A 115,343-nucleotide genomic window follows, 5' to 3' on the forward strand; every position below is an offset into this window, starting at 1 on the left:
GTCATGTATGTAGAAACTCCTGATGGACGAGCCAAACGTTCGGAGCTAGAGCTGCGAAATCTTCTTGAACGCAAATATGCCTATGCGTTTGGAACTGCTGGTGCGGGGGCCATACACTGGATTTGGAATACGAATTTCTATATGGATAATGCGAATGAGTCCCATATCGGAGCATTGAGAGCAGATGGAACCGAAAAGCCAGAGGCGGATGTCTCTTATGACTTCGGGAAGTTTATAGAAGGCATCCGTGACGTATTTGGAGATCGGAAACTGGAAGAGATCGCTGTGGTGTTTCCGTATTCGAATGATTTCTCTAACCGGAAGCTGGCTTTCGCTGCTACAACAGAGCTTACCCGTATTCTTTCATATGATCTAAAGATGCCTTTTAGAGGGGCTTCTGAATACCACCTAGATGATTTGAAGAACCATCCTGTGAAGCTTATTATACTGCCAAGCGCGCATAACTTCGATGATGCGGCGATGGAAAGGTTGTTACACATCGTTGAAGAGACAGGTGCGGTATTGCTTGCTACAGGCCCGCTCGACATTGATGCTTACTGGCGTTCTTCAGAGCGCTTAAGTGATATTCTTGGCAAGCGTGAATTGCGTAATGTGCGCCGTGAAGAAGTGCTTAGTCTTCAAGGCCAAGAACTCCCCGTCTCCTTCGGTCACCGAAGGATTGCTGAGGTATCGAAGGAAACGATGATTCACGAATCCGGCGAAAGCGGAAGCTCTACTATAGACTCAGTCATAAACATCCCGCTTGGCAAGGGTCGACTCCTATGGAGTCCACTGCCCGTTGAATTGAGCGACCGAAGTGATACTACATCTGCACTGTATCGCTACGCGTTGAATGCTGCTCATGTGGAGTGTGACTTGGAGTGGATTAGCGGAGGGGACTTAGTAGGTATCTACGGACGGAAATTGAGCTTTGCTACGGGAGCTCTCTTCACCTTCGTATCGGAATATGCTCAGGATGCGAAGATCGAGGTGAAGGATTCAGCCACTGGACGAACCTACGCGTTCTTGTTGGAACAGGAACGTTCAGTCCTGTTTGCTACGGACTATAAAGGTGATCTTCTTGGTGTGTATCGCCAGCAGGAAGTTGAAATTCATATAACTTATCCACATCTACTACATTAAGCATCTTAGTAGAGAGTACGTATTGCATATAAGGAGGTCTTCACATTGGATCGTTCAGATAAATCTATTAAACCTCAGACTGCCCATATTATTTCTCATACTCACTGGGACCGGGAATGGTATCTTCCATATGAAAAGCATCATGTACGCCTGATTAAACTGGTCGATGAATTGCTGGATCGATTGGATGAGGATGGTGAATTTAAGAGTTTTTATCTTGACGGACAAACAATCATTCTGGAAGATTATCTTCAAGTTCGCCCCGAGAATCAAGATCGTCTACAAAAACATATTACGGAAGGTCGTCTACTGATTGGACCTTGGTATATTCTGCAAGATGCTTTCCTTACCAGCGGAGAGGCAAATGTACGTAATATGCAGATTGGTCATCAGGATTCGAAGCGTTACGGCGAACCTTCTAAGATTGGTTATTTTCCGGACACCTTTGGTCTAGTGGGTCAGACTCCACAATTAATGAAGCAATCAGGCATCAATAATGCCTTTTTTGGAAGAGGTGTAAAGCCGACTGGATTCAACAATACAGTATCGGACGGTGGATATGAATCTTCGTTCTCCGAGCTGATATGGGAAGGTCCGGATGGATCGAAAGTGCTTGGAATTCTATTTGCGAATTGGTATTCGAACGGAAACGAAGTGCCAGTGAATGAAGCAGAGGCAAAAGAGTTCTGGGAGAAGAAGTTAGCAGATGCTCGGAAATTTGCCTCTACAGGCGAGTTATTATTCATGAACGGCTGCGATCATCAACCGGCTCAACTGGATTTGCCGGAGGCTATTGAAACTGCGAAGCGGCTATATCCAGATATGGAGTTTATCCATTCCAACTTCCCTGATTACCTTAGGGCTGTAGAGGATGTAATGGATCACAACAATTTGTCGACCGTAAAGGGCGAACTGCGGAGCCAGCACACTGACGGATGGGGGACGTTAGTGAATACCGCATCTGCTCGTGTCTATTTGAAACAGATGAATCAGGAAGGGCAAGTCTTGCTTGAAAAGGTAGCGGAGCCACTCGCTTCATTCGCACATGTATTGGGCAAAGATTACCCTCATCATCTGTTCACCTATGCCTGGAAGACGCTAATGCAGAATCACCCTCACGACAGCATTTGTGGCTGCAGCGTGGATGAGGTACATCGCGAAATGGTAACCCGGTTTGATAAAAGCCGTCATGTAGCAGAGACCATTGTTGATGATAGTAAGCGCATGATCGCTGAAGCTGTGGATACGTCCGGTTTTGCAGCATATGGTGAAGAAGTGCTTCCGTTAGTAGTCATGAATATGACAGGGTGGAGACGCACGGGTACAGTGAGCATAGAAATTGATGCGGCACGTCTATATTTGCGAGAGGGTTTCTCTCTAGAAGAAACGGCCAGCCGTATGAAAGATATTGACTTAAACGGTCGTGAATTAGTAGACGATCAAGGGAATGCCATTACATGCCAGATGGAGGATTTGGGTCTTCAGTTTGGTTATGATTTGCCTGACGATAAATTCCGCCAGCCCTATATGTGCCGCCGAGTAAGACTTACCTTTGAAGCTGGGCAAGTTCCGGCGCTGGGTCTTCGTGCATATGCATGGGTTCGTCGTGCTAACGCAGGGTTGCCTATAGCTCCTGAATCTTTGCTTCAAGGGGATCGGGTGTTGGAGAATGAGGCCATCAAAGTAGTGATCCATGATAATGGTTCATTTGCGCTAAGTGACAAAGCTAGTGGCATGACCTACCGGGATCTTGGTGTGTATGAGAACACAGGTGATATCGGAAATGAATACATGTATAAACAGCCAGAGGGTGAACAAGCTTTAACGACCAAGGGACTACAGGCGAATATTTGCGTTCTGGAAAATACACCTTATCGAGCATCTGTGGAAATTAAACATGACTGGGAGATTCCAGCCTCAGCAGATGAGAAGCTGGACGAGGAACAGCGTGCTCTTGTGTACTACCCAGAGCGGAAAGCGCAGCGCAGTAGTGACACAGTCATTCTTAAACTTCGTACCGTAATTAGCTTGGAGCGGGGCGGAAAGGGGCTGCATATCGAAACGACGATAGACAATAAAGCCAAAGATCACCGGATTCGTGCGCTATTTCCGACAGATTTGAACACCGCCACACATCATGTGGATTCGATGTTTGAGGTTGCGGAGCGGAATATTGAGCCAGCTACAGAATGGATGAATCCGAGTAACACGCAGCATCAGCAGGCCTTTGTTGATATCAGTAATGAAACAGCCGGTCTAACCGTCGCTAACTTTGGATTAAATGAATATGAAGTGTTAAGAGACGGTCGTAACACCATTGCGATTACATTACTCCGTAGCGTGGGTGAATTGGGAGACTGGGGTTTGTTCCCAACTCCAGAAGCGCAATGTCTCGGAGAGCATGTTGTACGTATGGAGCTCATCCCACACACAGGAGATGGTATAACCTCAGGTGCTTTTGCTGAAGCTTATCAATTCCAGATTCCTTGGGTCGTATGTCAGACTGATGTACATGAAGGAGCGATTGCTCCGGTGTATACTCCATTCGAATGGGAGAGTCAGGAGCTCGCATTTTCTTCTCTAAAAATGAACGAGCAGACTGGAGACCTACTGCTTCGCTGGTACAACATGAGTCAGCAGAGTACCGACCTGACCATCCGTTCAACGATACCGCAGCAGTATTTCTATAAGACGTCGATCCTGGAAGAGGAGAGCCACCCACTCTCTAGCGAAGAGAAAGGTAGTTCGGCCTTACAGATCGGTCCATGCGAAATTGTAACGATTGGTATTCGGAGATAGAATTAACTTATTTTTTTCATATAATTTAACAAAAGGACGATAACCAAAAGTCATACGACTCTTTGGTTATCGTCCTTTTAAGTTTATAACTATGAGCTTTAAGAAGAAGACTTACTACGTGTTGGGGAACTGAGATGATCAATCTGCTCGTCTAGAACGGTGCTGGCTTTGCCTAAAAATTGTGAAATGAGGGCAAGTTCTTCATCCGTATAGGAAGCAGCCAATTTAACCATAGCGGTATGAAGTGGCATGTACGTGTCAATGACATCTTCTTTATTTTCATACAACGGGACAATAATTACTTTACGGCGATCATTAGGGTCATTTTGTCTGCGAACGTATCCGTTTTTTTCGAGACGATCTATTAATGCAGTAACGCTACCTGTGGCAAGTCCAGTTAGTTTGGACAGCTCTCCAGCGGTAATGGGGCCTTTTTCACGCAGGATATCCACAGACAAAAAATCATTATTGTATAACCCAAGAGAGGCGGCTACGTTTTGCTGGTATACCACCGTTCGGGTTCCCAGACCACGCATGAGTAAGGTAAATTGTTCTTGCTCTGGTGTAGGTTGTGCTTGTTCATGGCTTGACAAAGGATAACGCCCCTTTTAAAATCTTTATATCTCGTTAATCAAGATATTTGATTATGAAGTTATTTTAAAATGTGTTATTTTACAAATACATTCTATCGAATTAAGCATACTTTTGCAAAAAAAGTAGTATGACAGCATTCGTAAATGGTTATGGATAAGAGATATATCTATGTGTGATTGCTTTAATTGAGAGGGGAATCATGGTGAAAGAAGCTATTGTTATTAAAGGTGCACGAGAGAACAATCTGAAGAATGTCTCGCTCACGATTCCTAAGTATAAGCTTGTTGTTCTGACGGGACCTTCGGGATCAGGAAAATCGACGTTAGCTATGGATACACTTCAGCGGGAATGCCAAAGACAGTATTTAGATTCCATGGGCATGACTTCAGATACGATCAGTAAACCAAAGGTCGAGTCCATTGTTGGACTGTCTCCATCCATTAGCGTTGGACAGCATGTTACGAATCGTAATCCACGCTCGACAGTAGGGACTGTAACTGACATCTATACCTTTGTCAGGTTTATTTTTTCTAGATTAGGGGAGCGGATTTGCCCTTCTTGCAATGGTAGCATACCACCTTCTTTTGAAGCGAGGGGGCTACTAATAGAAGAAGACGAGGAAATGGAAGGTCAGTCGATGGGCTGTCCGCATTGCGGAGCTGAGCTTGAGAAACTTGGCATGTCACATTTTTCCTTCAATAAGCCGGAAGGGGCTTGTGAAGCTTGTGGTGGACTTGGGTCTGTGGCGACTATAAATGAAGCAGCGGTATTTAATCCAGAGCTTAGCATGAAAGAGGGTGGAGTAGCTTCTCTGAATGGCGTTCATCGGGATATACAGATGCGGATATTAGTAGCAGCGGGAAAACATTTCGGATTTGTGTTTGACCCGGATCAACCGTTGAAGGATTACGGTGAGATTCAGCGTGATTTGCTGTACTACGGTGTGGAGAGTGAAGCTTTTAAACGCCATTTCCCTAATATTAAGCCAATCCAAGGGACGAAGTTTGAAGGTGTTATACCCGGTTTGTGGCGGCGGTATAAGGAGAAGGAAGGAGAGGCTGGTGCGCAGGAGAAAGATGGCGGATTTTTTCATGAGCAGCAATGCCCGGAATGCCTAGGAGCTCGCCTGAAAAAAGAAGTTCGTCTAGTTCGAGTAGCTGACGCATCGATCATAGATGTATCCGACTGGTCGCTTAGTGAGGTATATGAGTGGACGAAAGGACTGGAGGCGGCACTGCCTGCCGAAGGTCTACATCTACTTGAACCGATCCTTCATGATATGCCTACTAGACTAAAGCGGATTATCGATGTTGGCCTAGGTTATCTTTCCATGAACCGGCAGACAGTCTCTTTATCTGGCGGGGAAGCACAGCGCCTGCGTCTAGCATCACTGCTGGGTTCAGGGTTGACCGGTGTTTTATACATTCTGGATGAACCGACGACGGGACTTCATCCTCGAGATACAGTTGGCCTTATTCGTGTGCTTCAGGAGCTGCGTGATCTTGGGAATACCGTGCTCGTTATTGAACATGATATTGAGATGATGCGTGCTGCGGATCATATTATTGATATGGGTCCAGGTGCTGGATTGCATGGTGGAATCGTTGTTGGTGAAGGTAGTTTAGAAGATTTGATGGCAAGCGAGCTTTCGGTTACAGGAGCTTATCTCAGAGAAGAGCGTCTCGAAGTTCCCACACGTATTCGCCGAAAAGGGAACGGAAAGCAGATCACTATCCGGCAGGCACAGTACCGGAATATTGATATTCAAGAAGTCTCCATTCCACTTGGTTGTCTTGTATCTGTAACAGGGGTTTCGGGTTCGGGTAAGTCCACGCTTATATTTGATATCCTTGCGCAAGGAAGCTCTAATGGTCATGAACAAACAGGCTGTAAGGAGATTACGGGTCTAGGTGAAGTCGGGAGCATTGTTATCTTTGACCAATCACCCATGGGTAGAATGCAGCGTTCTAATGTAGCGACCTATACCGATGTATTTACACATCTGCGTCAGTTATTTGCGGCTTTGCCAGAGGCGAAGAAAAGAAAACTGACCTCCAAGCATTTCTCCTTTAACACAACGGGGGGACGGTGCGAAACCTGTCAGGGACTTGGTGTATTGTCCGTAGACATGAACTTTCTGCCTGATTTAGAAATAAAGTGTCACGCCTGCAAAGGAAGACGGTTTACGGATGAGGTCTTACAGGTGAAGTATGATGGCTTCTCTATCTCAGATCTGTTGGACATGTCTATACAGGAAAGCTTGCCGATTCTTAAGTCGGAGGCCAAAATGGCCGGTATTATTGAGACGTTATGTGAGGTGGGTCTTGGATACCTTAAATGGGGACAATCTGTCAAAACCTTATCAGGCGGCGAGGGACAACGGATCAGGCTGGCCAAAGAGCTGAGCAAGCCATCTAAAAATCATACGCTCTATTTGCTCGATGAACCAACGACAGGTCTACATCCTTCAGACATCAAGCAACTTCATACCTTATTGAGCAAATTGATAGATACGGGAAATACGGTTATTGTTGTGGAGCACAGCTTAGAACTGATTCGGGAGTCTGACTGGGTGATCGACATTGGCCCTGAAGGGGGCACAGTTGGAGGTAAGCTTGTAGCTGAAGGCACACCGGAGCAGGTCGCTGAAGTACAGGAATCTTATACAGGGATGTTTTTGAAACGGATTCTGGCTGAGGGGCTTTAATCCATTTTAAATCAGATATCCATTTGGAAAAAAGAGAGTGCCCGAAGCCACACAATCCATGGCTTCGGGGCACTTCTTTGTATGTTCCGGCGCGTTCACCAAGCCTAGCATTGAGCGCCAGAAGACGAAGCATCTAAACCTCCAAGAAATATGAATTGAAATTATTGCTGTCGTCATAGTAACATTAGGTTAAGCGCTTAACTTATGTGAAGGGAGGATGCAAAGACTCCAATCCACTTAATATTTATAATGAGGGTAATGCCATGAAAACGACCACGATATATGATGTTGCCAGGGAAGCGGGCGTATCAATTGCTACCGTCTCCAATGCGATTAACGGTAAAGGAAAAGTAAGCAACAAGAAGCGAGATGAAATCCTTGAGGTGATGAAGCGGCTGCAATATCAGCCCAGTGTCATTGCTTCGGCACTAATGGGGAAGAAGACCTATACCATTGGTCTTCTTATTCCAGATGTCTCGAATCCCTTTTTTTCCGAGATAGCTAGAACCGTAGAGGATCTGGCACACTCCGAGGGGTATAGTGTTATTGTGTGCAGCACAGATAACAAAGATGAACGCGTAGAGAAATACATTCGGCTGTTGGAGCAAAAAAATGTTGACGGTATTCTGATCGGAACAGGTGTGGGAAATGTGGATATCTTGGCGCTCCATATAGAGAAATCCTTCCCCATAGTTATGATCGCTCGGGAGACAGTAGGCATAGCTGTTCACCGTGTATTGAACGATGACTTCAAAGGAGGCACTATTGCCGCAGAACATTTGCTTGAAAAAGGTCATCGCAAGATGGCAGTTTTGTCCGAGGATTTCAATGTAAGCAGCAGCTTTGAGCGGGTCAGGGGTTTCCGCTTTGGATTATTTGAGGCTGGTATTTCACTTGACCCGAAGAATATCTTCGCGTGTGAGTCGAATATCAAAGACGGCAAACGGGTAGCATCCGAGATTCTCCACGGCGCGGAGCGTCCGACAGCATTATTCTGTTGCAACGACTTGCTTGCCATCGGCGCACTCCAGGCTGCGAAGGAAGAGGGAATATCTGTACCGGAACAGCTCTCAATCATTGGTTTTGACGATACCATTCTGTCAACCGTGACGAATCCAACGTTAACAACTATTGCTCAACCGATGAATCGGATGGTGAAGATGGCATTTGATTTGCTGATCGGCAGTCTGGATCATACAGATGATATCAAGCAAAGAATTGTATTGCAGCCTGAACTGGTGATCCGAGAATCCACAGGCAACTCACCCATTAAATAAAGAGGACGGTTATTGAGAACATGGACGAGAAAAGGTTAATTATCTTTTTTGACAGCGGAGATACCATTGTTGATGAATCGACTGAAATTAGGGATGAAGAAGGAATCGTACGGAGTGCGGATCTGATTCCGGGAGCAGATATCACGATTCAGACCCTGCATGAGAGAGGATACACGCTTGCTCTGGTTGCAGACGGTGATGCGCAATCCTTCAAAAATGTATTTAAGCAGCATGGACTAAACGATTATTTCAGCGCCATGATTATTTCCGAGAATATCAAAGCAGTCAAGCCAAGCCCACGCATGTTCAAGGCAGCTATTGGTGCGCTTGATTTGTCTGAAGCGGATTTCTCCCGTACCGTTATGATTGGCAACAATCTTAGCCGTGACATGAAAGGGGCCAATGCGCTAGGCATCACCAGCATTTTTCAGAGCTGGACGCCCCGTTATTCCCATGAGCCGGCAGATGAGTCTGAGCGTCCGACGTATACAGTTAGTGAGCCGCTGCAATTGCTAGAGTTGATTGAGAGGCTGAACGCTGAGCTCAAGTAAGCTGGAGGTCGTTCATTATGCTATTTTTCCATATTTAAATACAAAAAGAGAAACCCAAGGTCATGAGAATGACTGGGTTTCTCATCTTTTTTAATCAATCAGCTTAATAATCTAGAAGCCGTCCATGATCATGCCATTGACCGTACATTTTATTTTCTTTAGTGTTTGCTATAAATCTATCTAATTTACGCTTAAATAATTCTGGTTGATGTGTATTACTTTGTATCGTGTCGATCCTGACTCTTTTATAAAGAGCTGGAAAGATTAAGAAGTTCTCATATACCTGCTGCTCCTCTTTTAACCTTTGTTCTATAACCCTATTGACTTTAAAAGAAGCGAGGTTCATATCCGGAAGTACCTTTCTTCCTTCGTCACTCATTAACCCCAGTTTATCGAGGCGGCGGACACGTTCTTTATTTAATTCTGTCCAAGAGCTTCGTTTGCTTCTGGGAGACAGTCGCTGCGCCAGCTCCGTTTCAGAAACTTTCTTTTTCACTCCATCGATCCATCCAAAGCACAAACATTCCTCAACCACATCCAAATATAGCAATGTTTCTGGGTTTGGCGTCATACTTACGAGTACCCAACAAGATTTTTCAGTCTTACAATTTTCCTGAAGCCAAGCTCTTAAATGTTCTCTCGATTTCACTGTAATTAGATTTTCAATCTGCATAAATTAAATAGCTTCCGCAGGCATCTGATACCAAAAAAGGGAATAGTCATTCATGGTGGAAGCGTGTCCTAACTGACGTAACATAGTAGATATATTACCTCTATGATAAGTCCCGTGATTGGCGGTATGCAGCACAATTTCTGATAGACGTGTTTGCCGGATTCCAGCGAATGGGTTATCAAGTAGAATAGTCTGCTCCAAATCGGTTTGGTTTTGTAACCATTTTTTGTATTGTTCAGATAGCTGGGCAAAAAGATTAGCGTATTCATCAACCGAATTTAGAATGCTCATATTTAGCGGGATACTTTTTTGAAAAGCCTCAGGCATACCAGTGCCTGTTAAAACCAGATACCACATCGTATCAACCGCATAGATATGGCTAAGGGCATGAGCGATGGTAGGAAAAGAGCTATTCACTTCTTGATTTAGCACAGAGGGAGAGATTTCCTTGATTCTTCCCAAGATCGTTTGGTTCGCCCAAATGTGGTAATTAAACATTTCTACTGGATGATTGGTCATTGTATGATCTCCTTTTGAGTTGTGATAGATTATTTTGTAGCTGTTGTTAATATAAAAGAAGAAGTATGACAGCAGACTGTCATACTTCTTCATAAAGATTTAGGGTATTTTGCAGCTGCTTTTTTAAGATACCTCGCAGTGCAAGAGGCTCGAGGACTTCAGCGCCGCTGCCGAAACTTAGCAGAATTGACCATAGCCAGCGGGCTTCTAATGGTTTATACACAGGAATTCGCATCGTCATGCTCTCATCGATATGAAATTCCTTATCTACCTGGTGAAAGTGATCCAACGCTTCTGCCAAAGCCTCAGGTCCCACCCGGATTACGACTTCCTCAACCTGATCGGCCCTGTTTGAACAACCGGCCTCTATGGGTGCCTCATGTTGGGAATGAAAGGTATCCTGTGTCAGAAGCAAATTCATCATCCGGGAAAGCCGGAACTCTCGATAATCCAGTCGTTCCCGGCAATAACCATAGATGTACCAGTTGCTATATTTAAAATGAAGCTTTACTGGTTCCATATCACGGGTTGTGCGTTCGTTTTTTACATTGATGTAATCAAAACGGACGATATTTCGTTCCGTAATAGCCGTGCGTAAAAGAGAAAGTGCATCGGGATCCATACGACGAGTTTCAAAATCCACCGCTAGACTAGAAGTCTGTTGTTCTGTTCCAATCGTTTGCAGCCGTTCAATGGTTCCTTGCGCTTGCTCGTCTTCAAACACGGAAGAGAGACTGTTCAGCACGGTAATCAAAGAAGTGACATCATACGAACGGAGCAGGCTTTTATCCATTTTATATCCGTCCATGATGCCATATCCGCCTTTAGTTCCCTGATACGATACGACCGGGATGCCTGCGGCACAAATGACATCGATATCCCTATAGATAGTTCTCTGGGAAACCTGAAACTCTTCAGCCAGCTTGGAGGCAGATAAAACTTCGTGGTTCAACAGCTTGTAGATCATAGAAATCAAACGTTCCAATTTCATTTGTGTATTCCCACCCATTAGTCCATATCGTGTTACTGCATGATTATAGCATAGATTTTTCATGCTAATTTGGCGCTTAAAGAGAAATGGATTGACAAAATATGGTTGGTGGGTTAACTTGTGAATATAAAATAAAATCATTCATAAAACCATAAAAGCGAGTTGAGATGTATGCCTAAGAAATTCACAGAACAAGAAAGAGAATGGATTAAACATAAATTGTTGACAGAAGGTCGCCGCTGTTTTGAAGTACATGGTATTAAAAAAACTAGTGTTGAAGAATTAACAAAAGCTGCCGGGATTGCGCAAGGTTCGTTTTACATGTTCTTTGGATCGAAAGAGGAATTATTCTATCACATATTGCTTGAAGAGGAACAACGAATTCGTAGTACAATGTTCGATTCATTTAGCGTAGGTGTGCCTGTAAACAAGGAAGAAATCAGATTATTTTTACTGAAATCTTTCCGCATGATGGAAGAGAGTCCGATCGTACGTCAGATGTTCGTAAAAAGCGAAATGGAGCAGCTATTAAGAAAGTTACCTAATGAGTTGTTGGAACAAAATTTTACAGAGGATAAAGACTTTTTTATTCCTTTCATTCAATCATGGCAAGCCGAAGGTATCATGGTTGGGATTGACCCGGGATTAATCGTAAGCATGATTCGCTCTGTAGTCCTCCTGTCTTTGCATAAGGAAGAGATCGGTGATGAACGCTATCAGGCAACTATAGATCTTTTGATTGGGGTTCTGGCTGAGGGGATGACTTCTTTGAAAGATAATATGACTGGGGGAGTATGAAATGATCGAAGTGAAGGAGCTTCATTTTACCTACCCAAAAATAAAAGAGCCAACCCTTAGTGGACTTAACTTTTCCATACCTCAAGGAGAAGTGTTTGGTTTTCTCGGTCCTTCGGGAGCGGGTAAAAGCACAACACAAAAAATACTAATTGGAGTCTTAAAAAATTATCTCGGCAGCGTTAACATAATGGGCAAGGAAATAAGAAATACCGGACCGGAGTATTTTGAGCGAATAGGGGTAGCTTTTGAGTTTCCAAATTTCTATTCGAAGTTTACTGCGCTGGAAAATTTGCAGCTATTTCGCTCTCTGTATTCAGGGAGAACAGCGGAACCGAGGTTTCTCCTGGAGCAAGTAAATCTCACTGAAGCTGCAAATTTGAAGGTCTCCCAGTTATCGAAGGGGATGAAGATGCGGCTGAATTTCTGTAGAGCACTCTTAAATAACCCACAAATTCTATTTCTGGATGAACCCACTTCCGGGCTCGACCCCGTTAATGCGAAACGAATGAAGGATTTAATCCTGGAAAAAAAGGCAAATGGGACGACTGTAATTATTACAACACATAATATGCAAGCCGCTGAGGAGCTCTGCGACAGGGTCGCTTTTATTGTAGACGGTCAGATTAAGTTGATTGATTCTCCTCGTGAGCTTAAGCTTCTAAATGGAAAAAAACGAGTGCGGCTGGAATACCGCCATCATAATGAAGTTAGAAATGAGGAATTCTCACTTGATGATATAGGGGAGAACGAATATTTCTTAAAGCTTGTTCGTGAACATCCAATAGAAACCATTCATTCGCAGGAGGCGTCTTTGGAACAAATATTTATTGACGTAACTGGGAGGCAGTTAACATGAGATTCAGATCTGCGTTTGCCTTTGACATCCGGTTTCAATGGCGGCATGGGTTTTATTGGATTTACGTCATTATCTGTGCGTTTTATTTGGTATTGCTGCATCTTATTCCTGATCATTATCGAGAACAAACAATGTTGTTATTGACCTTTAGCGATCCGAGTGCTTTAGGGCTTATTCTCGCAGGGGGGATTGTGCTGCTGGAAAGAGACCAGGGCATCCATGATCCTTTATTTGTTACTCCGATTCGTGTTAGAGAATATTTGCTTTCAAAAGCAGGCTCATTATCTGTACTCTCCCTGTTAGCCGCTTGGGTTATTCATGTAGTAGCAAGCGGGATTCCGCAATCCCCGTTTGGCTTTTCTACTGGAATCATTCTAACGTCAAGCTTTATGACGCTATTGTCGATTGGAGTTGTGGCTCGTTGCCAGACAATTAATGGTTTCATTCTACTATCACAAGTATTCGCATTGCCTTTTATACTTCCATTGCTTGGTTATTTTAAGGTGTGGAACTCCAAACTTTTTTTATGGCTTCCTACGGAAGGAACACTTCGCTTGTTGAGTTCGGGAACCTCGGCTATGTCATTTGGCAATTACATCTACTCCATATCGATATTACTGCTATGGAATGTTGTGATATACGTATGGGCAAAAATGTCCTTCGAAAATCATGTAATGATGCGCATAGGTAAGGGAGGAGCAAGAAAATGAAGAAGTATCGTATGCTTTTTATAAGCGATATCCGGCATACTGGTTTGGACCCAGTGCTTATGGTCGGCATCTTTGCTCCTTTAGCACTTCTAGTCGTCTCAAGATTTGGATTTCCAATGATAGCCGATTGGCTTACGAACGGTTATGCTTTCGATTTATATAAATATAGTAGCTTTGCTGCGATTTTCTTAGTCATGACCTTTCCCATGCTAACCGGTATGATGACAGGTCTTTTAATGCTTGATGAAAGAGATGAGAATGTCATCTCTTATTACGCGGTTACACCATTAATGCGCAGAGGGTACATGGTGTATCGTCTAGTTCTTCCATCTCTACTCTGTACATTTCTTTCATCGCTATTTTTTATAGTCTCCGGCTTATCTAGCTTCCAATTAGAGCATATATACATCCTTATACTATTAGCATTTGAAGCCCCTTGTTTTGCATTATTCCTAGCTTCTTTCGCTGCAAATAAGGTAGAAGGATTAGCTTTATCAAAGATCGGTGGTCTGTTTATAGCAGGACCAATCGTAGCTTATTTTGTTCCATCACCATGGCAATTTATCGGGGCGTGGATTCCTACCTATTGGCCTGCTAAGTTATTTTTTGTTATAGAAGCTTCTAGTGGTTTTATTGTGCTTGCATACTTTATGGTGGGACTTCTATTTCACTTGAGTCTTCTGAGCATCATGATCAGGATTTTTATTAAAAGAGCTGATTGATTAACCTCCTCCAAGCAGCTTAGGCAACAGGGTTAGAAGCTTTTCACGTGTTAAAGCATCTCCATAGTTCCATTTGCTTCCGTCAAGCAGATAAGCTTGCCCCTTACGTACAGCGGGTATATTCTTCCATAGTGAGCTGTCTAGTAGTTTCTCCATAGCAACTCGCGAGTCTTGACGTTCCGGAATAAGCATAAAGATATGATCACCGGCGTAGGAAGGCAGCCTTGCTGGATCGACCTCTGCAAATCCTAACTCTCCATCGAGAATCGCTTTGATCTCATCTGTGGGCTGTAAGCCGTTAGGGGCATAGAGAGCAGTAGACAAACCGGACATTCCCATAGCATATAGATGATTTCCATGGTCATAAATCAATGCAGAAGCTGTTTCTCCAGGTTGAAGAGTATTCATATAAAGCTGCTGCCACATGGCAGCATTTTTTGCTGCGAATGAATCCAGCCATGCTTCTGCTTCGTGCTGCTTACCCAACCAGCTTCCAAGTGTCCGCATACGGTGTTCAAGTGGCGCAAATGAATCAAAGGTAAGTGTCGGGGCGATGTCGACGACTGCTCGATAGGCCTTATCATCTGAATTAGCTATAATAATTAGGTCAGGATTTAATGAAGCGGTAAGCTTCGGATCCAGAGGAAAGCCAACGTTAGAGAGCTTTTTAAGTCGATGTTTATAGACTCTGTTCCATGCAAAGACTTCATCTCCTCCGATAGGCTTTATACCTAATGCGAGTAGGTCGCCAAGCGTCTCACCATGGTAGACAATGCGCTTTGGACGCTCCGGAATATCCACCTCATGGCCAGTCCAGTCTTTCACAGTAAGCTTCCGACCTTGCTGATGCGCATATTGTCCGGGTGTAATTCCAGTCTTTTGACGAAACCGGCGACTAAAATAATATTCATCGGAGAAGCCAACCAGTCGAGCAATCTCACGCAGCGGTTCAGCGGATTCCAGAAGGAAACGCTTCGAATGGTTAATGCGCAGTTCGGTCAGGTAATCGAGCGGTCTTTTTCCGGTAAGCTTTTGAAAGATCGGAGTATATTGCCACAAAGTTATCCCTGCGAACTCAGCCAGTTGCTTCACGGTGATACTCTCCGTATAGTGATCTTGCATATATTGGATGGTCTTTTCCACGGAATCCGCGGGACTTGGCACCTGCTCGGAAGGATAATTATGCTCAAAGAGTAAGAGCAGCAATTCTTGGAATTTTAATTGCCGCTTAAAAAAATACACATCATCGGCATTTTTTTTGCTCATAAGCAGATCTTCCGCAAGGCGGATTACCCTAGTGAACGGGTGGACAATTAGCTCCTGTCTACCCGGAAGGAGTTCATCTGAATAATATTCGGGAAACTCGGCATTATTAATTGCTGTAAAAGTGATGAGATAATAATAAAGAGTCGTCTCTTGATTGTCCGTGCTATAGGAAGTTCCAGGAGATAGGAGATAACACGTATCTGTAGTCAGTATTATGGTTTGATCGCTAAGGATCAGCTGCCCACTACCGCCAGTGAATATTAGAAGTCTATAAAAGTGAGTTGAAAGAGCCTTAGAGCAAGAGCCTGCCGGTTGAATATGTAGTTCCGCATCAGTCAGCTGAAACAGCAACGAGCGGAGCGGTGCAGCGACGGGTAATGTTTGCAGCAAGAGGAAGCCTCCGTTCATTTGGTGAGAATCATTATCAATTAATTCATTGTATATAAAATAAAGAAGCATATCAACAGCTGTTGACATGCTTCTTGCAGTTTTCTATCAGCTAAGTGCCAAACGCTTCATGAAGGTGAAAATTATTTCATATTCAAAAGCTGTGGGAGTTCACCGAGCAGCCATTCTCTTGTTGTTGCATCACTTGAAGTCTTCATAATATCTTGAGTATAGACGTATCCGTTCTTGACGGCAGGGAGACCTTTCCAGATCGGACTCTTTAATAGAGTAGCTGTGGATTGCTTGGCTTCATCGGCCACAGGAGTTAGAATGAAAATCCGATCTCCGGCATATTCTTTAAGCACTTCCATGGATACTTCCTGGAATCCCATACCTTCATCAAGCACCATCTGAATCGCTGGGGTTGGCTTGAAGCCATTCTCTCCATAAAGGACTTGCGAAAGTCCGGTCGTTGCCATAACAAATAGTCTGTCACCAGGATAATAAGTAAAGACCGAAGCTGTTTCTCCTTCTTTTATGCCCGCTGCCTTTAATTGTTCCCACATGGCATCTTCACTCGTTTTATACTTAGCCAGCCATGCCTCTGCTTCGGTCGTTTTCCCAAGAATTCCACCGATATCAAGCATCCGTTCATTTAGCGGGGCAAAGGTATCAAATATTATCGTGGGTGCGATTTTGGACAGCTGTTCGAAATCAGCTTCATCAGTTCCTGCATAGATAATCAAATCAGGCTGAAGTTCCAGCGTCTTTTCTAGATTGATAGGGAACCCTACATCTTCGACACCTTGTAGTTGATCTTCAAAAACCTGACCCTCACCCATGGAAAGTGGATATCCTACCGCTTGCACACCAAGCGCGAGTAGATCACCATAGGTTTCTCCTGAATAAATCACGCGCTTCGGGTTAACAGGTATTTCTACGGTATGGCCTATGTAATCCGTGTAGGAGCGAGTAGTTGCCGAAGTTTCATTAGTGCCCTTGTCGGATGTTTCTGGAGAAGGTACAGTGGTAGCTGAAGTATTATTTCCGGCTGCGTTCGACGCATTGTTCTTGGCTGGTTGTTCTCCTGAGTTTCCGCAGGCGAGTAGTAATGTGGTCATCAGAAAGAGTACACATAATACGGCGAACGGTTGTCTTACCTTATTCATATAATATTGCCTCCCTAAAATATGTAGCGATCACCAATAATGATAATCATTCTCGACGAAAACTATCATAAATTAAAGTCTCCTTTTACTCAATGGACAAAACACATTAAGGCTATTTGATTTGTACAAGCCTATTGTTATTGGAGTTGATAGCCAGAAAAAAAGTTTGATAAGGCTAAGAAGTCATTGAGGAACACGCAAAACTCTGTCGGTGAGATTGAAATAAATAGAACAAGGCCGTCTAGTTTGGTAGAAACCAACCAGAGACGGCCTTTTTTAATAGATGAAATTAGAGAAGAGAAAGGGTGAAACGGAATGCATATGGGCGATTAGCCGGCAGAGTGAACTCTTCGTGGGTTGGTGCACCCCAGCTGTCGTCACCCCCAACTCCCATTTGCTTGTAGTTGACTCTCAGTACGCTTTTGTTCGAGACTGGCAATTTATATACGTGATCATGTGCTTCCAATTCCTCAGGTTTCCAAGGCAGAGCATTAATCTCCATAGGGATTGCACTATCAAAATAAAGTCCTGATCCGTCGTTGCCATCTGTAATCGAAGCAAATCTGACATCCGTCTTATTGCCGCACTCCTGCGGTCTGAGATAAGGGATGAACTGGTCACTGACTTTGCCCGTATAGCGGCCAAGTGGTGCTCCGGTCTGTCTGTCCCAATAATTCTCATGGGGTCCACGGCCGTACCATGAAAGGGTATCGAGTCTTCCAGCAAGCACGAACATCATTCCGAACTCAGGAATTTCTGGCAGATCGCTACTACCCGGATTCAGTTCTTGCAGGATTTCTAAAGATCCGTCAGGGCGAATCTCATACTGAACAAGAAGGGTGGAATACGGATTCGTTGGCAGAAGGTAAGTGGTGGAAATGAAACAGAGATGTCCTTCAGTTCTATATACCATGCTCAACAGATTCCGCTCATTAGAAGCCTGCTTCCACACTGCACAGCGCTTTGGCATTCCATTGCCAAGATCATTATCCGTGACCGCTCTCCAGAAGTTAGGTCTTACGGGCTCAAGCAGATGTTCTTTACCGGCAGCATGGTATGAGTTTAGCTCACCAGTTGTTGTATTAAAGTTTAGAGTGAAATTCCCACCCTGTACGGTCAATGCACCTTCATGTTCCTGCACATGTAACGTTCCATCCGTTGTCTTTGGAGCCTTTGTCACGATACGCGGGGATAGAATGAACTGTTCCCAAGCGATTTCGTGGTCAGCATCAGCCCAAGAAGTTTCTGAACGCTGAATAAAGGAGAGATTCAGAATAGCTTCATGATCACCTCTATGTGAAATCAGTTCGTAAGGGATAGTGCATTCAACGATTTCTCCTGGTACAGCAGAGATTTGCAGCAAACCTTCTTGCGCAGTTACTCCGTCTAAAGAAACTTCCCATTTAAGTTCGTACTGTTCAATGTCGGTAAATAAAAAGTTATTACGAATCTGAAAGAGACCTTCACGGATATTTAAAGCAGTTACTTTAATATTTTGATAGCACTTTTTGACCTCAAATAGCTTTGGAGTAACCGAACGATCGGCAAAAAGTAATCCGTTTCCGCTAAAGTTTCCATCATGTGGCGACTCACCAAAGTCACCGCCATATGCTAAATATGGGACACCTTCGGATGTTTTGGTTCGGATAGCCTGATCCACCCAATCCCAAATAAATGCACCTTGAAATACATCGTACTTGTCAAACATATCGGTGTATAGGTGTAATCCACCGCAAGAATTCCCCATAGCATGGCTGTATTCGCAGATGATATAAGGCTTCTGAGGATGACTTAGCGCATATTTTTCAACATCGTGCGGTTTAGCATACATAGTCGACTCTATATCACTAGCTGCTTCTGACTCTCTGCAATGGAAGATCCCTTCATAATGAACAGGTCGTGTTGGGTCAGCTTCTCTGAGATAGTCATGCATGGCGATAAAATTATCACCACCGTAGGACTCATTCCCTAGTGACCAGATGATAACAGAAGGATGGTTCTTGTCTCTTTGCATCATGGAGTTGCAACGGTCAATCACATTGGCCCGCCATTCCGGTTTGCTAGCAGGTACATTTCCGTCATGTATTCCTTGTTGCCCATACTGCCAAGTGCCGTGCGTTTCCAGATTGGTTTCATCGATAACGTAAAGTCCATATTCATCACAAAGCTCATACCAAACAGACTGATTCGGGTAGTGAGAGGTCCGAACCGCATTAATATTATGTGTTTTCATCAGTTTGATATCTCGGATCATGTCGTTTTTGGATAGCGCACGTCCTGTGTCACAAGAGAACTCGTGCCGGTTAACGCCTTTAAGTACGATTCTTTTGCCGTTGATCTTCATAAGTCCGTCCTTGATCTCAAAGGTACGGAATCCGACCTTACAGCTGACCGTTTCAGTAGAGTTTCCTTTATCGTCAATCATGGAGAGAACCAATGTATACAGATACGGTGTCTCAGCACTCCACTTATAAGGATCTTCTACATGCTCAGAAAGCTTGAAATGCTGAACGCCCTCTTGATCTATGGAAGTGACTGTAGATACTGGTGACTCCCATACAGGTTGATCCTCTTTATTGTATAGCTGCATTTGGAGTGTATAAGGGTTTAGTTTCTCGTTAAAATAATTCTCCACTTTGATGTCTACGTTTAAATTCGCATGTACGAAAGCTTCATCTAGCTCGGTTTTAACGAAAAAATCAGCAATATGAACAGAAGGAGGCGTGTACAGATAGACCTCTCGAAAAATACCGCTAAGCCGCCAAAAATCTTGATCCTCCAGCCAACTGGCATCACACCAACGATAGACCTCGACAGCTAGTTTATTATCACCTGCAATTAAATAAGGGGTAATATCGAACTCGGAAGGTGTAAAGGTGTCTTCACAGTAACCGACCCGTTCTCCGTTTACCCATACATAGAAAGCGGATTCAACCCCCTGAAAGCTAAGGTATACAGGCTGACTGTTCCAAGATTCAGGGACAGTAAAGGTCCGGATGTACGAGCCTACGGGATTATATTTTGTCGGAGCAAAGGGTGGCTTGAGATCAGGTTCAGATTCCGCCCAAGGATATCGGACATTCGTATATTGCGGGTAATCATAGCCATGGAATTGCCAGTGAGAAGGTACAGGAATCGTAGCCCAATTGCTGCAATCGAAATCAGCTTTATAAAAATCCACGACCCGTAGATCCGGTGTTTCGGAAAAAGAGAACTTCCAAATACCATTAAGCGTTTTGTAGTATGGCGAGGCTTCTTTATCTCCCACCAGGGCTTGCGTTAGATTGCTATAAGGGATCATGGAAGCATGTGCATCCAAGCGATTTAGTTCGAAGATTTCTGGATTATTATTCCATTCTGGATAACCGTTTGCAGGAGGCTGGTAAACAAATTTTGCTCGCATGAGTAAATCTCCTTTATAATAGTGATGTTATTATATTCATATTATAAATTGGAGTAATGGTAAGAGATATAAAAGATTTTTCATCCAATATAACAAAATATGAAACGAGTGATCAGATGGAGAGTAAAATAATCTTTTGCCAAACGGAAGATACGAATATGCTGCCGTTGTATGCTACAACCATTGGATTTTGGGAGCATCAGGCAGAAACCTTACGTCCTACCGGATTTCCGGATTATCAAATACATCAGATTCACGAAGGCAAAGGCGAACTTGTCATTCAGGAGAAACGATATATTGTGAGTTCAGGGGATGTATTCTTTTTGTTCCCGAATATTACGCATTCGTATGCGCCAATCAGCAGTAAGTGGAAGCTGTCATGGATTTCATTCAATGGTAGAGAGGCCGGTCAAATGCTGCTGTACGCAGGAATCCGCGAATCAGGCCCTGCAAGGTTGAAGGAGGATAAGTGGCTAAATCCTTTAAAAGAAATGCTCAACTTGTCAGATAGTAATGAACTGGAAACGAATCTGGAACGATCCAAACAACTATACGCGCTGCTGCTGGATTTAAAAAGCAATCTAGTTTCTCCTCTAAACGAGGCTCTTGAATTGGAGCGAATTAAACCGGTGTTGCGACATATAGAAAGGAATCTTCATAGGACCCTCCCATTAAAGGAACTTGCGGAGGTTATTGCAGTGTCGCCACAGTATTTATGCAGGCTTTTTCAAAAAACAATTCATGATCGACCCGTAACCTATATCAACAAGCAACGTATAAACTTGAGTAAACAGCTAATGTTCAATGAACGAGATAAAAAAATGTATGAAATTGCTCAGTTAGTGGGCTTCGAGAATGCCAGCTACTTTTGTCTAGTGTTTAAGCGGTTGACTGGAATGAGTCCAGAGCAATTTAAACAGCTGCATGGTTTGGACTAGAGTAATAGAATGCCTCTAAGCCCTATGATAAACGCTTACTTGTTAGCGTCTAGCACTCCATGATATAGTTTAATTGAGTTCATATATTGTATTTTTCACGAATTCGCTCATTTTTTTGCAATATGTGTATGTCCAATCTAATTCAATACATAGAACCAAATTTACGATCAGATATCTAGCTAAGCATCAGGAAGGAGTCATCAATTTGAATGAGAAGTTAAAAGAGGCATATGAACGTTTGGACTTGCCTGTAGACATTACCCGGGAGGAACTGAATAAAAAGTTTGATTTGCATTTGAAACGCCGTAAATCAAATTCCTCAGAAACTGAGGCTGCAGCCTATGAAGAAGAATTTCTGGCTTACAAAACGATCTTAGACGGCTTAGATCAGCAGGAAATTCAGGAGGCAGAGGACAAGCGGCTAGAGAAATGGGGAGCATTTTCCGGCATAGCGCGTAAATCAGAGAATTTTTTTAGGCTATACAAAGTCCATACATTTGTATCTATCGTTGTGCTGTTAGTGCTAATCTTTGGAGGTAACGCTCTTTATAATCAATATCAAGCCAAAAAATATGAAGCTTCACTCCCGCCAGTGGATGTAACTATCATGTTCCTAGGAAACTATGAATCTCAAGATCCATCAGGTAAGGATGAAGAGCTTAAACAAGAGATCGTCAATCGTTATCCAGCTTGGAAGCGGGTAAAGACGGAAGTCGTATACCTTCCCTCAACAGGTGGAGAAGGTGGAGGCGCGTTAGACATGACTTATATCCAGCGCGCGATGGCGATGCTGGCGGCGGATCGTCCGAATATTCTTATTTTGGATGATGCTACTTTTGATTGGATCGGACAACAGCAGGGACTTAAGAATCTAGAGCCGTTTGTTAAATCAGCGGGACTTCCTTTAGATGATATTCGTTTGAAACGTATAAAAAATACGGAGAACGGTGAAGAATGGATCACAGGCGTAGATATCACAGATACGAAATTTGCTACAGACCTTCCAATTCATTCACGGAAGATGATCATTGGGGTGTTTGGAGAAGATGAAGATAAGAACAAATCAACTGATTTTGTTGAGTTCTTAGTAGGGCAAATGACTGCCAAATAAATGAGTATGTATAAATGGACCTGTGTTATAAAGGCCGATGTTGTATGGATTCTCATACGATATCGGCTTTTTTGTTGTACATTCAAAGCATCTGAATTGACGAATGTGAAGTGAACTCACTATAATGATTCATATAGATATGAACTAAGTAATATAAATATAAACTAAACTGAATTTTACAAGGGAGTGATGAAAGAATGAAGACAGAAGGAACTCTGACAATACATACACAGAAGCGTGGTGCAGCATTAGGTGATTTATTTGGAATCTTCTTTGAGGATTTAAATCATGCGGCAGATGGTGGACTTTATGCTGAGCTAGTTCAGAATCGATCCTTTGAATTTGATCCGATAGATCGGGCCGATTACCATGCGTTAATGGCTTGGGAGCCTATAGAACGTGGAGATGGGAAAACCGTAATCACCGTGGAAGGTAGCGACCCCTTGAATGATCGTAATCCACATTATGTAGCCATTGATATTGTGGCTGAAGGTGACGGCGTTGGGTTGATGAATCTGGGATTCAATAGTGGTATTCCGGTAAAAGAGGGCGAGAATTATAAGTTCTCGGTATATGCTCGTCGAGAGACAAGCTTTGACGTACCCCTTATCGTATCCATTGAAAGTACAAATGGTATTATTCATGGTGAAGCGGAAATCGCTGTGAATCACTCCGAATGGACTCGATACGAAGCAGTTATTAAGTCTAAGGCTACAGATACTAGTTCACGTCTTGTAATCGTTACCAAAGGCAGCGGGAGGGTATATCTGGACATGGTTTCTCTGTTTCCGGAGAAGACCTTTATGAACAGACCTGGGGGCATGCGTGAAGATATTTCACTGTTGCTCGCCGACTTAAAGCCTAAATTCATGCGGTTTCCGGGAGGTTGTCTGGTACATGACGGTTCCTTAAATCCAGATGACAGAGATTCTATGTACAGATGGAAGAATACAATTGGGGATGTGGCACAAAGGCCGGCAAGGCGGAATAACTGGTCCTACAATCAGACGCTTGGGTTAGGATACTTTGAATATTTTCAGTTCTGTGAGGATATTGGAGCTAAGCCGATTCCCGTTCTTCCGGGCGGCTACGATCCGCATCATAAACGTATGGTGCCGCTGGGTGAATTAACACCCTGGGTTGAGGATGCACTGGATTTGATCGAATTTGCCAATGGAGACATTTCATCGAAGTGGGGAAGGATACGTGCGAACCTTGGTCACCCGGAACCTTTTGGGCTAGAGTATATCGGCATAGGCAATGAAGAGGTAGGTGCACCCTTTTTCGAGAGATATCCATACTTTCATCAAGCCATTAAAGAGAAATATCCGGATATTAAGGTCATTAATTCGAGCGGTCCATTCTCTGCTGGTAAGGAATATGAGCGGGGCTGGACATCGGCAAAAGAGAATAAGTCTGATCTTGTAGACGAGCATTATTACTGTACACCTGAATGGTTCCTGGCGAATCATCATCGTTATGAAGACTTTAAGGGCGACGAACCGAAAGTGTTCTTAGGTGAATATGCTTCATGGGGCAATACCTATTATAACGCATTAGTGGAAGCGGCTTTTATGACGGGACTTCAGAACAACGCTCATGCGGTTGGTTTGGCATGTTATGCTCCTATGCTCTGCAATGTGGATTATATCAACTGGAAGCCGGATCTAATCTGGTTTAATAATCATGAAGTGTACGGAACTGCGAACTACTATGTTCAAAAGCTATTCATGAACCATCAGGGAGATCAGCTACTGGAGATAAAAGCGAACGGCTTCACAGTATCTGAGGAACGTAAAGCTGAAGCGATCACAGGAGCGATTAGCTTGGATGTGGATGCATCCGCTGCTCGATATTCAGAAATCACACTGGTCAACAATGTTACGGGAGAAGTGAAGACGTATTCTGAGTTGTCAGAAGAAGTATCAAACCTGCCTGATCCTGCTCAGAACGGAACGGCCAAACGAACACTAGAGCTTGGAGAGACGGAGTGGGAGAGCTATACCTTGGATTTTAAGGCTACTAGAACCGCAGGGAATAAAGGGTTTGTGTTCTATTTTGGTAAAGCAGATGATCAGAATCATTTGTATTGGGAACTAGGTGGCTGGCAGAATCAGGATTCCATTGTGGCATCAATTATTAACGGGAGAAACTCTGTGCTTACACATTCTATGTTTACAGTTGAAACAGACGTAGAATACGACCTGAAGCTAGAAGTATCAGACAGACATATTCGTACTTATATTAACGGAGAGCTGATCAATGAGACGGAGGACAAACTTCCGGTCATCGAACCGCTGTATTACACAGCAAGCATGGAGGATTCCACAGGGGATATCATTCTTAAGACAGTGAATGTACAAGATAACAGCGTTTCTACTGAGATTATATTAGAAGAGATGGCAAAAAAGGACTTGTCCATCGAAGTATATGAACTGTCGGGATACCAGCTTGAGGATGAAAATAACTTCGAGAATAAAGAGCTTGTCTCTCCTAAGCAAAACAATTTTACGACGATGGGCAGCAGTTTTTCTTATGAGTTCCCTAAACAATCCGTAACGATTTTTAGAATAAAATAAAAACTAAAAACGCCCCTCTGAATCCTTAGTGTTGAAAAAGGTTCAAAGGGGCGTTTATGTCCGGTTGTATAGCTGTTCACCCACAGACGATCACATTCTAGGATATTCTCGGTCATGATAGGTGCAATATCATTAATAGCTGGCCGATGCAGACCATCTTTACACGGTTCACATGTTCTAGTAATGTAATGAGACAGCAGCCACGGCCAGTGTTCTTCTAGTGTGGATACATCTTCGAACTCTAATTTTCTTCTTGCTCTTTTTCTTAGCTTGAATATAATCACAGGTAGTAGCTACACTGCATCCATACTTATCTCGCTTATGTTAAATTAATGATTAATATTATTGTTAACTAAGAAATATGATTTGTGAATACATAAAAATACTAATTCAAAGGCATAGGGGACAATAAAATGCACTTAACTACAGATACAGAATCGCTTCGAGTCTATGAAGCACTTGCAAGTGAAGTCAGGTTAAGGATTATCGAACTACTAGACCTAAAAGAGATGCATATTAAAGAACTGGCTGCTGAGCTCTATCTAAGTAGTGCGATGGTTAGCACCCATGTTGCCAAGCTGCAAAAAGCAGGCCTGATTAACTCTAAAATGAGACGTGTGGATGGAGGGACATATAAGTATTGCTCACTGTCTACGAACTGCCTGCAGATTAAATTATCAGGATCTCGGGGAATCTGCTAATCAGATATTGTGAATGATACGAAATAGAGAATAAATAAAAATAAAAAAAACATATTGTAATGAAAACGTTTTTATGATAATTTAAATTTATAAAAACGTTTTTATTTGTAAAGGAAGATTGAATCGTTATGGAAAAGGTAACTATCAAAGACGTTGCTAGAGAGGCTGGAGTATCCATTTCTACAGTTTCCAACGCACTAAATGACGTTGATGTATTAAATCCGGAGACCAAATCACATGTGCTTAAAGTCGCGAAGCAATTAAATTATGTTCCAAACCTAAATGGCAAGCTCCTAAGAAACGGAAAAACTAAAATGCTAGGTTTTTTCACGACAAGTGTAGCGGGACCGTACTTCTATAAGCTGGTGGAGTCCATGTCTCGTGAATGTGATCGGTTAGGTTATGGTTTAAATGTATTTGTTACAAAGGATAAACAAGTCATTATGAGCAATATTCTAGGCCGACGTGTGGATGGTGTCATTATCTACGAAGAGCTGAGAATAGATGAAGAAGAAATTGCCGCAATGGTGAAAGACAAGATCAAGGCTGTGTTTCTGGATCGACCACTTAAGAATGAAACGATGGGAAGCGTGATCTTTAATTCGTTTGAATCGGCTTACGAAGCAACTAAATATTTAATCAGTCTGGGACACAAGAAAATTGCTTACATATCTGGTGTTGATGAGATGTATGACAGTGTTCAGCGGAAAGAAGGATACTTGGCCGCCTTGCGTCAATATCAGCTTCCGACGAAAGAAGAGTATATTATACAAGGATATTTTGAGGAAGAGAGCACCTATAACGCTATAAAGTCTCTTGTTCATTTAAGTCCTGAAAAAATGCCTGATGCTTTTTTAGCGGGGAATGATTTGAGCGCCATTGGATGTATTCAAGCTTTGAAATCGAATGGATATGAAGTCCCGTTGGATATAAGCGTTATGGGGTTTGACGATATTGATATCGCGCAGTATTTCTCACCGCCATTAACGACGGTAAGAAATCAAATTGCCAGGCAAGGTATTCTATCCATAAATCACCTGGTTCGCATGATTCAGAAGAAGGAACAGGGCGAAATGATGAAATTGCCAGGTGAACTAATTGTACGTGGTTCTACTCAAGTGAAGATTGATCGGTACTAACGCTTTCAAGAAGGGCAACAAGATAGTATCCGATCATTTTTAAATATAAGAAAGTATAAGTTTGCACCTATACTTTATAACTTATATTTCTCGCTTAAACGCATATCGTCCTGATAAGGACACTGAAGGCGTTTATGCTTGATAATTTTATTGCTTTTAGGAGGTTTTTTTTAAAAAGAAATAAAAACGTTTTTATTGTTTTGGGGATCATGATTTGGAGGGGAGAAGAAAAACGTGGATAAATTAGCCGTAGTGCCAGTAAACGGGAAGAATCCAATGAACAGTAAGAAACCTATGGGACAGAGGGTCAAAGAATTTGTGATTGATTATAAGAGGCAATGGGAGATTCAGTCCATGGTCATCCCGGGAATCATTTTTATGATTATCTTTTGTTTCATTCCTATTTACGGATTAACGATTGCTTTTAAGAGCTACACCGTAATAGACACGCTCGATTCTGCACCATGGGTGGGGCTTGATAATTTCAGAATTATTTTATCAGACAAATATTTTTGGGATGCTGTAGTCAATACCTTGGGGATCAGCTTTCTGAAATTAGCTATAGGTTTTGTTATTCCAATTATTCTATCTGTCATGATTTATGAATTAAGCGGTGGACGCTTTAAGAAAATAGTACAAACAATCTCTTATTTACCACACTTTTTGTCCTGGATCGTTCTGGGCGGGATGTTGATTGCTTGGTTCTCTTCCTCCGGTATGTTTAATGAAATCCTGCTCAATTTGGGGATCATTTCGAAACCGGTAAATATCTTGCTTGATGCGAACAAGTATTGGTGGATTGCAACGTTATCGGATATTTGGAAAGAGGCAGGTTGGGGAACAATTTTATACTTAGCCATCATGTCCAAAATTGATCCTACTTATTATGAAGCTGCCAAAATAGATGGGGCAAGTCGTATGAGACAAATTTGGAATATTACCCTACCTAATATGAAGCCAATTATCAGTTTAAATCTGATTCTGACTGTAAGCGGTTTATTAGGATCGAATCTGGATCAAACCTTGGTCTTGATGAATTCTCAGAACCGTGTCAAAGCAGAAGTAATTAATTCTTATGTGTACCGTATGGGTATGACGCAAGGTGACTTCTCTTATGCTACTGCTGTGGGTCTAGGTGTCTCCATTGTTTCTGTGATCCTACTGATTAGTGCCAACAAAGTATCCAGCAAATTAAATGATAATCAATCAGTTCTGTAGAAGGAGGCATTTCTGTGAATCGTACGGTAGCTAAAGAAGATCTCGACAGTCGAATCTTTAACACTATAAATATTATTTTACTCTGTATCTGTACTGTAATTATCGTTGTTCCTTTATGGAATGTGGTCGTCTCCTCCTTAAGCTCAGGTAAGGCGCTCGCGGAAGGCGGATTTATATTCTGGTCTACTGATTTCTCCTTAGAGAATTATCGCGCAGTATTTAATGATGAGACGATTGGACTAGCCTTTCTTGTCTCCATTGCCAAAACGTTCATCGGTGTCATTACCCACGTATTCTTTTGCGCGATGATCGGTTATGGCTTGAGTAAAAAATACATACGTGGCCGCAAGCTATACGTTGCCATGGGTGTAATCACCATGTTCTTCTCAGGTGGTATGATTCCCACGTATTTATTGATTAAATCACTCGGTCTATTGAACAGCTTTTGGGTTTATATTATCCCGGCCTTGTTCAGTTATTATGACGTAGTTATTCTAATGAACTTCTTTAGAAACGTACCGGATTCACTTGAAGAGTCGGCCAAAATCGATGGTGCAGGTGACTGGCGTATATTCCTGAAGATTTTTATCCCTCTTTCCATGCCGGCTATGGCTACGATCGCGTTATTTAACGGGGTTGGGCAGTGGAATGACTTTATGACCACCAAATTATACATTACCGATCAAGCACTCTATCCGCTGCAGATGAAGCTCTATGAAATTATCGTTCAGTCGCAAACGCAATCCATGCAAAATGTCGGTGGATCTGCGATTATCGAAACTACAACTAAAGGGGTTCAACTAGCAACAATTGTCATTACAACTTTGCCGATTGTTGTGATGTATCCAATATTACAGAGGTACTTTATTTCAGGAATGATGATGGGGGCGGTGAAAGAATAGAACGATTGGAGGGGTTTTATAGCAAACACTTATGTACGAAATGATCCATCGGAAGTGTAGCTTGTACTATCAGATCTGCACTTCCGTTACTACCAAAACTTTTTTAGGGGGAAACAAGGGATGAACAAAGCATTTGGGAAAAAAGGACTTAAACTTTGTACTGCGCTTATGGCTGTAGTATTGGTATTTACGGGTTGTGGATCGAAGGGGAGTTCTGATAACTCAAGCAAAGAATTAAGCTCCATTGAAGGGCGATATACAATTGACCCAGAAACACCAGCTTGGAAGCTGGATAAAAAAGAAGAAACTACGGATCTCACTTGGTACGTGAATGCAGACTGGTGGAATACTGATTTCGGTAAAGACCTCGTTACAAAAAAAATTAAAGAGGATCTAAATATCAACATTAAATTTATTAAAGGCGATGACACTAAGCTGAATACGATTTTTGCTGGTGGTGAAATGCCGGACTTGTTGACTGTATTTGACTCTAACTCTCCTGTGGTACAAAAAGCGGCTACATGGGCGCTGCCTTTGAATGATCTAGCTGATAAATATGATCCTTATTTCAATAAAGTGGCCGAAAAGGATACGATGAACTGGTTCCAGTTAGCAGATGGCAAGACTTATGGATATCCTAACTATTCCAATACGCAAAACGATTATGATAGCGGTAACATCCCTGCTAAAACGGCATTCGTCATCCGTAAGGATGTTTACGAAGCGATTGGAAAACCAACCATTGGTACTCCGGAAGAATTCAAAAGCGTTATGCAACAAATCAAAAAGCAGTTCCCAGAAATGATTCCTTTTGGTTTTAACTCCATAGGTAAAGGTACTGGTTCTTTGGGAGATGTACTACAGGACTTCATCGGCGTACCGATGGAAACTGAAAATGGCGAGTTCTATAACCGTAATCTGGATGAGGACTATTTGACTTGGTTGAAAACATTAAATGAAGTCTACAGAAATGGTGACATCAGTGATGACAGTTTTGCTGATGATGGTACTGCCTTTGAAGAAAAAGTGAAATCAGGTAAATATGCAACAATGCTGCTCGATGGAACGCCTCAACAAAGTGGTAACTTGCAAATCTTCATGACTGGAAATCCAGGTAAGGAATATATCGCTATTGATGGACCGCAAAGCACAGTTGGTCATGAGCCAACGTTGAATCAATCAGGCATTACAGGCTGGATGATCACCTACGTTACTAAAAAAGCTAAAGACCCTGCTAAAGCTATTCAAGTCTACACGTATTTACTTAGTGAAGAAGGACAGAAGCTTATGAACTATGGTCTTGAAGGAGAAACCTATAAAGTTAATGAAGCCGGTAAAATTGAATTCTTGCCTGAAATCAAAGATCTTCAATTGAATAATGCTGATAAATTTAAAAAAGATTACCGGATGGGTGAATTTATGTTCTTCGGACATGACCGTGATAAAGCATTGAGTAATGATGCATTCGCAGAGTCGATTAAACAAATGCAAGAATGGGGCAAAGGAAAGATGAAACCGCACTTCATTCTAGAAAATATCAACCCTGCTCAAGGAACGCCTGAAGCTCGTAGTCTAACCGCAATTGATGCTACTTGGAATACTACTCTTGTAAGTTTGATTCGTTCCAAAGATGATGCTACTTTCGATAGTAACTTAACTGCTTACAAAACATTCTTGAATGATAACAGCTGGGATAAGATTGTAGAAGTTCGTTCTGAAAAAATGAAGAAAAACAAAGAAAAATTAGGTCTTAAATAAGTTGGATTATTGAATGCGGCCCCTTAACTGGGGCCTCTTCATAGGAAGATGGAGGGAAAAACATGCCAGAGCTTAAAATTTATCAATCCACAGGGGAGAATTCATTATTTGTAGAGCAAAGTCTACAACAATTAACTCCAATTGCTAACGCTGAGGCGACCACTACTGTAACTATTGATGAGAATCAAACCTTTCAGGAAATGGATGGTTTTGGGGCATCCTTTACGGATTCATCCGCCTACTTGATTAACCAAGTCCTGGACAATGAACAGAAAAAAGAAGTCATGAGCAAGCTTTTTGATTCCCAAGATGGAATTGGCTTGTCTGTATTAAGAAATCCAATGGGAGCATCGGATTATGCTAGAGATATTTATAGCTATGATGATATGCCTGCACAGGTAACCGATATGAAATTAACTCATTTCTCCATCGCACATGATGAAGTAGATATTATTCCTTTGTTACAACAAGCGCTGGAGCTTAATCCTGAGATCAAGCTGATGGCTTCACCTTGGAGTGCACCAGGCTGGATGAAGACTAGCGGATCTATGATTGCTGGTGAGCTTAAACATGAACATTACCAGGCTTATGCCGATTATTTTGTACGATACATTCAAGCCTTTGAAGAGCATGGTCTGCCAACTTATGCGGTAACACCACAGAACGAGCCTCTTTTTGAACCAAAGCACTATCCAAGTATGTTAATGCTGCCTGAGGCGCAAAGAGATTTCATTAAAAATTATCTGAAGCCTAGCTTCGTGAAAAACAACATCCATACAAAAATTCTCTGCTATGATCACAACTGGGATCGTCCGGATTATCCACTCACGGTGCTCGATTATGCGAAAGATGAAGTGGACGGTGTTGCTTGGCACTGGTATGGCGGGAATGCGTCAGCACAATCAGAGGTGCTGAAAGCTTTCGCGGATAAAGAAGTGCATTTCACAGAAGGTTCTGGTGGCGAATGGATTCCTCCGTTTGAACAAGCCTTCTCGAATGTCATGAGAACAGGGATTGATATTCTCAGAAATCATAGTAAATCCTTTGTCTTGTGGAATATGGCCTTAGATGAGAAGAACGGACCAACTGTACCGGGCTTTGGTAAAAGTACTTGCCGCGGTATTGTGACGGTCAACCAAGAGACTAAGGAACTTACGTATACACTGGACTACTATGCACTGGCACACTTCAGCAAATTCATTCGCCCTAAGGCTGTACGTATTGACGCTTCCACTAATCAAGAAGTGATTCGTTCCGTAGCTTTTAAGAATACAGATCACACTATTGCGGTTGTTCTGTTCAACGATAGTGAGAAGGATGAGAATGTAACAGTGAGCTTGCAAGGTAAAGATGATTTATCATTCCGTTTAGCCTCTAAAAGTGCCTTATCTATTTTAATAAAATAATGTGTGTATGAAGTGCTCGAAGTTTGATTCGAGTACTTTTTTTTGCCACAAGACGTATAAAAAATCAGTGTTCGTGAATCTTAAACGCATACCTATAGCGAGGAGATATGAGCATTGAATAGAAGGTTTGTGCTGACGCTGCTAGTTCTGTGTTTAATGATTACTGGTGGCTCTAGTATTTATGCGGTTAAAAGTATGCTACCTGTAAAGAGTGAAACAACCAAATGGGCAGTGGAGCTCCATAAAAGTAAACTGCCTTCGCCACAGCCGGAAAAATATAAGAGCTACGAGCTATTAGTCACAAATTTGAGTGAAGATACGTTAGATGTAACCTTTGAGTTGTATCGACCAGTACAAGACGCTAATCAGGAACAAATCATCTTAACAGATCCATTTAGCTATGATATGAGACCGAATGAGACGGTTAGCTTTAGTCAATTTTTTATAAAGAGTGGGGCAAAAGAACTGGAAGTCGTTCTCTCGTGGAATGATCAGAATAGACGTAAGCATAAGCAAAGTATTAGATTTACTGATTTTGAATAATGGATCATAGAAACGCTAAATATTAAAGGGGATAATCCAATGTAGTATGCTGACTTTCCAGGGTTTAAGTAATTATACTCGCAAAATAAAAATGGCAGTTCAGAGCTGAATTTCAGCATCTGGACTGCCATTTATGTTTCTGGATCTTTAGTTTAGGGGCTTAACGTTCTAAACGATAGCCACCATGAAATACAGGACCCACATATTCATTGAACGCAAAGCCATTGCGAATGGCTGCGGAGACAAAATCTTTAGCTTTTGCTACAGCTTCATGAACGGACAGACCGTTAGCTAAACCGCCTGTAATGGCAGCGGCGAAGGTACATCCAGCCCCATGATTGTGAGCAGGCTCGATTTTGGCTGTTTGAAATACGGTGTACTCAGCACCGTCGAAGAAGACATCAATCGCTTGATCGCCCCCGAGTGCTTTGCCGCCTTTAACCACGACATTACTTGCTCCGAGCTTATGAATCAGACGAGCAGCTTCTTTCATATCCTCTAGGGTAGAAAGTTTGCCAAGACCTGAAAGAACGCCAGCTTCAAACAGATTTGGTGTAACTACAGTGGCAAGTGGCAGCAGTAAATCACGAATTGCCTCCGCGCTGTCTGGGTTCAAGACTTCATCTTCACCCTTGCAGACCATGACCGGATCAATCACTACATTGGTCTGTAGATTTTCTTTGATCGCTTGCTCAGCAACACGCACAATTTCAACACTTCCCAGCATACCCGTCTTCATGGCATTTACTGGACCACCTGCGAAAATAGTTTTTAGCTGCTCAGCAACAATGGAGGCGTCAATTGGATACACATTATGGTGCCAGCCGTTGTCCGGGTCCATTGTAACGATAGTTGTCAAGGCACTAAAGCCGTAGGTACCATACTCTTCAAATGTTTTTAGATCCGCTTGGATGCCTGCGCCACCACTGGAGTCGCTGCCTGCAATAGTTAGAGTTTTAATAATTTGAGTCATGGTAACGTCCCCTTTATATATGTCTGAATTTATAAACAACGCATTGCATTGATTATAACAAAAAATAGCACCTAAGTCTTTCTAAAAAGCAAGTGTAGGATTCCATTTCACTAACTCAGCATATCAATATAGAAAGAAATTTTAAACAAAACGCTTAGGAGGGCGAGTATGGTCACGATTAGTTTATGTATGATTGTACGAAATGAAGAAAAAAGCCTGCATAAATGTTTGTCTAGCATTGCAAGTCTTGTAGATGAAGTGGTTATCGTGGATACAGGCTCGACGGATAAGACGAAAGAGATCGCATTGTCCTACGGAGCAGTGATTTACGATTTTCAATGGATCGATAACTTTAGTGCCGCACGTAATTTTGCCTTCAGTAAAGCTACTCAGGAGTATATTTTGTGGCTGGATGCGGATGACTATATAAAGGAAGCGGATCAGAGTCTGTTTAAAAAGCTAAAGGAGATTCTGCCAGGACATTTTCACAGCGTGAACATGCAGTATAATTTGGCTTTTGACGAGGCGGGTAATGTCACAGCTAGCTTGCGTCGGAATCGGCTAGTTCGCCGGAGCTGCAATTTTCAATGGATTGGCCCAGTACATGAGTATCTAGAGGTAAGTGGCCCTTCCTTTAGTAGTGATGTCTGTATTACCCATGAGAAGGATAAGGAATATACAGATCGTAATTTGCGGATTTACCAAAAAAGAGTGGCTGAGGGTGAAACATTCTCTCCAAGGGATCAGTATTATTATGCTAATGAATTAAGGGATCATGCTTTAAATGAAGAGGCATGCAAATACTACGAGCTGTTTTTGGCGGGTGGACAGGGCTGGATAGAAGATAATTTTCAAGCTTGCTTAAGGCTTGCCGAATGCCGGGAACGGCTGGGGGATAAAGACGGTGCATATGAAGCATTATGCAGAACATTACAGTACGATAAACCACGTTCAGAGTTCTGCTGCCGACTTGGGGCCCTTCTATTGGAAAAGGGTCAATTGCACCCAGCGACATACTGGTATGAGCTTGCGATACAGCTGCCAAGGGATAATGATTCGATGGGGATGAAAAATGGGATTTTTTCTACCTGGCTGCCGCATCTCCAATTGGCACTCTGTTATGATCGCCTTGGCCAACACGAGTTAGCGAATCATCATAATGAAACGGCGTTGAACTTTTATCCGTCCCATCCTAGCATGTTATATAACCGCACTTATTTTAAAAATCTGCTTGGCGACAAATATGTAGCGATTCAAGCTTAACAAAAATGCCCCCAGTCGTCATGATAATGACTCTGGGGGTTTTCGTCGTTAAGACACCCTCTTTTTAATATGCTGGATTGTATTGTTGTTCTTTTTTGTAATCGTTGGGAGGGAGTCCGACCTCTTGTTTGAACAGCTTAGAGAAATAGGAGTAGTTGTTATAGCCAACCTTGTTTGCGACAGTATAAACAGACATATTTGTGGTTTCCAATAGATGCTTTGCAGCCGCGATTCTAACTTGGATGACGTAGCTGCCTAATGAAACACCAGTTTCTCGTTTGAATATTCTTGCCAGATAATCAGGATTGAGGTAGACAATTTCGGCCAAATCATTTCGTGATAGATCATCACCGTAATGCGAATGAATGTATTGTTTGATTTCCTCCGCGACGGATTTGGTCTGAGCAGCAAAGTCACGATATTTCATGGCTGTTGTGACTAGATATTTAAGATATTCTTCCATATCCTCGATCGAGTTTAGAGAGTGCATGGATAATTTATCGTTAGTTTTGCCGGAGTATAATTTGTGCGACCGTATCCCTTTAAGGTTGAGAAATGAATAGACTAGCTGAACAATATCTAAGCGGAACAAGCTAAGGACAGAGGTCTCAAGTGTTCTATTGTTCAGCATAACCTTTAAATATTGCGTAACTTCCTCAAGAAACGTAGTGAATTGATTTTGGTTCAGCAGCTCTTCCAAATAGACAAGATCCGGTGGCGTGTAGCCTGTTTTATTTTGATAGAGATAGGCTTCCACTAAAAAGGTCTGATTTCTGCATCTCGTAATTTCCTCATCCATGCGCAAGGATTGTTTCAGAACATTCCCTACATTATTCAGTTTATCGTATAAACCGATATTGCAGCAGACATCACATTTTAAATAAGGATTCGCCTTTTGTATAAAGGAAGAGCATAATTCTTCAAGCAACGGAGTGTCCGGTGTCTGGTTCCATTTTAATAAGGCGATCCAATTATAATCTTTATATTCCAGAATGCTCTCGATGGTAAAGCAAGGACTCTGTAACAATTCATATAATACGTTCAGCAAAGCAAAATCAAAAAGATCCTTCTCTTCTTTTCCCATACTGCCGTTGTAAGGAAATAAGTTGAAGATCAAAGGCTGCAGAGTGTCGCTCATTTGATAGGAGAGGTTCTGTTCCTCAATGGCAAGGGTGATGTCCGCTAATTTAATCGGAAATGATGTGCTTCCACTAACCAACTTCCGCCAAAAATGCTCGAGAATCTTCGCCTGGTTTTTTTGCCAAAAGTAACCGCCTTGAATGGCTTTTTCATTTCTTTGCTGCTCTTTTGCCTGTGTGACAGCCTTGTGGATAATCAGCATCAGCTTATCAAATTCGATGGGCTTCAGAAAATATTCAAAGCTTTGCAATTCAATGGCTTTCTGGGCATAGTTGAAATCCGCATAATTAGTAAGAAGTATAGTCTGAATACTATAATTTCCTTCGCGAATCCATGCCAGTAATTCCAATCCGCTACCCTGAGGCATTTCAATATCCGATATCAGAATTTGAATAGAATGCTTTTCTATTATTTCACGTGCCTGAGCGACATTATTTGCTGTATAGACAGTATCAATGTGTAACGATTCCCAATCTATTCTCTTTTGTAATGCAGCAATAACATAAAAGTCATCATCAACAAGCAGTACATTCATAGTTAGCTCTCCATTCATTTAGATTTTTTTAGGAAGCTCCGGAAGAGATAAGATTACACTAGCACCGCCGCTCTCCAAATTGGAAAAGGTGATAGTTGCTCTTTTTAAATAGAGATATTCCAGCCGTTTAAGCGTATTCATAATGCCGATCTGCATACCGTTGCTTTGATCCAAGGGCTCACCAAGATTAAGCTTCTCTAACACTTGCGGTGGAAAACCGGGACCGGTGTCGGTGAGCTGGATAACGAGCATGTCTTCCTCTTCAATCCGAAATCGCTGGACTGTAAGCCTGATCTCTACTTCATGTTCTCGTGAAATCGCATATTTAATAGAATTTTCAATGAAGGTTTGCAGCACTAATGGCGGAATTTCCACACAGCTTGCCTGATCCTCTTGCTCAATATTGTAAATAAATGCATCCTGATATCGTTGCTTTTGAATCTCTAGATAGGTTCGGACATGCTCGATTTCATCCTCCAGCCGGACAAAATTCTCACCATTTTGAAAAATATAACGGAAATATTTCGACGTAGATAACGTCATATTCTCAATTTCTTTATACATTTCAATTTGGGCCATGCTATAGATGCTAGTCAGGCAATTTAAGAAAAAGTGGGGCTTGATCTGTAGCTTCATATAATCCAGTTGTATCCGCTGCTTCTCCAGTTCCTGCTCGTACATAGCGATTTTGAAGGTTTTGATTTGATCAACTAAATCTTTAAACTGTGTGTTTGCTTGTTCCAGCTCTATAATCTCACTGCTTTTGAAATCTGCGGGTTGCCCAGCCTCATTAATGAAAGCAAGGTTCTCAGAGAAGCTTTGAATCGGGCCTAGTACTCTTTTCTTGAAAAACAGCAGAACGATGCATAAAGTGGAAGTTACAATGAAGAAGAGTAACATTATAAGCAGCTGAGCAATGATTATTTTTTCGAATATACCATATTTAATGACCATTTTAGTGCTGAAGGTGGTGTCCGAGAAGGCGCTGTTGATTGTTGTACGCGATTGCAAAAGATTAGAGAAGCCTCCCTCTTCCGTTATCAGCTTTCCGCTGTTCGATATGGGACTCGATAAAGGCTGTTCATTCTCATCTACGAGAGAAACATAACCATTGGCACCCAGATTAATTTGGCGTAGAGGACGGATCAGATTATCGGCGGAGATCAGTCCAATTAAATAACGATTGTAATAGGGAACGATATTAATCACGTAGTAGTGGTTGTTAACAAGGATAGGCGTCCATTTGGAATAAAACTTCTCATACATCTCCTTATCATCAATATAAGAAATAATCTTCGTTTTGAGCTGCCTGTAATCCGTATAGGTCACACTGATCGGTGCACAATTTAAAAAGTAGTTCTCATTTTTCAAATAGTAGAAAAAGTTGTACTCATGTCCGTAGTTTTTTTGCAGCTCGGTAAACCGTTTATGCAGATTATCATTTGCCTTCAAGAACTCGATACTGTTGACCCCGTAAGTATTCATCGCATGCAAGCTCTCATCGTTCCCTAGCGTCCAGCCCATGTAGTGATTAATGTAAGCAAAATCATGATTGATACGATTAATGTAGAGTGCCGCAGTATCCTGTAAATTTCGAGTGGACTGCTGCTTAACGATAGAAATGGAAGTAATGCTGATGGCTAAATCCAGAATGAGGACTGTGAACGAGACTGCCATCATGACTTTTATATAATGACGAATGGGGTAGGTTTTATGCCTCGCTGTTTTTTTGTTCATAAAAACATTATAAGACCTCTGCAGGAAAAATACAGGAGAACTCGCTAGCGATTTACCGCAAAGTCCGGAAAGCACATACAGAAGTCGGGATACTGTTATTAAGTCCCTTCAAGCGAGGGCTTTTGATTTTGTGTTTTTTGTAAGCGGATTCAAAGGTCTGGATAACCGTCTTAAAGGGTCCGGAATACGAAAAAATAAGACGTTATGATTAAGCTATTCAGATAATCTTTGATTAATTGAAATGGGGGATTAAGAGGATGAGTCAACACAGTAAGAAAAAGACGGCAAAGAAATGGACTGTGGGTCTGCTGGCGGCGGCTATGGTATTTGGTATTGCTGGCTGCGGCGGAAAAGACGGGAATAATGCTGCGACTAGTGAGACGAGCAGTTACAACAAAGAAGGTCTGCCAATTGTTAATGAGCCTGTAACACTTAAGGTGCTGACCGTACGTTGGGGAAGCATGGGAGACACGTTTACGCAGAACCAATGGCTGAAGGATCTAGAGAAAAATACAAATGTCAAAATCGAATGGCAAGTGATGTCCTCCAATGACTGGGCCGAACAGAAGTCCATTCTGCTGGCTAGCGGTACACTTCCAGATATTATCCTCGGAAATCAAACCTTCGGAGATTCCGATATCGTTAATAATCTAAGCTTTTTCCGGCCGTTAGATGATTATATTGAAAAAAATATGCCAAATCTTAAAGCGGCCATGGAAGAAACGCCTGAGTTGAAAAAAATCAGCACTTTTCCTGACGGGAAAATCTATTCACTGCCAACAAGACTTCCATCGCGTCCAAAAAGCTCTCGTCAGCCTGTGATTAACAAAACTTGGCTCGATAAATTGGGCCTGAAGGCTCCTGAAACGATTGATGAGTTATACAACGTACTTAAAGCTTTCAAAGAACAAGATCCAAACGGAAATGGCAAACAAGATGAGATTCCTTTTATTGAAATTGGGAATGACTTGATCAGTCCTTTCGGAATTGCCGACTTGAATAACAACAATATGATCATCAAGGACGGAAAAGCGATCTATTTCCCTGTTTCGGAGGAGTTCAAAGAAGGCCTTAAATGGGAAAATAAATTGTATGCGGAAGGATTGTTAGATAAAGAGGTATTCACTCAGGATGATACGATGAGATCAGCGAAGTTCCAAAATCCGGATGCTCCAATCGTAGGCTTTACGTATCAGTGGACCCCGGACGCTGTGTTTGGTAAATGGAGCGATCAATATGTGACGATTCCACCGATTGCCGGACCGGATGGTAAGCGTTATACAATCGGTAATCCAATTGGGATGAGTCTTAACCGTAATGAACTGCTGATTACTACTTCGAGTAAGTATCCAGAGGTTGCTGCGCGTTGGGCAGATCAGTTCTACACGAACGAAGCGAGCATTCAGAATTTTTGGGGTGCAATTGGAACTGTAATTAAGAAGAATGATGACAGCACTTATACATTGATGGATCCACCAGCTGGAACCAGCGCAGATGCCTGGTATTGGGATCAGTCTCTTCGAGATTTCGGACCAAAATATGTGAGCCCGTCCTTTGAACAGAAAATCGTTCTTAATCCTGAAAGTGGAGATGGACTGAAGCTGCAGCTGGATAAGCTGGGTAGTGAATATGTTACAGAGCCTTTCCCTAACGTTATGTACACCTCCGACGAGTTCGAGGAGCTGCCAACCCTGACTACGGATATCGACGGTTATGTGAATACAATGCGCGCTCAATTTATTAGCAAAGGCGGAATTGACGAAGGCTGGGATGATTATGTCAAACAGCTTAATAAAATGGGGCTTGAAAAATTAGTCAAGATTCGCACAGATGCTTACAGTCGTTATATGAGTGTGAAATAACCTATTCGTCTTTCGAAAAAGGTGCTGCCCTACATAAATTTGTGGGGTAGCATTCTCTATTTTTAATAAGGAGGGGATGTTATGAAATCTGATCCAATTCATTTGAGTCGGAAACTCGGACAAATCAAACAAAACTGGGGCTTATATACGTTGCTTTTTCCTGCAGTAGTCCTTACATTATTATTCGCATATAAACCCATGTATGGGGTGCTCATTGCCTTTAAGGATTATAGCCCGGCGTTAGGAATAGGCGGAAGTCCATGGGCCGGATTCAAATACTTCGAGAAGTTCTTTAATTCCTATCAATTTTCTGCCACGATCAAAAATACGCTAATCATCAGTGTGTACAGTCTGATTACGTTTCCAATTCCGATTATACTGGCGCTGATGGTTAACCAGATGAGACCAAACCGTTTTAGACGGTTTTTTCAGACGATATCCTATATGCCACATTTTATCTCAACCGTAGTTATGGTGGGCTTAATGATGATTCTGTTCTCACCTAGCACCGGACTACTGGGCAATGTATATAGTCTTTTTGGAAAAGAAGCTCCTGATCTAATGGGCTCTGCCGGATTATTCAGCAGTGTGTACGTCTGGTCGGATGTGTGGCAGCATGTCGGCTGGGATAGCATTATCTTTATCGCTGCTCTCTCTGCTGTTGATCCTAGTTTGTATGAGGCTGCAACCGTAGACGGCGCAAGTCGGATGCATAAAATTCGTTACATCGATATTCCGATGCTGATGCCAACAGCGATAACATTGCTTATCCTGCGGGTCGGGGGACTGCTTGGGGTTGGATTTGAAAAGGTGTACTTAATGCAAAATGACTTGAACATCACTTCAAGTGAAATTCTGTCTACTTATGTCTACAAAATTGGTCTGCTCAGCAGTCAGTATAGCTTTTCGTCGGCGATCAACCTGTTCAACACGGTCATTAATTTTATTTTATTGATCATGGTCAATCAGATTTCAAAAAAATTAAGCGAAAATAGCTTGTGGTAGAAGGGAGGAGCATTGAAATGGGAGGTTTAGAGACGGCGACTAAAGGAAATGTAGGAAAAATAAAGAAGAATCGCTCCTCAGATACTATAATGGAATTTGTGATGTACGTTATATCGGCAATTTTTCTAATCATCCTGATCTATCCGCTGTATTTTATCGTCATTGCTTCGTTCAGTGATCCTTCCGCGGTTGCAGGGGGTCAAGTTTGGCTATTTCCTAAAGGGTTTACATTTGATGGTTATAAAGAGCTACTTCGACATGGAAATATTTGGATCGGGTATTGGAATACCATCCTGTACACGGTGGTTGGGACTGCAATCGGTTTAGTAGTTAATATCTCAGCTGCCTATGCGTTGTCAAGAAAGGACCTTGTGGGGCGAAAATATATTTCGTTGTTTTTCATATTTACAATGTTCTTTAATGGGGGGTTGATTCCTACTTTTTTAACGGTTCGTGATTTCCATCTCTATGATACTTTCTTGGTTATGGTACTGCCTTTCGCAGTTGGAGTTTTTAATATCATAGTGGCACGAACTTTTTTCCAGACTAGTATTCCGGGTGATTTATGGGAAGCAGCGCAAATTGATGGTTGTGGCAATCTCCGTTATTTTGCACAGATAGTTCTACCGTTGTCGAAGGCTATTATTGCAGTGTTAGGTTTATGGATCGCTGTAGGTTATTGGAATTCATATTTTAATGCCTTGATTTATTTGAAAAATCCTAATATGTATCCTTTGCAGCTGATCCTGCGAAATATTCTGATTACCAATCAGATGCAGTCTGGTATGGGGACCGGAGAAGCCGCACAAATCGCGTTACGGCTCGCAAATATGATGCGGTATTCGGTTATTATCGTAGCAACTGTTCCAATTATGTGTGTATACCCATTTGTGCAAAAATACTTTAACCAAGGGGTAATGATCGGCGCAGTGAAGGAATAAGCTCTTCTACTTTTCAACTAACATTTGTGAGGGAGCAAGACCGTAATGAAAAAGCAACCCAAAAACAGTATCAATAGAACAATCACCATCATTCTTCTAGTGACAACGTTGCTTGCTGGCCTTACAGCCTGTAAAGGGGATAAAGGGGTAAACTCTGTTGAATCTGATCCGGGTCAATTTCATAAAGAAGGTTTGCCAATCGTGGATAAGCCCATGACGCTGAAGGTTCTAACGGTTCGGTGGGGAAGCATGGGAGATAACTTTATCCAGAATCAATGGCTGAAGGATTTGGAAAAAAATACGAATGTCAAAATCGAATGGCAGGTGATGTCTGCTAATGATTGGAGTGAGCGGAAGTCCATTATGCTGGCAAGCGGTACACTTCCAGATATCATTTTAGGGAGTGAGACCTTCGGAGATTCGGATATCGTCAATAATTTAAGCTTATTCAGGCCGGTTGATGACTATATCGAAAGCTATATGCCTAACCTCAAAGCAGCCATGCAGGAAGAGCCTGAATTGAAAAAAATCAGTACTTTTCCTGACGGGAAAATCTACTCTTTGCCTACAAGATTACCTTTACGTCCTAAAAGCTCACGCCAACCCGTGATTAACAAAACCTGGCTGGATAAATTAGGATTGAAGATTCCCGAGACGATTGATGATCTATACAATGTGCTAAAAGCATTTAAAGAACGTGACCCTAATGGGAATGGAAGGCTGGATGAGATACCTGTTATCGAAGTAAGTAATGATCTCATCAGTCCCTTCGGAATCACGGATCTGAACAATAACTTTATGGTCGTCCAGGACGGAAATGCGGTATATTACCCTGTTTCAGAGGCGTACAAAGAAGGGCTCAAATGGGAGCATAAATTATTTGTCGAAGGTTTGCTTGATAAAGAGTTATTCACGCAAGATGAAACGATGAGATCAGCCAAGTTTCTTAATCCGGATGCTCCTATCGTAGGATTCTCGTATCAGTGGACGCCGGATGCCGTGTTTGGCAAATGGAGTGATCAATATATCACGATTCCTCCGATTGCAGGACCGGATGGTAAGCGCTACACCATAGGAAATCCGTATGGAATGAATCTGGAGCGTAACGAGCTGCTAATTTCCACTTCTTGCAAATATCCAGAGATTGCTGCCCGCTGGGCTGACCAGTTCTATACCAATGAAGCAAGCATTCAAAATTTCTGGGGAGCGATAGACACCGTCATTAAAAAAAATATCAACGGTTCTTATACATTGATGGACCCACCGATGGGTACCAGTGCTGATGCCTGGTATTGGGATCAATCACTCCGGGATTTCGGGCCGAAATATGTCAGTCCAGTGTTTGAAAAATCCATCTTTCTAAACCCAAAAACCGGAGATGGACTGAAGCTGCAGCTCGATAAGCTGGGAAGTGATTATACAACGCCACCTTTCCCTGATGTAATGTACACCGCTGAAGAGTTTCAGCTGCTGCCGACTTTGACTACGGACATCGATAGTTATGTCAATACAATGCGTGCTCAGTTTATAATTAGAGGTAAAATTGACGAGGGCTGGGCTGATTATGTGAAACAACTGCGGGGAATGGGGCTGGAGAAGCTGGTTAAAATTCGTACCGATGCTTACAGTCGTTATGTGAATGTAGAATAGAGCATTATGTGAAATACTGACGGCTAGGCTGTAACATCCTATTTCACTTATTTAAACAAAGGAGGTTCTCTCTATGCGAGTGGCATAAAGAGAACCTCCTTATTCTTTTTACTTTATTAGCAGGGTTTGAATGGCATGAGCCGGAATCATGTTCTCAGCCAAGTTGTTATGGAAGCGCAGGGTGAAAGGAAGCTCTTGTTCCGTGCGGTTCATAACGATAACAGCAATGGTGCCATCTGGGTTACGGAAAGCTGTTGTTTCAAGCTTATCTGTATATTTAGAGTGCCCAATTCGTTTAGCACCTGGGCGAATGTATTTACTGAAATGCCCGATGTAATAGAAGGAGCTCTCAAATATTATTTCATCGTTTTTCGTATCTCCAATAATTGGAGCATCGCAGTAGTTACCTACATGGTTAGGGCCCCCTTGCTCGTCCAAGACAATATTCCAGTCCGTCCAGCTTGACATCCAGTTGTTCAGGTTACCAATGATATCATGGCCGTAACGTTCGCCTGTGTTCCATGAGCCAAGATGAACGCCACCTTCTTGGCAGCCTTCGCTGAAGAACAGCTTCTTGTCTGGGAAGCGATCATGAACGGCCGATAGGGCTTCGAAGTGATCTCCGGAGTACCAGTGGAAGCAAATTCCCCAAATGTATTTGGAAGCTTCTTGATCTTCAAAAGCAACCTTGGCACGGTCATACACGCGCTCCTTGTTATGATCCCAGATCATAACCTTTACATGAGCCAAACCGGCTTGTTCCAAGGCTGGTCCCAAGTAATCACGAACAAAATCTTTTTCTTCTTCGGCAGTATAAAGGCAAGAATCCCAGATTTGAACAGCCTTCGCTTCATTCTGAACACTAACAGCCCAAATATCGATGCCTTCAGCTGCGTAAGCCTGAATATATTTTACGAACATGTTGGCCCAAGCCTCACGGTATTCAGGCTTAAGAGCTCCACCACCGTTCATTTGACCGTTCGTCTTCATAAAAGCAGGTGGACTCCAAGGAGAGGAGAACAAACGGAAATCTTCTCCAACAGCTGTTGCAGCATTTTTGATTAGGGGGATAATTGACTCTTGATCTCTGGAAATATCGAACGAACGGAGCTCTGCATCGCCTTCTTCTACATAAGCATAGTTGCCCAGTGAGAAGTCACAGCTCTGGATATGCGAGCGGCAAAGGGTATACCCAATTCCGTGCTCAGGATCAAAATAAGCGTCGATGATTTCTTTTTGTTTAGCTTCACTTAGTTTAGCGATGGTAACAGCAGAAGCCTCGGTAAGTGCACCACCGAAACCTTCCATTTCCTGATACTCCAGATCATCATAAATATTGATGAGCTCTGATTCGACGCCTGATGTGTCAGGGAGGAAGATCAGAGGGTCTTTTTCTGTCAGACGGTCGGTAGTTTCTTTTGCTGTTTGAATGACGCGAACAATTTTACTCATAGTGGTTGGTAACCTCCTGTACATATAAATTCTGTCTTTATTATAGAAGGAGATTCACTGCTCTTTGAAGAAACAATATGGCTAAGAACCTCAACGATCTGGTCATCGACTACTTAGAGAAGAGGAGTGCATGCAATGGAAACTAATAGTGTCCAAATAAGCCTATGCGGCTTTATTCGCCATACTCAGCCTTTTCGGCAATTATATCGCAGTGGGCTGGATACCTATATCATCAGGCTGCAAGCAGAAGGGGAGTGTGAAGTACTGATCGATGGGGACATGGTAACCGTGGTGCCTGGTGATCTGTTATTATTTAAACCCCAAGATATATATGATCTAAGAATCGGGGAAAAGAAGAGTCCGCTGGGACATAGTGTGGACTATTTTGTAATGTGTACAGGGGAATGGGTGGATCAATGGTGGAACCTGCGCGAAAGACCGAAGAAGGTTAGAATTGCGGATGATGGCAAGCTGCAAAGTATATGGCAACAGCTTGATTTGGAGAATAGAAGACTAGATGGGGGTAGCCCTGAAATACTTGAGGCGCTGTTTAAAGCGCTATGTCTGCTGTTAGATCGGGCTATGGAAGAAGCACCTGCATCATCATCAGCCTCACTGCTACACGGGCTTAAGATGAAGAGTTATGTAGAGGAGCATGCTACATCAGAAATCAGGCTAAAGGATGTAGCTGCCCATGCCGGAATTAGTGTAACGAGGGCCGTACATGTATTCAAAATTCAATTCGGCTACTCTATTATGCAATATGCTGGGCAAATTCGGCTTGCTATGGCACTTCGATTAATGGACAACACCAATTATACCTTAGAGCGAATAGCAGAGGAGACGGGGTTTGGAAGCTACACCTATTTCCACAGGGTGTTTCGGGAACGTTATGGCGTCTCGCCAGGCAACTATCGTAAGAGAGAGTAGCCTTCACTATTTTTAAGATCGTCTAGTTTTTAACAAGAAATCCCTAACCGCTTGCTCAAATAACCTGGCACTATTTGCCCATGTCCATTTGTGGGAAGATCTTTCACCTTGTGCGGCCAATTTAGTTCTTAAGTTTGGGTCTCGGATTAGGCGGATGACATCTTCACCAAGCCGATTCTCGTACCGATAGGAGAGCAGGCAGTTCTTCTCGTGATTTGCGTATTCCATATTTCCACCTGAATAAACACAGACGAGTGCTGCGCCACACCGCATGGCTTCAAGTCCTGGCAAAGAACCCGTATCAAAAATACTAGAACTAACAAAGATATCTGCACCGTTGTAATGATAACAGAGCTCTTCATCATTCGCTGGCGTGAAGAATCGATATTTGCCAGTAGCTTTCATTCTTTGGAGATCTTCTGAAGTGTTGAACTCGTCAGGCGGACTGATAAAGTTAATATTTACATTGGGATATTGATTTTTCACGTGATCCAGCTGCTCTATAAGATAGTCTTGCTCACGGTGCCATGAGAAACCACGTTCTGCTTTTCTTAATATAGCTGTTATATTTAAAGGCTCCTGAAGACTGTAACGGATATTCATATTCTTGAAGGAGGAGCTAATGCCAATGGGCACGATTTTTCCTGTGATCCCATGATTTAAACGAATCAGCTCCTGCTGCCAATGCGATAAAACAATTAGATGCTCTGTGACATGATAAGAAGGGAACGACAGTGAACTATCTGGTAAAAAGGGGGGTTCATAACATAATGACAATCTTACATGAATTCCTTTTCCTTGATTGCTAGCTGCTTGAGAGGTAGGGACTGTCGTATGAAAATTAGAAACAATAACATCGCCTGAGGGATAGTCCTGTTCTTGAAGCTCCATATGTGTGGAACGGATTAAGGTGGAGCGGACATCATAGGAAACAACCCCATCCACAGGCATGAGGATAGTAACCTGATGCCCCATAGCTGTTAGCCCATTGGTGAGTTCTACCAGCATGCGTTGAGCTCCACCATGAGATAAGGTCAGAATAGGGAATGTGAGTCTCATCGGTAATCCCGTCCCTTCCAAGTTAGGGCTTAATCGTTCTGTTTCTTATTTTATTCAACTCGCTTAAAAAGGTACCATTTATCCAGTTTGAAAAGCATTATTTTTCCATAGAAGCAATATTCTTCAGTAAAGCAACGGTCTCATTAATCTCGAGGTTCGTTATATCTTCTAAAGATACATCGATCATGGGCTTGGATTTTTGGAGTTTGCTCAGGAAAGCTTCGGTATGGAAATGCCCTCCACCAGCTTTACCGTGGTAAATTCTCTCTCCATCTTGATAGATGTCTTTTAAATGCGCCAAAATGATCCGATCCCCGAACAACCTGAAGGCGTCATTAACAATTTGATCCTGCATATCTACAGCGTCACCAATAAAATTGCATGGATCCAGGACAACCCCAATATTGCCAGAGGGGATTTCATCTAAGATGCGGCGCATCTTGTCTGGTGTAGAAAGAGTATGTGTGCAGACCCCCTCCAATCCGAGAAAAGCACCCCATTTTTCAGCTTCCTCTGCAAGCTCTTGTACAGTTTCCCTTAATATATCCCAGCCGATCTCTTCGTAATGGAGCGGATCTTGTGCTTGGAAAGTAGTCAGTGCGCCCGTCTCCGTAGCCACCATAGGGGCGCCGAATTGGCGGGCATATCGAAGAGTTTCTTTAAAGCGATCTATTTCTAATCTCCGAATAACAGGATCCGGGTGAATGGGATTGATATAACAGCCTAACACTCCGATACGTATACCTGCTCTGTCAAATTGTTCGCCAATATAGTTTGCGAGGCCTGGACTTAATTTACCTGTGGAGGTATCGATGTCCTGAATAGCTTTGGATAAAGCAAGTTGAACAAAATCGATATCATAATTCTGAAGCGTTGCTGTCAACGATTTGAGGGGTAAACAACCAAATATATGCGCTAATGTTCCGTATCTGATGGTAATCATCTCCTTATCTAGGATAGGTATGTGTAATTACAAACATAATAGTAGCGCTTTCATCTGGATGCAAGTGATTTATCCAGCTATTTACCATCTCAAACCTCCTTATCCAAAATAAAACATCTGTATCTTATTCCAATTAGTATACTACGAGAGTCAGCAAGGAGGAGATAGAAATAGAAACATTACTGTGAAAAAGAGGACGAGAGCAGATAAGTGTATTTAATACAACTAAATAGCTACTTTACTCCGGTTATTGTGATATAGATGTACTTTGTACAACTATATCTCTGGAAATCAGCGGATACAGCTTAATTGGGGGAATTAGTTGCACAAAGTACACTTAACGATAGACAGGCGTGCTGAAGTTAATTTTAGTTGTAGAAAGTGCAATTAAATAATGCAGAGGGCTCTTTTTTGCAGTAAAATTTTTTGATATGGTAAGCAATTTTGTGTTCTAGGGGGGATTATGATGTTGATTGAGCTAAAGGAAGCTAGTTTGTCAGATGGACGCGATATTTTTGAAATGATTATGGAGATCGGCCCTGGGGAGAATGGATTCGTTAACAATGGGTTTGATTTGGCTTACAGTGAATTTCCTGATTTCATCAGAGATCGGATAGCACTCTCAAGAGGCGATAATCTCCTACCAAACTATGTCCCGCAAACCAACTATTGGTTACTGATTGACTCTTATCCTGTTGGTGTTGGAAAGCTAAGACATTCCTTAAATGATCAATTAAGAAAATCAGGTGGACACATCGGATATAGCATCAGGCCTAGTGAGCGAGGAAAGGGCTTTGGCAAGATTTTTTTAGCAGAGTTGTTAAAAAAAGCTGCGGATCTGGGGATTGATAAGGTCATGCTGACTTGTGAGCCGAACAATGTATCTTCGAGAAAGGTTATTGAAGCGAACAGAGGAATACTTAGCGGTATCGAGGATGGAAAATGTAACTACTGGATTAGTTTATGAGTCGAGTCGGTGCTGAATAGTGGGGGTGAAGGAGTTGCTAATTGGCAACTCTTTTTTTGTTTTTTCACAATGGAATTTCAGTTCATCCAAGGAGGATTCGTCTAACTTGTGAAATAAATTTTAAATTTTGTTGAAAACGCTCTATTCAAACACAAACAAATAGATTAAAATCAAAACAAACAAAAATAAACAAAAAAATAAACATTCAAAAACGGAGGTATTCACAAATGGTACAAAGTTTATGGGATTCTGCACGGGGAAAAGTCATCAACGGAGGTCTGGATGCACTGGTCTATCGCTCCAATCTGTTGGGTGAAGATCGTAGAGTCTGTAATTTTGGAGGAGGGAATACCTCTAGTAAAACTATAGAATTAGATTTCCGTGGTCGTGAGGTTGAAGTCATGTGGGTGAAGGGTAGCGGCTCTGACCTAGCTACGATGAAAGCAGGCAATTTTACCGGATTGCGGCTACAGGATATTGCGCCATTGTTTGATCGGGAGGAAATGCCTGATGAGGAAATGGTGGCTTACCTCGCGAATTGTATGATTGATCCTAAGCATCCGCGTGCTTCAATTGAGACGCTGCTGCATGCTTTTTTACCATTCAAACATGTAGATCATACACATCCAGATGCGATTATCAGCTTATGCTGTGCTCATAACGGTAAAGATATTGCGCGGGAAATCTATGGGGATCGTTTCGTATGGGTGCCTTACATTCGTCCTGGGTTCACTTTATCCAAAATGATCGCTGAAGGCGTACTTGCTAATCCTCAAGCAGAATTGGTGTTGATGGAGAAGCATGGCCTCGTGACTTGGGGGGATACGCCGGAAGCTTGTTACGCGAAGACGATCTCTATCATTAATGAAGCAGAGCGTTACATCCAAGAGAGAATTGAAGATGGGAACCTGTTCGGAGGTCGCAAATCGGAAGCGCTTCCGGAAGAAGAGCGGCGGGCTGTAGCAGCTGCAGTGATGCCGTTGATTAGAGGCGCAGTCAGTGATGAGCGCAAAATGATACTGACCTTCGATGATGCAGAGGATGTGCTGCGTTTTGTAGGTGGAGTTAACTCGGAGAAATTATCCAGTGTAGGTGCAGCTTGTCCGGATCATTTGGTACATACCAAAATGCTGCCACTATTTGTGAATTGGGAACCAAATGCCAGTGATATTGATGGTTTGAAGACGAAGCTGAACGAAGCGATTACCGCATACAAAGAGCAGTACGAAGCGTACTTCGATCGCAATAAGCATGAGGGAGATGTAATGTTCGAAGCCGCACCGCGTGTGATTCTAATTCCCGGAGTGGGAATGATCAACACCGGCAAAAGCTGGAGCAACTCTAAAATTAGCGGTGCCTTGTATCACCGGGCGATTGCTGTTATGCGCGGAGCTACCGCATTGGGAGATTTCGTCTCTCTAAGTGAAAATGAATCGTACAATGTGGAATATTGGCCTTTGGAATTATATAAATTATCGCTGGCACCAGCAGAAGCAGAATTCTCGCGAAAGGTTGCGTTCATTACTGGTGGCGCAGGAGGAATCGGGAGCGAAACCGCTCGTCGACTAGTGTCCGAAGGGGCGCATGTTGTGCTGGCAGATCTCAATCTGGAGGGCGCACAGAAAATTGCCGAGGAGATTAACGATAAATACGGTGAGAATCGTGCGTTCGCTGTTAAAATGGATGTAACGCAGGAGGAGCAAGTTACCACAGCTTATGCAGATACAGCACTCTTTTATGGCGGAGTAGATATTATTGTGAACAATGCTGGGCTTGCGACTTCCAGTCCTTTTGATGAGACTTCATTAAAAGAGTGGAACTTGAACATTTCCGTGCTAGGAACTGGATATTTCCTCGTTGCACGTGAAGCCTTCAAGGTGATGAAGGAGCAAAAGATCGGCGGTAGCATGGTATTTATTGGCTCTAAGAACTCTATATTTGCTGGAAAAAGCGTATCGGCTTACAGTTCTGCCAAAGCACTCGAAGCACATTTGGCTCGCTGTATTGCAGCTGAAGGTGGAGAGTTCGGTATTCGCGCCAATACAATTTTGCCGGATGCCATTCTACAAGGCTCAGCGATTTGGAATTCGAACTGGCGGAATGAACGGGCTGCTGCTTACGGGATTGAGCCGGATCAACTGGAGGAACATTATCGTAAACGCACAACACTGCTTGTAAATATTTATCCACGTGATATTGCTGAAGGGGTGGCCTTTTTCGCTTCATCCAAGTCAGAGAAGACTACGGGCTGCATGCTGACGATTGACGGTGGAGTGCCGGCAGCTTTTACTAGATAAGTGGAAGATGGAATATAGATAGATATAACGGAGGGAAGCCATGCTGATTGCAGACAGATATGAAAGAATCGTAGAACTAGTGAATGAACGTGGCAGCATTCGTGTCTCTGAACTGAGTACATTATGCCAAGTGACGGAGGAGACCATCCGCAGGGATCTTGATCGCTTGGAAAAGGCGGGGAGGCTGCTACGCTCGCACGGCGGTGCAGTTAGTCTACGTGATCGTCAGCCAGAGACGCCATATGCTGAACGTGAAATTATGAACGCAGCGGAGAAGCAGCAGATTGCTCGTGAAGCAGTGATGATGATAAAGCCGGGAGATCGGATTTTGCTGGATGCTAGCACAACTGCATGGTATATGGCCTCACATTTGCCGGATATGCCACTAACTGTACTGACTAATTCTATTAGGGTAGCTGCGGAGTTAAGTGGGAAGGAACGAATAGATGTGATCTCAACTGGCGGTCAACTGAGCCGCAGATCGATGTCCTTTGTTGGTCATTTAGCCGAGCGTTCGCTTGAGTTGTATCACGTGGATAAAATGTTTTTTTCTTGCAAAGGATTTCATCTCGAACGCGGCGCCAGTGAATCGAATGAGCTGCAAGCGATGGTGAAGCGAAAGATGATTTCTATTGCGGAGCAGGTGATCCTACTTTGTGACTCCAGCAAATTCGGAATTCAAGCGTTCACACATGTTGCCACGACTAGTGAACTGGATGTTGTGATAACGGATTACAGCCCTGCCACAGAACAGCTAAAGCAGCTACAGGAGCTGAACATCGCAATAACAACCGTGTAGAAAATAGTGTTGCAGGAGGTGAAGGCATGAAGGTATCGATGTTTATTACTTGCATCAGTGATGCTGTGTACCCGAAGGTCGGAGAAGCGATGGCACGTCTGCTTGCCAGATATGGCGTGCAGCTGGATTTTCCCGAAGTGCAGACCTGCTGCGGACAGCCTGCGTACAATAGTGGCTATTGGAATGAGGCACGTCAAGCTGCACTTACGATTTTGCAGGCTTTCGAAGACAGTGACTTTGTCATTGCTCCTTCCGGGTCTTGCACCGGGATGCTTCATCATTACCCGAAACTGTTTCAGGATGATCCGATTAATTTGGTCAAGGCGCAGAATTTGCAGCGTAAATCCTATGAGTTCAGCCAGTTCATGGTACAGGTGCTTGGCGTAACGGATCTAGGGGCAGTATTTCCGCATAAAGTTACCTATCATCCTTCCTGTCATGGCACTCGGATTCTGGGGATTCGTGATGAGCCTATGTTACTTATGCAGAATGTGAAGGCGATGGAGCTAGTGCCATTACCTTTTGCTGAGGACTGTTGTGGGTTTGGTGGAACCTTTGCCGTGAAGATGTCTGATATCTCCGGGGCGATGGTCACCGAGAAGTCAGATCATGTGCTGGAGTCGGAAGCAGAAGTCTTAACGGGTCTGGATATGGGCTGTCTCATGAATATTGCTGGGAATTTGCGTTATCGCCACAAACCGGTCCGAGTCATGCATTTAGCAGAGCTACTGTATGAGGGGGTGAGTGGACAATGAGTCAGAATGCCGCTCAGACTAAATCGGAATCGATTAATGTGAAGCCAGCTACGGTAAAAGAGCGTGCCGACTTGGCGCTGAATAATGACTTTTTGCGCAAGGCGGTTCGCTTTACTACGGAAAGGTTGCGTGACGGGAAACAGAAAGCGGCGAACGATCATGGACACTGGGAAGAATGGCGCGAACGTGGGCGGCAAATTCGCCTGCATACGATCGCTCATCTGGATTATTACTTAAATCTATTTGCGGACAATGCAAGAGCGAACGGCACGCATATTCATTTTGCGGCAACGGGTGAAGAGGCAGTGAAGATTGCTTTAGAGATTGCACAGCGAAAACAAGCGGCTTCCGTGGTCAAATCAAAATCGATGGTGACTGAGGAGCTGCATTTGAATACGGCTCTTGAATCCATTGACGTGGAGACGATTGAGACAGATCTTGGCGAATATATTATCCAGCTTGCCGGAGAAACTCCGTCTCATATCATTATCCCAGCCATCCATAAAAACCGCTATCAGATTGCTGAGCTGTTGTCCAAGGAGGCAGGGGAGGAGCTTTTGCCTGAGACTACAATCCTTGCAGGATTTGTACGGCGCAAGCTACGGGAGAAATTCCTAGAAGCTGATATTGGGATGACGGGATGCAATTTTGCGATTGCAGAGACAGGTTCCATGGTGCTATTCGAGAATGAGGGCAATGCTCGCATGGTCACCACCTTGCCGAAGACGCAAATCACTTTGATGGGGATGGAGCGGATTATTCCTTCTTGGAGTGACCTTGAGGTGATGGCTACGTTATTACCTCGTTCAGCAACTGGCCAGAAGCTAACAGTGTATATGTCCGGTATTTCAGGACCCCGTAGAAAGGATGATGGGGACGGGCCGGAAGAGCAGCATATTATTATCCTTGATAATGGTCGATCTGAGCAGCTCGGTGATCCAGAATTTCAGGAGCTACTGAACTGCATCCGCTGTGGAGCTTGTCTGAATGCCTGCCCTGTCTATCGTCATATTGGCGGTCATGCCTATGGTGGGACTTATAGCGGACCGATCGGAGCAGTGTTGACCCCAGCGCTAAACAAAAATGTAGATCAATGGGATGATATCGCAGGTGCATCGAGTCTATGCGGTGCGTGTTATGAAGCTTGTCCAGTCAAAATCCCTCTGCATGATATGCTTATCTATTTACGGCGACGTAAGGTAGAGAGAGGTTATGGAGACAAAGCGGAAGGTCTTGGCATGAAAGGTTTTGGTGCGATTATGGCGAAGTCACAGCGATTCAGTAGTGTGATGAAAGTAGGCAGAATCGGACAAAAGCTACTTGTGAGAGACGGCGAAATTCCGTCAAAGCTTGGGCCGCTGAAAGCCTGGAATAACTACCGGATCGCTCCGAAGCTGGCGGATGAATCCTTCCGCGAGAGCTGGAAAGAGCTGCAGGAGGAGTTAGACCAAAATAGTCGCGAGATGGACCCGTCGATACAGAAGCGGATGGAAGATTTATTAGCGAAGCGGAAGGCGGAAGAACTGAAAGGAGAGCCCGGATATGACTGAGGAAACGCACAGAGAATGGCTGGAGCGTATGGACCATGATTCTCGTGAGAAACAGCAGGCATTCATGAACGATATCGCTCGTCGCCTGAAGCGGCCAAGAACGACTGCGGCTCCGTTACATCCTTTTCGCGGTGCTCCAGATTATTGGCAAGAATTCCAGTGGAGTCCAGAAGAACGCATCGATCAATTTACTGCGAATTTTCAAAGTGCAGGTGGACATGTGTTTCGCATGGCAACGATGGATGAAGCTAAAGCTTTTATCGTCAATAAAGCGAGTGATATGCTCGCCCGTTATATTCTCCGGCAAAATGTAGCTGAGCTTGCGGCACTTCGGCTAGAAGAAGAACTTGTAGATACGCGTGTATCTGTCTGGAATACGAATATGCAAGAAGCATGGAAAGCTAGGGCGGCGGAAGCCGATATTGGGATTGTGATCGCGGATTATGCAGTTGCTTATACAGGCTCTATTACAGTGTTATCTTCTGCGGATAAAGGGCGCTCTGTCAGCCTGTTGCCAACCGCATTAATTGCCATCGTTCCGCTGGAGCGGCTGAAGACTCGTCTGGGTGAGGTGCTTATTGATTTTGATGAAGCGGGACAATCGGGTCTCCCCGCAGGTATTCACTTTATCTCTGGACCTAGCCGTTCAGCGGATATTGAGAATGATCTGACGATAGGTGTGCATGGCCCTGGAATCGTATTCGCCTTGCTGGTAGGCTGATGAGGAGATAAGGAGTGTTGTTTAAGAATGAATGCTGGGGCACATAAACAGGGTCAGAATCATATTGCTATTGATATTGGAGCCTCTAGTGGGAGAGTCGTTTGCGGAACCTTGCAAGAACCGGAAGGAACCTTATCATTAACAGAAATTCACCGTTTTAGTAATGGGTTCTCTGAGAAGAATGGTAATCTTTATTGGGACGTCGATTATTTATTTGCTGAAATTGTAAAAGGCTTGCAGAAGGCGAAGTCAAAAGGAATTGAGCATTGTACCGTCGGAATTGATACTTGGGCCGTGGATTACGTACTTCTAGATCAGAAGGGTACACGAATTCATGAAGTTTTTTCTTATCGTGATTCCCGAACAGATGGAGCGGTACAAAGCGTACACCGCAATATATCAACTGAAAGCGTTTACCAAAAGACGGGGATACAAGTTCTCCCGATTAATACGTTGTACCAGCTGTTTGTGCATGATCAGGCAGATCTTGAAGCAGCACATTCAATCCTGTTGGTCCCTGATTATCTCTACTATCGGCTTACGGGACGAAGAATTAGTGAAGTCACGAATGCTTCAACCACGGGTCTGCTGAATCTGCAAACACGGGATTATGATACTGATTTACTGGCACTGCTTGGTCTTTCAAAAGAGCAATTCCCCCCCTTAACGGAACCTGGGGAACAAATTGGCGGGTTGACTGATGACTTGGTGGCACGCGGTGATCTTCCAGATTGTGAGTTCATAGCAGTTGCCACACATGATACAGCATCAGCTGTACTAGGCGTTCCTGCAAGTAGCGACAAATGGGGATTTCTCAGTAGTGGTACTTGGTCCCTCATCGGGGTGGAACGAGCTTCAGCAATTACAAGTCCAGAGGCGATGGAACGTAACTATACGAACGAATGGGGCGCCTTCGGTTCGTTCCGTTTTCTTAAGAACATTATGGGGATGTGGCTGATCCAAAAGGTTCGTGAGGAATATGGTGGTCAATACAGCTTCGGCGAACTGGTGGAGCTGGCAGAGCAAGAAATTCCTTTCAGATCCATCATCTACTGCAATGATGAACGATTCATGAATCCATCCAACATGATCAGCGAGATACAGAGCTATTGTGCGGAAGCCGGACAGTGGGTACCAAAGACACCAGGGGAGATTGCCAGATGTGTGTTTGACAGTCTTGCTCTTTCTTACTATTTCTATGTTCAGGATCTTCAGCTATTGACCGGCGAGAAGTGGGAGCGGCTGCACATCGTAGGCGGAGGGGCGAATAATGGATTGCTATGCCAAATTGCGGCGGATTTACTAGAGATGGAGATTTACGCTGGTCCAACGGAATCCACCGCATTAGGTAACGTAGTTATGCAAATGATCAGTGTGGGTACGGTCACAGATATTAAAGAAGCAAGAGAAATTATATATCGTTCATTTGATGTAACAATCTATATTCCACAAGAGATGGACTCTTCCCTAAAAACCGCGGCATTAGCTGAGTTTGCTCGACTGCAGATCGTTTAAGAGTAACTAATAAAGTTATGGGATGACTATTAGATAGCTAAGGGTGAGCAAAAGAGGTACAAAAATCCCCTATATTGAGCCCAAAAAGCGGAAAACGAGCAAAAGAAGGGTATAAATCCCACTAAATGAAATCACTAAGACAATATCAGGAGGCTCAAGCATGGAGCAGAATACAGAAAGCTTAAAGAGCATTCAGACGAGCTATAATGAGGCGAAAAAGCTCTACGCACAGCATGGCATTGACGTAGATAAAGTATTAGAGCAGCTTGCAGCAATCAAAATTTCATTGCACTGTTGGCAAGGAGATGATGTAAAGGGCTTCCTGAATAAGGAAAAAGAGCTAAGTGGCGGGATCGCGGTCACTGGTAGTTACCCGGGGCGAGCTAGAAATCCGGAGGAGCTGCGCCGTGATTTGGAGCAAGCACTAGCACTTATCCCCGGACGTCATAAAGTTAATTTACATGCTATTTATGCCGATACGGAAGAAACTGTAGATCTTGATGCGCTAGAGCCTAAGCATTTTGAAAGATGGGTGGACTGGGCTAAGGAGCAGGGACTTGGATTAGATTTCAATCCCACTTGCTTCTCTCATGAAAAAGCTAATGATGGCTTCACGCTAAGCCACTCGGATCCTGAAATCCGCAATTTCTGGATTGCTCACTGCAAGGCTTCACGCCGAATCTCCGAATCTTTCGGTCAGGCACTAGGTCAGCCTTGTGTAACCAACTTCTGGGTTCCAGATGGATATAAAGATACACCGATCGACCGTCTGTCACCGAGAGTGCGACTTCAGCAATCACTGGACGAGATCTTCAGCGAGGAGATCGATCAGCAATATAACATTGATGCTGTAGAAAGCAAGCTGTTCGGAATTGGCTCAGAAAGTTATGTGGTAGGTTCGCATGAATTTTATATGGGTTATGCACTAAGTCGGGGCAAAGCGGTTTGCTTCGATGCTGGGCATTTCCATCCGACCGAGACCATCTCGAATAAACTATCCTCTTGGCTGCTGTTTGGTGATCAATTGTTGCTGCATGTTAGCCGTCCAGTACGCTGGGATAGTGATCATGTGGTGACTATGGATGATGAACTGCTGGAGATTGCTCGTGAACTAGTTAGAGGTCAATTCCTAGAAAGAACTCATATTGGACTCGATTTCTTTGACGGAAGTATTAATCACATTGCCGCTTGGGTGATCGGAACACGTAACACAATCAAAGCCCTGCTACGTGCGATGCTGGAACCTATAGAGCTATTGAAGCAAATTGAACTGGATGGGGATTACACTACTAGACTTGCACTGGTAGAGGAATTGAAATCTTATCCGTTCGGAGCTATTTGGGATTATTATTGTGCGACGAGTGGTGTGCCTGTCCGAGAAAGTTGGCTGAGCGATGTGAAGCAATACGAAGTAGATGTTTTATCAAAGCGATAAAGTACTTGTAATGGCGGTTACCACATGGTAGCCGCTTTTTATGTTCATGATTCGTACTTATTTGAAAAGATATGTGATCTCTGCTATGTTTTATCAAAAAGAGAGAGAGGCGTTATTATGGAGAAATATGGACCGAATCCGAATGTGCTCTATCCGAATGAACAGATCAAAAGCATCTGTTATATCAAAAATGTGATTACAAGAAAGAATATTACGGTTGGCGATTATACGTATTATGATGATATAGACGGTGCGGAAAAGTTTGAGGAGCATGTGACTCATCATTATGATTTTATTGGTGACAAGCTTATTATTGGGAAATTCTGCGCGATTGCCAAAGGTATTGAATTTGTCATGAATGGTGCGAACCATCGAATGAATTCTGTTACGACCTACCCTTTTAATATCATGTCTAATGGCTGGGAGCATGCGGTTCCAGAACTATCAGATTTACCCTTAAAAGGAGATACGGTGATCGGCAACGATGTGTGGATTGGGCAGAATGTTACGGTTATGCCGGGTGTACATATTGGTAATGGAGCCGTCATCGCGGCCAATTCAACAGTTGTCAAAGATATCCCGGCTTATAGTGTCGCTGGAGGAAATCCATGTAAAGTAATTAGACAACGTTTTGATGATGAATTGATCGAACATCTAGAAGCGCTTAAGTGGTGGGATTGGGATGCCGAGCGTATCTTTAAGAATCTTGAAGCGTTATGCAGCAGTGATTTGAATAAAATCAAAGAAATTAAATGATATTGTGTAAGTTTCATAGAACGAGCTATAGTTTATCTTAAAGATATAAATAATAGCTGAGGGTATACTGACTGTATGTACTTCATATGAACCTTGCGGAGGGAAAATCTAATGAAGAAAGATGATGATAAGATCACTGCGGAACTCACAGCAGAGAGGTTTCCATACAGTAAAGAGAACGAGGAGATGGTGAAGCGGAATTTTTGGACAAAAACTAAAAAGTTCGCAGGCAAGATCCCATTTACTAAAGATGCTATTGCGATGTATTATTGCGCAGTCGACGCAAAGACGCCTTTATGGGCAAAAGGTATTGCCTTCGGAGCGTTGGCTTATTTCATCTCCCCGATTGATGCGATACCGGATGCGCTTCTAGGACTTGGATTTACGGATGATGCGGCAATTATTGCAGCAGGCATCAAAGCTATCTCAGGTCAGGTTACGGATGAACATAAGGAAAAGGCCGAAGCATTTTTTGGAAAATAAAAGGTGCAGCTTTGAGCTACACCGTAATATTTGTACCTTCTGGACAGCTTTCTGCGGAAAGCTGTTTTGTTTTGTAAACCTCGCCCCAGTCTTTCATGAGTTTAATAATAGGGGTCAGTGTCTTGCCAAATTCAGTTAACGAGTATTCGACTTTCGGGGGAACCTGATGGTAGACCTCACGGTGAACAACTCCATCTTCTTCCAGCTCTCTAAGCTGCAAGGTTAACATGCGCTGAGTGATTCCTGGGCATATCCGGCGAAATTCGTTAAAGCGTTTCGTTCCATCCATCAAGTGATAGATGAGAATCCCCTTCCATTTTCCTCCTATAACATCGAGCGTAAATTCCACAGGGCAAGCTTCCTTATTTCCCCCTGGGAAATCTCCGAATCCACCTTTTCGATCACGCATAGCCGTTCAACTCCCATAGTATCATTTTGTATACTACATAACATTAATGTGCGTACTTTTAAAGAAGTGATATATATTCTAATATTAAGCATGAGAACGGCAAACAGTCAAATAGGCCGTTGATTCTAAGCAAATAAAAGGAGTGTTAAATATGGATACTTTATCATTAAACAAGAATGAAATCCTGTCTGCTTACCAGTTCAGACATGCAACTAAAGAATTTGATAGTCATAAAAAAATTAGTGAGTCAGACTTTCAGTTTATTCTGGAAACAGGACGTCTGTCACCAAGTTCATTCGGATTCGAGCCTTGGCGTTTTGTCGTAGTACAAAGTCCGGAAATACGTGAGAAATTACGTGCTCATGCCTGGGGAGCACAAAAGCAATTGCCAACCGCAAGTCATTTTGTATTGATTCTCTCACGTCTTCCTAAAGATATGGCTGCTGATTCAGATTATATTAAAGGGATCATGGAGCATGTGCAGGAGCTACCTCCAGAAGTGATGGAAGGGAAAGGTAATATGTTCGATAAGTTCTTGAAGGTTGATTTCGGATTGATGGAGAATGAGCGTGCAATGTTCGAATGGAGCTGCCGTCAGACTTATATAGCCCTTGGTAATATGATGACATCAGCCGCTTTAATCGGAATCGATTCTTGCCCAATGGAAGGTTTCGATAAGGCGAAGATAGAGCAAGTTCTTACCGAAGAGGGGATTATGGATGCCGAACATTTTGGAATCTCCTGCATGGTAGCCTTTGGGTATCGATTGAATGAACCACGTGGAAAAACAAGACAAAGTGCAGAGCAAGTCGTTCAGTGGGTTTAACTAAGCTGGAATCTCATTTTTGAGCTGCATAACGAAAATAATTAAACCTGCAAAGTCTCCGGCATCTTGGAGATCATGCAGGTTATTTTTGTTTAATTCTTACAAGATTCGAAAAGTAATTGAAATTTTCATGAAAACTCTGATACTCTTATTGAGGTGACCCATTTTAAGCTTTATCGAGTTAATTTAATAATGAAGGGATCCTGCATCATGAAAATCATTCGCATAATTATCCAAGTGTTCCTGCTTTATTTGTTCTACTTGGCTGGAGACTTCCTGCAAAAGCAGCTGAATCTTCCCGTTTCTGGGAGTATCGTCGGATTACTTTTGCTCTTTGTTTTATTGCTATTCAAGGTTGTACCAGTGAAGTGGATTGAAGATGGTGCAACAACAATATTAGCTTATCTTCCGTTATTTTTTATTCCAGCGACGGCTGGGATCGTGAAGCATATGGATATTTTTAGTGGAAGAGGTTTGCTCTTAATCTTGATTCTTATCGTTAGCAGCGTCCTCACAATTGCAGCAGCAGCACATACGAGTCAATGGCTTTCAACCTTGAAAGGAAAGAGCAAGGCGGGCTGGAGCAGCAAGAGCTTAAGCGAAAAGGGGAAGGAATTATAATGTTTTTTATCGCGACAGGAATTGTCCTGCTTAATGTTGCTATTTATTTGATGATGTCCGTAATTTATAGACGTTTTCGGTTTCCTGTACTGATTCCCGCGTTAACAGCAACAGTCCTTGTTGTAGCAATACTTCTATATTTTCATATTCCGTATGATACATATATGATAGGCGGTCAGTGGATCAATCAGTTACTCGGTCCTGCTGTAGTGGCGCTAGCCTACCCATTGTATAAACAACGTAATGTGTTAGTTGAGAATCTTCCAGCCATCCTGGGGGGAGCGATTGCAGGTCTGTTATTAGGGATGTTTAGTGGTCTGCTTTTGGCAGCTGGTCTAGGATTCTCAAAATTGTATGTTCTGTCCATTTTGCCAAAATCGATCACAACACCTGTGGCGATACAAATCTCAAATGGTTTAGGTGGGGACTCCTCGCTAACCTCCGTATTTGTAATGATTGCCGGATTTACAGGTGCGATTGGCGGTCCTCTCATTATTAAACTGTTTAAGATTCGAAGCGAAGTTGGGATTGGGATCGGGTTAGGAACGGGTTCTCATGCACTTGGAACTGCAAAGGCACTGGAATACGGTGAACAGTCAGTTTCAATGAGCTCCGTAGCGATGACCGTTTGTGCTATTGTCGGTTCATGTATCGGTCCGGTGGTAGCTTGGATCATGTACCCTTAAATTCATTCATCGTAACTATGTTTGCAAAACACTCCATCGGGTAACTATAACTAAGGAACAAATAAAGCAAAGCACCTGAGGAGGATTTCACATGTCAGATTATTCTCAAGATGAAGCGGAAATCCGCAACAAGGAAAATAAAGACGGCGATTCATTAGCTGAAATTAAGAAGATGGAGAATGGTGTGGACATCGAGCCAGAAGCAGACGATTGGGTAGCCAAGCCTGCAGAGTCCTCGCATCCTGATCCGCTTCCTAACGATTTGGACTAAATGATTCGGAAGACAGGCTGCCCTTCATTGGGCAGTCTGTTTTTCTTGAGATGATTTTAGCAATTATTGTATAATGAATTCAGGTACAACCTCATCAGAGAGTTTTCTCCAAGTTCTTAGTAGCTTTTCGCAAATTTCACAGATCTCAGCCATTCTTGTAGCAGGGAGGAAATGAAATGCGTAGTCGGAATGAGAACAGCCGATATCGGCAAAAACGTGGTGAGGCTCTTGTAGGCAACTTTGAGAAAAAGTATGGTTCAAACTTTGGCGTACGTAGTGAACTTTCAACGGATACGTTAAAGAAACAAGACGACGATCAGTCGCTAATATCGGCTCAGAATCATGAAGAACGGCTTAAACCATAAGCGTGGATGGATAGAGAATCCGCTTCACTCTTTATAATTTGTAATGAAGACATAACCTTTGGGTTATGTCTTTTTTGTTGCGCATATCTCCTGAAGGATTAAGGCATAATAGGGCCGGATGGATATTTAAGAAAATAATGACAACTAGGAGCGGTGTATAAACATGATGACTTCTATATTTTCTTCAAGCGGAGATTCTGCGATGGCAGTGGCGGGCCAATATTTCTTTTATTTTATGATCTTCTCTTTTTTAGGCTGGGTATTGGAAGGTACATATAACTTATATAGTAATGGAAGCTTTCGCAAAGAAGGCTTTCTAAAAGGCCCTTTTAAACCAATGTATGGATTTGCACCACTGCTTCTATTGATTGCCAGAGACTTAACCCTGCCTTTCCCAATTTTCCTCCTGCTTGCGTTAGTCGTTCCTTCAGCTGTTGAATACGTAAGTGGTTGGGTGCTAAAAACTGTGTTTCAAAAACAATGGTGGGATTATTCAGGGATGTCTTATCAACTGCAAGGGCATATTTGCCTTCGATTCTCCCTATATTGGTGGGCGCTATCGGTAGCTTGTGTATATGGGATTCAGCCGTTTATGGAGCGTTTGTATTCACTAGTCTATAATGTTTGGGGAATTATTTTTCCTTTCGTGGGACTCTATCTTATGGCTGATTTATTGTGGACTTGCTGGAGTCGGTATAGAAGTGAGAAGACCCCCCAATATCAAGATTAATGATGCCTATATGGACATAATAAGCATTCTTTTGTATATGAAGCACAAAGATTTCAGTGACAAGCATTTCGATCTTGCATATCAGTTTTGTGTCGTAAATAATATAGCCATATATTAAATACTAGACGGACTGGTGGAGATAACGATGACAGGGAAGATTCTAGTAAGCGCATGTCTGTTAGGACATAAAGTGCGTTATGATAATGGTGATGTGCCGTGTCTCGATGCTCGTTTCTTGAAGTGGTATGAGGAAGGGCGTTTTGTCCACATTTGTCCTGAGGTAGTCGGAGGGTTATCAACGCCTCGTCCTGATGCTCAACGGCAAGGTGAGCGGGTGGTAACAGGTGCAGGTGTGGATGTTACGGAACCTTTTATGAAAGGTGCTCAAGCAACGCTGAAGCTGGCTACAGAACATCAAGTTACATTAGCGATATTAAAACAGGATAGTCCTTCTTGTGGTAGTCTTTATATTTATGATGGTACTTTTAGGGATACGAAGATGCCAGGAGAAGGTACAACTACGGAGTTATTACGGCAAAATGGCTTTAAAGTGTTCGGCGAAGATCAACTAGATGAAGTGGAGAAAGAACTTGCTCGTATGGAGGGGTAAGTCATTCTTAAAGTAATAATTGGAACTCATGTTACATAGTGTGTATAAGGGGAACGAAGCAGTGTCCTTGGGAGAGGAAATGCCGTCCGAAGAGCCATCCTTCATTTGGGATTGGAGGCGGACGCAGATGAGTATTGACCAGCTCATTTCATTGCTTGTTCTTGTTATCATGATCGTACAGCTTGCCGGCTACAAAGGGAAACATTAAGCTCAAAGTCTCACCTCATTGTAACTGCTTCCGGACCTCAGAAAGTATTGAGCCGTTCGGAAGCTTTTTTTGTTCCACGCTAAGCATATTACCGAATCTAAAGGATTCCATCACAGAGATGTCTAATATATACATAATGTGGGTTTTTGGGAAGCCGGAGGAAAATAGGATGATGATCTACAAAACGGTGTGAGAGGATGGATGAATAGCGTGCCGATGTCTGAGTATTATCAGGAGATCCGAGGAAAAGTGGGTTCAGAGTTATTAATGATGCCTTCCGTAGCTGCAGTAATAAGAAATAAAGAAGATGAAATTCTATTTATTCGAAAACCTGAAGAGTCCTTGTGGGGATTGCCAGCAGGCGCCATCGAGCCAGGGGAACGGCCGGGAAGAACTTTGCGCAGAGAAGTATATGAAGAGACTGGATTAATGGTGCATCCTACTTCCATTCTTGGGGTTTTTGGTGGAGGGAAATATAGATACGAATATAACAATGGAGACCAGGTGGAATATACAGTCATCGTATTTGAGTGTTCTATTATCCGTGGAACGCTGAGAGCAATGGATGGAGAAGTCGAAGAATTTAAGTTCTTTAAAGAGAGTGAGCTGCCCGAGATGGCCATTCCCTATCCAGTGGAGATTTTCAAGAAAGACCGCGAAGTGGCAAAAACGATATTTGAATGAGCTGGAGAGGAGTAACTCATGAAGACTTTTATTTATATGATTAGGCACGCAGTATCACCTTTTGTGCTTGGAGATGAGAGGGAACGAGGATTATCTGATAAAGGGCATGAGGACGCATATAGAATTAAAGAACTATTGGCGGAGGAAGAGATCACACATTTTGTTTCTAGTCCTTATAGACGAGCCATAGATACGATTAAGTATTTAGCTGAGGCATCGGATCAAGAAATTGAGCTGTATGAGGAACTTAGAGAAAGAGCTATCGCAAGCGTTGAAATCGAGATCAGTGAACAAGAATTTCTTCAAGGTATCCGGGCATCATTCACAGACTTACAATATAAAATGCCAAATGGTGAGAGTACTCAGGAAGCGCAAGAGCGTGCGATCCCCATCATGAAGCAATTGATCCAGCAAAATAAAGGCGGCAAAATTGCACTAGGTACCCACGGGAATATCATGACCATTATCCTGAATTACTTCAATAAAAAGTATGGTTATGAGTTCTTTGAACAGACTTCGAAACCAGATATTTATAGGCTGGAATTTGATGAATTTGAGCTTACTAGTGTGGAACGAATGTGGAACCCCGAAGTACTGAGCAAATGAAGTATTTTATTAAGCTTAATTCGTTAAGCGTACTTTATGCCTTTATGTTGTTTGTCGTAATAGAGCTCATAGTAAATATTTATCGTATTAGTAGAATTTCCGGCTTGGAGCTGGATAAAGTGAATAACTTGCAGCTTATCTTCATATTTGTGATGTTTATATTTTTTTCTATAGGGTTTGTTTGGATGACAAAAAAATATTTGAGCGGTAAAAAATCCATGTATTTCACTACGATCCTGTGGTTTCCCTATTTGGCTCTGTTAATTAATTTATTCGCAGCATGGTTCCCAATTACAGAAGCTGCGGATAAACCAGTCCCGGTAACGGGGTTAATCATAATAGGGGCCATGATTATTTATCCGTTTTATATCGTGATGATTAATATTATATCAAGCATAAATTTCAAGTCAGACGCAGGATAGAGGATGGAAATGAGAGTCAATGCTTTAAAAGAAAGAGTTATTTATGGATGCATCTGCTTAATTGTTATTGTACTGGGGTTATGCTCTAGAGCATTCTCGGAACAGCTACCTTTGTTTGTAACGAGACATTTTGGAGATGCGCTTTGGGGCAGCATGGTTTACTTTATATTTCGTGTACTGCTAGTGAACCGGAAGCTTTGGATCGCTTTTATGTGGAGCCTGATGTTTAGCTTCGGCATAGAATTTAGCCAACTGTATCAAGCAGAGTGGATCAACAGCATCCGTGCTACCGTACTCGGTGGGTTGATTCTCGGAAAGGGATTCCTATGGATTGACCTTGTTCGATATACCGTTGGAATTACGCTTTCTTATAGACTGGATCAATACTTTCGCCCAAAATTGCACCGAATAGATAAATAGCTTTCAATGGAGATGAACCTAAAAATGGCAAATAGCTTGATTGTAGTATGCTTGCTTACAATGATTATTCATACAGCAGAAACCTTATCTTATTCGGTAAGATACGCCGGGGTGAAGCTGAACAAGATAGCTATTGCTTTGTCTCTGACAGGCATTATTGTTCTCGTGTCAAGAACTGCAAACATGATTCAAGCTCCACTGACGGCTAAATTCGTAGATTATGCCAAAATACATTCTGATTTCCCACTTCTTAATTACTTGAGAATTATATTGTTAGCTTCTTCATTAGGGACATTAATTGCCATTGCTATTTTTCCTACTTTTGTAGGCTTGTTTGGGAGAATCATCTCAAAGCTTGAAATCGAAGGTTCTATTCCCAAGCTGCTTACGAGCGTAACGATCGGGCAGTTAAAAAATACTAGAAAATACATAAGAAAACCAAAAGTGAATCTATATAACTTCAGATACCTGGGGATTCCTAAACGTTTTATTGTTATGAATGTTTTTGTTACAGCCTTTTACACCGTAGGGGTCATATCATCTTTGTATGCTGCTCATCTAATGCCTCAATATAGCACGACTGCTTCTCAAGCCTCAGGATTGATTAACGGAATGGCGACTATACTGCTGACCATATTTATCGACCCACAGCTTGGTCTTATTACCCATAAAGCCACTGAAAATGTAGAATACCGTGATCAGCTAGGAAAAATATATGTGGTATTGATGGGTTCACGATTTATAGGTACTATATTTGCTCAGCTCCTAATTGTGCCCGCAGCCCAACTAATTAGTATGTTAGTGAAGCTGATATGAGCTGGTGGGAGCGAATCATTATGGAAGCTTAGACTCTGCAGATCGCAGAGCTAGGGAGATCTTCTGCTCCCAGCTGTAAATATTCTGATGCATGTCATGAATTCGTTTCATTTGCTCATAGGATATTCTCATTTCTGATACTGCCTTAATTGCATCCCCTTGTTTTACAGCCGATTTATATTGTTTATCTGCTTCTGAACGAACTTTCTGTGCTACAGCGATATTCTTGTTCTCGGCGGTGATTTGCTTCTTCAGAGCTGTGATTGGTGCCAGAGCATCTTTGATAGGCTTGATCTTGGCAGCTGTTTGCTTGCGGGCAGTTGCCAAAGCGTCTGTCTTGGCCTTAATTTCAGTTCGAGCGAGTGTTACCGCAGCTTTGAGCTTATTGCGTCTTAGATCCAGGAGAGTGGCTGTCTTAAAGTCCTTAGCTTTCTTGGCGGCGGTAGACTGCTTACTGAGTGTGCTGTATTGGTCCAGTAGAGGAGCATGTTTCTTCTGAGCCGACGTTGCTTCAGATGATAAACGACTCAGCAGAACCTTATCTGTTGACTCTATGACAGAGTGAATAGATTTCAGTGTTTCATTGTTCTGCTTACGTAGCATTTGAATTTTTGAGCTATCGGACTTGAGGGCTACTTGAAGCGAGGTATAATTACCATGGAGACCGTTAATGTCATCTAAGGCTGAATCCCAGTCTGTACCTGCAGAAGCTAATGTAAGGTTGATGTTGAGGAGAGCTACTACTAGGATTAATTGGACAAACCTCTTTAAATAACTAAAATTGTGAATAAACATTCATTTCAGCTCCTTAATTAGTCTATGTGCGCAAAAAAAGCACCTCCAAGATAGGCATGAATGCCTATCTTGCGAGGTGCTTCTCCCGCAGAAATATAAATGATACACTTACTATAACTTGAAATTAATGGATAGTCAATCCGAAAAAGAACATTTGTTTGCTTTTTTGAAATAATGAAACATAAGGAGAGTCAAAGATGAATTCACATCTAGATCGAATGCATGATCGAGTGGCCGTAATAACCGGAACCTCTAGTGGATTTGGACTGCTCACAGCCCTTAAACTAGCAGGACAGGGATTCAAAGTTGTAGCAACCATGCGCGATTTGAGTCGTAAAGGCGAGCTTGAACAGCAGGCAGAGCATGCAGGACTCTTGAAGCAGCTTCATTTTATGACCATGGATGTTACCGATAGTGATTCTATACAGGCGACTATAACCTCAGTACACGAAACATTCGGAAGAATTGATGTTTTGGTAAATAATGCAGGCTTTGCTATAGGCGGCTTCATAGAAGAGATATCCATGGAAGAATGGCGTCAGCAAATGGAGACGAATTTTTTCGGATTAGTCGCGGTGACAAAAGCTGTGCTGCCAGTTATGCGAGTACAGAAAAGTGGTACGATTATTAACGTGGGGAGTATAAGCGGGTTGTCCGGGTTTCCGGGGTATGCTCCATATGCAGCTTCCAAATTTGCAGTAGAAGGATTCAGTGAAAGTCTGCGTCATGAAATGTCTCCTTATGGAATACGTGTAGTATTAATTGAACCTGGCTCCTTCCGTACTCCGATTTGGGGAAAAGGAATGGCACAAATTCGGCAAGTCGAGGATTCTCCTTATAGAGACCGTCTGGACGCTGTACTAAGATATTCCAAGCATACCGCTGAAACTGCACCTGATCCAAAGCAAGTGGCAGATCTCATCGGTCGTATTACTGAAATGAAGTCACCGAGGCTTCGGTATCCTATCGGCAAAGGCACCCGGATCTTGATCTTAGGCAAAACGCTGCTCCCGTGGAAATGGCTGGAGAGAATTATTGCGAAAGAATTGAGGTGATGGAATGGAGCAATCCATAAACTTAACAATCATTAAACTCATTGGATATGTATCCAGTTTGATGACCGTTTTTTTATGGTTTATATTTATATTCATTAATCCGTATGCTGAGGTTACGAATCAATCCAGTATTATAATAAGTATGGTAATGTTGGTGTTGCCTACCGGATTACTTGCGATAGGTGTCTCTTTAAACAGAAGCCTTCTCATGCTTCTCGCCTTTATTTGGAGTTTTCCATACAGTTTATATATGTTTTTAACACCGGGAATCTTTAGGTTATTCGGGATTACAAGCTTAATGTATTTATTGTGTTTTGTGTTATTTAGAATCATCAAGATCAGATTTTGAATAGAATTGAGGTGTGCTGATGCTAGATTCGTCAGGACTACATATTTGCTTCGATCCAGCAGGCCGTGAAATTGAAATCCTTGATGTTACTCCAGTCGGTAAAGATAAATACCGCATCGAAGAGACGCCGATCTTTAATCCAAGTGTTACAATGGGTGATATTATACGGGTGAAAGAAGAGCTAGGGATCTATTACTATCAGGAAACTGTACAGAAATCTCATTTCAAAAGGTACGCTTGGCTCCTCAGTAAAGAGGCTGTTGATTCAGCAGCCATTTCTGCTTTTAAACAACGGATCACAGAGAATGATGGGAAATGTGAACAGATCTTTGGCGGTTTGTTGGTTATTCATATTCCTAAGAATACTATGATGGACGTAGATGGGGAAATGAATCGCATTATTGAGCGGTTTTAGAAGTGTGGGTACGTAAATATTAACGAGTATGAATAAGAAAAAAAATGCTGCTGCATGAAATGCAAGGAAGCTTGCATTTCATGCAGCAGCATGGAGAATAGGTGAAACGGTTTAGACAATCTGAGCGATACAATCTATACTTATTTTATTTCTTTCATAAATGTCTTAAAATTTTCGGCGATTTCTTTTGATTTGGTATGGTGCAGATAATGTCCTGCATCAAGTTTTACCAATTTTCCTTGTACGGAATTTTTGACTTGCTTTTCATGCAATGATATCCAATCTTTTAAGAGAGTATCATCCCCTTGTACAAAGAGCAAAAGGGGAAGATCCTTTGGAAAAGTTGAATTTAGAGCCCCTTTATAATTAGAAGCCATATGTCCCATTTCATTTAAGTGAGTGTAATTATAAGTGTTTCTAAGCGTAAACAATCTCAATTGTTCTTTAGTTTCATCATCAAACGGCAATCCATCATAGGGGTTTCCGCTTGATTTCAATACCAATCTGCCCAAGCCTGATTTTCTAAGAAATTTTAATTTTCCTGATGGTATTTTAACATTTGTTCTGTCTTCTGTTGCAATACTATTATCAATCCCGACAAATGCACTCACTTCGTTTGGATATTTGTTCACATAATTCAAACTGTACATACCGGAAATAGAGTGTGCCATTAGAATATAACGGTCAATATTAAGCTGCTTTACAGCTTCATGAATTTCACTCACAATGTTTTCTGTGGTTCGCTCTTTTTCAGTTCTATCACTTAATCCATAACCGAAAGGCTCAATCACAACAACTTTGTAAAATGGTGATAGTTCATCTATTAACAGCTTAAAATCAAGTCCCGGTGCCACCGTTCCATAACCAGGTAAGAGCACGACAGTCTCTTCACCATTTCCTTGAATCAAAACGTTCATATTTTTACCATCGACGCTTACAGACTGACCATAGGGTTTTATTTTAGCTTGGTCCGATTTATTGAGGAAAATATTAGCGACAAAAACAGTCACTAGAAAAAGCACTATTGCAGTAGCTAAAGCCCCTAAGGAAATAAGTATAATTTTAAGCGGTTTATTCATCCTTTTTTTTATAACCTCATCTTCTGGTTTCACTCGCATCTTCTCCTGTTCTAATTGCTTTATTCTAGCTATCTTAACGAATTGCTAAAGGAAGCTTACCCGATGAAGATGAACTATACATGACGACAATATGAACTGAATATGAACGAGCGAAAAAAGCTTCTGCACCGATCAAAGAGTTTATAAAATTAATATGAGGTGAGCAATTATGTTGAAATTTATCAAACAATATTTGCCTAGTGTTGCTATCGCAGTGGTCCTATCTTTGTTTGTAAGAACTTATGTTGCTGAAGCCATGAGGGTTCCTACTGGCTCTATGATTCCTACAATTGAAATTAATGACCGTCTAATCGTTGAAAAAATGTTATGGATGACGACACTCGATCATGGAGATATCGTCGTGTTTACGCCTCCGGTAGCAGGTGATGAGAATAAAAGATATGTAAAGCGGTTGATAGGGTTGCCAGGTGATACCATTGAAATTAAAGATGGAGCCCTTTACAGAAATGGAACGGAGATCAATGAACCCTATCTTAATGAGCGGATGAATTATACTTTTGGACCCGTTACGGTTCCGGCGGATCATTACTTTTTTCTCGGAGATAACCGGAATATAAGCTATGATGCTCATCTCTGGGCTACTCCTTTTGTAGCGAAGGATCAGTTGATTGGAAAAGTGATAGCGGACTTTAGTATTCCTTTTTAGGTGATGTTGCGGGGGTCTTTTGAACTAATTGAGAGTGTTAATGAGACTTTAACCATATTGTGACTTTGGAATAATTTAGCTATCCTTAAGGTAAAATATACCTATTGATAGGAAGGGTGCAGAATTTTGAAAGCTCATGTCACGGATCTCAAACATGGCGATTGTCTAATGTTGGACACTTTTAATAGTGTTGGTTTACACGTGCTCCCAAAAGGGACAATTGTTTACCAAGAAGAAATCACCCTCCTGATGAGACATCGTATCGATTATGTCGATATTGAACCTCGCAGCATTGCGATGGATAATGAGGGAACGAATCTGGAGCAAAGCCTAAATGGAAACTTTGATCTAGCGATCCAAAACTATGAATCTATTTTTCTAGAAGCACTCAGCAAGGGCAGTTTCACGCAGTCAGATGTAGATCTTACGTTGCAGCCCTTGCTGGAAAAAATGGATGAACATAAGGATGTAGTTTCCTTATTGCTGTTGCTTGAACGAGAAGACGTTGGTACATACAATCATTCATTACAGGTCGGACTGCTATCATTTTACATAGCGACTTGGTTAGGTTATACCAAAGAAGAACGCTACGAGATTAGCCGGGCAGGGTATTTACACGACATAGGAAAAAGTCAGATCGACCCATCTATCTTAAATAAGACGGGGATCTTAACCCCTGAGGAAACTGAAGAACTAAAGCGTCACACTTCGTATGGATACGATATTATTCTTAAATCTATGAATGACGAGAAGACCGCTCTGGTGGCGCTTCAGCATCATGAATTCGAGGATGGGACTGGTTATCCTAATATGCTTCGTAAAGCGGACCTGCACCCGTATACACTGATTGTGGCTGTTGCTAATGCCTATGTTGGGATGACCTCTGCAAGAGTGAATCAACCCAAACAAGGGCTGATTACCGTTCTGCGCAAGGTGCATGAGCTGGGCTTTGGCAAGCTGAATGGAAATGCGGTACAAGCTTTGATTGGACATTTACTGCCGAACTTCGTAGGTAAAAGTGTTCAGCTTAGCAACGGAGAGCAAGGTACGATTATTATGAACAACCCTTTGGATATTTTTAAACCGTTAGTGAAAGTAGATGAAACTACGTTTAGGGATTTATCCAAGGAACGAAATTTGACCGTTGAGGAAGTATTTATTTAACGAATAGTTTTGTCTGGATAAATGGAAAGGCTATCTCCTGATTCAAAATCAGAGGATAGTCTTTTTATGTTATAATCGAAATTGGGTTAACAACCCTTTAATATGAAGTAGGAGAGTGCTTATTGTGATTATCAAGTTCATTCGTTTGCGTTAATTCAAGGTGCAATTCAATGATACCAACATCCATTTATTTCAAAATGTGACGGGTCTTATTTAAGTGTGCATTCTTTGATTATCAAATTCGAATGAAATGAGGAATAAATAATGAGCGAAAAGATATTTAAAGTAAACGGTATTGATATATGTTCGGATAGTTTTGGAGACCCCAGTAATCCTGCAGTATTACTAATTATGGGTGCCACTTGTTCAATGGTTTATTGGGATGAGGAGTTTTGTCAGCGATTAGCAGATACAGGACGATATGTTATAAGGTATGATAACCGGGATGTGGGACGTTCTGTTGTATATAAGCCTGGGAGTTCTAATTATACGGTAATTGATATGGCCGATGATGCTGCTAGGTTACTTGACGCTTATAATATAGAACAGGCAAATATCGTTGGGATGTCCTTAGGTGGAATGATTGCACAAGTCCTTGCTATACGTCATCCCCAAAAAGTTCTAACCTTAACATTGATCGCATCTAGCATTTTTGAATCTGATGATAATGACCGGAACTTACCTCCAATGGATGAGAGGATCCTCGCATTTCATGCCAATGGAGCTAGTCTGGATTGGTCAGATGAAGAAGCGGTCGCAGATTACTTGGTTTCCGGTTCCAGCATACTCTGTGGATCAAAACATAAATTCGATGAGAAAAGAGCGTATAAACAAGTTAGGATGGAAATAAAACGTGCAAACAACTTGCTCAGCATGTTTAATCATTCGCTTCTTACAGGAGTGGATGACTACGAGGGGAAGGCGAAAAATACCATGGTTTCTACCTTAGTTATCCACGGTACAGAAGACAGCGTACTTCCATTGGAGCATGGTCTGGCGCTTGCCGATGAAATTCCTAATGCGTCGCTACTAACCCTAGAAGGAACGGGTCACGAAGTTCACCCTGATGATTGGGAAACAATAATTAATGCTATTTCGAATCATACATTAGGCAGTAATGCTTAACGAGGTTTAAATAGTTAGATAATGAAGGGTTACAATACGGTGATGCCGATTGTAGCCCTTTTTCGCCTTCTTTTTAGGAATTAAAGCGTTTAACTAATTTTTCCTTATGTGCAGTAAATGCCTCTTCTAAAGTGATACCATACAAATCGGCTAACAAGGCTATATTTCCTAGCACATCACCAATTTCCTCAATCAAGTCTTGTTTCAGTTGCTCTGGTGGAGGGGTAGATTCATCTGGGCGATCTCTTCCGATTTCATAGGAGCGTACTGCCCGTGCAACCTCACCGGTCTCTTCCATAAGAAATCCAACCCGTATAAAAGGACCATAATCGGTCCAGCCTCTTTGTCCATAATAATTTTTAATCCATTTCTGCACTTCATTGATCTCCATATTATGTAGCACTCCTTAATCTTTTATATGATTTATTCTCCAACATATAGTATATTAGATGTCGGATATTATCAATATATAGTTTGGAGATGAGGATTTGAAATCAATTTGTGTTTTTGCAGGATCGAATTTGGGGGTGCATGAGGAATATAAAGTCAAAGCTGTTGAACTTGGAAACTACATGGCTATGAACCAATATCGCTTAGTTTACGGGGGATCAAAAATTGGATTGATGGGTGAAGTCGCCAATGCTGTTTTGAACGGTGGAGGTGAGGTGATCGGAGTTATGCCTAGGGGATTGTTTAATGGAGAGATGGTACATAGAGAATTAACGCAGCTGATAGAAGTGGACGATATGCATGGACGAAAAGCAAAAATGGGAGAATTGGCGGATGGGTTTATTGCTTTACCCGGCGGTTTTGGGACGTATGAAGAGCTGTTTGAGGTTTTGTGCTGGTCACAAATCGGTATACATAAGAAACCGGTAGGGGTTTTAAATATCAGGAATTATTTTGATCCTCTGATGAATCTAATTCAACATAGCATTAAAGAGGGATTTTCTAACGCTTCGCATCTTAGTTTGTTAAATATAGATCAAGAACCCTTGGAACTATTAAAAAAATTAGAAAGCTATGTCCCTCAAACGTTGGAGCAAAAGTGGAAACAGCTTAACTAGAGAACAGTTACTGTAACAGATGAAAGGGCTGCCGAGAGGGAGCTCTTTTTCTGCTAATCATTAGATGTGGTAGAATATGGGTAGGTTAATACCCCATTTGAAATATGGGATTTGAATCAAATTAACTTTGAATAACCTCACATTCGCTCGCTGAATTTGAATTTCACTAGTGGATTGGCTATGATAAATATAGAGAAAAGCTACAAGAGGAGAAATGGATAATGACCCCCGAGAATCAAATCGAACAATTTAAGAAGCTTAAGCACGAGATCACCCGGTTTATGTTGATTTATAAATTTGCGCTTGATGAGATGGAGACGAAGATTGAGATCCTCAAACAGGAGTTTCAGTCTCTTCACGATTACAGTCCTATTGAACATACCAAATCGAGAATCAAGTCTCCCGAGAGTATTATGAACAAAATGCTCCGCAAAAATGGAGAATTATCTCTAGATTCTGTGAGAAATTGTATTAAAGACATTGCAGGTCTACGAATCACCTGTTCTTTTATCTCAGATATTTATCATGTAAGTGAAATGCTTCAGAAGCAGGACGACTTAACGGTTCTTGAAGTGAAGGATTATATTAAGAATCCCAAGCCTAACGGTTATCAAAGTTTGCATTTGCTGATTCAGGTACCTGTATTTATGTCAGATCGTCAGGAGTTAGTGTGCGTTGAGGTACAAATTCGTACCATTGCTATGGATTTCTGGGCAAGTCTCGAACATAAAATTTTCTATAAATATAATAAGTCAGTACCAGAGAGTATGACGCGTGAATTGAAAAATGCAGCGGATGCCGCTCATGCACTTGATCTGCAAATGGAGCGACTGCATCGGGACATTAAGGAAATCAAAGACGACGATGAAGATGATGATCTTAGTTCCTTTGAGGAGCTTCGCCGTATAGTGATTCACAATCAGCAATTCACACTTCCAGCTAACTTTATTAAGCTGCTTGGAGACAAATAAGCTGATTATATCACCTAGAGTTACCGTTTCTGGTTAACTCTAGGTTTTTTATTGTAGTTATCATTGCCACGTACAACTAGAATAGAGTATTCTCAACTTGAAAGAGAGACTTGTAATCATTGGCTTCATCAATTTGATATGAAGGAGAATGAACATGAGTGAGCGTAGACTCCGAACCATTACTGTAAATCAAATCGGATATCCGGTGGGTGGAGAAAAGATTGCAGTGTTTACTGGTGCTGGACATGACTTTCAGGTTGTTGATGTTGATCATGGAAATGTTGTATTCGAAGGGGAGACAGGTGCTCCCAGATTTGATGAGGCGAGTGGAGTAACTGTACATACAGGTGACTTTTCTGAGGTTCATGCAGTGGGCAGATACCGGATTGAGCAAGGTGAGGGGATAGCTTCGGCATCATTTATAATCTCAGATAAACCTTATCACGAGCTTCAACAGGGCTTGCTGAAGGCCTTTTATTATTATCGTTGCGGGGTTGAGTTAACTGAAGAGTATGCTGGAGATTGGAAGCATAAGGCATGTCATACAGCAGAGGGAATTGTATATGGTGAAACGGAGCGTCGTCTGGATTGTTCTGGAGGCTGGCATGATGCAGGTGATTATGGTAAATATAGCGGCCCTGGAGCCAAGGCCATCGCTGATCTATTACTAGCCTATGAGTTATATCCATCTGCTTTTGTAAGCGCTATCCCGATTCCTGAAAGTGGGGGGATAACTCCAGATATATTGCTGGAATGCAAAGTGGAGCTGGATTGGTTATTCAAAATGCAAGACTATAGAACAGGTGGAGTGTATCATAAGCTGACTACGCTGAGCTTTCCAGATTTGGATGTGATGCCAGAGGCTGATACAGCAGATCTATATTTCTCACCGGTGTCAGCAACCGCCACTGGAGATTTTGTTGGAGTCATGGCCATGGCAGCGCGGATGTATGAGCCCTTTGACTCAGCCTATGCGAAGAAATGTCTGGATGCCGCAACACTAGCTTGGGAATGGCTTGTTCAACATCCAGATGCACCAGGGTTTATAAATCCGCCAGAAATTAGCACCGGTGAATATGGAGATGGGAACGACAAGGATGAGCGGTATTGGGCAGCTGCGGAGCTCTATCGTACGACGGGGAAAGAAGAATACCATCAAGCTGTTCTGCAACTGGTGCAGTTGTCTTTTTCAAAATACAGTCTAGGCTGGGCAGATATGGGGGGCTACGGCACACTTGCATATCTATTAAATGGTGAAGATCTAGCAGACCGTGCTTTGTATGCTTCCTTAAGAGAAGGACTTCTAGCTGAAGCTGGACGTTTATCTGAACATAGTAGTGAGGATGGTTATAGGATCTCCTTAAAAGAGGAAGACTATATTTGGGGTAGCAATATGCTAGTAATGAACAATGCTATGCTGCTGCTAGTGGCTGAATATTTTAGTGGAGATTCGAGCTTTGCGGACTGTGCGCTAGATCATTTGCACTATCTGATGGGTCGTAACGTACTGGATATCAGTTATGTTACCGGATTTGGCGATCATCCAGTGATGCATCCGCATCATCGTCCATCTGTTGGTGACCATGTGGTTGATCCTGTGCCGGGTCTTGTATCTGGGGGGCCAGATCGTGGGCTTCATGATGAATATGTAGTAGAACATTTACAAGGAAAACCAGCCGCTCAGAGCTTTGCCGATCATGAACTTAGTTATTCTACGAATGAGGTAACGATCTACTGGAATTCACCTGCGGTGTTCGTTACAGCTCGGTTTAATCAATAAATTAATTAATATATGGGAAAGGCATGTCTCATGGGGGAGATGCCTTTCTCTTTTTTATGCAGCTAAAATGCTATAATACGAAATGGTATGATATTTTTTCGTTTGGCAATAGGAGGTAAAGCATTGAGCAGTATTTTTGAAATTCAAAGATTTGCAAAATTGAACTGGAAAAGCAGCGAACAAGCTTCGAAATATCTATTCTCTGACATCTCCGCTGAAATATCTGAATCGGACCGAATCGCTCTGATCGGTGCCTCGGGTCAAGGTAAAAGCACACTACTTAGAATAATGGCTCTGCTGGATGCTCCAGATGAAGGGGATATGCTTATCAAGGGTACTTCATTCAAAAATATGGATTCAAGGCTGTGGAGAATGAAAATCGGGTTTGTGGCTCAACAAGCGGTTATGTTGCCTGGCAGTGTGGAGGATAACCTAAGAACCGTCAGCAAGCTGCATAACAGACCATATGACCATAAATTAGTGCAGCGGCTATTGGAACAGCTAGGGCTGGAACAATTGGATTTGAGTAAAAAAGCAGCAGATTGCTCTGGCGGTGAAAAGCAGCGGATATCCCTGATTCGGTCATTGCTGCTGCGACCTAATGTTCTACTGCTCGATGAAATCACTGCATCACTAGACATTGACAGCACTCAAAGGGTAGAGGATCTACTAGAACAGTGGCATAAAGAAGAAGGGACTTCAATGATTTGGGTGACCCATGACCTTAAGCAGGCTAGCCGAATAAGCACTACTACATGGTTTATGGGGAATGGTAAGCTGGAACAACACTTGAGTGAATCTTTTTTTGCTGAATCTGCGGAAGACTTGGCAAAAAGATTTATTCGACCGTTAGAAGGAGCGTCATTCTTATGAGTTATACTGCACTGAGTTTCACGCTTCTGTTTGTGTTAGGGACTATGTTGGTCTCGGTATGGCAAAAGCTCGGACTAGAAAAAGATATTATTGTAGGCACTATAAGGTCGGCGATTCAATTGCTTGCGGTCGGATATGTACTGCAATTTATTTTTAAAACCGATCAGATGATCTATGTTATTTTGATAATAATCTTCATGATAAGTGTAGCCGCATGGAATGCAGCGAAAAGAGGAAAAGGTCTACGTGGATTAGTCTGGAGAATTGGACTTGCGATCGCTACTATGGAGCTCCTTATGATGGGGATTCTGCTCGGCTTACATATTATTGAGGCGACCCCACAATATATCATTCCCATTAGTGGCATGACCATTGGTAGCGCTATGGTTGTCTCGGGTTTGTTCATTAACCATATCAAGCACGAAATACAGCAGAGCAAAGGAGAAATCGAGACCCTGCTGTCACTCGGTGCAACGGTTCCACAAGCGATCCATGAAGTTAGAAAAAGATCTGTGAAATTCAGCATGATCCCTACCATCGACGGAATGAAGACAGTAGGACTTGTCCAGCTTCCAGGTATGATGACGGGTATGATTATAGCAGGCGCTGATCCGGTAATCGCTGTTCGCTACCAGATTCTGATTGTGTTCTCATTCACCGCCTCTGCGGCCATAACAAGTATATTGCTAAGTGTACTGAGCTACCAACTCTTTTTCACGCCTGATCAACGGCTTAAACAATCGGTAGAACGATAATAGATTTCTATTTCTCACAAGCGATTCCGTTATTGTCACGGTCGCTTTTTTTGTTGGCATTTTGGTTACATAAAAGTTAGCGATAACGGGGAATAATTAGAATTCAATTCACATGAGGTGAAAAAGCTTTCTATGAGGTGATTCTGATTAGTAAAAAGAAATTGGCGGCTACCCTGATCGCAGGTGTATTCCTTCTGCCAGGAATCGCAATAGGTGCACCTGATAACGGAACGGTGATTCAGTCTAATGGAAAGCTGCTCTCAGCCATGCCTTTGCCAGCTCCCGAGTCTAAACGAATCATATTGCCTTCTGCGTTTCAAGCGGCTGAGCTATACGGGTTCGGTTTGCAGCACCGGAATGCGTCAATTCAATATTCGATCTTTTCCATGGAACTCAAAAAGGTTATGTATCCGCAGTTTGTTGAACTGAATTGGGTAACGGGCGTATCCAGTCCGTGGATTACAAAGTACGAGGTTACTAAAGAAACAGTAATTAACCCGAATTCAGAGGTCATAGAAATGCGCATAGATTCCGCGACTTCAAATGGTCCGGAACCATCCATGCTACTGACGATCTCACTTGTTAAAGATCATAATAGCTGGGTGATTACCGGAGTGAAGCCGAATCCTTAAATGACATGCGGAGAATTGTAAAAAGAGCAAGCGTAGTAGGGAACATTCCCGTACGCTTGCTCTTTTTTACTGACTGAATGCACTATTCCGCTATTACGCGACTAATCTCTACCCGCCTTGACCATCAATTCCGCCATCATTTTTGGCTCGGTTCGGACAGTGGTCATATGATCACCTTTGCCCTCGATGAAGCGGAAAATGCCCAAATGACTGGATTGAGTCGGGTGAAACCCATATGGACCTTGTGGGATAGCCGTGTCTTCCGTCAGATAAAGATAACTTTTAGGGATTTGGAGACTGTAGAATTTCTTGAGATCCAGCTTTTCAAACAGTGGGGTAGCTGGTTCAGGCGGAGCTTGTTTATAAAAGGCTTGTGCTTGCGCAAGACTGGCAGTGTTGACGAAGGTATCCCGGAAGAGCGGGAAAGGGAGCGTGATGGTGTTATTACCGGAAGCGTCTCTTAGCTGTTCAAAGGATTTAAGTGACTCAGCAGGAAATTGATCTGCCACACTTTGCCCGTCAAGCGGCGCGAAGGCATCAAAGAACACGATCCGTTTGATCCGATCAGGTACTTGCTGGGAAACTGTTTGAATGACTGATCCGCCGAAGCTATGTCCGAGCAGAATAAAATCCTTCAAGTCTTTTTGCTTAATATAGTCGACAACGGACTTTGTGATTTGCTCATGTGTTACATTATTATTCTTATCCGCGCCATGTCCTGCATATTCCGGTGTGTAGACGGTGTGCCCTAACTTACGAAGCTCAGAGGCTGTTTCATCCCAAAAACCTGCAGTAGCCCAAGACCCATGAATCAGAACAAAGGTTAATGGAGTCTGTTTGGTAGAGGATTTGTGGTTAGCGGCTGCAACCGTGGAGTGTTGATTCAAAGGCTGTAACCCCATAATGGTGAAGATAGAGATACATAACGCTAATACTATTTTAATGTGAATCGATTTCATACTTTGCCTCCTGTATAGTGTGAGAATTTAACATTATAGAGGATGCCCCGATTGACAGAGAAAGATGAATTTTTATTGGAGTCAGTGAATCTCCGGCACCTAGGCATAGGCAAACGCATATGTTGTTCTAGGAAATCAAAAATTTACGGGAACAGAAGGGTAGGAATAAACAGTGACTTCATACATGGATTATATGTCCCCTAATACACAATTTACTTTTGATGTGAACACTAATACTCTCTTTAAAAAGGATGCCAACAACTACATTAATTTACTGTCGGTTAAGCAGTTGAACACACTGGAGAATACCTCACTCCTTGATATTTTTCTTAGCAAATCGAATGTGGTGGAGCCTCATTATCATCAAAATGCGGCAGAGCTTGTCTATTGTATCTGCGGTTCAGCAGTAGTGTCTATACTCAATCCGTTTACAAATGAACTTCTTCATTTCCCAATATGTCCAGGTCAAGTGGCGAATGTGCCGCAAGGCTGGTGGCATTATGAAGTAGCTACTGTCGATAATACACATCTGCTTGCCATTTTTGACGCACCTATTCCTGAGGTTATCTTAGGCTCGGATATTTTGAGCAAAACTCCGGCAAATGTATTGGCCCATACTTACTGTTTGAATGAAGCATTGGTAAAGGAAGCGTTAGCTCCTATTAAACCTGGCACCTTTATCGGCCCACCTGCCGACTGCTGTGAGGAAGATAAAGTAAAGGGAGTCAATAATATGGCCCCGAATATGGCACCAAATATGTCTCCTAATATGAATATGCATGCAAATATGAAACCAAATATGCAACCTAACATGCATCCAAACATGCAGCCATATGCTCATATGCAAGCTCAACCTATTCCGATCTCTTCACAAATGCCTCCAGCGACGCAAGCATTTAACTACCAGCCTTACCCGATGCAAGGATACTACAATCAAGGCTATGAGCAACACTATCGGCAACAGCCTTATATTCAACAACAACCGAATTATCAATATTCAAATAATCAAGAGTAACTACAAAAAACCTCCCAAGATTAAGTCTCCCGGGAGGTTTGCTTGTTAGGGCTTAAGATAAACGGACAAGCACTCTGCCTCGTGTATTTCCTTGCAGAATATCTTCCAATGCTTGTGGCAGTTCATTTAAGGTTACTTCACGATCTACAAGGTTCTCAAGCTGTGCAGGCTTCAAATCAGTTGCCATTCGTGTCCACACCTTTTCGCGTAGCTCAGCAGGACACTCTACGGAATCAATACCGAGCAGGTTAACCCCACGAAGAATAAAGGGAAGGACGGTAGTTGGAACAGAAGTGCCACCGGTCAGGCCGCTTGCAGCAACAGAACCTCTGTAGGAGATTTTACTCAAAATCGACGCAAGTGAGTTTCCGCCAACGGAATCTACAGCACCTTGCCATAGTTGCTTCTCTAATGGTTTGCTAGATCCGCCCGTAACCTCTTCACGTGAAATGACTTCTTCCGCGCCAAGAGTTTTCAAATATTCGTTAGCTTCTGTATTACCAGTGCTGGCCACTACGCTATAGCCTTTTGTGCTAAGCATAGCGATAGCCGATCCACCCACACCACCAGTCGCTCCCGTTACGAGTACTTTGCCTTTGTCTGGTGCTAAGTCATTGTCTTCCAGAGCTTGAATGGACAAGGCTGCAGTTAGTCCAGCTGTACCATAGATCATGGCTTCTCTTAGTGTAAGTCCTTCCGGAAGTGGGGTGATCCAAGCGGCAGGAATTCGTGTATATTCGCTATATCCTCCAAAGTGAGATACACCCATACCATACCCTGTAGCGATAACTTGTTGTCCTTCATGAAACCGCTCGTCTGTAGAAGACACCACAGTACCGGATAAGTCGATGCCTGGAATAAAAGGGTATGATCTTACAATTTTTCCGTTAGGGATACTGGCTAATCCGTCTTTATAATTCACACTGGAGTATGCAACCTTAATTACAACTTCTCCTGCGGGTAGTTCTTCTAAGGCAACCGGCTTAACAGCGACGGAGAATGATGATTCTGTTTTGTCGACAACTAATGCTTGAAATGATTCTGTCATAAGTGTAATCTCCTTCAACTACGTTATAGGTAAGACATGTATATAATATTTATTCTGATCAGTCAACTCGTCATTGTCTATGATATAACGCAAGTTAGACGTAGTGTAGGATTCTTTGATTGTGTATTGTAAAATTATAATCGAACTATCCATGTTATTTGTACAGTGGACGTGTTAAGTTCAGACTGCTGGTATACAACTTGTTTTTAAGGGAGAATTATTGAAATGTCTATTATAAAGTTAATTCGTGAACATGAGATCGAACCGTATTTGGACCTCTTAGCTGAGGTTGAACATATCCATCTGGATAGAAACAATCCTAACCATGAGCAGTGGCTGAGACGCCGCATACAGTCACATTTTCAGCGGGGGGCGTTGTTTTATGCCTATCATGAGAATGAACAAGACGATGCTTTTGGTATTGTTGCCGTTCTGCATGAGGAGGCACCGATTGGCATTCCCGCGCTTGGAGCAAGAGCAGAAGTCCTAGATATTGGAGTATGTAAAGATCATCGCAGAAAAGGAATAGGAGGTATTTTACTACAGCATGTAGAAGAAGTTGTTAAGAGTAGGGGAGCTTACTGTTTACTTATGCTGACCTATGCAGAAGATTATGATGTGATTGCTTTTTACGGTAAAAACGGCTTTGTGCCCGTCGCTACAATCCCTGATGTATTTGGTCCGGGTGCCGAAGGGAATACTATCTTAAGAAAAATACTAAGGTGATCTATTCAATAGGAAGAAAGTTTGTTTAAATGGTATAGTATAGTGTATTTGAAATCTTAGGGTTGAAGAAAGAGAGGCTAATTCATGGCTATTGCAACAACGATGATTGTCAGGCTCGAAATTCGGAAATCGGTTGCTTCTTTTGGTGATGTTGCTTCAGGAATTGCCACTGCAGGTGGAGATATCGTTGCTATTGACGTGATTCGTGCAGGTAAGGATGTAACAACTCGAGATATAACAATAAACGTGCAAGATGCCTCGAATGGAGAAATGATGTCTATACTATCGAAGATGCCAGGAGTCAAAGTAATTAATGTATCAGATCGAACTTTTCTAGCTCATCTTGGCGGGAAAATTGAAATCACACCTAAAATGCCTATCAAAAATCGGGAGGATTTATCGCTGGTGTATACACCGGGAGTTGCCCGAGTGTGTACGGCGATTGCCGAAGATCCGAACAAAGCCTATTCTTTGACGATGAAGCGGAATACAGTAGCCGTCGTTACAGACGGAACGGCTGTGCTTGGACTAGGGGATATTGGACCGGAAGCGGCTATGCCTGTTATGGAAGGTAAGGCTATGCTGTTTAAGCAATTAGCGAACATCGATGCTTTTCCACTATGCTTAAATACTAAAGATTCAGATGAAATCATTAATATCGTTAAAGCAGTATCTCCTGGATTTGGGGGAATCAACTTAGAAGATATCAGTTCTCCGCGCTGTTTCGAGATTGAACGTCGGCTGGCCGAAGAGCTGGATATTCCGGTATTTCATGATGATCAGCACGGTACATCTGTTGTAGTGTTGGCAGGTCTTTTGAATGCGCTTAAAGTAGTAAATAAATCTATCGAAGATGTTCGAATTGTCGTTGTGGGTATAGGTGCAGCTGGTGTGTCCATTTGTAATATGCTTTTGGCGGCAGGAGCTCGCAAAATCTACGCGGTTGATCGTGAAGGTGTTCTTAGAAAAGATCTTCAGTATGATAATCAGGAATGGCGGAAGCTTGCTGATGCAACTAACCCGGAAGGTATTGAAGGTGGACTGACGGAGGTTATGCAGGGAGCAGATGTCTTTATTGGGGTGTCACGTGGTGGGATTCTATCCGTCGATCATCTCAAGAGTATGGCCAGCGATAACATTGTGTTTGCGATGGCTAATCCGACACCGGAGATTGAACCAGAATTGGCCGAGCCTTTTGTCCGCGTATTAGCGACAGGTAGAAGTGACTATCCGAATCAGATCAACAATGTGCTGTGTTTTCCGGGTATCTTCCGTGGCGCACTAGATTGCAGAGCAAAAACAGTGAATCTTGAAATGAAGCTGGCCGCGGCAAAAGCGATTGCTTCAGTCGTTCATCCGGATGAGGTTAATGAGCAATACGTAATCCCAAGTATTTTTAACGAAAAAGTGGTAGAGTTAGTGCGTCTGGCAGTGATCCATGCAGCTATTGCAACGGATGTAGCCCGCCGGATCCCTAAGGATATTGATAAGGATATGGATTAAAAGCGGTACTATAAATGGACTGCTCTGCTTTGTGAGAGAGTGGTCTATTTTTTATACATTGATACATAACTGAGGGGCATATCATAATTAGGCCGAAAAGTATTTATTCCCATTTTAGTAAAGTGGCTGATATAATTACAATAATGTATGAGATGTAGAAAGGGCATCCAAGTGGGTGCCCTTAAATTTTGCCTCTAGAGAAGGCAGTATCCAAAAAAGGATTAAATTAATTTTGAAGTGGTGAATTCATGAGAGAGTTTTACAGTCAGGTGAATCGAAAAATCTATTACATTGTAATGTTATTAAACATTACCCTTATGATATCTGGATTAATACTGTCTACAACAGAGTTGAATGGGATTGATTTTGGTTATATTGTACATTTTTTGTGTGTAATGTTTCTATCTGTTTGTTTATGGATCTATCCAAAGTATGAGACACATACCTTTAGAAAGATCATCATTCTTTTTGGATTTGCTTACTTCTATACGCTTTTCTTTTTATATCCTCAAACTTGGACCACCTATATTTTGATTTGCCTTATTCCTGCACTTTCTATTCTATTTTTCGATTTAAAATTGTTCTACTTTTCCTTTATTATAAATGGAATATTAATGGTGATTACTTTTAGTTATGTCATCTTTATTGATAAAGGTGAATTATATACTTATTTACATCATGACATTATAGGCAACATTATAAATATAATAGCTGTTCAAGCATTATTATTTTTCATTTTCCATTTATCATTTAAACGGATGAAAAAGCAGCAACTGTATTATGAACAATTACAGCAATCCGAGCGGTTAAAGATGGTAGGACAATTAACAGCTGCTGTTGCACATGAAATTCGAAATCCTATAACCGTGGTTAGAGGTTTTTTGCAATTGTTCAAAGAGGACGATTCATTTGATGATTCTAAAAAAAGTAAGTTCAACTTAATGATTGATGAATTAAACACAGTAGAACAGATTATCTCTCAATTTCTAACCCTATCCAAACCAAATGGAGATCAAAGATTAGAGAAGGTAGATGTGAAGGATGTTCTTCAAAGTGTTACGGGTCTGCTTCATTCCTATGCCATGCTATCTGATAACCAAATCGATATAAAGGTAGAGGAAGATTGTTTTATTTCCATTAATAAAATTGAGTTTAAGCAGTTACTCATTAATATTATAAAAAATGCGCTAGAAGCCTCGGATGTAGGGAAATCCGTCTCAGTCATAGCAAATAGAAATAATAATTTTATCGAGATCATGATCACCGATGAAGGAAGTGGGATGTCCGAGGCTGAGGTTAAGTCGCTGGGCACGCCTTTTTATTCATTAAAAAGTAATGGAACCGGTTTAGGGTTAATGATTTGCTTTAATATTGTAGAAAAATATGGTGGGGAAATTTATTATAATAGCTCTAAAGGTAAGGGGACAACAGTTACTATTCACTTTTTATCAGAATCGGGAGGGATCTATATTGATTAAGAAACTATCCGCACTGATGCTGTCTGGAATAATCATAGTTCTTCTTGCTGCCTGCAATACAACTACCTATAAACACAATTACACATTTACAGGTGAAGGAAAAGTATGGTCGGCTGAATATGTTCAAAAGGCAACAGAGAAGTTCATCGATAAAAAGGGTGAGAGACCAGATTATGAAACCTCGCAGCAATCTACATTTGAGCTTAAATATAAAGGTGAGCAAACGGATCTTGATAAGATTAATTATTTTAAATATAGCTTCAAGGGAACATCAGGTGGAGGAAGTAAAACCTTAGAAGATGTCGAGGGAGTAAGAAAAAGTGAGCTGAAGTCCGAAAGAGCTGGAAGCGGGGCGTTTGAACAGGAGAACTCGATTATTAAGGTTGTTGTTGAGTGGAATGGGCAGAAGGATGAATTTGAACTGAAAGTTCGTAAATAGTGTAGCATATATGAAAAAGATTATTAAATTAAAGAAAGCAGGTTGAACATCCATGGTCGTTATTAAAGAAATAGAATTGGAGTCTCTCCATGAACTTGGTGATTTATATCAGGAGCTAATGAATCACCCTTCTGATCTTAATAAAATGGAACAAGTATTTAAAGTGATTAAGACAGATCGTCGGTACATATTGTTGGGCGCTTTTGTGGACGGGTCTTTGATGGGGTCTTTGATGGGTATCATTTGTCATGATCTAATAGGAGATTGCAAACCGTTTATGGTGATTGAGAATGTGGTAGTTTCTTCGCGTGCCCGTCGTCAAGGTGTGGGCAAAAAACTGATGCTCGCCATTGAAGAAATAGCTCAGGAGAAAGACTGCTTTTATATCATTTTAGTCTCTGGAGAGAAGCGTAAGGAAGCGCATATTTTTTATGAATCGTTAGGGTATAGAGATGAGAAGGTGGAAGGATACCGAAAATATCTAAGTTCCCATTAAAAGGAGGCCTTGATCTGCAAACATTCTTTCAATATAACTGGATGGTTCGTGAACAATGGTACGAGTGGTGTGAGAATATTTCTGAAGAAGAGCTACTTGGGGCACGTACTGGTGGTGTAGGCAGCATATTGAAGACTCTGTTTCATATTGTTGATGTGGAGTGGAGCTGGATTCAAGTGTTGCAAGGTAAACCGGATTTTCAGGAGGATTTCGAACATTACAAGTCTTTGCAGCAGGTAAGAGAACTAGATGCGAAATTCCGGCCCGATGTAGAGCCGTTTGTACTTTCTTGGCATGCGGGTTTGGAGCGGAATATGTTTGAGGATCACCTGGCGGATGGCCGGATCGTGACGGATACTTGGGGTGAAGTGATGCGACATGTGATCGCTCATGAGATTCATCATGTCGGACAGTTGTCTGTTTGGGCAAGGGAAATCGGGAAGGAGCCAGTTTCTGCTAATTTGATTGGAAAAGGGCTCCGATGATTCGGGAATCGAAGGGATATGGCGTATATCATGTAGGGATGTCGCTGGAGAGCAGCGGCGGGAACCACAAATGACGAAGATCAACCCAGCCCTGACTATTGAAGCTTACTCCTCGGACCGAGGGGAGATAAGCAGTTTGGGTGGGTTTTTCATACAAGATGTGCAGATGATGTTCCTCAAGAAGACGGTTCTCGATCATACTAAAGCTCTCGGATCTAGCCTCAGGGTTAGGTTCTCGTGCAATGGTATAGAGCCAGCCTTCAATATCCGCACGAGTATGCGGTTCTATATGCTGGGAAAGCGTGAGATATAGATCAAATAAACGAAGCTGTTCATCCTCGTCACGAAATAATGAGAAAACAATCAGGTCGGACTCCAGTCGGATCGGGCCCTTGAACTCCTCTGGAGACACGGAAACAACCGTACACGGAGAACCTTGACGCTCTAGTTTAGCAGCAATACATTCAGCATCGTTAGCATATTGCGGAATGGTAGTTATTTGCAAGGTGACCTCATAGTCTTCCATTGACTTATGCGTTACAGACGCTGACTCTTCTTTTAAACAGGATACGATCTTTGCCCGAAGAAGGGGGTCGCTAAGCGGTCCTTTTTTTTGTGTGTTGCAGGTAACAAATTTACGGATGTAGGACTCTGAATGAATCCGACTCCAAGAAGAAGAATTGGTGGATGAAGGATTCTGAATCACATGAAAAGCCGAGCCAGGATCTGAGGAATCGGACGCAGTATCCCACGGAACATACATTATTTCGACTCGATCTAAATGAGCTCTTCCTAGAAAATAATAAGGAAAAACCTCCAGCACACAAGTGTCCTCATTCATGTCCACAACCTTAAATGGTCCTGTCCCCACAGGTCTGCGGCCAAAGCTAGGTTCGTCCATTCCTTCTAAATCACGCGGAACAATTGCCGCTCTACTCGTACATAAGAAAGGGAGGAATAGCTCATTGGGCTGTTTAAGTGTAATTTGAACGGTGGATGGGTTTAGTGCGGTAACTTGCTGGATTTCTTTGAAAATATAGCTATAGAGTGTCCGCTTTGAGGTTTGCATCAGCCGTCCCAAGGAATAGACTACATCTTTTGCCGTCAGTACTTTTCCATGATGGAACAACACTTCTTTGCGTAGAAAAAAAGTCCAAATCGTACGGCTCTCATCCACTTCCCAGGCATGAGCAAGACTAGGCACAATCTTATCCCGTTCCCCGCTGCGTCTCACTAATCCGTCGAAGACATGACTGGAAACAAAAGACTCTGCCAATAGATTCATATGAAGCGGGTCGAAGGTATGTAGCTGCTGGGTGATGGGAAGCCGCAGGGTATCAATCTGTTTGTCACTCCGGATTTCAGAATGATGACCAAAATAGGTCAGCAGCCAGCCTTGTAAGGTATCTTGCAGCGAGGAAGAGCTGGCATGGGTTTTGATGCCATCAATAGCTTTGTGAACATCTTTACGGCTGATAGCCTGCATCATGGATTGAAGCGCAATTTCTTCAGAAGGGACAAGGAACTGTAATAAGGAACGACTTCCACGTCCGCGCTTAGGCGTCCATTGGACCCATTCCAGCTGCATCATTTTATTCACAATATGCATGGCATTGCGGTGTGTACATCCGAAGGTCAAGGCTAGCTCATCCATCGTAACTGAGATTTCTGTGACTCCCCCAAACTGAGAGTGCAGCTTTAAATATTGGCTATGCAGCTTCATGGTTTAAGTCCCTTTCAGAAAATAGGAAATTATTAAAAAATTCTTTCTCTTTTTTTTCTTATTTTATCACTTAGAATAAGGATAAGAAAGTAAGAATATGGGGGTGTTTACCATGACCGATGAAACGGAGCTTAAGCTTAATCGATCACTTGCCGCTTTAATTGTTGCCTTCTTACTGGCGATTGTTCATCAGTTGTTGTTCTACGGAAAGTTGCCAGGGGTTTCTTATCCTATCTTCGTTTGTCTGTTTTATGTGTATATGCTTTATTACGCTAAGGCTAAAATGCGCAAACTGACCAAACTCAGTTATTTCTGGTTTGGAGCGATTTTTCTACTCTCGATGACCTATGTGTTGTTTCATAATCTTTTCTACTTTGGGTTGAACCTATTAGTAATCCCTGTGCTGATTTTATTACATATGACTTATTTGCTAAGTGATAAACGCCCCTCTTGGAGTCAATTCAGAATACTTTGGGATACACTAGAGCATTTGCTTCCACAGAACTTTCGCCACTGGGGTACTGTGTTCAAGGACTTCAAAAGTAGCAGTGATAGTAAGGTGAAGGATGAACGCAAGCAAGTGCTGGGGAAAGTGTTTACAGGACTTGCGATCTCTTTACCGATACTGCTTGTTGTAATTACCCTGCTGGCCTCGGCCGATGGTGTGTTTCATCATGTGCTAATATGGCTGCCAAATATGCTGGATCGAATTTCATTTGGTGAAATTATTGTGCGGACGTTGTGGATATTCCTGATGGGCATGGGATTGTTCGGCTTAGTATGGGGCTTTGTAGATTCGAAGATCTATGACTGGAATGTGCAACCAAGGGAGTATGGACCTGTGCAGGCGCCTGTGACCTTTAAGGTTGATCCAGTAATTATGACGACAATTCTTATAGCTATTAACACGGTATATGTTCTGTTCGTAATCGTCCAATTTTCTTACTTGTTTGGAGCTTGGGAAGGGATGTTACCAGAGGGTAGTTCTTATGCTGATTACGCTCGTAGTGGATTCTTCGAGTTAATTATGGTGACCACGATTAATTTCGTGATTCTAATGCTGGGGTTGGGATCAGAAGGAAAGAGGGGCGGACTGCTCCAAAAAGTCATTAATATTATGCTGTATATCTTGGTCGGCTGTTCAACTGTCATGTTGTATTCTGCCTATACTAGACTAACCCTATATGAAGAGGCGTATGGATATACTACGATTCGTTTCCTAGTTCATGCATTTATGATATTTATGGGTTTGCTGTTGATTCTTGCAGCTGTACGGATTGTTGTACCCCGTTTGCCGTTGGCTAAATGTTATATTGTGCTAGGTCTGACCTCTTATGTTGTTATGAACTATATAGGTATGGATGTCATTATAGCTAATAAGAATATAGAGCGTTATGAGGTGAGTGGTAAGCTGGATGCTGATTATTTGGTTGGTCTGTCACCGGAAGTCATCCCTTCTCTGATTAAGTTCAGTCGTAAGGAAGATGGGATGCTAGATCAATTTTTGAAAAGCAAATGGTGGGACGGTGCTCAGCGAGAGCGGAAGTGGCAGTCCTTTAATTTCCCGGAATATCAGGCGCAGCGTGAGCTGAAGAAGTATTTTGCACAGTAAAGGTTAGAAGAAGGTGTGAGGAAAGTGAGAAAAAAGCCATTTAGTAACGGCTGGTTATTTATCATCATTTTTATTACGGTAGGTTTAAGTTATGGGATCTATCATATTTATTTATACAATGCCCCAAGACAAAATCATTACTCTCGCGTATCCAGCAGCAATCTAGAGCAGGAACGTCTGGGAGACATCCAGCTGCTTCAGAGTCTCGAATCGCTCACCCAGGCACCTAAACCACGTGACGATATTGAACGGTATCAATATTATCATTTGGACAACGAAACAACAGTAGCCACAGCGCGTGGTGACGATAAAATCATTCTAATTAGCGTCTATTCCGATCTGAAGATGAGTACTGCCAGAGGTATTCATGTGGGGTCTTCTACAGATGATGTGATTGAAGCTTATGGCTCTTCTTATTATAAAAGAGGGGAACAAGGGGCTGAGATTATCGGGTATGTGGATAAAATCAATCATCGGAATTTAGAATTTTGGTTACAAGATCAGAAAGTGAATATGATCCGATATAGTGTGGACTCTGTTGTGATGTAAGATGTTTTGGGATTTCCTTACAAGCATAAACGGCCTTCGGCTTCCTTATAAGGTCGATAAGCGGTTAAGCGAGAAATATAAGAAATATAGTATTGTGTGAAACTTATACTTTCTTATATTATTAAAAAGGACATATGTCCTTTTTTTGTGGGGTATTCTAAATTACACTTATTTGAGCAAACAATAGAGGGGGCACCACATGCAAACGATAAATGACCGTGAAGCTGTCCGTGCCTTGGCAGTGAAGAACGGTCTGGACGGAATTTTTAGCCCGCTAGTCACGTATAAAATGGAATTGAGACGTTATACGGATGAAGAGAAGCTGTGTTTGGTTGGCGATCAGTTGGATGGGATGTTCATATTGGTTGAGGGCAAGCTCAAAATTCAGACATTGCTGCCGAACGGCAAATCTATGCTGGTGCGGTTTACAAATCCGATATCAGTGATTGGGGATGTGGAGCTGCTTCATCGCTTTCCTGTCAAGAATCAAGTGGAGTCTGTGGGTGAGAGCTTGATTCTTTTTGCCGGGAGAAGATTACTGCTGAGAGAGCTTGAGGAAAATACTGCTTTGTTACGTTTTCTCGTAGGGGAACTTAGTCACAAATTGCATACGCTCGGCCAAGCCTCCGCACTTAACCTGTTGTATCCGGTCGAGAATCGATTTGCCAGCTATTTGATGTCTTTATTCGCCGATAAAAACGGTGACCGACGTGTGGAGGAGATTCGGACCTCTAGCCTTATAGAGACAGCAGAGTTGTTAGGTACAAGTTATCGGCATCTTAACCGGATCGTGCGTCGGTTCATTGATGAAGGAATTATTACACGAAATCGTGGACGCCTAAGCGTACTGGACGAAGGGAAGCTCGCTGAGCTGGCGAACGGAAATTTATACGAATAAAAAGATCTCTAAAGACCATTAGTTCCAGCCTTGGGCCGGACGTAGAGGTCTTTTTGTTTTTTTAAGCGAACATTCAGTTCAAATTCAGAGTGGCTTAAGGGAACGATAGTAGGATAAAAGTACCAATTTGAAACCTACTATACATATAGAGATGAGGAACAACGATGTTTAGAAATATCCGCGGAAAAATGATATTGGGATTTACTGCTGTGATTGTGGTCTTTCTAGTGGCAATAGCAGGAAACACATGGTTTCAAGGAAAGGCTACGATACTGACGGATCAGGTCAATCGCAATTGGAACAAACTGTCGCTTGTACAGGGATTAACGGATAAAATTCGTACGGCAGATGAGCTAGGGGCTCGTTATGTGATGAGCAACACAGAGGCTGAGCGAAAATCATATCTTTCTATGTACGAAGAGACGCTCCCATTGATTGAGAATGCCATCAAGGAGCTGGAGAGTGTTAGATTAAGTGAAGAAGAACTAAAGGGTGTAACGGAGCTGAAGGGGAAATGGAATGATTATTTGATCGTTTTGAAGGAAGCCTTCGCCTTAGCCAAGGATGGAAACTTCCCGGAAGCGCAGAAGAAGTTTACCAATTTATCTTTAGATGCAATGATTGAATCTCAGATTGTATTCCAGAGCATGCTCATGGAGGCAATACAGAACGGGCAGAGTCAAGCAGAAGCCCATCGTAATAACGCTATGATTACTAGCTTTGGAGTGACCGGATTATCGGTTGTTCTTGCCCTAATTCTTGCACTATTAATATCTGGACGAATTATTAAACCACTTCGTGATGTGAACACACAGCTGAAGGAGATTGCAGATGGAGATGCCGATCTTACTCGCAAACTAAACGTCCGGTCAAAAGATGAGATTGGTGAACTGGCGTTTAATTTTAATAAAATGACAGAAAATTTGGGCTCGATGATTGAACAAGTGAAGCTATCCGCGAATAGTCTTGCGAATTCCTCTACAAATCTTACCTCAGATAGTGGAGTGACAGCAGGTGCCACAGAACGAATATCGGATATTATCGGTGAAGTAGCTTTGGGAACTGCTAAACAGATGAATGATCTACAGACCAATACAATATCGTTCTCAGAAATATCGATTGGAATCGGTCAAATTGCCTCTAGTGTTCAGGATATTTCTGAAGCCTCGCATTGCTCTGCGTCATTTGCTATTGCCGGAGATGAATCACTTCTGGCGGCAGGTCAGCAGATGGAATCCATTAATCGATCCATACAGTCTCTGTCACTGCAAGTTCAGGGTTTCGTGAATCGATCACAGGATATTGGCAGTATTGTAGGAGTTATAAAAGGGATCGCTTCGCAGACAAATATGCTGGCGTTAAATGCGACAATTGAGGCAGCCCGCGCGGGTGAACAAGGTAGAGGATTCGCTATAGTTGCTGATCAAGTTCGTAAGCTGGCTGAGCAGTCTACAGAATCCGCTAATCAAATTGCGGAAATGGCGAGCGGGATTCAAAGTGAAGCAGATAATGCGATGAAGGTTATGATGAGTAGTATGAGTGAAGTAAGGGGAGGCACGGAGATTATTCAGCAGGCTGGACGTTCCTTTAGTGAGATTCGGTTATCTATAGATTCACTAGCCGAGCAGGTTCAGGAAGTATCCGGAGCTGTGGAAGAGATCACAGCGGCTACGGATGAGATTGTGGAATCGCTTCGAAGTGTTACGACAATTGCAGAAACGACTGCAGCGAGTACACAACATGTGTCGGCAGCCTCACAAGAGCAAAGGGCTTCGGTGGAACAAATTGCTTCCTCTGCAAGTGAATTAAACTTAATGGCTCATGGACTACAGGGGCTGGTAGCTAGATTTAATGTATAAGGCGAGCTTCGGAGAGTTGAGGGGGAATCCCAGTGCTCTCTGGAGCTTTCTTTTTTTATTTGGTTGAACGTAATATCCCACATACTAAGCATAGAAATCGCCATCGACGTCCACCTGCCTATAACTTATATTATTACCATTATTAGTTAGTTTGTGGTCAACCTCTGGGTATAGATCAAAGACTTATTGAAGTTAGAGTCAAGGATACGGGAGGACAGGCAGCTAATAATAAAATGATTGTTAAGTCTCGTTGAAAACTATCAGGTCCATTTTAGGAGGCGAATGTCTATAACAATACTATTTTGAAAGCGTATTCTTATTAGCTGCATAGCTTCACAAAACTTTGGGAGGTGGTTCTCTAATGATAGCAGCTTCTAAAAAAATTACGGGTAAGTCGGTAGTAATGTATTTTTTGATTGTAATATTATTTGTAGGTCAATTAGCGTTGTACCCCTCGGTGAGTTTAGCTGCGGGGAATTTAGCCCAAGGTAAAAGCATTACTTCAAGCTCATTTGGCGATGTTTATGTAGCAACTAATGCCAATGACAGCAATCAAGGAACGTATTGGGAGAGTGTAAGTAACGCATTCCCGCAATGGATTAAAGTGGACTTAGGCGACGTAAGCAGTGTCAATCAGGTTGTTCTAAAACTGCCGACGAACTGGGAAACAAGAACCCAAACGTTGTCGGTGGAGGGAAGCTCTGATGATTCTACTTACACTAACTTAGCAGCCTCTGCCAATTACACCTTTAATCCAGCAAGCGGATCTAATACTGTGACCATTAATTTTACAGCTGCGAGTGCTAGATATGTTAAATTGAACTTCACGGCAAATACAGGATGGCCAGCAGCACAGTTATCGGAATTTGAGATTTATGGCAGCACAACGACACTTCCAACAACTGGATATGAAGCGGAGAATGCTGCTTTATCCGGTGGAGCAAAAGTCAATACAGATCATACTGGTTATACCGGAACCGGATTTGTAGATGGCTATTTGACACAAGGAGCAACGACTGCGTTTAGTGTTAATGTTGCCTCTGCTGGAAACTATGATGCCGCATTAAAATATGCAAATGCTTCAGGCAGCACAAAAACAATAAGTATTTATGTAAATGGGACGAAAATAAAGCAATCTTCTCTTTTAAATCTGGCCAACTGGAATACATGGTCCACAAAGGTTGAAACGCTAGCCTTGAATGCTGGTGCTAATACGATTACTTATAAATATGACGCTGGTGATACTGGAAACGTGAATCTGGACAACCTGATCCTTACTCCATCTTCAGCACCGACAGCAACACCATCACCAACGGCAACGCCAACCCCAATGCCAACGGCCACACCAACGCCAACCCCAACACCGACAGTAACACCGACACCAACGGTAACCCCAACACCTGGGACGGGTTCAAATTTGGCTTTGAACAAAAGTATAACTGCTTCGTCCTCAGTCTTTACCTTTGTGCAGACGAATGCGAATGACGGTGATGTAACTACTTATTGGGAGGGGGCAGGGGGAAGTTATCCGAACACATTAACTGTTAATTTGGGCAGCAATGCTGATGTTACATCGGTTGTTCTCAAGCTGAATCCTGCATCGGCGTGGTCTACACGTACTCAGACCATTCAAGTGCTTGGGCATAATCAGAATACAACGGCTTTTACGAGTCTTGTACCTGCGACCGTGTATACCTTTAATCCGGCAACCGGTAATACAGTGACGATTCCGGTCACGGCTACGGCTAGTGAATTGCAGCTAAAGATCACTACTAACTCTGGTTCAAGTGCTGGACAAATTGCTGAATTTCAGGTAATTGGTACACCATCTGCGAATCCAGATTTGACGGTGACTGCTCTTACATGGACTCCAACCTCTCCAATTGAGACGGATGCCATTACACTTAATGCAACAGTTAAGAATATAGGATCTCTAGCATCTGCTGCAACTAATGTGAATTTTTATTTGGGCACTACCCTTGTAGGTACTAGTCCAGTAGGTGCTCTAGCTGCTGGCGCATCAACGAGCGTATCTCTTAACCTGGGCGCAAAAGATGCAGCAACCTACTCATTAAGTGCAAAGGTCGATGAGAATAATACAGTGATTGAATCAAATGAGGGGAATAATAGTTTTACGAGTCCGGCTTCCCTTATTATTGCTCCAGTGTCCAGTTCTGATCTGGTTGCTTCCTCCGTCAGTTGGACACCTGGCAATCCAGCAGGCGGCAACACTGTAAGCTTCTCAGTGGCCATTAAGAATCAAGGTACAGCAGCTTCCGCGAGTGGTGCGCATAACATAACTCTGACGGTTTTAGATGCTACTACGAATGCGGTGGTTAAGACTCTAACGGGTTCCTATAACGGCGTGATCGCAAGTGGGGTAACCACAGCGCCTGTAGCTCTTGGTAATTGGACTGCAGGAAATGGCAAATATACTGTGAAGAGTGAAATTGCAGTAGATGCTAATGAGCTGCCTGTAAAACGGGCTAATAATATTCAGACGCAGTCACTGTTCATCGGTCGAGGTGCGAACATGCCTTACGACATGTATGAGGCTGAGGATGGAGTTATTGGCGGTGGGGCCGTGAAGCTTTCAGCCAACCGGACCATCGGCGATCCTGCAGGTGAGGCTTCAGGCAGAAGAGCAGTCACTCTGAACACCACAGGTAGCTATGTTGAATTCACGACAAAAGCCAGCACGAACACTCTGGTTACTCGTTTCTCGATTCCAGATTCAGCGAGTGGTGACGGCACAAATGCTACGCTTAACATCTATGTTAATGGTGTCTTTAGCAAAGCTATTAACTTAACCTCTAAATATGCATGGTTGTACGGTTCTGAGACAAGTCCTGGAAATTCGCCAAGCGCAGGTTCTCCACGGCATATTTATGATGAAGCTAACATTATGTTTGATAGTACCATTCCGGCAGGAAGTACGATCCGTTTACAAAAGGATACCGCTAACACTTCTCAATACGCCATCGACTTCATCAGTCTTGAGCAGGTTTCACCGATTGCTAATCCAGATCCGGCTAAATACACTGTTCCTGCAGGCTTTACGCATCAGGATGTTCAAAATGCGCTTGATAAAGTGCGGATGGACACCACAGGAAATCTCGTAGGTGTATATTTGCCACCAGGAAACTATCAGACCTCCAACAAGTTTCAGGTCTACGGCAAGGCAGTGAAGGTTATCGGTGCGGGTCCTTGGTATACAAGGTTCATTGCTCCAACTAACCAAGAGAATACCGATGTCGGATTCCGAGCCAGTGATACTGCGAATGGATCTACCTTTGCGAATTTCGCTTATTTCGGAAACTATACTTCTCGTATCGACGGTCCTGGTAAAGTATTTGATTTCTCCAATGTGGCGAACATTACGATCGACAACATCTGGACTGAACATCAGGTCTGTATGTACTGGGGAGCCAATACGGATAACATGGTGATTAAAAACTCCCGTATACGTAACACCTTCGCTGACGGCATCAATATGACTAATGGAAGCACGAATAACCTGGTGTCTAATATTGAAGCACGGGCAACAGGTGATGATAGCTTTGCATTGTTCTCGGCGATTGATTCCGGTGGTGCAGATATGAAGGATAACATCTATGAGAACCTCACTTCAATCTTGACTTGGCGTGCTGCTGGTGTAGCTGTCTATGGTGGATACGCAAATACCTTCCGTAACATTTATATTGCGGATACACTTTGCTACTCCGGGATTACAATCAGCTCTTTAGACTTTGGGTATCCAATGAATGGCTTCGGAGCTTCACCGACTACGAATTTTGAGAATATTTCTATTGTTCGTGCAGGTGGGCATTTCTGGGGCGCGCAGACTTTCCCGGCGATCTGGGTATTCTCGGCCTCCAAGGTCTTCCAAGGTATCCGAGTCAATGATGTGGATATTATTGATCCGACCTATCATGGCATCATGTTCCAGACCAACTATGTAGGCTCCACTCCACAATTCCCAGTAACAGATACCATCTTTAATAATGTTACAATTACCGGTGCGCAGAAGAGCGGCGATGCTTTTGATAGTAAATCCGGAGTGGGCATCTGGGTGAATGAAGCTGCTGAGGCAGGTCAAGGTCCAGCCAGAGGCTCAGCAACCTTCAACAATCTGAAGATTACGAACACGGTAACAAATATTAAGAATAATACATCTACTTTTACGATTAATGTGAATCCTTAACAATCATTGATGCTATGTGAGTAATGAACAGCCGACTCCGCTTATGATGCGGAGTCGGCTGTTTCAGGTTAGAGGAATGGGAGGACTGAATCGACAGGAGGTGCCGCTCAAGTTACAATAATGGGAGGAAAATAATTGAAGGAGGCTCTAGGAATGACATCCCTTGTTGTTAACAATATCACTGAACTGATCGGGAATACACCGGTTGTGAGACTAAATCGGTTGACCCCCCCCCAAGATGCAGAACTATATGTGAAGCTGGAACGTTTCAATCCGAGTGGCAGTGTAAAGGACAGAGCCGCTTATAATCTGATTCTGCAAGCAGAACTAGCTGGGCTACTGAAACCCGGAGGGACCATTATAGAGCCGACAAGCGGAAATACAGGCATTGGATTGGCTATGAATGCCGCTGCTAAAGGCTATAAAGCGATTCTTGTCATGCCTGACAATATGACAAAGGAACGAATCAATATTCTAAAGGCTTATGGTGCTGAAGTTGTGCTGACGCCTGCCGCGGAGCGGATGCCAGGGGCTATAGCGAAAGCAATTGAGCTGGGGAAAGAAATGGCGAACAGCTTTATTCCACAGCAGTTCGAGAATAAAGCGAACCCTGACATTCACCGGACTACGACAGCTCTTGAAATTATGGAGCAAATGGAAGGGAAGCTGGACGTGTTCGTTGCTTCTTCTGGGACAGGAGGCACGATAACTGGAACTGGGGAAGTGTTGCGTGAGCAGCTTCCTGATATTCGTATTGTTGTTGTTGAGCCGCAAGGCTCGCCAGTGTTATCTGGTGGAAAGCCCGGATCGCATAAACTGGTTGGAACCAGTCCAGGCTTTATACCCGCCATTCTGAATACGAAGGTTTACGATGAAATCATTCAAGTTTCGGATGAAGATGCATTGCAAACAGTGAGAACGCTGGCTGTACAGGAAGGGATTCTGCTTGGTCCATCAGGTGGTGCCGCAGTATGGACTGCATTGCAGGAAGCACGGCGCCTCGGATCCGGCAAGCGAGTATTATGTATTGCACCTGATGCGGGGGAACGTTACCTGAGCATGGGAATATTCTAACTTCGTTTGGAGGAATAAAAATGAATAAGGTCATGGTTAGTTTCTTTATTGTTCTTATGTTGGTGGGTTGTTCTGGAAACAACTCGTTGACGAGTAATGGGGATCATTTAGAGTCTACGCCGGAACAAAGTGCGGAAACTGTATTGCCTTCTCCTACGCTTCCTCCAAGCGTAGAACCATCACCAACGCCAAGCTTGCAGCAGACAGAAGCTTATCTAGATCCTGAGAAGCTGAAGGTGAATTTTGGATTTGTGGATGCAGAGGGGCGGAATATTCTAGTAACCGGGCATGAAAAAGGATTGGATCAAGAGATGGCACAATTCAATGAGGCTATTGGTGATCAGGGTAAAGTGTTGAAGATTAAATTTAAGAAGTGGCAGGATGGAACAAGTGACAGCAATGGACGGGAGGTGGCGCATAATTTTGTGAATCTGGCAGGTTATCTTTATACGGTGGAAGAGGGAAGTGCCACACCGGATGCGACCTACTATTTGACAGATAGAGCAAACTTTAATGCAGATTCACTTATTCCGATTGAACCTGTAGAGCTTGAACAATCGGCTGCGATTGTAGAAGAAAGTGCACGCCAGCGTATTGCAGCTTCAAAAAATCGTGAAATCCAGCAAATTTGGAAGCTAGCAGACCTATCTAAAGATCGTCAGCTATATCTCGTTCAATTCGTGAGGCTGGATCAAGATATGTTATTTAGTTTCGTAATGGAAGATAAGGATGTGCTTAACTTCATGGACTATCCAGCAGTCATTCAAGGCGATGAGTATTCAGTTTGGCGGGTGGATGATGGCGGGGAAGTTAGGCCTGAAATGTTCTCCATTCTTTTTGCAGCTGAAACCTCAGAAGGGCCACTACTCGGCATGAATTGGTGGGGAGCAGAGGGAATCAATACATTTTTCTTGAACAAAGTAGGAGATTCATTTAAGGAAATGGACATCCAATATGGACGTTATACCTCGCCACTATAGGTAGGACTTTGCTGTAATCGTAGAAATGATTGGGTGCATCGTGAGATGTATCTTTTTTTTGCTACAATATAAGAAAGCTTGCTTATGATATTATAAATATCGGCATTCACCTTTTAAAATACTTAAATTTGTAACATTAACAGGTCAATATAGCCCGATCGAGTCATGTAGCTGGGATAAGACGGTGATAATGTTAATCATAAGATGTGCAGGAGGGGACAGCAACGTATAAACAAATAAAGTATATGATCCTGTTACTGCCAACATTAATGGTAGGGATCTGGGAAGTCGTACGCCATCAGTTTCTAATGTCTTATATTTCAATGGACTTGGGGAACTATTTGACGCCGGTTCTTGTGTTTTTGGTCAGTCTTGTATTGCTACTCCCTCTGTTCTCTCTTATGGAGCGAAATCAGCGGGAGTTGGAGCAAGAACGTGCACTTAAAGACGCAATGAAGGCTCGGGAAGGACTAGCCAAGGAACTGCATGATGGGATGGCGCAATCTTTATTTCTCTTATCTGTCAAAATCGACCGACTAGAAGCAAGCCGCAAGAATGGTGGAGTCAGTGAGGAAAGTGTGGATCAAATCAAAAAGACGGTCCATGAGGTGAATCGTTATGTGCGGCAGGCCATCGCTAATCTGAAAATTCCGGTCTCAGAGCAGAGTTCTTTTTCATTGGAACAGTCGGTAAAAGATCAGTTAGCCCAGATGGCAAATGAGATTATGATCGAAGCCTCACTCGACTGGAGCCTGCAAGATGATGCGCTCTCCCCCTCAGAAAAATCAGAATTGTTATCCTGTATCCGCGAAGCGATCATTAATGTTCGCAAGCATACACGAGCGGGGCTGGTTTCAATTACTGGCGCTGGCGATGAGAAGCGCTGGAGAGTAGTTGTTGCAGACAATGGAGAGGGATTTGAGCATGATCCATTCGAAGTAAGTGGTAGCTACGGACTTCAGATCATGAAGGAACGTGTCGAGGGGATGGGATGGAGGCTTAGGCTAACATCCGGTGACACAGGCACCCAGGTTGAGATTACGAAAGGGGATGTCAGTCCATGAGCCGATACCGGGTTTTAGTTGTGGATGATCATGCACATGCACGTGAGGCGATGTGTGAGATTTTGTCCATGGATGATAGTTTTGAGGTCATTGGTGTAGTGGAGAGTGGTGCTGAGGCAATCGCTTTTACAGCTCAATGGATGCCTGATCTCATTCTAATCGACATTCAGATGCCGGTGATGGACGGTTTGGAGACTACTCGCCGGATCAAACAGGAATATCCCTATGTCAAAATCGTTATCGTTACGGTATCGGACGAGATTTCCCATCTTCTCGAAGCGCTGAAGCAAGGTGCACAGGGGTATTTGCTAAAGAATCTGGCACCTTCCACCTGGATTCAATATTTGCAGGCCATTGTTAATGAAGAAGCGCCCCTAAGTCGGGAGCTGGCTTTTCAAATCTTGAAGGAGTTCACCGTACCCGCTGTAACGGATGAAGGGGAGTCATTGACGGCAAGGGAGAAAGAAATTTTGAGCTGTGTGTCTTCTGGATCGAAGAACAAGGAGATTGCTTTAAGCCTGGGGATTTCGGAGCATACCGTAAAAAATCATCTAAAAAACATCCTTCAGAAGCTGCAGCTTCAAAATCGTACGCAGCTAACGCGTTATGCGTTGGAGCAAGGGCTTGCTTCGCGTAAACGGGATTTTTCTAAAGATGTATAGCAAGAAGTTATGGACGAAATTATATAATTATGGATGAGAAGAGGCTAACCATGAACAGATTATCTCGAAAAATAATGACACTATTCGCACCAGCGGCTGCAACCCTACTATTGTTTGCAGCTGTAGCTAGCGCACACGTAACCGTAGCCCCAGCACAATCTAGTACCGGAGCTTGGGAGACATACACACTTAAAGTCCCTTCAGAAAAAGAAGTGGCAACTGTACAAGTGGATCTAAGAATCCCGGCAGGTGCCGAGTTTAAGCAATATGAAGCTACACCAGGTTGGGATGTTACCATTGATGGGAACAAAGTTAGCTGGATCGCTAACGGAGAAGGAATTAAAGCAGGACAATTCCAACGATTCTATTTCACGGCGAAGAACCCTGATGCCGCTGGTGACATCGCATGGAATGCTTATCAGCACTATGCCGATGGAAGTTTGGTGCAATGGTCCGGTGAGGCTGGGGCAGAGAATCCACATTCTATTACAACGATTGTACAAGCCTCCGGTGGGAATGAGCATTCTCACGGTTCCAGTGACAATGGTATGAGCATGGAAGAGCATAATGCGATCATGGAAAGTGAGAACAACTCAACCAGTGTCAACCCAATGGTCTATATCGCAGTCGGGATATCTTTGCTAGCCTTTTTGATAGCGGCCATAAGTATATTGCGCGGGCGGAAAGAGTAAGAGGGAATCGTTGTATTTCGTGATCAGAATGGATTATTTAAGAAATTGATGGAAACTATAGCGGTGAACTGTTTCATTGTGAAGTAATGAAACGGTTCACCGTTTTTTTGTGGGGAGCTCACAAGTAATATGGGATATATGCAAGAAGCCCCTGCGATTAAACGACGGGGGCTTCTTGTAAGTAATATTTAATAAGGATACTTATTTACAGACGTTTCCGCTTATAAAAGGTCACAAAGATTACGGTCAACAGCAAGAGAAGGAGTGCGACGCCAGTTGTGATGGCTTCACTCGTACTGCCTTTTTGCTGCACAGCACCACCGCCACCAAAGTCACCTCCACCCATTCCACCAGGCATGCCGCCACCAAAGCCGCCACCGCCCATGCCGCCGCCTTCAGGGAAAGCGGGTCCACCCATGGCACCGGGCTCACCGCCTACGCCTCCGTTAAATCCACCCTGGGCAGCTTGCCCATTGGTGTTGCCTTGCCCACCTTCAGGGATAGCAGGTCCACCCATGGTACCAGGTTCGCCACCTGTGCTACCTTGTGGAGCCTGCCCATCCGCAGGTGCTTGCCCACTTTCGGCACTCTGTGCAGTAGCGTCTGCTCCAGCAACAGTGCTGTCGCCTTTAGTACCAGCGGCTCCCGGTGCTGCGCCATTCCTAGCGCCACCGCCAAAGCCACCACCACCAAAACCACCCATGCCGCCCCCGCTTCCTGATCCGTCCCCGGAGGAAGGAATGGAACCGTCGAGCTGCTGCTGGATATTATTCTCCATGCTCGACATGAAGGTCTTAACAGACGTTACCCCATTTTTATACTGCTCGAAGGTGTAGAAGGCGGATGGATCCGCTTTGACATAGCTGGAAATCATCGTGTCCAGCTCATCCATCCGAGCTTGGAACGTATCGTCCGCTAGATAGCCATTAATCATCTCGCTGACAATCTCGTGATATTTCGTTTTATATTCGTCATTAGCCAGCAGCTTGGCAATCAGTGGCCGTTCTGCCAATGCGCCTTGGGTAGGCTCGTCAATCAGCACATCTGCGCTTCCCAGACCGCCAAAAGCCATATTATAATCCCACGGCAGGATCGAGAAGACGCCTTCGTCTTCATATAAGTAATAATTTTGTTTATTACCACCTAAATAACTGTCCATATTTGCCGTGACCGCATTTAGAGCGATATACTTCAGCGACTCCTCTACGTCGATGTATTTTTCATAATCGGTGCCGTTATTAAGCTCATTCAGCATATCGATCAGAATATCATCGTTCGATTTATCCGACTTCATTACCAGTCCTGTATAGAGAGAAGGATCGTCGCCAAGCCAAGTCAAGTCACTGCCCTGACCGGTCATTACTCCTTTATAAAGTGCGCCGTAAGAGTTCCCAAAGTTGCGTTCCAGATAAGCGTCGCCGATCTGTTCCACCGCGAGGTAGAAGCCCTTCAGTTCATCATTGACATACACATTGACGAAGGAATATTTCGGCGTCGGAAGCCCGACACTTTCAGCGAGCTCGTAGGTCAGAAATTCACGCATATAAGAAGCATCGCTGTAATTGTTATTCAGGTTAATCTTAGTGATGCCGAATAAATTCTGATTCACATATTCATCAAAAGAAATCTTGAAGCTGTAGCGGTCAGAGTCCGTCATCTGTACTACACTTCTGAGACTAAGATTTCCTTTGGTCCGTACGGCCACGTTATCGAATTTAATGCCGTTGTACTCAACCGATGCGGTTTTATATTCTTCCGCGCTGGCATTATCCAGCATATCCTGAAAATCATCCGGGTCCAAAGTGATTTTGACATCGACGACGTTATGTTTTAGAAAAACCTTCTCGTCTAGACTTTTCTCGTCGCTCGAGACTACCTTATCCTTAGAATCTGTTGCAGTTTCGTTTGTTGCCGATGGACTTGCGTTCTGGCACCCAGCTACAGCGATGACCAGCAGCAGGCAACAAAGACTCAGCAGGATAGATTTACCTCTTGCTTTCATCTGGGGCACCGCCTTTCATCTTATTATGTTTAGGATACATAGTCACCACTGTAGCTGATCAGAAGTGCGTTTTTAACGCCCTTTAAGTCGGAAATAGTATTGACAAAGCCACCTACTTTATCATCCAGACGAAGCTCCAGTGTTAATTCGATATTATTTGCTGATACTGTTTTTTGTTTTACGTTGTAACGTTTCACGGATTTGGTGATATGGCTGTGGACTTCACGTTCGCTCTCGTCGTCATCACAGTTAATGACCAGCAAGTATGGTGTTTCGATAGAAGAATGTTTGATGAAGAGGAACAGAATTAGACCGATGATGATTGAACCCACAATAGCCAAAGTGAAGAAGCCTGCGCCAGTTACAATCCCTGCGACTGCTGCCCAGAATAAGAAGATCAGATCAGTTGGATCTTTGATCGGCGTTCTGAAACGAACGATGGACAACGCGCCGACCATACCGAGGGACAGAACCAGGTTAGAGTTGATGGCGATAATGACAGTGGCTGTAATCATGGTCATGCCCATTAGCGAGACGTTGAAGCTTTTGGAGTATAACACTCCGCTAAATACACGTTTATAGAGCAGATAAATAAAGTATCCGATCAGAAAAGCCACACCTAAGGTGATTAGCATTTTCGAGATGCTTATATCGGAGACAAAGTTGTCTATCACCGAGTTTTTAATGATATCTGAAAAAGTATTTGTGGTTGTATCTGTTGTTGCGGTTGCTGCGATTGTTGCTAGTGATGCATTCATAATCAATAATCCTCCCAAGTGTTGGTTTTTAAGAATTTGCGGCAGATCACATATTTTGAAGCGGACTGTCTGTTCAGCCCCTCTAACTGCAGCGCAATTTTAATGTATTCCGGAATGTACTCATCGAATTTCACTTCAAAAATAATAAAGTTCTCATCAATCGCCCGAATCGGATGCAAATCCTTATCAAAAATATCCGTCGAATGCAGACCGGTACGTAATTCTTTATCGAACGTGATCCGCACGTTGCCGTTGTGGCAAACATAGGGCTCGCGAACATAATCCACGATGACCTTCGGCCGAAGAAGGTTATGACGCATCTGATTGTATAATTCCATGAACAGTGGACTGTCCGGGACATTCAGGACCTCATAGTTACCTGCCATGATCTCGTCGTACATTTGACGGGTCAGCGGCTCTTTAATTTTGGCGATATAATCGTCCATTTTGATTTTTTTCTCAAAGTGAATGATGTTGTCTTGAATGTTGTAGATACGAATACGGTATTTGGCGCGTTCTCTGAGACCTCCGAGTTTGTCGGCAAGTGCCGAGTTGTTGATGTCGTCAAAATACAAACTGCGGATATGATATTCGCCACTCTCATTGGCATGCTGGTCTGTATCAATCAAACTCTGTAATCGTTGGCGTAATACAAGGTATTGATGATAGTTAATGAAGAATTTTAGTTCATGCCGGAATTGAAGCTTGTTACTCATTTTCCCACCTCGTTTCTATCTCTATCTCTGTCGTTGGCTAACCTTCTTGCACAACTAATTCTAGGAGACAGACCTTATGCTTAACTTAAAATAGACTGAATGTTAGCTGAATGTTTTACACTGCGTTAACAAAAGTATTGATCTATAGATTTGACTTCTGACTTTCTGGAAGGCTATCTTAGTTAGAAGACTAGAGAGAAAAATGAAGGAGGAGCCGTGATGAAAGACTATAAATTCGCCATCATCCTAGGGATAGTAGTGATTGTTCTGATCTTGGTGGCTGTTGGGATGGAGTGGTCCAAATCCGGGAGCTCCAAGAAATTATCAGCCCCGTATGATCTTGTTACCACCTTTAAGGGAGATGCGGGAACGAGTCGTGCGTTTACTTGGTATACTAGCGATTCCAATGCCGCAGGAGTTCTGGAGTTAGTAAAGGGACAGATGTCCTCTTTTGTAGAATCGGATATACTAAGGATAGAAGCAAATAGTAGCACCATAAAAACGGACCATGGTACCAGAGGTGTTCACAAAGCGGAGGTTACAGGACTTGAACCTGGGACGTTATATTCTTACAGAGTGGGCAGCGGGCTTGAGGGAGGATGGAGTTCAGTTGCGGAATTCACCACGGAAGAGGTTGGACTAGATAGTGTTACGTTTATCAACGTCGCGGATTCTCAAGGGGAGAGGGCGGATGATTTTAAGCTGTGGGGGAAGACATTGAGCAAGGCCGTTCAGACCTTTCCAGAGGCGAAATTTATTGTGCATAATGGTGACTTAACGGAGAACCCGGAGGATTCGGCGGGCTGGGATCAATTTTTTGGTAACGTGCAAGGCTTGCTTTCTGGGATACCCTTAATGCCTGTTACGGGAAATCATGATCAGGTTGATGACGATGCGACGGACTTTACTTCTCATTTCAACCTGCCAGATAACGGGGCAAAAGGTTCTATTGCGGGCACCTCGTATTCCTTCGATTACGGTCCTGTACATGTGTCTGTATTGAATACGGAGAGCAATTTGAAAAAGCAAGCTGAGTGGCTGAAGCAAGATTTGAAGAGCACGAATAAGGAATGGAAGATTGTTGCGATGCACCGTCCGGCATACGGGGGCAATTCATATAAGAAGGTTGAAGATTGGACGAATATTTTTGATGCATATGAGGTCGATCTGGTGCTGCAGGGTCATAATCATGAGTACTCCAGATCCTACCCTTTGCGGGCTGGAAAAATCGTTCCTGAAGGTGAGAATCCGGTAGGTGCTAAAAAAGGGACGGTATATGTGGTGACCAATGCTTCCGGAGGGAAATTTAACGAGAAAAAAGAGGATCAGTTCTATCATGCGGTGCATTTTCAAAACTACAAGCAAATGTTCGCAGGGATTAGTGTTACCAAGGATAGTTTGACTTATCAGGCTTATGATGTGGATGGTAAGATGCTGGATGAATTTGTGCTTACGCATTAACCAGTAGTAGCTTTCTTCACCGTTAGGGTGGAGAGGGCTTTTTTGGGATTCTTCTGGATTTTTGATTTGACACTCCTCTTAGGGGAGGTATTTATGCTTGTGAAATGTAATCTATGGTGTGAAAATGGTACGATTTTTAGAGACAAACTTCATGAAAATATAACCATTTTCTATCGATTATGAAAAACATTACCATTATAATGAAAGCGTTATCAGTAAATTTTAATTAGTTTTGTTTATGGGGGGAGGAGAGAAGCAGGGAAACAGAGTAGGAGGAAAGCAAAAGCAAACCAATAAAATTGTAGGAGGCGTAAAACGTGATTCGTAATCGTATCCGAAAAACTGGATTGTTAATCCTGCTTGGCGCGATGATAGGCTCTTTATTCTCTGCATTCCCAGCTACTACTCATGCGGCCGCAAGTGAACCTTACAATTGGAAGAGTGTTGTAACGGGAGCAGGCGGTGGTTTTGTACCCGGAATTATTTTTAATCAGTCCGAACCCAATTTAATTTATGCCAGAACAGATATTGGTGGTGCGTATCGATGGAATCAGGCTACCTCTAGTTGGACTTCGATTAGTGACTCCGTAGGCTGGGTCGATTGGAATAAGAATGGTGTAGATGCCCTTGCTACAGATCCTATTGATCCGAACAAAGTCTATATGGCAACAGGTACTTATACTAACTCCTGGGATAATAACGGTCAGATCATGCGCTCTAGTGACCGGGGAAACACCTGGCAAACCACTCCGCTGCCTTTTAAGGTAGGTGGCAATATGCCGGGCCGCTCTGCGGGTGAACGCCTCGTCATTGACCCGAATAAGAATAATATTTTATTCTTCGGAGCCAGAAGTGGCAATGGACTCTGGAAAAGCACGGACTCCGGTGTTACTTGGTCGAAGGTAACCTCCTTTACAAATGTAGGAACATATATTCAGAATCCGACACTGGATTATGGAAATGATCTCGTTGGCTTATCCTGGATTACGTTCGATAAGAGCACAGGAACACTTGGCAATGCGACTCAAACGATATATGTAGGGGTTGCTGACACAGCAAGCAGCGTTTATCGTAGTACAGATGGAGGCGTGACTTGGACAGCTCTGGCAGGACAACCTACAGGCTACTTGCCACATCATGGCGTGCTTTCATCTACAGGCGATCTGTATATTACTTATAGTAATGGTGTAGGTCCTTATGACGGAAGTAAAGGTGAGGTTTGGAAATACAATAAAACAAGCGGTGCTTGGACGAATATCAGTCCTTCAACCGGAACGGATAATTGGTATGGCTTCGGTGGTTTAGCTGTGGATGCTCAGAATCCTAACACAGTTATGGTATCCAGTTTAAACGCTTGGTGGCCTGATGAAGTGATTTTCCGCAGTACTAACGGTGGTGCAACATGGAGCCGAATTTGGGACTGGGGCAATTATCCAGAACGAACTTATAAGTTCAGTATGGATATCACAGCAGCACCTTGGCTCGATCATGGAACGACTTCGACCTCGCTTGATCCTTCACCGAAGCTCGGCTGGATGATGGGCGATCTGGAGATTGACCCTTTCAACTCTAACCGGATGATGTATGGGACGGGGGCCACCATTTATGGCTCGAACAATTTGACCTCATGGGATACCGGAGGTAAGGTGAATATCTCGGTTATGGCCAAGGGTGTGGAGGAAACGGCTGTGCTCGGACTGATAAGCCCGCCAACGGGAACCTCCCATTTGATCACTGCACTTGGTGACGTTTCTGGTTTCCGTCATGAGGATTTGTCGGTAGCTCCAACTAAATTCCAGACCAGTCCTTCATGGGCAACAACAATGAGTATTGATTATGCAGAGTTGAGTCCATCTTATATGGTACGGGTAGGCAGTGCAGATAAAGAGAAGACACCAAGTATGAAATCCATTGGTATCTCTAACGATGGTGGAGTGAACTGGTACATGCCAAATTCCGAACCGTCAAATGGCACCAAAACAACAGTGGGGCATGGACAAGTAGCTGTGTCTGCAAGTGGGAACTCTATTTTGTGGAGCACCTCGGATATTGGTGTGTACTACTCCAAAACAACAGGTAACTCTTGGACAGCAAGCGCCGGATTACCTGCAGGAGCAAAAGTAGCATCTGACCGAGTGAATGCTAACAAATTTTATGGATTTTTTGCTGGGGTCTTCTATGTTAGTGTGGATGGCGGAGCTACATTTACTGCCACTTCAGCTTCAGGTTTCCCAACCAATAATGTAGCTGGATTACAGCCGAATGAAGCTCAGATCAGCATGAAGGCAGTACCAGGTATTGAAGGTGACATCTGGTTTGCAGGAGGAAATACGACTGAGAATAAGTATGGTTTGTGGCACTCCACGAACTCTGGTGCGAGCTTCACGAAGTTAACCAACGTACAAGAAGCTGATCTCATTGGTTATGGAAAGGCTGCGCCGGGTCAAACTTACATGGCACTGTACACGGTAGCGAAGATTGATGGCGTGCGGGGTGTCTTCCGTTCCGATGATGTTGGCGCAACTTGGGTTCGTATTAATGACGATGCCCACCAATACGCCAAGATTAATATGGCGATTACTGGTGACCCAAGAATTTACGGACGTGTATATCTCGGAACGAATGGCCGAGGCACATTGTATGCTGATCCTGTCAATCTACCAGCTACAGGCTCAACCATTACTCCAACAACTGCAAGCTTCGATAAGAAAACAGCGAATCAGGCCGACGTCGCAGTAACCATGACGCTGAATGGAAACACGCTCAGCACAATCAAGAACGGAACGGCAAGCCTTGCAGCTGGAACGGACTATACTGTCAGCGGTTCAACAGTAACCCTTAAAAAAGCGTATCTAGCGACGCAAGCGGTAGGAACGACCACGCTGACGTTCAGCTTTAGCGCAGGAGCGACGCAATCCTTAGCGGTTGCGGTGACGGATACGACAACACCAGTATCCAACTCCACAATAACCCCAACAATAGCAGGCTTTGATAAGAAAACAGCGAATCAGGCCGACGTCGCAGTAACCATGACGCTGAACGGAAACACGCTCAGCACAATCAAGAACGGAACGGCGACATTGGTTAGTGGTACAGATTACACGGTCAGTGGATCTACTGTGACCATTAAAAAAGCGTATCTAGCGATGCAAGCGGTAGGAACGACCACGCTGACGTTCAGCTTTAGCGCAGGAGCGACGCAATCCTTAGCGGTTGCGGTGACGGATACGACAACACCAGTATCCAACTCCACAATAACCCCAACAATAGCAGGCTTTGATAAGAAAACAGCCAATCAGGCCGACGTCGCAGTAACCATGACGCTGAATGGAAACACGCTCAGCACAATCAAGAACGGAACGGCCACCCTCGTAGCAAGCACAGATTATACAGTGAGTGGTTCTACAGTAACGATCAAGAAAGAGTATCTGGCAACCCAAGCGTTGGGAAGCACTACGCTGACCTTTGAGTTTAGTGCAGGAACCACACAATCCTTGGTTGTCACGATTGCGGATACGACAGTAGCTCCTACTGCAGCATTGAAAGTACAGATGTATAATAGTTCATTGTCTGCTTCCGGAAATACACTGAATCCAAAGTTTAAGCTGGTGAACACGAGCACAAGTGCAGTTACACTCTCCGATGTGAAATTGAGATACTATTACACTATTGATGGTGAGAAGGCACAAAGCTTCTTCTGCGACTGGTCACAGGTGGGAAGCGCGAATGTAACAGGAACATTTGTAAAATTGCCAACAGCTAAAGCAAATGCGGATTATTATCTGGAGGTTGGTTTCTCAAGTGCAGCGGGTTCACTTGATGCGGGTGCGAGCATCGACATCCAGGTGCGGGTGGCTAAAGAGGACTGGACGAATTACACTCAAACCGGAGATTATTCCTTTAATGGAGTAGACACCAACTATGTGGACTGGAGCAAAGCACCAGCATACGTGTCAGGAAATTTGATTTGGGGTAGTGAACCTAACTAAAGACATCACCAATATTTATGCAATAGAGGCTGTCCTAGAAGTAGAGAATTCTACTTTTGGGGCAGCTTCTATCTTTATAAAATAGACCAAACGGCGATCGTGTGGACTAGAGAGGAATTAGGGAATAACTCCCTGTAAATAGCCGATTTTAGCCTTGAATGAACGAAAACAGGGAAATCCTCCCTAAAAATCAGGGGGATTTCTTTATTTTCCAGCAAATCAGCTAAATTATAGGGAGGTTTTCCGTAGTTACTATTTGGATGAGTAGATATGTCAGAATTACAGGGAGGAATTCCCTAATTATTCTATCAGCACTTCAATTGATATGCCTTTGTTTAGTTGTTACAACGTTTGTCCACTATCTACCGTAATGATCTGTCCGGTCATTGCTTCCTGTTCGAGTGTCGCGCAGACGAATTGAGCGATATCCTCAGTAGATGATATACGCTGGAGCAGCAGATTAGGTGCTAATTTATGCATCTGTTCTTCTCGACCAGACCACCATCTGGTAGCAACAGCTCCCGGTGCGACACAGTTCACTCTAATAGTTGGAGCTAGCGCATGGGCGAGAGATTTCGTGAGGCCATGAACAGCAGCTTTTGAGACCGCATAAGGAAGGGATGAGCCTAAGCCAGTTTGTCCGGCGATGCTGCCGAGATTGACGATGGTGCCTGAACCGCTCAGGTTCATATACGGAGCAACTGCTCTGGCGCAGAAAAACATTCCTTTCACATTCACATCATAGAGTTCATCCCAGACTTCCTCCGTTGCTTTTTCCAGATCCCCCAGCGCAATATGTTTAGTAATACTGGCGTTATTCACCAGCAGATCTACCGTCCCAAAATGCTGAATAATCGAATGGACCATACTTCGCACTTCCTGATCCTTAGAAACATCGGCTTGTACTGCTATCGCTTGCCCACCTTGATTTATAATCGTATTCACGGTTTCATTAGCTTCTGCCTCGGATCTAGAATAGTTCACTGCAACAAGGGCTCCGCGTCGGGCTAATTCCAAACTTACAGCTTTGCCAATTCCAGTACCTCCACCAGTTACTAAGGCTACTTTATTGTTAAGATCCATCCTAATTCACTCCTTTCGTTGGCGTATGTTGTTGATATAGAGTATTCTATAGTGATTATTGGATTTCGTATAATTGAATTAATTGAAGGTTTGGTTCAATTTATTTGAATTAAGTAGTGGAGGGCTCAGTAATGGATCTAAAAACATTAAAAACCTTTCAAACCATTGTGATTTCAGGAAGCTTTAACCGTGCAGCAGAGGAATTGAATTATGCCCAATCCACGGTCACGATGCAAATGCAGAGGCTTGAATCCGACTTAGGGTGTCAACTGCTTGAGCGGGGAAAACAAATCTGCTTAACAGAAGCTGGTAGATTGTTTTATGAAGAGAGCTTACATATTGTTAAAGATATGGAGCGGTTACAGAGCCGTTTGGTCGATTTGAAGATAGGCGAGGCTGGCAACGTCCGCATAGGGGTAACGGATCCGACGGCGAGCTATCGTTTGCCGCAGCTGTTAAGCAGTTTTATGACGCAGTTTCCGAAAGTGAAAGTCTCCGTGGAGATCGCGGGAACCGCTGCACTCAGTGAACTGCTTTTGCGAGGCGAAATTGACATGGCTGTATGTTCAGCGCCAGAGCTGGGTAAGGAGCTTTATTTTGAACCCTTATTTACGGAGGAATTTGTGTTACTTATGCAAGAAGAGCATCCGCTAGCTTCCAAGGAGAATATCACGCCAGAGGATTTACAGGATCATCGGCTACTTATTACGGCAGCAAACTGCCCATATCGCAAAAAATTAGAAAGTGTGCTACAGGAATCAGGTGGTGCACCGTTCGATACTATGGAGATTGGAAGCATGTCGGCTCTAAAATATTTTGTGGAAAGTGGCTTAGGCGTCGCTCTTGTCCCTGAGATAGTCTTGAATCCGGCTCCTGCAGGAACGGTAGTGCGAAAACTGGAGGGAAAGGTTATCGATATGACCTGTGGAATCTTATGTAAACTTTCGGATTATCCCTTGAAGCTGGCGAGCTCCAGATTGTATCATTTTTTAAAGCAGGAGCTATCCGCGACAAGGATATTTTGAATTTTAAACGAATTGTATGTATTAGGAAAAAAGAGAGGGCGGTGCTTGATGTTTTTATGGAGAAAATTCAGTTTCTGGTTTTCGATTATTAGTATCATCATCTGTCTGGGTGATTATTTGGGGATTGAGATCGCAAACATCATGCTTGTACGACTTAATCCAATTATAGATACTCTGATCTTCATGAAGCCCTTTGCAAACTGGATGGTTGATGTTAATAATACGGAATGGGCTGCAAGCAGTATATTAATCAGCGTCAGATTTCCCACGTATGTAATTCATTTTGGGTCGTTCCTGATTCTAGGACTTCTTATAGATTATCTTATACATATATTTAAACAGAAGTAAAAAGCGAGCAGTATTAGCCGAGATGAGGAAAGGTGAGATGAGATGAGCGGAGTAGAGGGAAAGCTTGAGTTGGAGAGGATTGTTTTTATAGGAAGGACCTTTGAGGAATATTTACAGATGTTCAGATTGAAAGAAGCGGATCTTGTAGGCAGGCGGATTTTGGATTGTCCTGCAGGTGCCTGCTCTTTTACAGCGATATCGAATCAGTTAGGGAGTGACGTGACTGCTGCGGATATCGCTTATTATTACTCTGCGGATGAGCTTGAAGATAAAGGTGTACAAGATATTGAGCATGCTATGTCTGAACTGGTTAAGGTACAGGGCAATTTTGTATGGGACTACTTCAAGTCTATAGAGGATTTGACACAAGCGAGGAGTAGGGCTTTAAACGATAACATCAGGGATCAGAGACAAACCCCGGAGCGAT

General features: G+C 42.9%; 104 protein-coding genes and 3 pseudogenes (2 of these 107 cut by a window edge). 82 read left to right on the forward strand and 25 right to left on the reverse strand.

Annotation, left to right across the window (positions count from 1 at the left end; genetic code table 11):
- Positions 1 to 1,143 carry the 3' end of a beta-galactosidase gene (locus MKY52_RS23460; protein WP_341053846.1) on the forward strand. Its footprint begins 2,007 nt before the window's first position, so the window shows 1,143 of its 3,150 coding nt (coding positions 2,008-3,150); its start codon lies off the left edge, out of view; its stop codon occupies positions 1,141 to 1,143.
- A gap of 45 nt (positions 1,144 to 1,188) precedes the next feature.
- On the forward strand, positions 1,189 to 3,942 hold the full coding sequence (locus MKY52_RS23465; protein WP_341053848.1) for an alpha-mannosidase: 2,754 nt from the start codon (positions 1,189 to 1,191) through the stop codon (positions 3,940 to 3,942).
- Between the two features lie 98 nt (positions 3,943 to 4,040).
- Here MKY52_RS23465 and MKY52_RS23470 read toward each other — a convergent pair whose 3' ends face one another.
- Complete coding sequence (locus tag MKY52_RS23470; protein ID WP_231573481.1) at positions 4,041 to 4,478, reverse strand: MarR family transcriptional regulator; 438 nt, start codon at positions 4,476 to 4,478, stop codon at positions 4,041 to 4,043.
- A 260-nt stretch (positions 4,479 to 4,738) separates the two neighbouring features.
- On the opposite strand from MKY52_RS23470, the gene uvrA reads away from it, so the two are divergent.
- The 3 genes from uvrA (at position 4,739) to MKY52_RS23485 (ending at position 9,071) form a co-directional block, all read left to right on the forward strand.
- On the forward strand, positions 4,739 to 7,243 hold the full coding sequence (uvrA, locus tag MKY52_RS23475; RefSeq protein ID WP_341055611.1) for an excinuclease ABC subunit UvrA: 2,505 nt from the start codon (positions 4,739 to 4,741) through the stop codon (positions 7,241 to 7,243).
- A gap of 263 nt (positions 7,244 to 7,506) precedes the next feature.
- Positions 7,507 to 8,520, forward strand: a complete 1,014-nt coding sequence (locus MKY52_RS23480) for a LacI family DNA-binding transcriptional regulator (protein ID WP_341053850.1) — start codon at positions 7,507 to 7,509, stop codon at positions 8,518 to 8,520.
- A 20-nt stretch (positions 8,521 to 8,540) separates the two neighbouring features.
- A complete protein-coding gene (locus MKY52_RS23485; RefSeq protein ID WP_076283074.1) occupies positions 8,541 to 9,071 on the forward strand; it encodes an HAD family hydrolase in 531 nt (176 codons plus the stop codon).
- A 103-nt stretch (positions 9,072 to 9,174) separates the two neighbouring features.
- Here the strand turns inward: MKY52_RS23485 and MKY52_RS23490 are convergent, their stop codons facing one another.
- From MKY52_RS23490 to MKY52_RS23500, 3 genes are all read right to left on the reverse strand, one after another.
- Positions 9,175 to 9,744 carry a YdeI/OmpD-associated family protein gene (locus MKY52_RS23490; protein ID WP_341053851.1) on the reverse strand — a complete coding sequence of 190 codons (570 nt, stop codon included), beginning with the start codon at positions 9,742 to 9,744 and terminating at the stop codon, positions 9,175 to 9,177.
- 3 nt (positions 9,745 to 9,747) lie between these two features.
- Positions 9,748 to 10,263 carry a DinB family protein gene (locus tag MKY52_RS23495; RefSeq protein WP_341053852.1) on the reverse strand — a complete coding sequence of 172 codons (516 nt, stop codon included), beginning with the start codon at positions 10,261 to 10,263 and terminating at the stop codon, positions 9,748 to 9,750.
- Positions 10,264 to 10,342: 79 nt separating this feature from the next.
- Positions 10,343 to 11,254 (reverse strand): helix-turn-helix transcriptional regulator, encoded by a 912-nt coding sequence (locus MKY52_RS23500; protein WP_341053854.1) that lies wholly within the window; start codon positions 11,252 to 11,254, stop codon positions 10,343 to 10,345.
- 171 nt (positions 11,255 to 11,425) lie between these two features.
- Between MKY52_RS23500 and MKY52_RS23505 the strand changes: the two genes are divergently transcribed.
- Genes MKY52_RS23505 through MKY52_RS23520 form a run of 4 tightly spaced genes read left to right on the forward strand, consistent with a single transcriptional unit; the run spans position 11,426 to position 14,340 of the window.
- Positions 11,426 to 12,052 (forward strand): TetR/AcrR family transcriptional regulator, encoded by a 627-nt coding sequence (locus tag MKY52_RS23505; RefSeq protein WP_341053856.1) that lies wholly within the window; start codon positions 11,426 to 11,428, stop codon positions 12,050 to 12,052.
- A 1-nt stretch (position 12,053) separates the two neighbouring features.
- A complete protein-coding gene (locus tag MKY52_RS23510; RefSeq protein ID WP_341053857.1) occupies positions 12,054 to 12,908 on the forward strand; it encodes an ABC transporter ATP-binding protein in 855 nt (284 codons plus the stop codon).
- Positions 12,905 to 13,618, forward strand: a complete 714-nt coding sequence (locus tag MKY52_RS23515; protein WP_042187031.1) for a fluoroquinolone export ABC transporter permease subunit — start codon at positions 12,905 to 12,907, stop codon at positions 13,616 to 13,618. The genes MKY52_RS23510 and MKY52_RS23515 overlap by 4 nt, the downstream gene beginning before the upstream one ends.
- Entirely contained in the window at positions 13,615 to 14,340 is a 726-nt protein-coding gene (locus MKY52_RS23520) for a hypothetical protein (RefSeq protein ID WP_341053859.1), read from the forward strand. The genes MKY52_RS23515 and MKY52_RS23520 overlap by 4 nt, the downstream gene beginning before the upstream one ends.
- Here MKY52_RS23520 and MKY52_RS23525 read toward each other — a convergent pair whose 3' ends face one another.
- The 3 genes from MKY52_RS23525 to MKY52_RS23535 form a co-directional block, all read right to left on the reverse strand.
- Complete coding sequence (locus MKY52_RS23525) at positions 14,341 to 15,996, reverse strand: AraC family transcriptional regulator (protein ID WP_341053860.1); 1,656 nt, start codon at positions 15,994 to 15,996, stop codon at positions 14,341 to 14,343.
- A gap of 140 nt (positions 15,997 to 16,136) precedes the next feature.
- A complete protein-coding gene (locus MKY52_RS23530) occupies positions 16,137 to 17,162 on the reverse strand; it encodes an ABC transporter substrate-binding protein (protein WP_341053862.1) in 1,026 nt (341 codons plus the stop codon).
- A 289-nt stretch (positions 17,163 to 17,451) separates the two neighbouring features.
- Positions 17,452 to 20,565, reverse strand: a complete 3,114-nt coding sequence (locus tag MKY52_RS23535; RefSeq protein ID WP_341053863.1) for a glycoside hydrolase family 2 TIM barrel-domain containing protein — start codon at positions 20,563 to 20,565, stop codon at positions 17,452 to 17,454.
- A 116-nt stretch (positions 20,566 to 20,681) separates the two neighbouring features.
- Here MKY52_RS23535 and MKY52_RS23540 point away from each other — a divergent pair, with 116 nt between their 5' ends.
- The 10 genes from MKY52_RS23540 to MKY52_RS23585 all read left to right on the forward strand — a co-directional run bounded on the left by MKY52_RS23540 (position 20,682) and on the right by MKY52_RS23585 (position 32,860).
- The gene (locus tag MKY52_RS23540) at positions 20,682 to 21,503 is read left to right on the forward strand and encodes an AraC family transcriptional regulator (protein ID WP_339802639.1); all 822 of its coding nucleotides are present in this window, start codon (positions 20,682 to 20,684) and stop codon (positions 21,501 to 21,503) included.
- A 205-nt stretch (positions 21,504 to 21,708) separates the two neighbouring features.
- Positions 21,709 to 22,614 (forward strand): hypothetical protein, encoded by a 906-nt coding sequence (locus tag MKY52_RS23545; RefSeq protein ID WP_042187039.1) that lies wholly within the window; start codon positions 21,709 to 21,711, stop codon positions 22,612 to 22,614.
- 197 nt (positions 22,615 to 22,811) lie between these two features.
- Positions 22,812 to 25,193: an alpha-L-arabinofuranosidase C-terminal domain-containing protein gene (locus MKY52_RS23550; RefSeq protein WP_341053866.1), complete on the forward strand. Its 2,382-nt coding sequence runs from the start codon at positions 22,812 to 22,814 to the stop codon at positions 25,191 to 25,193.
- A 413-nt stretch (positions 25,194 to 25,606) separates the two neighbouring features.
- A complete protein-coding gene (locus tag MKY52_RS23555; protein ID WP_341053867.1) occupies positions 25,607 to 25,894 on the forward strand; it encodes an ArsR/SmtB family transcription factor in 288 nt (95 codons plus the stop codon).
- Positions 25,895 to 26,022: 128 nt separating this feature from the next.
- Positions 26,023 to 27,033 carry a LacI family DNA-binding transcriptional regulator gene (locus MKY52_RS23560; RefSeq protein ID WP_341053870.1) on the forward strand — a complete coding sequence of 337 codons (1,011 nt, stop codon included), beginning with the start codon at positions 26,023 to 26,025 and terminating at the stop codon, positions 27,031 to 27,033.
- A 276-nt stretch (positions 27,034 to 27,309) separates the two neighbouring features.
- Entirely contained in the window at positions 27,310 to 28,251 is a 942-nt protein-coding gene (locus MKY52_RS23565; RefSeq protein WP_283912117.1) for an ABC transporter permease, read from the forward strand.
- Positions 28,252 to 28,265: 14 nt separating this feature from the next.
- Positions 28,266 to 29,153, forward strand: coding sequence for a carbohydrate ABC transporter permease (locus MKY52_RS23570; RefSeq protein WP_341053873.1), 888 nt, complete (start codon positions 28,266 to 28,268; stop codon positions 29,151 to 29,153).
- A gap of 120 nt (positions 29,154 to 29,273) precedes the next feature.
- The gene (locus tag MKY52_RS23575; protein WP_341053875.1) at positions 29,274 to 30,911 is read left to right on the forward strand and encodes a sugar ABC transporter substrate-binding protein; all 1,638 of its coding nucleotides are present in this window, start codon (positions 29,274 to 29,276) and stop codon (positions 30,909 to 30,911) included.
- A gap of 62 nt (positions 30,912 to 30,973) precedes the next feature.
- Positions 30,974 to 32,317 (forward strand): glycoside hydrolase family 30 protein, encoded by a 1,344-nt coding sequence (locus MKY52_RS23580; protein WP_341053877.1) that lies wholly within the window; start codon positions 30,974 to 30,976, stop codon positions 32,315 to 32,317.
- A gap of 114 nt (positions 32,318 to 32,431) precedes the next feature.
- Complete coding sequence (locus tag MKY52_RS23585) at positions 32,432 to 32,860, forward strand: hypothetical protein (protein WP_341053878.1); 429 nt, start codon at positions 32,432 to 32,434, stop codon at positions 32,858 to 32,860.
- A 160-nt stretch (positions 32,861 to 33,020) separates the two neighbouring features.
- Here MKY52_RS23585 and thiD read toward each other — a convergent pair whose 3' ends face one another.
- Positions 33,021 to 33,833, reverse strand: coding sequence for a bifunctional hydroxymethylpyrimidine kinase/phosphomethylpyrimidine kinase (gene thiD, locus MKY52_RS23590; RefSeq protein ID WP_042187061.1), 813 nt, complete (start codon positions 33,831 to 33,833; stop codon positions 33,021 to 33,023).
- Positions 33,834 to 34,001: 168 nt separating this feature from the next.
- Here thiD and MKY52_RS23595 point away from each other — a divergent pair, with 168 nt between their 5' ends.
- Positions 34,002 to 35,096 (forward strand): glycosyltransferase, encoded by a 1,095-nt coding sequence (locus MKY52_RS23595; RefSeq protein ID WP_341053879.1) that lies wholly within the window; start codon positions 34,002 to 34,004, stop codon positions 35,094 to 35,096.
- A gap of 64 nt (positions 35,097 to 35,160) precedes the next feature.
- Here the strand turns inward: MKY52_RS23595 and MKY52_RS23600 are convergent, their stop codons facing one another.
- Both MKY52_RS23600 and MKY52_RS23605 read right to left on the reverse strand, forming a co-directional pair.
- Positions 35,161 to 36,771: a response regulator transcription factor gene (locus MKY52_RS23600; RefSeq protein ID WP_341053881.1), complete on the reverse strand. Its 1,611-nt coding sequence runs from the start codon at positions 36,769 to 36,771 to the stop codon at positions 35,161 to 35,163.
- Positions 36,772 to 36,789: 18 nt separating this feature from the next.
- Entirely contained in the window at positions 36,790 to 38,508 is a 1,719-nt protein-coding gene (locus MKY52_RS23605; RefSeq protein WP_341053882.1) for a sensor histidine kinase, read from the reverse strand.
- Between the two features lie 257 nt (positions 38,509 to 38,765).
- On the opposite strand from MKY52_RS23605, the gene MKY52_RS23610 reads away from it, so the two are divergent.
- The 4 genes from MKY52_RS23610 to MKY52_RS23625 all read left to right on the forward strand — a co-directional run bounded on the left by MKY52_RS23610 (position 38,766) and on the right by MKY52_RS23625 (position 43,966).
- The gene (locus MKY52_RS23610) at positions 38,766 to 40,370 is read left to right on the forward strand and encodes an extracellular solute-binding protein (RefSeq protein WP_076283055.1); all 1,605 of its coding nucleotides are present in this window, start codon (positions 38,766 to 38,768) and stop codon (positions 40,368 to 40,370) included.
- Between the two features lie 81 nt (positions 40,371 to 40,451).
- Complete coding sequence (locus MKY52_RS23615; protein ID WP_341053883.1) at positions 40,452 to 41,375, forward strand: ABC transporter permease; 924 nt, start codon at positions 40,452 to 40,454, stop codon at positions 41,373 to 41,375.
- A 17-nt stretch (positions 41,376 to 41,392) separates the two neighbouring features.
- Positions 41,393 to 42,316, forward strand: a complete 924-nt coding sequence (locus MKY52_RS23620; RefSeq protein ID WP_341053884.1) for a carbohydrate ABC transporter permease — start codon at positions 41,393 to 41,395, stop codon at positions 42,314 to 42,316.
- A 45-nt stretch (positions 42,317 to 42,361) separates the two neighbouring features.
- Positions 42,362 to 43,966 carry an extracellular solute-binding protein gene (locus MKY52_RS23625; protein ID WP_341053887.1) on the forward strand — a complete coding sequence of 535 codons (1,605 nt, stop codon included), beginning with the start codon at positions 42,362 to 42,364 and terminating at the stop codon, positions 43,964 to 43,966.
- A gap of 108 nt (positions 43,967 to 44,074) precedes the next feature.
- Here the strand turns inward: MKY52_RS23625 and MKY52_RS23630 are convergent, their stop codons facing one another.
- Entirely contained in the window at positions 44,075 to 45,418 is a 1,344-nt protein-coding gene (locus tag MKY52_RS23630; protein ID WP_042187078.1) for a glycoside hydrolase family 30 protein, read from the reverse strand.
- 135 nt (positions 45,419 to 45,553) lie between these two features.
- On the opposite strand from MKY52_RS23630, the gene MKY52_RS23635 reads away from it, so the two are divergent.
- Positions 45,554 to 46,348, forward strand: a complete 795-nt coding sequence (locus tag MKY52_RS23635) for an AraC family transcriptional regulator (RefSeq protein ID WP_234533804.1) — start codon at positions 45,554 to 45,556, stop codon at positions 46,346 to 46,348.
- Between the two features lie 12 nt (positions 46,349 to 46,360).
- On the opposite strand, the gene MKY52_RS23640 is transcribed toward MKY52_RS23635, so the two are convergent.
- Together MKY52_RS23640 and MKY52_RS23645 are read right to left on the reverse strand one after the other, a co-directional pair.
- Positions 46,361 to 47,407, reverse strand: coding sequence for a glycosyltransferase family 4 protein (locus MKY52_RS23640; RefSeq protein ID WP_341053893.1), 1,047 nt, complete (start codon positions 47,405 to 47,407; stop codon positions 46,361 to 46,363).
- A gap of 97 nt (positions 47,408 to 47,504) precedes the next feature.
- A complete protein-coding gene (locus tag MKY52_RS23645; protein WP_341053896.1) occupies positions 47,505 to 48,350 on the reverse strand; it encodes a sugar phosphate isomerase/epimerase family protein in 846 nt (281 codons plus the stop codon).
- Between the two features lie 463 nt (positions 48,351 to 48,813).
- Between MKY52_RS23645 and MKY52_RS23650 the strand changes: the two genes are divergently transcribed.
- The 10 genes from MKY52_RS23650 (at position 48,814) to MKY52_RS23695 (ending at position 59,628) form a co-directional block, all read left to right on the forward strand.
- Positions 48,814 to 49,317 (forward strand): GNAT family N-acetyltransferase, encoded by a 504-nt coding sequence (locus tag MKY52_RS23650; RefSeq protein WP_231573427.1) that lies wholly within the window; start codon positions 48,814 to 48,816, stop codon positions 49,315 to 49,317.
- A gap of 227 nt (positions 49,318 to 49,544) precedes the next feature.
- Positions 49,545 to 51,614 carry a bifunctional aldolase/short-chain dehydrogenase gene (locus MKY52_RS23655; RefSeq protein ID WP_341053899.1) on the forward strand — a complete coding sequence of 690 codons (2,070 nt, stop codon included), beginning with the start codon at positions 49,545 to 49,547 and terminating at the stop codon, positions 51,612 to 51,614.
- Positions 51,615 to 51,654: 40 nt separating this feature from the next.
- Positions 51,655 to 52,413, forward strand: a complete 759-nt coding sequence (locus MKY52_RS23660; RefSeq protein ID WP_042187090.1) for a DeoR/GlpR family DNA-binding transcription regulator — start codon at positions 51,655 to 51,657, stop codon at positions 52,411 to 52,413.
- Between the two features lie 26 nt (positions 52,414 to 52,439).
- Positions 52,440 to 53,168, forward strand: a complete 729-nt coding sequence (locus tag MKY52_RS23665) for a (Fe-S)-binding protein (RefSeq protein WP_042187093.1) — start codon at positions 52,440 to 52,442, stop codon at positions 53,166 to 53,168.
- Positions 53,165 to 54,718: a LutB/LldF family L-lactate oxidation iron-sulfur protein gene (locus tag MKY52_RS23670; protein ID WP_341053901.1), complete on the forward strand. Its 1,554-nt coding sequence runs from the start codon at positions 53,165 to 53,167 to the stop codon at positions 54,716 to 54,718. The genes MKY52_RS23665 and MKY52_RS23670 overlap by 4 nt, the downstream gene beginning before the upstream one ends.
- Entirely contained in the window at positions 54,711 to 55,439 is a 729-nt protein-coding gene (locus MKY52_RS23675) for a LutC/YkgG family protein (RefSeq protein ID WP_341053902.1), read from the forward strand. Before MKY52_RS23670 ends, MKY52_RS23675 begins: the two co-directional genes overlap by 8 nt.
- Positions 55,440 to 55,466: 27 nt before the next feature.
- Positions 55,467 to 56,954, forward strand: coding sequence for a rhamnulokinase (gene rhaB / locus MKY52_RS23680; RefSeq protein WP_341053903.1), 1,488 nt, complete (start codon positions 55,467 to 55,469; stop codon positions 56,952 to 56,954).
- Positions 56,955 to 57,114: 160 nt separating this feature from the next.
- A complete protein-coding gene (rhaA, locus tag MKY52_RS23685; protein WP_341053904.1) occupies positions 57,115 to 58,389 on the forward strand; it encodes an L-rhamnose isomerase in 1,275 nt (424 codons plus the stop codon).
- 117 nt (positions 58,390 to 58,506) lie between these two features.
- A complete protein-coding gene (locus tag MKY52_RS23690; protein ID WP_149644074.1) occupies positions 58,507 to 59,145 on the forward strand; it encodes a Vat family streptogramin A O-acetyltransferase in 639 nt (212 codons plus the stop codon).
- A 111-nt stretch (positions 59,146 to 59,256) separates the two neighbouring features.
- A complete protein-coding gene (locus tag MKY52_RS23695) occupies positions 59,257 to 59,628 on the forward strand; it encodes a YkvA family protein (RefSeq protein ID WP_341053907.1) in 372 nt (123 codons plus the stop codon).
- 16 nt (positions 59,629 to 59,644) lie between these two features.
- Here the strand turns inward: MKY52_RS23695 and MKY52_RS23700 are convergent, their stop codons facing one another.
- Entirely contained in the window at positions 59,645 to 60,037 is a 393-nt protein-coding gene (locus tag MKY52_RS23700) for a winged helix-turn-helix transcriptional regulator (RefSeq protein WP_060622450.1), read from the reverse strand.
- A gap of 151 nt (positions 60,038 to 60,188) precedes the next feature.
- Here MKY52_RS23700 and MKY52_RS23705 point away from each other — a divergent pair, with 151 nt between their 5' ends.
- The 13 genes from MKY52_RS23705 to MKY52_RS23765 all read left to right on the forward strand — a co-directional run bounded on the left by MKY52_RS23705 (position 60,189) and on the right by MKY52_RS23765 (position 67,302).
- On the forward strand, positions 60,189 to 60,863 hold the full coding sequence (locus MKY52_RS23705) for an NAD(P)H-dependent oxidoreductase (protein ID WP_149644076.1): 675 nt from the start codon (positions 60,189 to 60,191) through the stop codon (positions 60,861 to 60,863).
- Positions 60,864 to 61,073: 210 nt separating this feature from the next.
- Positions 61,074 to 61,484 (forward strand): CidA/LrgA family holin-like protein, encoded by a 411-nt coding sequence (locus tag MKY52_RS23710; protein ID WP_341053910.1) that lies wholly within the window; start codon positions 61,074 to 61,076, stop codon positions 61,482 to 61,484.
- Entirely contained in the window at positions 61,484 to 62,170 is a 687-nt protein-coding gene (locus MKY52_RS23715) for an LrgB family protein (RefSeq protein ID WP_042187114.1), read from the forward strand. Before MKY52_RS23710 ends, MKY52_RS23715 begins: the two co-directional genes overlap by 1 nt.
- 91 nt (positions 62,171 to 62,261) lie before the next feature.
- Entirely contained in the window at positions 62,262 to 62,441 is a 180-nt protein-coding gene (locus tag MKY52_RS23720; RefSeq protein WP_042126589.1) for a hypothetical protein, read from the forward strand.
- Between the two features lie 176 nt (positions 62,442 to 62,617).
- Complete coding sequence (locus tag MKY52_RS23725) at positions 62,618 to 62,806, forward strand: hypothetical protein (RefSeq protein ID WP_341053912.1); 189 nt, start codon at positions 62,618 to 62,620, stop codon at positions 62,804 to 62,806.
- A 163-nt stretch (positions 62,807 to 62,969) separates the two neighbouring features.
- Complete coding sequence (locus MKY52_RS23730) at positions 62,970 to 63,536, forward strand: putative ABC transporter permease (RefSeq protein WP_341053915.1); 567 nt, start codon at positions 62,970 to 62,972, stop codon at positions 63,534 to 63,536.
- Between the two features lie 145 nt (positions 63,537 to 63,681).
- A complete protein-coding gene (locus MKY52_RS23735; protein WP_341053917.1) occupies positions 63,682 to 64,146 on the forward strand; it encodes a DUF523 domain-containing protein in 465 nt (154 codons plus the stop codon).
- Between the two features lie 61 nt (positions 64,147 to 64,207).
- Entirely contained in the window at positions 64,208 to 64,354 is a 147-nt protein-coding gene (locus MKY52_RS23740) for a hypothetical protein (protein WP_156113097.1), read from the forward strand.
- 210 nt (positions 64,355 to 64,564) lie between these two features.
- Positions 64,565 to 65,038 (forward strand): NUDIX domain-containing protein, encoded by a 474-nt coding sequence (locus MKY52_RS23745; RefSeq protein WP_042193681.1) that lies wholly within the window; start codon positions 64,565 to 64,567, stop codon positions 65,036 to 65,038.
- Between the two features lie 18 nt (positions 65,039 to 65,056).
- On the forward strand, positions 65,057 to 65,644 hold the full coding sequence (locus tag MKY52_RS23750) for a histidine phosphatase family protein (protein WP_341053918.1): 588 nt from the start codon (positions 65,057 to 65,059) through the stop codon (positions 65,642 to 65,644).
- Positions 65,645 to 65,829: 185 nt separating this feature from the next.
- The gene (locus MKY52_RS23755; protein ID WP_341053921.1) at positions 65,830 to 66,066 is read left to right on the forward strand and encodes a hypothetical protein; all 237 of its coding nucleotides are present in this window, start codon (positions 65,830 to 65,832) and stop codon (positions 66,064 to 66,066) included.
- Between the two features lie 9 nt (positions 66,067 to 66,075).
- A complete protein-coding gene (locus tag MKY52_RS23760; protein WP_341053923.1) occupies positions 66,076 to 66,486 on the forward strand; it encodes a ribosomal maturation YjgA family protein in 411 nt (136 codons plus the stop codon).
- A 24-nt stretch (positions 66,487 to 66,510) separates the two neighbouring features.
- Complete coding sequence (locus tag MKY52_RS23765) at positions 66,511 to 67,302, forward strand: lipid II flippase Amj family protein (RefSeq protein WP_341053925.1); 792 nt, start codon at positions 66,511 to 66,513, stop codon at positions 67,300 to 67,302.
- Positions 67,303 to 67,320: 18 nt separating this feature from the next.
- Here MKY52_RS23765 and MKY52_RS23770 read toward each other — a convergent pair whose 3' ends face one another.
- Positions 67,321 to 68,097: a hypothetical protein gene (locus MKY52_RS23770; RefSeq protein ID WP_076283032.1), complete on the reverse strand. Its 777-nt coding sequence runs from the start codon at positions 68,095 to 68,097 to the stop codon at positions 67,321 to 67,323.
- 197 nt (positions 68,098 to 68,294) lie between these two features.
- Between MKY52_RS23770 and MKY52_RS23775 the strand changes: the two genes are divergently transcribed.
- Both MKY52_RS23775 and MKY52_RS23780 read left to right on the forward strand, forming a co-directional pair.
- Complete coding sequence (locus MKY52_RS23775; RefSeq protein WP_341053927.1) at positions 68,295 to 69,152, forward strand: SDR family oxidoreductase; 858 nt, start codon at positions 68,295 to 68,297, stop codon at positions 69,150 to 69,152.
- Between the two features lie 368 nt (positions 69,153 to 69,520).
- Positions 69,521 to 69,916 (forward strand): DUF4265 domain-containing protein, encoded by a 396-nt coding sequence (locus tag MKY52_RS23780; protein ID WP_076298441.1) that lies wholly within the window; start codon positions 69,521 to 69,523, stop codon positions 69,914 to 69,916.
- 140 nt (positions 69,917 to 70,056) lie between these two features.
- Here MKY52_RS23780 and MKY52_RS23785 read toward each other — a convergent pair whose 3' ends face one another.
- Positions 70,057 to 71,034 carry an alpha/beta hydrolase gene (locus MKY52_RS23785; RefSeq protein ID WP_445671031.1) on the reverse strand — a complete coding sequence of 326 codons (978 nt, stop codon included), beginning with the start codon at positions 71,032 to 71,034 and terminating at the stop codon, positions 70,057 to 70,059.
- A gap of 169 nt (positions 71,035 to 71,203) precedes the next feature.
- Here MKY52_RS23785 and lepB point away from each other — a divergent pair, with 169 nt between their 5' ends.
- The 3 genes from lepB (at position 71,204) to MKY52_RS23800 (ending at position 73,990) form a co-directional block, all read left to right on the forward strand.
- Positions 71,204 to 71,701, forward strand: coding sequence for a signal peptidase I (gene lepB / locus MKY52_RS23790; protein WP_076283028.1), 498 nt, complete (start codon positions 71,204 to 71,206; stop codon positions 71,699 to 71,701).
- Between the two features lie 126 nt (positions 71,702 to 71,827).
- Positions 71,828 to 72,865 carry an HD-GYP domain-containing protein gene (locus MKY52_RS23795; RefSeq protein WP_042187147.1) on the forward strand — a complete coding sequence of 346 codons (1,038 nt, stop codon included), beginning with the start codon at positions 71,828 to 71,830 and terminating at the stop codon, positions 72,863 to 72,865.
- 264 nt (positions 72,866 to 73,129) lie between these two features.
- Positions 73,130 to 73,990: an alpha/beta fold hydrolase gene (locus MKY52_RS23800; protein WP_076298439.1), complete on the forward strand. Its 861-nt coding sequence runs from the start codon at positions 73,130 to 73,132 to the stop codon at positions 73,988 to 73,990.
- Between the two features lie 73 nt (positions 73,991 to 74,063).
- On the opposite strand, the gene MKY52_RS23805 is transcribed toward MKY52_RS23800, so the two are convergent.
- Complete coding sequence (locus tag MKY52_RS23805) at positions 74,064 to 74,381, reverse strand: MazG nucleotide pyrophosphohydrolase domain-containing protein (RefSeq protein ID WP_076283026.1); 318 nt, start codon at positions 74,379 to 74,381, stop codon at positions 74,064 to 74,066.
- A 97-nt stretch (positions 74,382 to 74,478) separates the two neighbouring features.
- On the opposite strand from MKY52_RS23805, the gene MKY52_RS23810 reads away from it, so the two are divergent.
- The 5 genes from MKY52_RS23810 (at position 74,479) to MKY52_RS23830 (ending at position 79,436) form a co-directional block, all read left to right on the forward strand.
- Positions 74,479 to 75,057 (forward strand): LOG family protein, encoded by a 579-nt coding sequence (locus tag MKY52_RS23810; RefSeq protein ID WP_341053930.1) that lies wholly within the window; start codon positions 74,479 to 74,481, stop codon positions 75,055 to 75,057.
- A gap of 221 nt (positions 75,058 to 75,278) precedes the next feature.
- A complete protein-coding gene (locus MKY52_RS23815; RefSeq protein ID WP_042187155.1) occupies positions 75,279 to 76,028 on the forward strand; it encodes a GTP pyrophosphokinase in 750 nt (249 codons plus the stop codon).
- Between the two features lie 154 nt (positions 76,029 to 76,182).
- Positions 76,183 to 77,808, forward strand: a complete 1,626-nt coding sequence (locus tag MKY52_RS23820; protein WP_341053932.1) for a glycoside hydrolase family 9 protein — start codon at positions 76,183 to 76,185, stop codon at positions 77,806 to 77,808.
- Between the two features lie 123 nt (positions 77,809 to 77,931).
- On the forward strand, positions 77,932 to 78,681 hold the full coding sequence (locus MKY52_RS23825; protein WP_341053933.1) for an ABC transporter ATP-binding protein: 750 nt from the start codon (positions 77,932 to 77,934) through the stop codon (positions 78,679 to 78,681).
- Positions 78,678 to 79,436, forward strand: a complete 759-nt coding sequence (locus MKY52_RS23830; RefSeq protein WP_341053936.1) for an ABC transporter permease — start codon at positions 78,678 to 78,680, stop codon at positions 79,434 to 79,436. Before MKY52_RS23825 ends, MKY52_RS23830 begins: the two co-directional genes overlap by 4 nt.
- A gap of 7 nt (positions 79,437 to 79,443) precedes the next feature.
- On the opposite strand, the pseudogene MKY52_RS30425 reads toward MKY52_RS23830, so the two are convergent.
- Positions 79,444 to 79,491: pseudogene (locus tag MKY52_RS30425) on the reverse strand (excalibur calcium-binding domain-containing protein); the annotation flags it as partial.
- A gap of 82 nt (positions 79,492 to 79,573) precedes the next feature.
- On the opposite strand from MKY52_RS30425, the gene MKY52_RS23835 reads away from it, so the two are divergent.
- On the forward strand, positions 79,574 to 80,068 hold the full coding sequence (locus tag MKY52_RS23835) for a hypothetical protein (RefSeq protein WP_341053938.1): 495 nt from the start codon (positions 79,574 to 79,576) through the stop codon (positions 80,066 to 80,068).
- Positions 80,069 to 80,169: 101 nt separating this feature from the next.
- Here MKY52_RS23835 and MKY52_RS23840 read toward each other — a convergent pair whose 3' ends face one another.
- Positions 80,170 to 81,027, reverse strand: a complete 858-nt coding sequence (locus tag MKY52_RS23840; protein ID WP_341053939.1) for an alpha/beta hydrolase — start codon at positions 81,025 to 81,027, stop codon at positions 80,170 to 80,172.
- A gap of 172 nt (positions 81,028 to 81,199) precedes the next feature.
- Here MKY52_RS23840 and MKY52_RS23845 point away from each other — a divergent pair.
- Positions 81,200 to 81,787, forward strand: a pseudogene (locus tag MKY52_RS23845) (cupin domain-containing protein); the annotation flags it as partial.
- A gap of 307 nt (positions 81,788 to 82,094) precedes the next feature.
- On the opposite strand, the gene MKY52_RS23850 reads toward MKY52_RS23845, so the two are convergent.
- Positions 82,095 to 83,090, reverse strand: a complete 996-nt coding sequence (locus tag MKY52_RS23850) for an acrylyl-CoA reductase family protein (RefSeq protein WP_341053941.1) — start codon at positions 83,088 to 83,090, stop codon at positions 82,095 to 82,097.
- Between the two features lie 225 nt (positions 83,091 to 83,315).
- On the opposite strand from MKY52_RS23850, the gene MKY52_RS23855 reads away from it, so the two are divergent.
- The 6 genes from MKY52_RS23855 (at position 83,316) to MKY52_RS23880 (ending at position 88,217) form a co-directional block, all read left to right on the forward strand.
- Complete coding sequence (locus MKY52_RS23855) at positions 83,316 to 83,816, forward strand: GNAT family N-acetyltransferase (protein WP_341053944.1); 501 nt, start codon at positions 83,316 to 83,318, stop codon at positions 83,814 to 83,816.
- Positions 83,817 to 83,900: 84 nt separating this feature from the next.
- Complete coding sequence (locus tag MKY52_RS23860) at positions 83,901 to 85,319, forward strand: NAD-dependent malic enzyme (protein ID WP_341053947.1); 1,419 nt, start codon at positions 83,901 to 83,903, stop codon at positions 85,317 to 85,319.
- 248 nt (positions 85,320 to 85,567) lie between these two features.
- Positions 85,568 to 86,797, forward strand: coding sequence for a HAMP domain-containing sensor histidine kinase (locus MKY52_RS23865; protein ID WP_341053949.1), 1,230 nt, complete (start codon positions 85,568 to 85,570; stop codon positions 86,795 to 86,797).
- Positions 86,790 to 87,236, forward strand: coding sequence for a hypothetical protein (locus MKY52_RS23870; RefSeq protein WP_341053951.1), 447 nt, complete (start codon positions 86,790 to 86,792; stop codon positions 87,234 to 87,236). The genes MKY52_RS23865 and MKY52_RS23870 overlap by 8 nt, the downstream gene beginning before the upstream one ends.
- Positions 87,237 to 87,288: 52 nt before the next feature.
- Positions 87,289 to 87,732 (forward strand): GNAT family N-acetyltransferase, encoded by a 444-nt coding sequence (locus MKY52_RS23875; RefSeq protein ID WP_341053953.1) that lies wholly within the window; start codon positions 87,289 to 87,291, stop codon positions 87,730 to 87,732.
- 14 nt (positions 87,733 to 87,746) lie between these two features.
- Positions 87,747 to 88,217 (forward strand): DinB family protein, encoded by a 471-nt coding sequence (locus MKY52_RS23880; protein ID WP_341055614.1) that lies wholly within the window; start codon positions 87,747 to 87,749, stop codon positions 88,215 to 88,217.
- 28 nt (positions 88,218 to 88,245) lie between these two features.
- Here MKY52_RS23880 and MKY52_RS23885 read toward each other — a convergent pair whose 3' ends face one another.
- Entirely contained in the window at positions 88,246 to 89,940 is a 1,695-nt protein-coding gene (locus MKY52_RS23885; protein WP_341053955.1) for an ABC transporter substrate-binding protein, read from the reverse strand.
- Between the two features lie 112 nt (positions 89,941 to 90,052).
- Between MKY52_RS23885 and MKY52_RS23890 the strand changes: the two genes are divergently transcribed.
- From MKY52_RS23890 to MKY52_RS23935, 10 genes are all read left to right on the forward strand, one after another.
- Complete coding sequence (locus tag MKY52_RS23890; RefSeq protein ID WP_341053957.1) at positions 90,053 to 91,552, forward strand: DUF4153 domain-containing protein; 1,500 nt, start codon at positions 90,053 to 90,055, stop codon at positions 91,550 to 91,552.
- 24 nt (positions 91,553 to 91,576) lie between these two features.
- Complete coding sequence (locus MKY52_RS23895; protein ID WP_341053959.1) at positions 91,577 to 92,101, forward strand: hypothetical protein; 525 nt, start codon at positions 91,577 to 91,579, stop codon at positions 92,099 to 92,101.
- A gap of 199 nt (positions 92,102 to 92,300) precedes the next feature.
- Positions 92,301 to 92,999: a Crp/Fnr family transcriptional regulator gene (locus MKY52_RS23900; RefSeq protein ID WP_076283011.1), complete on the forward strand. Its 699-nt coding sequence runs from the start codon at positions 92,301 to 92,303 to the stop codon at positions 92,997 to 92,999.
- A gap of 164 nt (positions 93,000 to 93,163) precedes the next feature.
- Positions 93,164 to 94,858, forward strand: coding sequence for a methyl-accepting chemotaxis protein (locus MKY52_RS23905; RefSeq protein ID WP_341053961.1), 1,695 nt, complete (start codon positions 93,164 to 93,166; stop codon positions 94,856 to 94,858).
- 361 nt (positions 94,859 to 95,219) lie between these two features.
- Positions 95,220 to 99,062 (forward strand): discoidin domain-containing protein, encoded by a 3,843-nt coding sequence (locus tag MKY52_RS23910; RefSeq protein ID WP_341053963.1) that lies wholly within the window; start codon positions 95,220 to 95,222, stop codon positions 99,060 to 99,062.
- A gap of 153 nt (positions 99,063 to 99,215) precedes the next feature.
- Positions 99,216 to 100,136 carry a cysteine synthase A gene (gene cysK / locus MKY52_RS23915; RefSeq protein WP_341053965.1) on the forward strand — a complete coding sequence of 307 codons (921 nt, stop codon included), beginning with the start codon at positions 99,216 to 99,218 and terminating at the stop codon, positions 100,134 to 100,136.
- Positions 100,137 to 100,156: 20 nt separating this feature from the next.
- Positions 100,157 to 101,116: a hypothetical protein gene (locus MKY52_RS23920; protein ID WP_341053967.1), complete on the forward strand. Its 960-nt coding sequence runs from the start codon at positions 100,157 to 100,159 to the stop codon at positions 101,114 to 101,116.
- A 245-nt stretch (positions 101,117 to 101,361) separates the two neighbouring features.
- The gene (locus MKY52_RS23925) at positions 101,362 to 102,180 is read left to right on the forward strand and encodes a sensor histidine kinase (RefSeq protein WP_341053969.1); all 819 of its coding nucleotides are present in this window, start codon (positions 101,362 to 101,364) and stop codon (positions 102,178 to 102,180) included.
- On the forward strand, positions 102,177 to 102,842 hold the full coding sequence (locus tag MKY52_RS23930; protein WP_094874553.1) for a response regulator: 666 nt from the start codon (positions 102,177 to 102,179) through the stop codon (positions 102,840 to 102,842). The genes MKY52_RS23925 and MKY52_RS23930 overlap by 4 nt, the downstream gene beginning before the upstream one ends.
- A 50-nt stretch (positions 102,843 to 102,892) precedes the next feature.
- Positions 102,893 to 103,534 carry a YcnI family protein gene (locus MKY52_RS23935; RefSeq protein WP_341053972.1) on the forward strand — a complete coding sequence of 214 codons (642 nt, stop codon included), beginning with the start codon at positions 102,893 to 102,895 and terminating at the stop codon, positions 103,532 to 103,534.
- Positions 103,535 to 103,739: 205 nt separating this feature from the next.
- On the opposite strand, the gene MKY52_RS23940 is transcribed toward MKY52_RS23935, so the two are convergent.
- The 3 genes from MKY52_RS23940 to MKY52_RS23950 are packed head-to-tail and all read right to left on the reverse strand — an operon-like array spanning position 103,740 to position 107,010.
- Positions 103,740 to 105,536, reverse strand: coding sequence for a CotH kinase family protein (locus MKY52_RS23940; protein ID WP_341053974.1), 1,797 nt, complete (start codon positions 105,534 to 105,536; stop codon positions 103,740 to 103,742).
- 29 nt (positions 105,537 to 105,565) lie between these two features.
- A complete protein-coding gene (locus tag MKY52_RS23945) occupies positions 105,566 to 106,294 on the reverse strand; it encodes a DUF4956 domain-containing protein (RefSeq protein WP_341053976.1) in 729 nt (242 codons plus the stop codon).
- A 2-nt stretch (positions 106,295 to 106,296) separates the two neighbouring features.
- On the reverse strand, positions 106,297 to 107,010 hold the full coding sequence (locus MKY52_RS23950; protein WP_076298420.1) for a polyphosphate polymerase domain-containing protein: 714 nt from the start codon (positions 107,008 to 107,010) through the stop codon (positions 106,297 to 106,299).
- A 219-nt stretch (positions 107,011 to 107,229) separates the two neighbouring features.
- On the opposite strand from MKY52_RS23950, the gene MKY52_RS23955 reads away from it, so the two are divergent.
- The 3 genes and pseudogenes from MKY52_RS23955 (at position 107,230) to MKY52_RS30430 (ending at position 112,460) form a co-directional block, all read left to right on the forward strand.
- Positions 107,230 to 108,471, forward strand: coding sequence for a purple acid phosphatase family protein (locus MKY52_RS23955; RefSeq protein ID WP_341053978.1), 1,242 nt, complete (start codon positions 107,230 to 107,232; stop codon positions 108,469 to 108,471).
- Positions 108,472 to 108,839: 368 nt separating this feature from the next.
- Positions 108,840 to 111,725: pseudogene (locus MKY52_RS23960) on the forward strand (X2-like carbohydrate binding domain-containing protein); the annotation flags it as partial.
- Positions 111,726 to 111,737: 12 nt separating this feature from the next.
- Positions 111,738 to 112,460: a X2-like carbohydrate binding domain-containing protein gene (locus MKY52_RS30430; RefSeq protein ID WP_445671045.1), complete on the forward strand. Its 723-nt coding sequence runs from the start codon at positions 111,738 to 111,740 to the stop codon at positions 112,458 to 112,460.
- A 342-nt stretch (positions 112,461 to 112,802) separates the two neighbouring features.
- Here the strand turns inward: MKY52_RS30430 and MKY52_RS23965 are convergent, their stop codons facing one another.
- Positions 112,803 to 113,543: an SDR family NAD(P)-dependent oxidoreductase gene (locus tag MKY52_RS23965; protein WP_341053979.1), complete on the reverse strand. Its 741-nt coding sequence runs from the start codon at positions 113,541 to 113,543 to the stop codon at positions 112,803 to 112,805.
- A gap of 131 nt (positions 113,544 to 113,674) precedes the next feature.
- Here MKY52_RS23965 and MKY52_RS23970 point away from each other — a divergent pair, with 131 nt between their 5' ends.
- The 3 genes in view from MKY52_RS23970 to MKY52_RS23980 are tightly spaced (at most 48 nt apart) and all read left to right on the forward strand, a layout consistent with a single transcriptional unit that may run on beyond the window.
- Entirely contained in the window at positions 113,675 to 114,568 is an 894-nt protein-coding gene (locus MKY52_RS23970; RefSeq protein WP_341053980.1) for a LysR family transcriptional regulator, read from the forward strand.
- A gap of 48 nt (positions 114,569 to 114,616) precedes the next feature.
- On the forward strand, positions 114,617 to 114,916 hold the full coding sequence (locus MKY52_RS23975; RefSeq protein ID WP_341053982.1) for a hypothetical protein: 300 nt from the start codon (positions 114,617 to 114,619) through the stop codon (positions 114,914 to 114,916).
- A gap of 42 nt (positions 114,917 to 114,958) precedes the next feature.
- On the forward strand, positions 114,959 to 115,343 hold the 5' portion of the coding sequence (locus MKY52_RS23980) for an SAM-dependent methyltransferase (RefSeq protein ID WP_341053983.1). Its footprint extends 320 nt past the window's final position; only the first 385 of its 705 coding nucleotides appear in the window; it begins with the start codon at positions 114,959 to 114,961; its stop codon lies off the right edge, out of view.

Source organism: Paenibacillus sp. FSL P4-0184, from assembly GCF_038004625.1.
Taxonomy (GTDB): Bacteria; Bacillota; Bacilli; order Paenibacillales; family Paenibacillaceae; genus Paenibacillus_AQ.

Coding starts and splice junctions, on each gene's coding strand:
- MKY52_RS23610 (WP_076283055.1), top strand. CDS start 38,766: ATGAGTCAACACAGTAAGAAAAAGACGGCAAAGAAATGGACTGTGGGT.
- MKY52_RS23550 (WP_341053866.1), top strand. CDS start 22,812: ATGAAGACAGAAGGAACTCTGACAATACATACACAGAAGCGTGGTGCA.
- MKY52_RS23695 (WP_341053907.1), top strand. CDS start 59,257: ATGAAGAAAGATGATGATAAGATCACTGCGGAACTCACAGCAGAGAGG.
- MKY52_RS23640 (WP_341053893.1), bottom strand. CDS start 47,407: ATGAGACTCACATTCCCTATTCTGACCTTATCTCATGGTGGAGCTCAA.
- MKY52_RS23905 (WP_341053961.1), top strand. CDS start 93,164: ATGTTTAGAAATATCCGCGGAAAAATGATATTGGGATTTACTGCTGTG.
- MKY52_RS23605 (WP_341053882.1), bottom strand. CDS start 38,508: ATGAACAAAAAAACAGCGAGGCATAAAACCTACCCCATTCGTCATTAT.
- MKY52_RS23690 (WP_149644074.1), top strand. CDS start 58,507: ATGGAGAAATATGGACCGAATCCGAATGTGCTCTATCCGAATGAACAG.
- MKY52_RS23785 (WP_445671031.1), bottom strand. CDS start 71,034: ATGCGAGTGAAACCAGAAGATGAGGTTATAAAAAAAAGGATGAATAAA.
- MKY52_RS23970 (WP_341053980.1), top strand. CDS start 113,675: ATGGATCTAAAAACATTAAAAACCTTTCAAACCATTGTGATTTCAGGA.
- MKY52_RS23920 (WP_341053967.1), top strand. CDS start 100,157: ATGAATAAGGTCATGGTTAGTTTCTTTATTGTTCTTATGTTGGTGGGT.
- MKY52_RS23490 (WP_341053851.1), bottom strand. CDS start 9,744: ATGCAGATTGAAAATCTAATTACAGTGAAATCGAGAGAACATTTAAGA.
- MKY52_RS23505 (WP_341053856.1), top strand. CDS start 11,426: ATGCCTAAGAAATTCACAGAACAAGAAAGAGAATGGATTAAACATAAA.
- MKY52_RS23780 (WP_076298441.1), top strand. CDS start 69,521: ATGCTAGATTCGTCAGGACTACATATTTGCTTCGATCCAGCAGGCCGT.
- MKY52_RS23815 (WP_042187155.1), top strand. CDS start 75,279: ATGACCCCCGAGAATCAAATCGAACAATTTAAGAAGCTTAAGCACGAG.
- MKY52_RS23470 (WP_231573481.1), bottom strand. CDS start 4,478: ATGCGTGGTCTGGGAACCCGAACGGTGGTATACCAGCAAAACGTAGCC.
- MKY52_RS23720 (WP_042126589.1), top strand. CDS start 62,262: ATGTCAGATTATTCTCAAGATGAAGCGGAAATCCGCAACAAGGAAAAT.
- MKY52_RS23500 (WP_341053854.1), bottom strand. CDS start 11,254: ATGAAATTGGAACGTTTGATTTCTATGATCTACAAGCTGTTGAACCAC.
- MKY52_RS23750 (WP_341053918.1), top strand. CDS start 65,057: ATGAAGACTTTTATTTATATGATTAGGCACGCAGTATCACCTTTTGTG.
- MKY52_RS23770 (WP_076283032.1), bottom strand. CDS start 68,097: ATGTTTATTCACAATTTTAGTTATTTAAAGAGGTTTGTCCAATTAATC.
- MKY52_RS23615 (WP_341053883.1), top strand. CDS start 40,452: ATGAAATCTGATCCAATTCATTTGAGTCGGAAACTCGGACAAATCAAA.
- MKY52_RS23910 (WP_341053963.1), top strand. CDS start 95,220: ATGATAGCAGCTTCTAAAAAAATTACGGGTAAGTCGGTAGTAATGTAT.
- MKY52_RS23510 (WP_341053857.1), top strand. CDS start 12,054: ATGATCGAAGTGAAGGAGCTTCATTTTACCTACCCAAAAATAAAAGAG.
- MKY52_RS23705 (WP_149644076.1), top strand. CDS start 60,189: ATGGATACTTTATCATTAAACAAGAATGAAATCCTGTCTGCTTACCAG.
- MKY52_RS23630 (WP_042187078.1), bottom strand. CDS start 45,418: ATGAGTAAAATTGTTCGCGTCATTCAAACAGCAAAAGAAACTACCGAC.
- MKY52_RS23530 (WP_341053862.1), bottom strand. CDS start 17,162: ATGAATAAGGTAAGACAACCGTTCGCCGTATTATGTGTACTCTTTCTG.
- MKY52_RS23650 (WP_231573427.1), top strand. CDS start 48,814: ATGATGTTGATTGAGCTAAAGGAAGCTAGTTTGTCAGATGGACGCGAT.
- MKY52_RS23755 (WP_341053921.1), top strand. CDS start 65,830: ATGACAAAAAAATATTTGAGCGGTAAAAAATCCATGTATTTCACTACG.
- MKY52_RS23855 (WP_341053944.1), top strand. CDS start 83,316: ATGTCTATTATAAAGTTAATTCGTGAACATGAGATCGAACCGTATTTG.
- MKY52_RS23890 (WP_341053957.1), top strand. CDS start 90,053: ATGACCGATGAAACGGAGCTTAAGCTTAATCGATCACTTGCCGCTTTA.
- MKY52_RS23675 (WP_341053902.1), top strand. CDS start 54,711: ATGACTGAGGAAACGCACAGAGAATGGCTGGAGCGTATGGACCATGAT.
- MKY52_RS23940 (WP_341053974.1), bottom strand. CDS start 105,536: ATGAAAGCAAGAGGTAAATCTATCCTGCTGAGTCTTTGTTGCCTGCTG.
- MKY52_RS23730 (WP_341053915.1), top strand. CDS start 62,970: ATGATGACTTCTATATTTTCTTCAAGCGGAGATTCTGCGATGGCAGTG.
- MKY52_RS23760 (WP_341053923.1), top strand. CDS start 66,076: ATGAGAGTCAATGCTTTAAAAGAAAGAGTTATTTATGGATGCATCTGC.
- MKY52_RS23875 (WP_341053953.1), top strand. CDS start 87,289: ATGGTCGTTATTAAAGAAATAGAATTGGAGTCTCTCCATGAACTTGGT.
- MKY52_RS23735 (WP_341053917.1), top strand. CDS start 63,682: ATGACAGGGAAGATTCTAGTAAGCGCATGTCTGTTAGGACATAAAGTG.
- MKY52_RS23930 (WP_094874553.1), top strand. CDS start 102,177: ATGAGCCGATACCGGGTTTTAGTTGTGGATGATCATGCACATGCACGT.
- MKY52_RS23625 (WP_341053887.1), top strand. CDS start 42,362: ATGAAAAAGCAACCCAAAAACAGTATCAATAGAACAATCACCATCATT.
- MKY52_RS23535 (WP_341053863.1), bottom strand. CDS start 20,565: ATGCGAGCAAAATTTGTTTACCAGCCTCCTGCAAACGGTTATCCAGAA.
- MKY52_RS23645 (WP_341053896.1), bottom strand. CDS start 48,350: ATGATTACCATCAGATACGGAACATTAGCGCATATATTTGGTTGTTTA.
- MKY52_RS23540 (WP_339802639.1), top strand. CDS start 20,682: ATGGAGAGTAAAATAATCTTTTGCCAAACGGAAGATACGAATATGCTG.
- MKY52_RS23935 (WP_341053972.1), top strand. CDS start 102,893: ATGAACAGATTATCTCGAAAAATAATGACACTATTCGCACCAGCGGCT.
- MKY52_RS23955 (WP_341053978.1), top strand. CDS start 107,230: ATGAAAGACTATAAATTCGCCATCATCCTAGGGATAGTAGTGATTGTT.
- MKY52_RS23840 (WP_341053939.1), bottom strand. CDS start 81,027: ATGAAATCGATTCACATTAAAATAGTATTAGCGTTATGTATCTCTATC.
- MKY52_RS23710 (WP_341053910.1), top strand. CDS start 61,074: ATGAAAATCATTCGCATAATTATCCAAGTGTTCCTGCTTTATTTGTTC.
- MKY52_RS23975 (WP_341053982.1), top strand. CDS start 114,617: ATGTTTTTATGGAGAAAATTCAGTTTCTGGTTTTCGATTATTAGTATC.
- MKY52_RS23715 (WP_042187114.1), top strand. CDS start 61,484: ATGTTTTTTATCGCGACAGGAATTGTCCTGCTTAATGTTGCTATTTAT.
- MKY52_RS23660 (WP_042187090.1), top strand. CDS start 51,655: ATGCTGATTGCAGACAGATATGAAAGAATCGTAGAACTAGTGAATGAA.
- cysK (WP_341053965.1), top strand. CDS start 99,216: ATGACATCCCTTGTTGTTAACAATATCACTGAACTGATCGGGAATACA.
- MKY52_RS23620 (WP_341053884.1), top strand. CDS start 41,393: ATGGGAGGTTTAGAGACGGCGACTAAAGGAAATGTAGGAAAAATAAAG.
- MKY52_RS23665 (WP_042187093.1), top strand. CDS start 52,440: ATGAAGGTATCGATGTTTATTACTTGCATCAGTGATGCTGTGTACCCG.
- MKY52_RS23950 (WP_076298420.1), bottom strand. CDS start 107,010: ATGAGTAACAAGCTTCAATTCCGGCATGAACTAAAATTCTTCATTAAC.
- MKY52_RS23820 (WP_341053932.1), top strand. CDS start 76,183: ATGAGTGAGCGTAGACTCCGAACCATTACTGTAAATCAAATCGGATAT.
- MKY52_RS23900 (WP_076283011.1), top strand. CDS start 92,301: ATGCAAACGATAAATGACCGTGAAGCTGTCCGTGCCTTGGCAGTGAAG.
- MKY52_RS23580 (WP_341053877.1), top strand. CDS start 30,974: ATGCCAGAGCTTAAAATTTATCAATCCACAGGGGAGAATTCATTATTT.
- MKY52_RS23575 (WP_341053875.1), top strand. CDS start 29,274: ATGAACAAAGCATTTGGGAAAAAAGGACTTAAACTTTGTACTGCGCTT.
- MKY52_RS23800 (WP_076298439.1), top strand. CDS start 73,130: ATGAGCGAAAAGATATTTAAAGTAAACGGTATTGATATATGTTCGGAT.
- rhaA (WP_341053904.1), top strand. CDS start 57,115: ATGGAGCAGAATACAGAAAGCTTAAAGAGCATTCAGACGAGCTATAAT.
- MKY52_RS23925 (WP_341053969.1), top strand. CDS start 101,362: ATGATCCTGTTACTGCCAACATTAATGGTAGGGATCTGGGAAGTCGTA.
- lepB (WP_076283028.1), top strand. CDS start 71,204: ATGTTGAAATTTATCAAACAATATTTGCCTAGTGTTGCTATCGCAGTG.
- rhaB (WP_341053903.1), top strand. CDS start 55,467: ATGAATGCTGGGGCACATAAACAGGGTCAGAATCATATTGCTATTGAT.
- MKY52_RS23655 (WP_341053899.1), top strand. CDS start 49,545: ATGGTACAAAGTTTATGGGATTCTGCACGGGGAAAAGTCATCAACGGA.
- MKY52_RS23885 (WP_341053955.1), bottom strand. CDS start 89,940: ATGAAGCTGCATAGCCAATATTTAAAGCTGCACTCTCAGTTTGGGGGA.
- MKY52_RS23515 (WP_042187031.1), top strand. CDS start 12,905: ATGAGATTCAGATCTGCGTTTGCCTTTGACATCCGGTTTCAATGGCGG.
- MKY52_RS23565 (WP_283912117.1), top strand. CDS start 27,310: ATGAACAGTAAGAAACCTATGGGACAGAGGGTCAAAGAATTTGTGATT.
- thiD (WP_042187061.1), bottom strand. CDS start 33,833: ATGACTCAAATTATTAAAACTCTAACTATTGCAGGCAGCGACTCCAGT.
- MKY52_RS23700 (WP_060622450.1), bottom strand. CDS start 60,037: ATGCGTGATCGAAAAGGTGGATTCGGAGATTTCCCAGGGGGAAATAAG.
- MKY52_RS23670 (WP_341053901.1), top strand. CDS start 53,165: ATGAGTCAGAATGCCGCTCAGACTAAATCGGAATCGATTAATGTGAAG.
- MKY52_RS23850 (WP_341053941.1), bottom strand. CDS start 83,090: ATGACAGAATCATTTCAAGCATTAGTTGTCGACAAAACAGAATCATCA.
- MKY52_RS23765 (WP_341053925.1), top strand. CDS start 66,511: ATGGCAAATAGCTTGATTGTAGTATGCTTGCTTACAATGATTATTCAT.
- MKY52_RS23725 (WP_341053912.1), top strand. CDS start 62,618: ATGCGTAGTCGGAATGAGAACAGCCGATATCGGCAAAAACGTGGTGAG.
- MKY52_RS23945 (WP_341053976.1), bottom strand. CDS start 106,294: ATGAATGCATCACTAGCAACAATCGCAGCAACCGCAACAACAGATACA.
- MKY52_RS23865 (WP_341053949.1), top strand. CDS start 85,568: ATGAGAGAGTTTTACAGTCAGGTGAATCGAAAAATCTATTACATTGTA.
- MKY52_RS23495 (WP_341053852.1), bottom strand. CDS start 10,263: ATGACCAATCATCCAGTAGAAATGTTTAATTACCACATTTGGGCGAAC.
- MKY52_RS23595 (WP_341053879.1), top strand. CDS start 34,002: ATGGTCACGATTAGTTTATGTATGATTGTACGAAATGAAGAAAAAAGC.
- MKY52_RS23555 (WP_341053867.1), top strand. CDS start 25,607: ATGCACTTAACTACAGATACAGAATCGCTTCGAGTCTATGAAGCACTT.
- MKY52_RS23635 (WP_234533804.1), top strand. CDS start 45,554: ATGGAAACTAATAGTGTCCAAATAAGCCTATGCGGCTTTATTCGCCAT.
- MKY52_RS23965 (WP_341053979.1), bottom strand. CDS start 113,543: ATGGATCTTAACAATAAAGTAGCCTTAGTAACTGGTGGAGGTACTGGA.
- MKY52_RS23520 (WP_341053859.1), top strand. CDS start 13,615: ATGAAGAAGTATCGTATGCTTTTTATAAGCGATATCCGGCATACTGGT.
- MKY52_RS23805 (WP_076283026.1), bottom strand. CDS start 74,381: ATGGAGATCAATGAAGTGCAGAAATGGATTAAAAATTATTATGGACAA.
- MKY52_RS23560 (WP_341053870.1), top strand. CDS start 26,023: ATGGAAAAGGTAACTATCAAAGACGTTGCTAGAGAGGCTGGAGTATCC.
- MKY52_RS23600 (WP_341053881.1), bottom strand. CDS start 36,771: ATGAATGTACTGCTTGTTGATGATGACTTTTATGTTATTGCTGCATTA.
- MKY52_RS23485 (WP_076283074.1), top strand. CDS start 8,541: ATGGACGAGAAAAGGTTAATTATCTTTTTTGACAGCGGAGATACCATT.
- MKY52_RS23860 (WP_341053947.1), top strand. CDS start 83,901: ATGGCTATTGCAACAACGATGATTGTCAGGCTCGAAATTCGGAAATCG.
- MKY52_RS23775 (WP_341053927.1), top strand. CDS start 68,295: ATGAATTCACATCTAGATCGAATGCATGATCGAGTGGCCGTAATAACC.
- MKY52_RS23480 (WP_341053850.1), top strand. CDS start 7,507: ATGAAAACGACCACGATATATGATGTTGCCAGGGAAGCGGGCGTATCA.
- MKY52_RS23830 (WP_341053936.1), top strand. CDS start 78,678: ATGAGTTATACTGCACTGAGTTTCACGCTTCTGTTTGTGTTAGGGACT.